Source organism: Pseudomonas beijingensis (genome assembly GCF_030687295.1).
Lineage (GTDB): Bacteria > Pseudomonadota > Gammaproteobacteria > Pseudomonadales > Pseudomonadaceae > Aquipseudomonas > Aquipseudomonas beijingensis.
Genome location: NZ_CP117425.1, coordinates 5201401 through 5315196, shown reverse-complemented (window position 1 = coordinate 5315196; position 113796 = coordinate 5201401). Strand labels below are relative to the sequence as shown.

103 protein-coding genes, 9 tRNA genes and 11 pseudogenes (2 of these 123 cut by a window edge) are annotated in these 113796 nt (G+C 59.3%); 92 read left to right on the top strand and 31 right to left on the bottom strand.

From position 1 onward, the window contains the following. From PSH84_RS23730 to PSH84_RS23715, 4 genes are all read left to right on the top strand, one after another. Positions 1-18, top strand: partial view of a carboxymuconolactone decarboxylase family protein gene (locus PSH84_RS23730; RefSeq protein WP_053123536.1) — the final stretch only. Its footprint begins 423 nt before the window's first position; the window shows 18 of its 441 coding nt (coding positions 424-441); its start codon lies off the left edge, out of view; the stop codon is at positions 16-18. A gap of 227 nt (positions 19-245) precedes the next feature. Then, a complete protein-coding gene (locus PSH84_RS23725; protein ID WP_060741413.1) occupies positions 246-746 on the top strand; it encodes a sigma-70 family RNA polymerase sigma factor in 501 nt (166 codons plus the stop codon). Positions 747-783: 37 nt separating this feature from the next. Continuing rightward, positions 784-1767 carry a FecR family protein gene (locus PSH84_RS23720; RefSeq protein ID WP_122569515.1) on the top strand — a complete coding sequence of 328 codons (984 nt, stop codon included), beginning with the start codon at positions 784-786 and terminating at the stop codon, positions 1765-1767. Positions 1768-1864: 97 nt separating this feature from the next. Then, the gene (locus PSH84_RS23715) at positions 1865-4303 is read left to right on the top strand and encodes a TonB-dependent siderophore receptor (RefSeq protein ID WP_305481893.1); all 2439 of its coding nucleotides are present in this window, start codon (positions 1865-1867) and stop codon (positions 4301-4303) included. A 131-nt stretch (positions 4304-4434) separates the two neighbouring features. Here the strand turns inward: PSH84_RS23715 and PSH84_RS23710 are convergent, their stop codons facing one another. Beyond that, positions 4435-5586 carry an MFS transporter gene (locus tag PSH84_RS23710; protein ID WP_305481892.1) on the bottom strand — a complete coding sequence of 384 codons (1152 nt, stop codon included), beginning with the start codon at positions 5584-5586 and terminating at the stop codon, positions 4435-4437. A 170-nt stretch (positions 5587-5756) separates the two neighbouring features. Between PSH84_RS23710 and PSH84_RS23705 the strand changes: the two genes are divergently transcribed. Then, a complete protein-coding gene (locus tag PSH84_RS23705) occupies positions 5757-6749 on the top strand; it encodes a diaminopimelate epimerase (protein WP_305481891.1) in 993 nt (330 codons plus the stop codon). Positions 6750-6954: 205 nt separating this feature from the next. Here the strand turns inward: PSH84_RS23705 and codA are convergent, their stop codons facing one another. The 5 genes from codA to PSH84_RS23680 all read right to left on the bottom strand — a co-directional run bounded on the left by codA (position 6955) and on the right by PSH84_RS23680 (position 12301). After that, positions 6955-8202 carry a cytosine deaminase gene (gene codA / locus PSH84_RS23700; RefSeq protein ID WP_122569519.1) on the bottom strand — a complete coding sequence of 416 codons (1248 nt, stop codon included), beginning with the start codon at positions 8200-8202 and terminating at the stop codon, positions 6955-6957. Between the two features lie 12 nt (positions 8203-8214). Continuing rightward, the gene (gene codB, locus PSH84_RS23695; RefSeq protein ID WP_122569520.1) at positions 8215-9486 is read right to left on the bottom strand and encodes a cytosine permease; all 1272 of its coding nucleotides are present in this window, start codon (positions 9484-9486) and stop codon (positions 8215-8217) included. Between the two features lie 274 nt (positions 9487-9760). Further along, positions 9761-10576: an alpha/beta fold hydrolase gene (locus tag PSH84_RS23690; protein WP_305481890.1), complete on the bottom strand. Its 816-nt coding sequence runs from the start codon at positions 10574-10576 to the stop codon at positions 9761-9763. 205 nt (positions 10577-10781) lie between these two features. After that, a complete protein-coding gene (queD, locus tag PSH84_RS23685) occupies positions 10782-11138 on the bottom strand; it encodes a 6-carboxytetrahydropterin synthase QueD (RefSeq protein WP_003203918.1) in 357 nt (118 codons plus the stop codon). 83 nt (positions 11139-11221) lie between these two features. Continuing rightward, on the bottom strand, positions 11222-12301 hold the full coding sequence (locus tag PSH84_RS23680; protein WP_122569522.1) for a patatin-like phospholipase family protein: 1080 nt from the start codon (positions 12299-12301) through the stop codon (positions 11222-11224). A 228-nt stretch (positions 12302-12529) separates the two neighbouring features. Here PSH84_RS23680 and PSH84_RS23675 point away from each other — a divergent pair, with 228 nt between their 5' ends. From PSH84_RS23675 to ctpM, 6 genes are all read left to right on the top strand, one after another. Then, positions 12530-12838 carry a PepSY domain-containing protein gene (locus PSH84_RS23675; RefSeq protein ID WP_205929687.1) on the top strand — a complete coding sequence of 103 codons (309 nt, stop codon included), beginning with the start codon at positions 12530-12532 and terminating at the stop codon, positions 12836-12838. Next, positions 12838-13149, top strand: coding sequence for a PepSY domain-containing protein (locus PSH84_RS23670; RefSeq protein WP_122569523.1), 312 nt, complete (start codon positions 12838-12840; stop codon positions 13147-13149). Before PSH84_RS23675 ends, PSH84_RS23670 begins: the two co-directional genes overlap by 1 nt. Continuing rightward, complete coding sequence (locus PSH84_RS23665) at positions 13149-13817, top strand: response regulator transcription factor (protein WP_053123507.1); 669 nt, start codon at positions 13149-13151, stop codon at positions 13815-13817. The genes PSH84_RS23670 and PSH84_RS23665 overlap by 1 nt, the downstream gene beginning before the upstream one ends. Further along, on the top strand, positions 13814-15127 hold the full coding sequence (locus tag PSH84_RS23660) for a sensor histidine kinase (RefSeq protein WP_122569524.1): 1314 nt from the start codon (positions 13814-13816) through the stop codon (positions 15125-15127). Before PSH84_RS23665 ends, PSH84_RS23660 begins: the two co-directional genes overlap by 4 nt. A 259-nt stretch (positions 15128-15386) precedes the next feature. Beyond that, positions 15387-16703, top strand: a complete 1317-nt coding sequence (locus PSH84_RS23655; protein WP_163006918.1) for a Na+/H+ antiporter family protein — start codon at positions 15387-15389, stop codon at positions 16701-16703. 227 nt (positions 16704-16930) lie between these two features. Further along, on the top strand, positions 16931-18610 hold the full coding sequence (ctpM, locus tag PSH84_RS29150; protein ID WP_122569526.1) for a methyl-accepting chemotaxis protein CtpM: 1680 nt from the start codon (positions 16931-16933) through the stop codon (positions 18608-18610). A 278-nt stretch (positions 18611-18888) separates the two neighbouring features. Here ctpM and trhP read toward each other — a convergent pair. Further along, positions 18889-20215 (bottom strand): annotated as a pseudogene (gene trhP, locus PSH84_RS23645) (prephenate-dependent tRNA uridine(34) hydroxylase TrhP). Positions 20216-20396: 181 nt separating this feature from the next. On the opposite strand from trhP, the gene PSH84_RS23640 reads away from it, so the two are divergent. Then, positions 20397-21425 carry an AI-2E family transporter gene (locus tag PSH84_RS23640; protein ID WP_305481889.1) on the top strand — a complete coding sequence of 343 codons (1029 nt, stop codon included), beginning with the start codon at positions 20397-20399 and terminating at the stop codon, positions 21423-21425. On the opposite strand, the gene PSH84_RS23635 is transcribed toward PSH84_RS23640, so the two are convergent. The 3 genes from PSH84_RS23635 to PSH84_RS23625 form a co-directional block, all read right to left on the bottom strand. Beyond that, the gene (locus PSH84_RS23635; protein WP_003203898.1) at positions 21422-21604 is read right to left on the bottom strand and encodes a hypothetical protein; all 183 of its coding nucleotides are present in this window, start codon (positions 21602-21604) and stop codon (positions 21422-21424) included. The genes PSH84_RS23640 and PSH84_RS23635 overlap by 4 nt on opposite strands. 89 nt (positions 21605-21693) lie before the next feature. Continuing rightward, positions 21694-21888 carry a hypothetical protein gene (locus PSH84_RS23630; protein WP_003203896.1) on the bottom strand — a complete coding sequence of 65 codons (195 nt, stop codon included), beginning with the start codon at positions 21886-21888 and terminating at the stop codon, positions 21694-21696. A gap of 246 nt (positions 21889-22134) precedes the next feature. Continuing rightward, positions 22135-22210, bottom strand: a tRNA-Asn gene (locus PSH84_RS23625). A gap of 235 nt (positions 22211-22445) precedes the next feature. Here PSH84_RS23625 and PSH84_RS23620 point away from each other — a divergent pair. Then, on the top strand, positions 22446-22673 hold the full coding sequence (locus PSH84_RS23620) for a hypothetical protein (RefSeq protein WP_305481888.1): 228 nt from the start codon (positions 22446-22448) through the stop codon (positions 22671-22673). Positions 22674-22927: 254 nt separating this feature from the next. Here the strand turns inward: PSH84_RS23620 and PSH84_RS23615 are convergent, their stop codons facing one another. Continuing rightward, positions 22928-24124, bottom strand: a complete 1197-nt coding sequence (locus tag PSH84_RS23615; protein WP_305481887.1) for an amino acid aminotransferase — start codon at positions 24122-24124, stop codon at positions 22928-22930. Positions 24125-24456: 332 nt separating this feature from the next. Between PSH84_RS23615 and uvrB the strand changes: the two genes are divergently transcribed. The 11 genes from uvrB (at position 24457) to PSH84_RS23560 (ending at position 33092) form a co-directional block, all read left to right on the top strand. Continuing rightward, on the top strand, positions 24457-26472 hold the full coding sequence (gene uvrB / locus PSH84_RS23610; protein ID WP_122565118.1) for an excinuclease ABC subunit UvrB: 2016 nt from the start codon (positions 24457-24459) through the stop codon (positions 26470-26472). 223 nt (positions 26473-26695) lie between these two features. Next, positions 26696-28177 (top strand): glutamate--tRNA ligase, encoded by a 1482-nt coding sequence (gltX, locus tag PSH84_RS23605; RefSeq protein ID WP_305467729.1) that lies wholly within the window; start codon positions 26696-26698, stop codon positions 28175-28177. A gap of 146 nt (positions 28178-28323) precedes the next feature. Next, positions 28324-28399 (top strand) — tRNA-Ala (locus tag PSH84_RS23600). A gap of 79 nt (positions 28400-28478) precedes the next feature. Further along, positions 28479-28554: transfer RNA gene (locus PSH84_RS23595), tRNA-Glu, on the top strand. Positions 28555-28607: 53 nt separating this feature from the next. Further along, positions 28608-28683 (top strand) — tRNA-Ala (locus tag PSH84_RS23590). A 75-nt stretch (positions 28684-28758) separates the two neighbouring features. Continuing rightward, positions 28759-28834 (top strand) — tRNA-Glu (locus tag PSH84_RS23585). Between the two features lie 181 nt (positions 28835-29015). After that, complete coding sequence (locus PSH84_RS23580) at positions 29016-29555, top strand: TetR/AcrR family transcriptional regulator (RefSeq protein WP_122566045.1); 540 nt, start codon at positions 29016-29018, stop codon at positions 29553-29555. Between the two features lie 28 nt (positions 29556-29583). Continuing rightward, on the top strand, positions 29584-30417 hold the full coding sequence (locus tag PSH84_RS23575) for an alpha/beta fold hydrolase (protein WP_122566044.1): 834 nt from the start codon (positions 29584-29586) through the stop codon (positions 30415-30417). A gap of 45 nt (positions 30418-30462) precedes the next feature. Next, positions 30463-30912 carry an acyl-CoA thioesterase gene (locus tag PSH84_RS23570; RefSeq protein WP_122566043.1) on the top strand — a complete coding sequence of 150 codons (450 nt, stop codon included), beginning with the start codon at positions 30463-30465 and terminating at the stop codon, positions 30910-30912. A gap of 648 nt (positions 30913-31560) precedes the next feature. Continuing rightward, positions 31561-32520, top strand: coding sequence for a tRNA dihydrouridine synthase (locus PSH84_RS23565; protein ID WP_305481886.1), 960 nt, complete (start codon positions 31561-31563; stop codon positions 32518-32520). Between the two features lie 119 nt (positions 32521-32639). Next, a complete protein-coding gene (locus tag PSH84_RS23560; protein WP_122566040.1) occupies positions 32640-33092 on the top strand; it encodes an Hsp20 family protein in 453 nt (150 codons plus the stop codon). 216 nt (positions 33093-33308) lie between these two features. On the opposite strand, the gene PSH84_RS23555 is transcribed toward PSH84_RS23560, so the two are convergent. Further along, positions 33309-36587, bottom strand: coding sequence for an EAL domain-containing protein (locus PSH84_RS23555; protein WP_305481885.1), 3279 nt, complete (start codon positions 36585-36587; stop codon positions 33309-33311). Positions 36588-36656: 69 nt separating this feature from the next. Then, a complete protein-coding gene (locus PSH84_RS23550; RefSeq protein WP_305467725.1) occupies positions 36657-37547 on the bottom strand; it encodes a LysR family transcriptional regulator in 891 nt (296 codons plus the stop codon). A gap of 157 nt (positions 37548-37704) precedes the next feature. Here PSH84_RS23550 and leuC point away from each other — a divergent pair. The 27 genes and pseudogenes from leuC to PSH84_RS23415 all read left to right on the top strand — a co-directional run bounded on the left by leuC (position 37705) and on the right by PSH84_RS23415 (position 68126). Further along, positions 37705-39124 (top strand): annotated as a pseudogene (gene leuC, locus PSH84_RS23545) (3-isopropylmalate dehydratase large subunit). Positions 39125-39135: 11 nt separating this feature from the next. Continuing rightward, positions 39136-39781 (top strand): annotated as a pseudogene (gene leuD / locus PSH84_RS23540) (3-isopropylmalate dehydratase small subunit). A gap of 144 nt (positions 39782-39925) precedes the next feature. Then, positions 39926-40690 (top strand): class I SAM-dependent methyltransferase, encoded by a 765-nt coding sequence (locus PSH84_RS23535; RefSeq protein WP_092474468.1) that lies wholly within the window; start codon positions 39926-39928, stop codon positions 40688-40690. Between the two features lie 66 nt (positions 40691-40756). Beyond that, complete coding sequence (leuB, locus tag PSH84_RS23530) at positions 40757-41839, top strand: 3-isopropylmalate dehydrogenase (protein ID WP_305481884.1); 1083 nt, start codon at positions 40757-40759, stop codon at positions 41837-41839. A 54-nt stretch (positions 41840-41893) separates the two neighbouring features. Further along, positions 41894-43006 carry an aspartate-semialdehyde dehydrogenase gene (gene asd / locus PSH84_RS23525; protein WP_053185893.1) on the top strand — a complete coding sequence of 371 codons (1113 nt, stop codon included), beginning with the start codon at positions 41894-41896 and terminating at the stop codon, positions 43004-43006. Positions 43007-43258: 252 nt separating this feature from the next. After that, positions 43259-44269, top strand: coding sequence for an aspartate-semialdehyde dehydrogenase (locus tag PSH84_RS23520; protein ID WP_305481883.1), 1011 nt, complete (start codon positions 43259-43261; stop codon positions 44267-44269). A 209-nt stretch (positions 44270-44478) separates the two neighbouring features. After that, positions 44479-47088: a FimV/HubP family polar landmark protein gene (locus PSH84_RS23515; RefSeq protein WP_305481882.1), complete on the top strand. Its 2610-nt coding sequence runs from the start codon at positions 44479-44481 to the stop codon at positions 47086-47088. Between the two features lie 1123 nt (positions 47089-48211). After that, entirely contained in the window at positions 48212-49036 is an 825-nt protein-coding gene (gene truA, locus PSH84_RS23510; RefSeq protein WP_018610821.1) for a tRNA pseudouridine(38-40) synthase TruA, read from the top strand. 63 nt (positions 49037-49099) lie between these two features. Continuing rightward, positions 49100-49723, top strand: a complete 624-nt coding sequence (locus PSH84_RS23505; protein WP_122566035.1) for a phosphoribosylanthranilate isomerase — start codon at positions 49100-49102, stop codon at positions 49721-49723. 265 nt (positions 49724-49988) lie between these two features. After that, on the top strand, positions 49989-50909 hold the full coding sequence (accD, locus tag PSH84_RS23500) for an acetyl-CoA carboxylase, carboxyltransferase subunit beta (protein ID WP_060741445.1): 921 nt from the start codon (positions 49989-49991) through the stop codon (positions 50907-50909). Beyond that, positions 50906-52212: pseudogene (folC, locus tag PSH84_RS23495) on the top strand (bifunctional tetrahydrofolate synthase/dihydrofolate synthase). The gene accD and the pseudogene folC overlap by 4 nt, the downstream one beginning before the upstream one ends. Next, positions 52196-52867, top strand: coding sequence for an SPOR domain-containing protein (locus PSH84_RS23490; protein ID WP_305481881.1), 672 nt, complete (start codon positions 52196-52198; stop codon positions 52865-52867). Before folC ends, PSH84_RS23490 begins: the two are co-directional and overlap by 17 nt. A gap of 89 nt (positions 52868-52956) precedes the next feature. Beyond that, a complete protein-coding gene (locus tag PSH84_RS23485) occupies positions 52957-53517 on the top strand; it encodes a CvpA family protein (protein ID WP_030142022.1) in 561 nt (186 codons plus the stop codon). 41 nt (positions 53518-53558) lie between these two features. Further along, on the top strand, positions 53559-55064 hold the full coding sequence (purF, locus tag PSH84_RS23480; RefSeq protein WP_053123453.1) for an amidophosphoribosyltransferase: 1506 nt from the start codon (positions 53559-53561) through the stop codon (positions 55062-55064). Between the two features lie 56 nt (positions 55065-55120). Further along, positions 55121-56332 (top strand): O-succinylhomoserine sulfhydrylase, encoded by a 1212-nt coding sequence (locus tag PSH84_RS23475; RefSeq protein ID WP_305481880.1) that lies wholly within the window; start codon positions 55121-55123, stop codon positions 56330-56332. Then, on the top strand, positions 56329-57102 hold the full coding sequence (locus PSH84_RS23470) for an SDR family oxidoreductase (protein WP_305481879.1): 774 nt from the start codon (positions 56329-56331) through the stop codon (positions 57100-57102). The genes PSH84_RS23475 and PSH84_RS23470 overlap by 4 nt, the downstream gene beginning before the upstream one ends. Positions 57103-57205: 103 nt before the next feature. Continuing rightward, a tRNA-Val gene (locus PSH84_RS23465) sits at positions 57206-57281 on the top strand. Between the two features lie 58 nt (positions 57282-57339). After that, a tRNA-Asp gene (locus PSH84_RS23460) sits at positions 57340-57416 on the top strand. An 89-nt stretch (positions 57417-57505) separates the two neighbouring features. Continuing rightward, positions 57506-57582, top strand: a tRNA-Asp gene (locus tag PSH84_RS23455). Between the two features lie 781 nt (positions 57583-58363). Then, positions 58364-61722 (top strand): annotated as a pseudogene (locus PSH84_RS23450) (type III effector HrpK domain-containing protein). 570 nt (positions 61723-62292) lie between these two features. Next, positions 62293-62454, top strand: a complete 162-nt coding sequence (locus tag PSH84_RS23445; RefSeq protein WP_163006721.1) for a hypothetical protein — start codon at positions 62293-62295, stop codon at positions 62452-62454. A 126-nt stretch (positions 62455-62580) separates the two neighbouring features. Next, the gene (locus PSH84_RS23440; RefSeq protein ID WP_305481878.1) at positions 62581-63525 is read left to right on the top strand and encodes a SctD/MshK family protein; all 945 of its coding nucleotides are present in this window, start codon (positions 62581-62583) and stop codon (positions 63523-63525) included. Beyond that, a complete protein-coding gene (locus PSH84_RS23435; RefSeq protein WP_305481877.1) occupies positions 63522-63884 on the top strand; it encodes a hypothetical protein in 363 nt (120 codons plus the stop codon). The genes PSH84_RS23440 and PSH84_RS23435 overlap by 4 nt, the downstream gene beginning before the upstream one ends. Then, positions 63881-64216 (top strand): type III secretion apparatus assembly chaperone SctY, encoded by a 336-nt coding sequence (gene sctY, locus PSH84_RS23430; protein ID WP_047229706.1) that lies wholly within the window; start codon positions 63881-63883, stop codon positions 64214-64216. Before PSH84_RS23435 ends, sctY begins: the two co-directional genes overlap by 4 nt. Beyond that, positions 64213-66352, top strand: a pseudogene (gene sctV, locus PSH84_RS23425) (type III secretion system export apparatus subunit SctV). Before sctY ends, sctV begins: the two are co-directional and overlap by 4 nt. Before the next feature lie 65 nt (positions 66353-66417). Next, positions 66418-67687, top strand: a pseudogene (locus PSH84_RS23420) (type II and III secretion system protein family protein). 13 nt (positions 67688-67700) lie between these two features. Next, positions 67701-68126: a hypothetical protein gene (locus tag PSH84_RS23415; RefSeq protein ID WP_305481876.1), complete on the top strand. Its 426-nt coding sequence runs from the start codon at positions 67701-67703 to the stop codon at positions 68124-68126. 11 nt (positions 68127-68137) lie between these two features. On the opposite strand, the gene PSH84_RS23410 is transcribed toward PSH84_RS23415, so the two are convergent. Then, positions 68138-68917, bottom strand: a complete 780-nt coding sequence (locus tag PSH84_RS23410) for a tetratricopeptide repeat protein (protein ID WP_305481875.1) — start codon at positions 68915-68917, stop codon at positions 68138-68140. Between the two features lie 166 nt (positions 68918-69083). On the opposite strand from PSH84_RS23410, the gene PSH84_RS23405 reads away from it, so the two are divergent. The 15 genes and pseudogenes from PSH84_RS23405 (at position 69084) to PSH84_RS23335 (ending at position 81256) form a co-directional block, all read left to right on the top strand. Continuing rightward, a complete protein-coding gene (locus tag PSH84_RS23405; RefSeq protein ID WP_305481874.1) occupies positions 69084-69689 on the top strand; it encodes a type III secretion protein in 606 nt (201 codons plus the stop codon). Between the two features lie 65 nt (positions 69690-69754). Beyond that, positions 69755-69967 (top strand): hypothetical protein, encoded by a 213-nt coding sequence (locus PSH84_RS23400; protein ID WP_122566021.1) that lies wholly within the window; start codon positions 69755-69757, stop codon positions 69965-69967. Positions 69968-69976: 9 nt separating this feature from the next. Continuing rightward, positions 69977-70426 (top strand): hypothetical protein, encoded by a 450-nt coding sequence (locus tag PSH84_RS23395; RefSeq protein WP_122566020.1) that lies wholly within the window; start codon positions 69977-69979, stop codon positions 70424-70426. 4 nt (positions 70427-70430) lie between these two features. Then, complete coding sequence (gene sctJ, locus PSH84_RS23390) at positions 70431-71213, top strand: type III secretion system inner membrane ring lipoprotein SctJ (protein ID WP_305481873.1); 783 nt, start codon at positions 70431-70433, stop codon at positions 71211-71213. Then, positions 71210-71851, top strand: a complete 642-nt coding sequence (locus tag PSH84_RS23385) for a type III secretion protein (protein ID WP_305481872.1) — start codon at positions 71210-71212, stop codon at positions 71849-71851. The genes sctJ and PSH84_RS23385 overlap by 4 nt, the downstream gene beginning before the upstream one ends. Next, positions 71848-72441 carry a type III secretion system stator protein SctL gene (sctL, locus tag PSH84_RS23380; RefSeq protein ID WP_122566017.1) on the top strand — a complete coding sequence of 198 codons (594 nt, stop codon included), beginning with the start codon at positions 71848-71850 and terminating at the stop codon, positions 72439-72441. Before PSH84_RS23385 ends, sctL begins: the two co-directional genes overlap by 4 nt. A 65-nt stretch (positions 72442-72506) precedes the next feature. Next, entirely contained in the window at positions 72507-73760 is a 1254-nt protein-coding gene (locus PSH84_RS23375; RefSeq protein ID WP_240998441.1) for a FliI/YscN family ATPase, read from the top strand. Positions 73761-73776: 16 nt separating this feature from the next. After that, on the top strand, positions 73777-74253 hold the full coding sequence (locus PSH84_RS23370) for a hypothetical protein (RefSeq protein WP_122566015.1): 477 nt from the start codon (positions 73777-73779) through the stop codon (positions 74251-74253). Beyond that, the gene (gene sctQ, locus PSH84_RS23365) at positions 74250-75308 is read left to right on the top strand and encodes a type III secretion system cytoplasmic ring protein SctQ (RefSeq protein WP_305481871.1); all 1059 of its coding nucleotides are present in this window, start codon (positions 74250-74252) and stop codon (positions 75306-75308) included. The genes PSH84_RS23370 and sctQ overlap by 4 nt, the downstream gene beginning before the upstream one ends. Further along, on the top strand, positions 75305-75964 hold the full coding sequence (sctR, locus tag PSH84_RS23360; RefSeq protein WP_047229694.1) for a type III secretion system export apparatus subunit SctR: 660 nt from the start codon (positions 75305-75307) through the stop codon (positions 75962-75964). The genes sctQ and sctR overlap by 4 nt, the downstream gene beginning before the upstream one ends. Beyond that, positions 75964-76233 (top strand): type III secretion system export apparatus subunit SctS, encoded by a 270-nt coding sequence (gene sctS, locus PSH84_RS23355; protein ID WP_122566013.1) that lies wholly within the window; start codon positions 75964-75966, stop codon positions 76231-76233. Before sctR ends, sctS begins: the two co-directional genes overlap by 1 nt. A 5-nt stretch (positions 76234-76238) precedes the next feature. Then, positions 76239-77053: pseudogene (gene sctT / locus PSH84_RS23350) on the top strand (type III secretion system export apparatus subunit SctT). Positions 77054-77078: 25 nt separating this feature from the next. Then, entirely contained in the window at positions 77079-78125 is a 1047-nt protein-coding gene (locus tag PSH84_RS23345; protein WP_122566012.1) for an EscU/YscU/HrcU family type III secretion system export apparatus switch protein, read from the top strand. Between the two features lie 174 nt (positions 78126-78299). After that, on the top strand, positions 78300-79895 hold the full coding sequence (locus tag PSH84_RS23340) for a type III effector HrpK domain-containing protein (protein ID WP_305481870.1): 1596 nt from the start codon (positions 78300-78302) through the stop codon (positions 79893-79895). After that, positions 79826-81256 carry a hypothetical protein gene (locus PSH84_RS23335; protein WP_305481869.1) on the top strand — a complete coding sequence of 477 codons (1431 nt, stop codon included), beginning with the start codon at positions 79826-79828 and terminating at the stop codon, positions 81254-81256. The genes PSH84_RS23340 and PSH84_RS23335 overlap by 70 nt, the downstream gene beginning before the upstream one ends. 311 nt (positions 81257-81567) lie before the next feature. Here PSH84_RS23335 and PSH84_RS23330 read toward each other — a convergent pair whose 3' ends face one another. Then, complete coding sequence (locus tag PSH84_RS23330) at positions 81568-82851, bottom strand: NAD(P)/FAD-dependent oxidoreductase (RefSeq protein ID WP_305481868.1); 1284 nt, start codon at positions 82849-82851, stop codon at positions 81568-81570. 183 nt (positions 82852-83034) lie between these two features. On the opposite strand from PSH84_RS23330, the gene PSH84_RS23325 reads away from it, so the two are divergent. The 5 genes and pseudogenes from PSH84_RS23325 (at position 83035) to PSH84_RS23305 (ending at position 86452) form a co-directional block, all read left to right on the top strand. Then, positions 83035-83111: transfer RNA gene (locus PSH84_RS23325), tRNA-Val, on the top strand. Between the two features lie 330 nt (positions 83112-83441). Then, on the top strand, positions 83442-83705 hold the full coding sequence (locus PSH84_RS23320; RefSeq protein WP_122566009.1) for a hypothetical protein: 264 nt from the start codon (positions 83442-83444) through the stop codon (positions 83703-83705). After that, a complete protein-coding gene (locus tag PSH84_RS23315) occupies positions 83692-84420 on the top strand; it encodes an ATPase (protein ID WP_305481867.1) in 729 nt (242 codons plus the stop codon). The genes PSH84_RS23320 and PSH84_RS23315 overlap by 14 nt, the downstream gene beginning before the upstream one ends. Before the next feature lie 59 nt (positions 84421-84479). Then, positions 84480-85097 carry a hypothetical protein gene (locus PSH84_RS23310; RefSeq protein WP_305481866.1) on the top strand — a complete coding sequence of 206 codons (618 nt, stop codon included), beginning with the start codon at positions 84480-84482 and terminating at the stop codon, positions 85095-85097. A gap of 201 nt (positions 85098-85298) precedes the next feature. Further along, a pseudogene (locus PSH84_RS23305) lies at positions 85299-86452 on the top strand (IS4 family transposase). Between the two features lie 231 nt (positions 86453-86683). Here PSH84_RS23305 and PSH84_RS23300 read toward each other — a convergent pair. Together PSH84_RS23300 and PSH84_RS23295 are read right to left on the bottom strand one after the other, a co-directional pair. Then, on the bottom strand, positions 86684-86899 hold the full coding sequence (locus PSH84_RS23300) for a hypothetical protein (protein WP_305481865.1): 216 nt from the start codon (positions 86897-86899) through the stop codon (positions 86684-86686). Positions 86900-87087: 188 nt separating this feature from the next. Next, positions 87088-88173: a type I restriction endonuclease gene (locus PSH84_RS23295; protein ID WP_305481864.1), complete on the bottom strand. Its 1086-nt coding sequence runs from the start codon at positions 88171-88173 to the stop codon at positions 87088-87090. A 356-nt stretch (positions 88174-88529) separates the two neighbouring features. Here PSH84_RS23295 and PSH84_RS23290 point away from each other — a divergent pair, with 356 nt between their 5' ends. The 4 genes from PSH84_RS23290 (at position 88530) to PSH84_RS23275 (ending at position 91547) form a co-directional block, all read left to right on the top strand. Continuing rightward, entirely contained in the window at positions 88530-89348 is an 819-nt protein-coding gene (locus PSH84_RS23290; protein ID WP_305481863.1) for a toll/interleukin-1 receptor domain-containing protein, read from the top strand. 189 nt (positions 89349-89537) lie between these two features. Further along, positions 89538-89765, top strand: coding sequence for a hypothetical protein (locus PSH84_RS23285; RefSeq protein ID WP_305481862.1), 228 nt, complete (start codon positions 89538-89540; stop codon positions 89763-89765). A gap of 493 nt (positions 89766-90258) precedes the next feature. Beyond that, entirely contained in the window at positions 90259-90666 is a 408-nt protein-coding gene (locus PSH84_RS23280) for a TIR domain-containing protein (protein WP_305481861.1), read from the top strand. A 17-nt stretch (positions 90667-90683) separates the two neighbouring features. Next, positions 90684-91547, top strand: coding sequence for a DUF4231 domain-containing protein (locus PSH84_RS23275; RefSeq protein WP_305481860.1), 864 nt, complete (start codon positions 90684-90686; stop codon positions 91545-91547). Positions 91548-91941: 394 nt separating this feature from the next. Here PSH84_RS23275 and PSH84_RS28830 read toward each other — a convergent pair whose 3' ends face one another. After that, positions 91942-92172, bottom strand: a complete 231-nt coding sequence (locus PSH84_RS28830) for a transposase (protein ID WP_369530555.1) — start codon at positions 92170-92172, stop codon at positions 91942-91944. Positions 92173-92449: 277 nt separating this feature from the next. Here PSH84_RS28830 and PSH84_RS23270 point away from each other — a divergent pair, with 277 nt between their 5' ends. After that, a complete protein-coding gene (locus PSH84_RS23270) occupies positions 92450-93568 on the top strand; it encodes a TIR domain-containing protein (RefSeq protein WP_305481859.1) in 1119 nt (372 codons plus the stop codon). Between the two features lie 581 nt (positions 93569-94149). Beyond that, positions 94150-94422 (top strand): hypothetical protein, encoded by a 273-nt coding sequence (locus PSH84_RS23265; protein WP_003203821.1) that lies wholly within the window; start codon positions 94150-94152, stop codon positions 94420-94422. A 124-nt stretch (positions 94423-94546) separates the two neighbouring features. On the opposite strand, the gene PSH84_RS23260 is transcribed toward PSH84_RS23265, so the two are convergent. The 3 genes and pseudogenes from PSH84_RS23260 to PSH84_RS23250 form a co-directional block, all read right to left on the bottom strand. Then, positions 94547-94855 (bottom strand): addiction module antidote protein, encoded by a 309-nt coding sequence (locus PSH84_RS23260; protein ID WP_038858737.1) that lies wholly within the window; start codon positions 94853-94855, stop codon positions 94547-94549. Between the two features lie 2 nt (positions 94856-94857). Next, positions 94858-95152 (bottom strand): annotated as a pseudogene (locus tag PSH84_RS23255) (type II toxin-antitoxin system RelE/ParE family toxin). Between the two features lie 280 nt (positions 95153-95432). Further along, entirely contained in the window at positions 95433-95858 is a 426-nt protein-coding gene (locus PSH84_RS23250; protein ID WP_240998435.1) for a hypothetical protein, read from the bottom strand. A 327-nt stretch (positions 95859-96185) separates the two neighbouring features. On the opposite strand from PSH84_RS23250, the gene PSH84_RS23245 reads away from it, so the two are divergent. The 4 genes from PSH84_RS23245 to PSH84_RS23230 all read left to right on the top strand — a co-directional run bounded on the left by PSH84_RS23245 (position 96186) and on the right by PSH84_RS23230 (position 98677). Further along, positions 96186-96956 carry a hypothetical protein gene (locus PSH84_RS23245; RefSeq protein WP_122566000.1) on the top strand — a complete coding sequence of 257 codons (771 nt, stop codon included), beginning with the start codon at positions 96186-96188 and terminating at the stop codon, positions 96954-96956. Between the two features lie 480 nt (positions 96957-97436). Further along, entirely contained in the window at positions 97437-97982 is a 546-nt protein-coding gene (locus PSH84_RS23240) for a hypothetical protein (protein WP_305481858.1), read from the top strand. A 61-nt stretch (positions 97983-98043) separates the two neighbouring features. Further along, the gene (locus PSH84_RS23235) at positions 98044-98259 is read left to right on the top strand and encodes a hypothetical protein (RefSeq protein ID WP_122565997.1); all 216 of its coding nucleotides are present in this window, start codon (positions 98044-98046) and stop codon (positions 98257-98259) included. A gap of 217 nt (positions 98260-98476) precedes the next feature. Then, positions 98477-98677, top strand: a complete 201-nt coding sequence (locus tag PSH84_RS23230) for a hypothetical protein (RefSeq protein WP_122565996.1) — start codon at positions 98477-98479, stop codon at positions 98675-98677. A gap of 113 nt (positions 98678-98790) precedes the next feature. Here PSH84_RS23230 and PSH84_RS23225 read toward each other — a convergent pair whose 3' ends face one another. From PSH84_RS23225 to PSH84_RS23215, 3 genes are all read right to left on the bottom strand, one after another. After that, the gene (locus PSH84_RS23225) at positions 98791-99960 is read right to left on the bottom strand and encodes a hypothetical protein (RefSeq protein WP_163006846.1); all 1170 of its coding nucleotides are present in this window, start codon (positions 99958-99960) and stop codon (positions 98791-98793) included. 163 nt (positions 99961-100123) lie between these two features. Further along, entirely contained in the window at positions 100124-100381 is a 258-nt protein-coding gene (locus tag PSH84_RS23220) for a DUF6434 domain-containing protein (protein ID WP_122568433.1), read from the bottom strand. 29 nt (positions 100382-100410) lie between these two features. After that, the gene (locus PSH84_RS23215) at positions 100411-101268 is read right to left on the bottom strand and encodes an AraC family transcriptional regulator (RefSeq protein WP_122568434.1); all 858 of its coding nucleotides are present in this window, start codon (positions 101266-101268) and stop codon (positions 100411-100413) included. A 209-nt stretch (positions 101269-101477) separates the two neighbouring features. On the opposite strand from PSH84_RS23215, the gene PSH84_RS23210 reads away from it, so the two are divergent. Beyond that, a complete protein-coding gene (locus PSH84_RS23210) occupies positions 101478-101984 on the top strand; it encodes a P-loop nucleotide/nucleoside kinase family protein (protein ID WP_305481857.1) in 507 nt (168 codons plus the stop codon). Positions 101985-102141: 157 nt separating this feature from the next. Then, positions 102142-102354, top strand: a complete 213-nt coding sequence (locus tag PSH84_RS23205; RefSeq protein ID WP_122568436.1) for a hypothetical protein — start codon at positions 102142-102144, stop codon at positions 102352-102354. Positions 102355-102444: 90 nt separating this feature from the next. Here the strand turns inward: PSH84_RS23205 and PSH84_RS23200 are convergent, their stop codons facing one another. Further along, on the bottom strand, positions 102445-103383 hold the full coding sequence (locus tag PSH84_RS23200; RefSeq protein ID WP_122568437.1) for a LysR substrate-binding domain-containing protein: 939 nt from the start codon (positions 103381-103383) through the stop codon (positions 102445-102447). A 107-nt stretch (positions 103384-103490) separates the two neighbouring features. Between PSH84_RS23200 and PSH84_RS23195 the strand changes: the two genes are divergently transcribed. Then, positions 103491-103940 (top strand): PACE efflux transporter, encoded by a 450-nt coding sequence (locus PSH84_RS23195; RefSeq protein WP_122568438.1) that lies wholly within the window; start codon positions 103491-103493, stop codon positions 103938-103940. Positions 103941-103970: 30 nt separating this feature from the next. Here the strand turns inward: PSH84_RS23195 and PSH84_RS23190 are convergent, their stop codons facing one another. Next, positions 103971-104414: a hypothetical protein gene (locus PSH84_RS23190; RefSeq protein ID WP_305467687.1), complete on the bottom strand. Its 444-nt coding sequence runs from the start codon at positions 104412-104414 to the stop codon at positions 103971-103973. 181 nt (positions 104415-104595) lie between these two features. Between PSH84_RS23190 and PSH84_RS23185 the strand changes: the two genes are divergently transcribed. From PSH84_RS23185 to PSH84_RS23175, 3 genes are all read left to right on the top strand, one after another. Continuing rightward, positions 104596-105006 carry a hypothetical protein gene (locus PSH84_RS23185; RefSeq protein WP_122568440.1) on the top strand — a complete coding sequence of 137 codons (411 nt, stop codon included), beginning with the start codon at positions 104596-104598 and terminating at the stop codon, positions 105004-105006. Positions 105007-105055: 49 nt separating this feature from the next. After that, positions 105056-105424, top strand: a complete 369-nt coding sequence (locus PSH84_RS23180) for a hypothetical protein (protein ID WP_305467685.1) — start codon at positions 105056-105058, stop codon at positions 105422-105424. 217 nt (positions 105425-105641) lie between these two features. Continuing rightward, on the top strand, positions 105642-106313 hold the full coding sequence (locus tag PSH84_RS23175) for a hypothetical protein (RefSeq protein ID WP_122568441.1): 672 nt from the start codon (positions 105642-105644) through the stop codon (positions 106311-106313). 811 nt (positions 106314-107124) lie between these two features. Here the strand turns inward: PSH84_RS23175 and PSH84_RS23170 are convergent. After that, positions 107125-107901 (bottom strand): APH(3')-II family aminoglycoside O-phosphotransferase, encoded by a 777-nt coding sequence (locus PSH84_RS23170; RefSeq protein WP_305483194.1) that lies wholly within the window; start codon positions 107899-107901, stop codon positions 107125-107127. A gap of 266 nt (positions 107902-108167) precedes the next feature. Here PSH84_RS23170 and PSH84_RS23165 point away from each other — a divergent pair, with 266 nt between their 5' ends. Next, positions 108168-108320: a hypothetical protein gene (locus tag PSH84_RS23165; RefSeq protein WP_305467683.1), complete on the top strand. Its 153-nt coding sequence runs from the start codon at positions 108168-108170 to the stop codon at positions 108318-108320. A gap of 98 nt (positions 108321-108418) precedes the next feature. On the opposite strand, the gene PSH84_RS23160 is transcribed toward PSH84_RS23165, so the two are convergent. Together PSH84_RS23160 and PSH84_RS23155 are read right to left on the bottom strand one after the other, a co-directional pair. Beyond that, positions 108419-108847, bottom strand: coding sequence for a DUF2628 domain-containing protein (locus tag PSH84_RS23160; protein ID WP_305481856.1), 429 nt, complete (start codon positions 108845-108847; stop codon positions 108419-108421). Positions 108848-109086: 239 nt separating this feature from the next. Then, entirely contained in the window at positions 109087-110001 is a 915-nt protein-coding gene (locus PSH84_RS23155) for a LysR family transcriptional regulator (protein ID WP_122568444.1), read from the bottom strand. 109 nt (positions 110002-110110) lie between these two features. On the opposite strand from PSH84_RS23155, the gene PSH84_RS23150 reads away from it, so the two are divergent. From PSH84_RS23150 to PSH84_RS23135, 4 genes and pseudogenes are all read left to right on the top strand, one after another. Next, entirely contained in the window at positions 110111-111196 is a 1086-nt protein-coding gene (locus PSH84_RS23150; protein ID WP_305467678.1) for a TauD/TfdA family dioxygenase, read from the top strand. Between the two features lie 4 nt (positions 111197-111200). Further along, a pseudogene (locus tag PSH84_RS23145) lies at positions 111201-111967 on the top strand (sulfite exporter TauE/SafE family protein). A 174-nt stretch (positions 111968-112141) separates the two neighbouring features. Further along, entirely contained in the window at positions 112142-112852 is a 711-nt protein-coding gene (locus PSH84_RS23140; RefSeq protein ID WP_305481855.1) for an AzlC family ABC transporter permease, read from the top strand. Then, positions 112849-113157, top strand: a complete 309-nt coding sequence (locus tag PSH84_RS23135; RefSeq protein WP_122568448.1) for an AzlD family protein — start codon at positions 112849-112851, stop codon at positions 113155-113157. The genes PSH84_RS23140 and PSH84_RS23135 overlap by 4 nt, the downstream gene beginning before the upstream one ends. Positions 113158-113210: 53 nt before the next feature. Here the strand turns inward: PSH84_RS23135 and PSH84_RS23130 are convergent, their stop codons facing one another. Beyond that, positions 113211-113417: a hypothetical protein gene (locus PSH84_RS23130; RefSeq protein ID WP_122568449.1), complete on the bottom strand. Its 207-nt coding sequence runs from the start codon at positions 113415-113417 to the stop codon at positions 113211-113213. 233 nt (positions 113418-113650) lie between these two features. Then, on the bottom strand, positions 113651-113796 hold the final stretch of the coding sequence (locus PSH84_RS23125) for an MFS transporter (RefSeq protein ID WP_305481854.1). Its footprint extends 1066 nt past the window's final position; 146 of the gene's 1212 nt are visible here — the last part of the coding sequence; its start codon lies off the right edge, out of view; it ends in the stop codon at positions 113651-113653.

Genomic DNA, 113796 nt, shown 5'->3' with positions numbered 1-113796 from the left:
AAGATGCCTGAGGCGTAATCAGAGAAAAAATACCTGTGTGGGTAGCCTGTGGGAGCAAAGCTTGCTCGCGATAGCGGTCCAACAGTCCATGCACCATTGACTGACACACCGCCATCGCGAGCAAGCTTTGCTCCCACATAGATTTAATCCTCATTTTAAGCTTCGGACGACAGGCGCCGTAATAGGTTTGCTTCTCATTAATAGTAACCATTACTATTCACGCCCCGTTCCCACAGCGCGCCGTGATGACCCCCAAGCTGCCCCGCAGACCCGGCTTTTTCGAGCACTACGAAGAGTTGATCGGCACCTGGACCCGTCGCCTGCGTAATCGCCAGCAGGCCGAGGACCTGGCCCATGACACCTTCGTGCGGGTGCTCGAGTCCGATTCGAGTGGGGTCGAGCAGCCACGGGCGTATCTGCATCAGACGGCGCGCAACATTGCAGTGGATGGCTATCGGCGCGAAGATCGACGGGGGGCCATGGAAGAGGCTGTCATCGACCCTGGTCAGTCGTTTTCGGGCGACCCGGAGCACTTCATGCATGCGATCCAACTGGCGGACTCCATCGAACGGGCGCTTGCCGAGCTGCCGGCCAACTGCCGCACGGTGTTCGTCTGGCAGAAGATCGAAGGCCTGACCCAGGCAGAAATCGCCGAGCGCCTGGGCCTGTCAAAAAACATGGTGGAAAAGTATATGATCCGCACCCTGCGGCATCTGCGCGATCGCCTGGACGGTCCAGGCCAATGATCCGTCGCCCTCTTTCACCTGAGCCACAGGACCTTCCATGATGGATAGCCGTGAATGCCCGTGCGGGCAGGACAGGGTTCGCGACGCGGCGGCGCAATGGTTCGTGCGTTTGCAAGCGCCTGCCATGAGTGTCGAGGAGCGTCAGGGTTTCGAAGCCTGGCTGGACGAGCATCCCAATCACCGTGACGAGATTCAATTGCTCCAGGGCATTTGGAGCGCCACGGACCTGCTGCCCAAGGAACGCCTGCGAGCGCTGTGCGAGCCACCTGCCGAACGTCCCAAGCGCCGGCCGCTGTTACGCTACGCCGTCGCCGCCGGGTTGCTGGCGGTGGCGGTCGGCCTGGGTCTGTTCAGTGGCTTGAGTTCTTCTACCGATTACAGCGGTGAGTTTGCCACCGCGCTCGGCGAGCGTCGGCATATTGCCTTGCCGGACGGTTCGGTGATCGACCTCAACAGCCGTAGCCGGGTGCGGATTCAGTTCGCACACCGTCAACGTCGGGTGGAACTGGCCGAAGGCGAGGCGTTGTTCACGGTCGAGCATGATGCCGGCCGGCCTTTCACCGTCGATGCGGGCAACGGCCAGGTGACGGTCACCGGGACGCGCTTCGATGTGCGCCGCGATGCCGACAAGACCCGGGTGGCGGTGGCGCAGGGCAGCGTCAAGGTCCGGGGACGCGGCGCGCCCAAGGCACCGTTCGTCAGCCTCACGCCGGGCCTCGGCACCCAGATCGATGCCCAGGGCAACGTCGCCGCACCGTACGCGATCAACGCCGATGCACTCACGGCCTGGCGCAACGGCAAGCTGGTGTTCAATGACGCGCCCTTGAGTGAAGTGGCTGAAGAAGTCTCCCGTTATCGCCTCCAGCCCCTGCGGGTCGGCAGTGCGGCGGTGGGTAAGCTGCGCCTGACCAGCGTGTTCCGCGCCGACGATCCCGAGGCATTGCTCAAGGCGCTGCCGAACATCCTGCCGGTGGCCGTGCGCAGTCTGGATGACGGCAGCCAGGAAATAATCGCACGATAAATTCAGGTTTTTTCCGAGTTCTTCGTCTTCTTGTCCAACTGCAACTGGTTTGCATTAACAGACGCGTATTCTTGCGATCAACAGGACAAGGTTCGACGTGAAAACAACCGCCAAAAACAACAACCGTACCTCCGTACGCTGGCTGCCCCTGGCCCTGACCCTGGCGGTCAGCGCCGCCGTGCCCCAGGCGTTCGCCGATCAGGCCGCCACCGCCATCCACATCCAGGCGCAGCCGTTGGGGCAAGCCTTGAGCCAGCTCGGCCAGCAGACCGCGTTGCAAGTGTTCTTCAGCCCCGAGCTGGTGGCGGGCAAGCAGGCGCCGGCGGTGGATGGCAACCTGTCCCCGGAAGCGGCCTTGCGCCAATTGCTGCAAGGCAGCGGCCTGCAATACCAGATCAATGACGGTTCGGCGACCGTGTTGCCGGCACCCTCGGCATCCGGTGCCGGCCCGTTGGAGCTGGGCGCCACTGAAATCCAGGTGGTCGGTGACTGGCTCGGCGATGCCAACGCCGAAGTGGTGCAGAACCACCCTGGTGCGCGTACGGTGATCCGCCGCGAAGCGATGGTGGAGCAGGGCGCCATGAACGTCGGCGACGTGCTGCGGCGGGTGCCGGGTGTGCAGGTGCAAGAGGCCAACGGCACCGGTGGCAGCGACATTTCCCTGAACGTCGGCGTGCGTGGCCTGACCTCGCGCTTGTCGCCACGCTCCACGGTATTGATCGACGGCGTACCGGCAGCGTTCGCGCCCTATGGCCAACCGCAACTGTCCATGGCGCCGATTTCCTCGGGTAACCTGGACAGCATCGACGTGGTGCGCGGCGCCGGGTCTGTGCGCTATGGGCCGCAGAACGTCGGCGGGGTGATCAACTTCGTGACCCGTGCCATTCCGGAAAAAGCCACCGGTGAAATCGGCACCACCCTGGAAACCTCCCAACGCGGCGGCTGGAAACACATCGACACGGCTTTCCTCGGCGGCACCGCCGACAACGGCCTGGGCGTGGCACTGTTGTATTCCGGCGTCAACGGCAACGGGTATCGCCAGAGCAACAACGGCAACGACATCGACGATGTCATCCTCAAGACCCACTGGGCGCCGACCGATGTCGACGACTTCTCGCTGAATTTCCACTACTACGACGCCAAGGCCGACATGCCCGGCGGCCTGACCCAGAAGCAATACGACGCGAACCCGTACCAATCCGACCGCGACTGGGACAACTTCAGCGGCCGGCGCAAGGATGTGTCGTTCAAGTGGATTCGCGAGATCAACGAGCGCACCCAGGCCGAAGTGCTGACCTATTACTCCGACAGCTACCGTGGCAGCACCATCGCCTCGCGGGATCAGCGCAACCTGGTGTCCTACCCGCGCACCTATTACACCTTCGGCATCGAGCCTCGGGTGTCCCACGTGTTCGACCTGGGGTCCACCACCCAGGAAGCCAGCGTCGGTTATCGCTACCTCAAGGAAGGCATGCACGAAGAGGCCAGCCGCCTGGCGTTGCGCAATAACGAACCGGTTGTGCGCCCGGGGGCCGACGGCCACGTCTACCAGGACCGTACTGGCGGCACCGAAGCCCACGCGGTGTACATCGATGACAAGATCGACGTCGGCAAATGGACTATCACCCCGGGCATCCGCTTCGAAAGCATCAGCACCGAATGGCATGACCGCCCGGTGCTCGACACCGCCGGCCGCCCCGTGCAGGAAAAACGCCGCAGCATTGACAGCAACGAACCGTTGCCGGCCCTGAGTGTGATGTATCACCTGTCCGATGCCTGGAAGCTGTTCGCCAATTACGAGACCTCGTTCGGCAGCCTGCAATACTTCCAGCTCGGCCAGGGCGGCGACGGCAACAACACCGCCAACGGCCTGAGCCCGGAAAAGGCCAAGACCTACGAAATCTGCACGCGTTACAACGATGACGTCTGGGGCGGCGAAGTGACGCTGTTCTACATCGACTTTGACGATGAGCTGCAGTACATCAGCAACGACGTGGGCTGGACCAACATGGGCGCGACCAAGCACCAGGGCCTGGAGGCTTCGGTGCATTACGACATGGCCGCGCTCGACCCAAGCCTCGAAGGCCTCACCGCCAACGCCGGTTTCACCTACACCCGCGCGACTTACGAAGGCCAGATCCCGAGCTTCAAGGGCCGTGACCTGCCGTTCTACTCCCGCCAGGTGGCCAACGTGGGCCTGCGCTACGACGTCAACCGCTGGACCTATAACCTCGACGCTTTCGCCCAGTCCAAGCAGCGAGCACCGGGCAACAGTGTGAACGCCGATGGCAGTTTCAGCGGTGACTACATCACCGATGGCACCGCCGATGGGCAGTACGGCGACATGCCGGGCTACGTGCTCTGGAACGTGCGCGCTGGTTATGACTTCGGTGCACAGCTGTCGAACCTGAAAGTCGGCGCCGGGGTGAAAAACCTGTTCGATCACCAGTACTACACCCGTTCCAGCGACAACAACTCGGGCATCTATGTCGGCGCACCGCGTACGTTCTTTGTGCAGGCGAGTGTGGGGTTCTGATCGAGTCAAGGGTTGAGTGAACTTTACGCTGTGGGAGCAAAGCTTGCTCGCGATGCAGACACCTCGGTCTCAAAAGGACCGCGTCATCTTCATCGCGGGCAAGCCTTGCTCCCACAGGGTCTGTAGAGAACTCAGACCTTCAACACTTTCCCACTGATCGCCACTGCCACCAGCGACAGTGCAATCAGCCCAAAGGCGAAACTCAAACTGCTGCCATGGGCGACAAACCCGATCAACGCCGGGCCGGCGAGGATGCCGGCATAGCCGATGGTGGTGATGGCCGGTACGGCGATCGCTTCGGGCATCAGGGTCTGTTTGCCGACGGCGGTGTACAGCACCGGCACGATGTTCGAACACCCGGCCCCGACCAACGCATACCCCAGCAGCGCCGCTTGCCACATCGGTGCGAGGGTCGCCAGCAGGAACCCCGCGGCTGCGATTGACCCGCCATAGATGATCACGCGCTTGGCACCAAGGCGATGCACCACCGAGTCGCCGGTCAGGCGGCCGACGGTCATGGTCAGCGCGAAGGCGGCATAACCCAACCCGGCATAGGCGGTATCCACACCCGGCTCGGTGGTCAGGAACACTGCGCTCCAGTCCAGCACCGCGCCTTCGGCCAGGAACACGATGAAGCAGAGGATGCCGATGAACAACACCACGCCATGGGGAATGGCAAACGCCGGTCCCGAGCTTTCACTGCCGTAGGGCAACAGGTGCGGCGCGGCCTTGAACAGCGCCACCAGCAGCACGCCATTGACCACCAACGTCGCCCCCAGCGGCGAAAGCCCCAGGCCGAGCAAGGCGCTGACGCCAGCCGCGCCAATGATCCCGCCGAGGCTGAACATGCCGTGGAAACCCGACATCATGGTCTTGCCACTGGCCCGCTCGACGATCACCGCTTGCAGGTTCACGGTCGAGTCCACGGTGCCGAGCCCGGCGCCAAACAGGAACAACGCGGCCACCAGCCAAGGCAGGGAGGTCATTGTCGCCAACAACGGCAACGCCAGGCAGATCAGAATCGTGCCGCCGCTGAGCACCCGACGGCAGCCGAACCGCCCCGCCAGTGCGCCGGAAATCGGCATCGCCAGGATCGACCCGACCCCCAGGCATAACAGCAGCAACCCGAGGGTGCCTTCATCCAGGTTCGCCCGCACTTTGGCGTAAGGCACCAGCGGCGCCCAGGCGGCGATGCCGATGCCGGCGATGAGGTAAGCGATGCGGGTGGACATCTGTTCCAGGCGTCCTGGAATAAAGGTGGGCGGGGGCGTGATGGCAGTCATGAAACGTCCTTGGCTTTCGTGCGGTGCGGTGGTGCAGGCAGGGGGCCTATGCTTGCATATCCACTGACCGCACCGCGACCCCAAGGTGCCGATCAACGCGCAGGCTTTGCTCCCGCAGCCTGTGCCAGCATAAAGTACCGGCCCTTGCTGGCTGATTTTGGGTCTGGTCCATGACGCAGTTTTATGATGCACGCGGCAATATTTATGGCGTCGTCTCCCCGCGACAGGTGCGTGACCATGGTATTGATCTGCCGCCGTCAGCCGCCCTCGCGGCACAGCGGCGCGAGTCCTGGACCACGGCCGCCGTGCATGCCTTCTGCGGTTGGGCGCCGGGCGAAGCACCGCCGGATGCCAAGGCCCATCGCAGCGACGGCCTGTTGGTCGGCCCGTTCCAGGATGAACCGCCCTTTGACGTTTTGATCGTCAACACCGATGGCACCCTGGCCGAACGCAGCGGCAACGGCTTGACGATTTTCTCCCAGGCGCTGAAAGAGCAAGGCTTGATGCCGAGCGAGGGTGATTGCTTGTTGCAGGTGCACCACGACAAACACCAGGGCTTGTCGCCGCTGCAGACATCGGTGCGAGCCGCCGAATTCGAGGGTGTGCAGGGCTTCTGGCTGGACTTGGGGAACCCGCTTTTTGGGCCTCAAGCCGTCGCTGCCCAACGCGTGGAGAGCGTGGTGTTCAATCAGCGCGATGTCAGTCGGGTGGCGGCACTCCACGCATTGAGTCCGGCGTGGGGCAACAGTCAGTTCGTGAACATCGGCAATCCGCATTGCGTGACCCTGACGGAGGCTGCCGAGGCGCTGCCGAGCAACACGCAAATGCGCGCCCCGGCGTTGTCGCAAAACCTGACCCGCATCGCTTATGCGGTGCCCGCTGGGGCCGGCGTTCCGTGCCCGGCGGGGGTGAATCTGCAATGGGCCTGGCGCGAGGCCGAAGGGCGGATCGTTGCCCGGGTGTTCGAGCGGGGCGAGGGGCCCACCGCGTCCTCGGGCACCAGCGCCAGTGCGGTGGCCAGTGCTGCGTGGCGGGTGGGCTGGGTGAAGGCGGGGGCGGTGAGGGTGGTGATGCCCGGCGGCACTGCGCCGATTTTGCTGGAAGAGGAGGCGGGTGAGTTGGTGCGGGTCAGGTTGTTTGGTACGGCGCGGCTTGTGGCATAGGGATTTCTGGACGTTTTGCGGTGCGGCTTATACCGCTATCGCGAGCAAGCTCGCTCCCACAAGGGGTCTTCAGTGGACATAAATGTTGTGTCCAACACAGATCCCCTGTGGGAGCGAGCTTGCTCGCGATGGCGGCGGGTCAGTCAAATGCATTTCAACAGACAGAACGCTATCGCAAGCTCGCTCCCACAGGTGGGTGGGGACATCAGCCCAGCTGCGGTCCGAACTCCACCACCGGCATCTGCCGTTTCATCAGCACTTCACCGTTGCGAATCGAGTACAGCGGCAAGCCCTGGCTGCGGATCACTTCGTAGTCGCTGTCCGCCGACAGGATCAGCAGGTTTGCCGGGCGGCCGGGCTCCAGCCCGTAGCGCTCGCCCAGGTTCATGGCCTTGGCGCTGTTGTCGGTGACCAGGTCCAGGGCGCTTTGCAGGTTGCGGTAGCCGAGCATGTGGCAGATATGCAGCCCGGCTTCCAGCACCCGCAGGATGTTGCCGTTGCCCAGCGGGTACCACGGGTCGACGATGGAGTCCTGGCCGAAACACACGTTCATCCCGGCTTCGAGCAGTTCATTGACTCGGGTGACGCCGCGGCGTTTGGGGAAGGTGTCGAAGCGGCCTTGCAGATGAATGCTTTCGGTCGGGCAAGAGACAAAGCTGATGCCCGAATGCCCGAGCAGGCGGAACAGCTTGGCGCAGTAGGCGTTGTCGTAGGAGCCCATGGCCGTGGTGTGGCTGGCGGTGACGCGGGCGCCCATGTCGCGGCTGCGGGCTTCTTCGGCGAGCACTTCGAGAAAGCGCGAATGCGGGTCGTCGGTTTCGTCGCAATGCACATCCACCAGACACCCGGTGCGTTCGGCCAGGTCCATGAGGAATTTCACCGAACTGACGCCCTGGTCGCGGGTGTACTCGAAGTGAGGAATGCCGCCCACCACGTCGGCGCCCATGCGGATCGCTTCTTCCATCAGCTCGCGGCCATTGCGGTAGGACTCGATGCCTTCCTGGGGAAACGCGACGATCTGCATGTCGATCAGGTGGCGACTTTCCTCGCGCACTTGCAGCATCGCCTTGAGGGCCGTGAGTTCGGGGTCGGTCACGTCGACGTGGGTGCGCACATGCTGGATGCCATGGGCGGCAAGGGCCTGGATGGTTTTCTTGGCGCGGGTGCTGGTGTCTTCCTGGGTGATGGTGGCCTTGCGCTCGCCCCAGCACTCGATGCCTTCGAACAGCGTGCCGCTCATGTTCCAGCGCGGTTCGCCGGCGGTGAGGGTCGCGTCCAGGTGGATGTGCGGTTCGACGAAGGGCGGGACCACCAGGTTGCCGCCGGCATCGAGGTCTTCCGGGCCGAGGCTGGGGGCTTCGGTCTGACGGGCGATGTTGGCGATCAGGCCGTTTTCCAGGTGCAGTTCATGCAAGCCTTCACGGTTGCGCAGGCGGGCGTTGATGATGTGCATCGGGCGAATCCTTTAGAGGTCTTGTAGGGGCGCGTCAGCGGTGCGAATACCCATTACGCCGATCAATAGCACATACGTTAGCGCGCCGGCAGCGATTCCTACCAGTGGCGCGACCCACGGCGAATTGAACGCGGCGACCGTGCCGAGCCCATAGGCCAGCAGCCCGGGCCAGTTGAATGCCGGCAACCGGGCTTCGGCCAGGCGTGGATAGCGGCCGCGCCAGCGGAAGAAGAAATCGGCCATGATCACCCCGCCAATGGGGGGGATCACGGTGCCCAGCAGGATCAGGTACGGCACCAGCATGTCGTACATGCCCAGCAGCGCCAGCAACGTGCCGATCACCGCGCCGCAGAGGGTCACGGTCTTGCGTCGGCGGGTGCGCAGCAGGTTGCAACCGGCCACGGCGAAGTTGTAGATGGTGTTGTCCTGGGTACTCCAGATGTTGAGCAGCAGCATCGCCATCGCCGCCATGGCGAAGCCCTGCAGCAGCAACACTTCGACCACGTCCGGTTGTTGATAGACGATGGCCCCGTAGGCGCCGATCAGCACCATCAGGCCGTTGCCCAGGAAGAAGCCAATCAGGCTCGCCAGCACCGCGACCTTCGCCGAGCGGGAGAACCGCGTCCAGTTGGTCGCCTGGGTCGCGCCGCTGACGAAGGTGCCGAACACCAGCGTGATGGCGGTGGACCAATCGAGGCTGCCCGTGGGCACCACCGCCAGCAAGCCGTCGAAGCCGCCGACCTTCACCGTCGCCACCCACATCGACAGCATCAGCAGCAACATCATGGCCGGCACGGCGAGGTACGAGAGGATTTCCAGCCCGCGATAACCGACATAGGCCGTGGCGCAGAACCCCAGGCCGAACAACACCATCAGCCACAGCACCGTGCCCTGGCCCAATTCGAAGTACTTGCCCAGCACCACCGCGGCGGTCGCCGTGCCCCAGGCGTACCAGCCGATCTGGGTGAACCCGAGGATCAAGTCACTGAGCTTGCTGCCCACCTCGCCGAAACAGAAACGCCCCATCAACACCGAATTGAGCCCGCTCTTGAAGGCGATGTAGCCCAGGCCGGCGGCATAGAGGCCCAGTAGCAGGTTGCCGATGACGATGACCGTGAGCATCTCGGCAAAACCGAACGCCACGCCCAGCTTGCCACCGGCAAACATCGTCGCGGTGAAGAAGGTGAAACCCAGCAGCACCATGGCCGTGGAGGCCAGGCCCTTGCGAGCGTGCAGCGGGACTTCGCTCAGGGGGTAGTCATTGCCCGGATCGTTCTGAGTCATGTGGCGGTCCTTGCGGGTGAGGGATGTCGCAAGCGTGCAGCGGCCGTGCCAAACGGGTGATCGCGAGATTATTTATAGACAATCCTGGGGATGGGGTGGGCGAAAGGGGCGAAAGCGGTGCGGCGGTGATTCAAGTTGGAACACAGTTCTCACTGTTCATGATCCGCCCCCTGTGGGAGCGAGCTTGCTCGCGATGGCGGTGTGTCAGTGACATTTATGTGGCTGAACTGACGCTATCGCGAGCAAGCTCGCTCCCACAGGGGATACGGTTTTTTCAGGTCAAAAAGCGCAACACCGCCGCGACGACGGCCTCCGGCGCATCCTCCTGAACCAGGTGTCCGGCGTTCGGCACAGGGTGCAGTTGCGCGCCTGGAATCAGCTGGTGCAAGGCCTGGCCGCGCTCGATGGGGATCCATTGGTCGTCCTCGCCCCACAGTATCTGGGTCGGGCAGCGTACGTTCGGGTACAGGCCTTCGACCTCGCGGGTGTAACGCTCGTCCATCTGCGCGATCTGCCGGTAGAACGCTGCCTGCCCCGGCTCGCCAAGCCACGGCTGCACGTAGGGCGCCAGTTCCGCGTCGGGGATGTCCCGTTTGATCGCGCCGCGAATGTAGGTCGGCACGATCGCCCGCTGAATGTAGTCGGGCAGGCCGCTGAAGGCCGCTTCATGCTGGCGGACATGCTGCACAAAGGGCGAACCCCAGGGCGACAGCGCCACGGGGTCAATCAGGGTCAAGCTGCGGTAGTCCTTGCCGTTGAGCAGGTGCGTGCGCAGGGCCGTGGCGCCACCGAAGTCATGGGCCACCACGTCCGGGCAATCCAGACGCCAATGCGCCAGCAATTGTGCGAGCAGCAGGTTTTGTACGCCGAGGGACACGTCGGCATCGGGTTGCGCGGATTGGCCATACCCCAGCAGGTCGAAGTAGTGCACCCGGTGGGTGGTGAAGAACAGCGGAGCGATCCGGTGCCACACATAGGATGAGAAGGGTGTGCCGTGGACAAACACCAGCGGCGGGCCATCGCCGTGGATGGCGTAGCGGATGGGGTGTCCGTTGAAGTCGTATGTTTGATCCAGCGGCCAGTGGGTCATGCTCGATACTCCCCTGAGAATGGCTCAGGGGACCAAGCATAGGCCAATGCTGACGGGACAGGAAAACCCAATGGCGGCGCTAGATTTTGTGGGAGCAAGGCTTGCCCGCGATGCAGGCGCCTCGGTTCCGAAGAGACCGTGTAATCCTTATCGCGAGCAAGCTTTGCTCCCACAGGTGGGACCCTACAAGCGGGCCCCAAAGGTTTTACTCGCCGTGGTAAATGCAACCGCTGGTGCAAGTCTCGTGGATGCGAATGGCACTGAGCTCTGGCAGCAACGGCTTCAACTCATTCCAGATCCACTTGGCCAACACTTCGCTGGTGGGGTTTTCCAGGCCAGGAATGTCGTTGAGGTAGTTGTGGTCCAGGCGCTCGTAGAGGGGCTTGAAGATCGCCTTGATCTCCGAGAAATCGCGAATCCAGCCGGTGTGCGGATCGATATCGCCGCTCAGGTGGATCGCCACCTTGAACGAGTGGCCGTGAAGGCGGCCGCACTTGTGGCCGTCCGGCACGTGGGGCAGGCGGTGGGCGGATTCGAAGGTAAACTCTTTGAAAATTTCCACAGGTTCGGGCTCTTTAAGGTAGCGGTCGCGAGGCAGGCGGCGGAGTTTATCAGTTTGATAACCGCGTTGCGCGACCGTGCTGACTAAAGGGTCAGCAAACGCTCGCCCAAGCCACCGTTGGCCGTCAGCTCCAGGAACTCGTCACCGAGCCGGCGGCTCTCGTCCATCGCCGTGCGCCAATATTTGCGGCGGCTCGGGTCATCGCCCATGAAGCGCTTGAAGTCGTTACGGTCTGGCAGTTTGCCGTAGGGCAGGCGCGCCAGGTATTCCCGCGACGGTGCCAGTAGCAACACGTCCTGCAGGCGGTCGACATTGCCCCGGCGCCACGGCAGGCCCTTGTCGAACCAGCCGGGAATGACCCGGTCGGTGAAGTGCGGATAGAGCACGATGTCCTCGCCGCTGTACGGCAGGTCGAGGTGGTAGTCCAGCAGACCGCCGTCGCGGAAGGTGCCGGCACCGGCGCCCGGCAGGTCGCGCACGCCTTCCATGACCATCGGGATCGAGCCCGAGGCCAGCAGAGCCTGGCGCAGGTTGCCGGCCGCCAAGGGCACGAAGCGCGACGGAAAGTCATTTAGCGGATGCAGGGGCGGGGCCAGGCGCGGGTCGTGGATGATCAACCGTTCGAAATGCCGTGACAGCCGCGCACGACCCCGCAGGTTGTCGGCGATCACCGACGACAGCCCCAGCCCCAGTCGGCCGCGATGATCCTGGGCGAGCAGGCCGTGGCTCTTGACGACCATGATGTTGAGCCGGTACCGCGGGTTATCGAGGATCGAAGTGTCGCGGCCGTCGAGCAAGTCATCGAGCATGCGTTGCGAGCTCTGGCTGACGCCGGCCATGGTCACGCCTTTGGCGAAGCTTTGTTCGTTGTACAAGGTGCCCAGGCGCCGGATCCCCTCGGCGGCATCCGGCAGGCAGGCGCTGGCGAAGCGCCAGGCCCCCACCGAAGCCCCGATCAGCGAGCGCTCCCGGGGCGCGGCGGGCAGCCATTCACCGAACAGCGCCAGGTCCAGCCCCTGGATGCCCAGGGCCTTGGGGCCACCGGCGGCACCGGGTAGGATGCCAACATCGGCGGCGTTCAGGCCGGCCTGGCGAATGCGCCCGAACGCACGGGGGCCGGCCTTGAGGGTGAGGGCGGGGAACTTGATGTGGATGGCGGTCATACCAGTCTCGAATGCAAACAAGCGGACAATTATAGCGACACAAAACCTTGTGGGAGCGAGCTTGCTCGCGATGGTGGTCTGTCAGTTGATATTGATGTGACTGAGCTGGCGCTATCGCGAGCAAGCTCGCTCCCACATTGATGTGGGTTCAATGATGGCGATTCAGTTTCAGTTAAGTTCATCCCGATACAGTCCCCCCTGTGAAAGATTATAAAAAGGAGACAACCCGTGAACCGCCTGACTGCCTTTTTCATCGCGACCCTCATGGCCCTCGGTACGAGCCTGGCTCACGCACGAGACCTGAGCGCGGACGAAGCCCGCAAACTGCAAGACGCTGGTACCATCCTGTCCTTTGAAAGACTCAATGCCGCTGCCCTGGCCAAACACCCTGGCGCCACCTTGACCGAGACGGAGTTGGAGGAAGAGTACGGCAAGTACATTTATCAGGTGGGCTTGCACGATAAGAAGGGCATTGAGTGGGACGTGGAATTGGACGCCACCAACGGCAAGGTACTCAAGAATCATCAGGATCTGTAATGAAGCTTAATTTATGCGCCCGCAGCCGATGGGCGCTGGCGCTGCTGGTGTTTTGTTCACTGGCCGTGGCCCGGGACCTGGATCAGGACGAGGCCTTGCAACTGCGTCAGCAGGGCGTGATCCTGCCGCTCGAACAGCTTCTGCAACAGGCGCTGGACCGCCACCCCGGCGCCAAGCTGCTGGAAGCCGAGTTGGAGGAGAAACACGGCGTCTATATTTATGAGGTCGAGCTGCTGGACACCGACGGCGTCGTGCGCGAACTGGACCTGGAGGCCAAAACCGGCCGCTTACTCAAAGATAAGGAAGACTGATGCGCCTGCTTCTGGTGGAAGATCACGTGCCCCTGGCCGATGAACTGATGGCCGGGCTTGCTCGCCAGGGCTACGCCGTCGATTGGCTGGCCGATGGTCGCGACGCGGTGTACCAGGGCAGCAGCGAGCCCTACGACCTGATCATTCTCGACCTCGGTCTGCCGGGCGTGCCGGGGCTCGACGTGCTGGCTCAATGGCGCGCCGGCGGCCTGGCCACGCCGGTGCTGATCCTCACCGCCCGCGGGTCCTGGGCCGAGCGCATCGAGGGCCTCAAGGCCGGGGCCGACGACTACCTGACCAAACCCTTTCATCCTGAAGAGCTGCACTTGCGGATCCAGGCGCTGCTGCGCCGCTCCCATGGCCAGGTCAACCAGCCGACGCTCAAGGCCGCCGGGTTGCACTTGGATGAGAGTCGCCAATGCGTGGTCCGCGACGGCACCGACATCCAGCTCACGGCTGCCGAGTTCCGCCTGTTGCGCTATTTCATGCTGCATCCCGAGCAGATCCTTTCCAAAAGCCATCTCGCCGAACACCTGTACGACGGTGAGACCGAGCGCGATTCCAACGTGCTGGAAGTCCACGTCAATCACCTGCGGCGCAAGCTGGGACGCAGCGTGATCGAAACCCGTCGCGGCCAGGGTTACCTGTTCGGCGGGCAGGCGCAGTGAGATCCATCCAGCGGCGCCTGAGCCTGGGCCTGATCGGTGTGATGGTGGTGGTCGGCCTGGTCCTGGCGCAGACCAGTCTGTGGTTGTTCGAGCTGGGCCTGCAGCGTTACCTGGAAGCCGGGCTGCGTAACGACAGCGAGAACCTGCTGGTGGCCCTGGTGCGTGGCCCGCAGGGCTTGCAATTGGATGAGCGCCGCCTGTCGCCGGCCTATCAGCGGCCGTTTTCCGGGCATTATTTCCGCATCGATTTTGCCGACGTGCACTGGCGCTCCCGCTCCCTGTGGGACCAGGAATTGCCCCGGCTCGACCACCCGGGCCTGCACAGCAACCTGCAACTGGGGCCCGAGGGCCAGAAGCTGCTGGTGCTGCGCACCGACTATCGGCGGCTGGGCCAGGCGATTTCCATCAGCGTGGCCCAAGACTACACACCGGTGCGTGACAGCTTCCGCCGGATGCAACAGATCGGCCTCGGGCTCGGGTTGGCGGGGCTGTTGCTGATTCTGTTGCTGCAACGCATCACCGTGCGCCGTGCCTTGCGTCCGCTGGACCGGGCCCGGGAGCAGATCGCTCAGTTGCAGCGCGGACAGCGTTCGCAACTCGACGAACAGGTGCCACGGGAGCTGGAACCGCTGGTGACGCAGATCAACCATCTGCTGGCCCACACCGAAGACAGCCTCAAGCGCTCGCGCAATGCCTTGGGCAACCTCGGCCATGCCTTGAAAACCCCGCTGGCGGTGCTGCAAAGCCTGGCGTCGAACGAGAAGCTCGACCCGAACCCCGAGCTGCGCAAACTGTTGCTCGACCAACTGGAGCAGGTCCGCCAGCGCCTGAACCGTGAACTCAACCGCGCCCGCCTGTCCGGTGATGCCTTGCCCGGTGCGCACCTGGACTGCGACGCCGAACTGCCAGGGTTGCTGGCCACGCTGAACATGATCCACGGCGAACACCTGCACCTGAGCTACGTCGCGCCACCAGGCCTGCACCTGCCCTGGGACCGTGAAGACTTGCTGGAGCTGTTGGGCAACCTGCTGGACAACGCCTGCAAATGGGCCGATGCCGAGGTGCGCCTGACCATGACCGAGACAGCCGAGGGTTTCAGCCTGGCCGTGGAGGACGACGGCCCGGGCATCCCCGCGGACCGCCGCGAGCAGGTGTTCAGTCGGGGTACGCGACTGGATGAACAGACCGATGGACACGGCCTGGGCCTGGGCATCGTGCGGGATATCGTCGACACCTGGGGCGGCCTGCTGGCGTTGGACGACAGTGAGTGGGGTGGGTTGAAGGTCGTGATCGAGTTGCCCAAGCGCTGACAGCCATTCCATGGCACAGCCTCCCTGTGGGCGAGCCTGTGGGAGCAAAGCTTGCTCGCGATAGCATTTTTTTTGGCCAACACAGATGTTGTAGGTGACGACGTCATCGCGAGCAAGCTTTGCTCCCACAAATCCCTCCATACAGGGGGGCAGGACTTGAAAACCCGCTCCACGGCCCTTGCAGCTTGCCGCCGCTTGCTGCAAAGTCGCGACCTTTTTGTCCGGTGGCTTTCCATCGCTGTGCTCTGAGGTAACGATGATAAATGCAGTAATTGCCGCGGTTGGCGTCATGCTGGTGCTCAGCCTGTCCCGCGTGCATGTGGTGATCGCGCTGATTATCGGCGCGCTGGTGGGTGGCCTGACGGGCGGCCTGGGGATCGAGGCGACGCTCAAGGCGTTCAATGCCGGCCTGGGGGGCGGTGCGACGGTGGCGTTGTCCTATGCTTTGCTCGGTGCCTTCGCCGTGGCGATTGCCAAGTCCGGCATGGCCCACGCCCTGGCGGACAAAGCCCTGGCCCTGGTGGATCGCCAGGATGCCGCTGGCGGTACGGGCGTCAAGTGGGTGCTGATCGGCCTGCTGGGGACGGTCGCGGTCGCTTCCCAAAACATCCTGCCGATCCACATCGCCTTCATCCCGCTGCTGGTGCCGCCGCTGCTCTACGTGCTGACCAAGCTGCAACTGGACCGTCGTCTGATCGCCTGCGTCATGACCTTCGGCCTGATCACCCCCTACATGTTCCTGCCGGTGGGTTTCGGCAACATCTTCCTTAATGAAATCCTGCTGGCCAATGTCGCTCGCAGCGGCGTCGACATCAGTGGCATCAATATCACGCATGCCATGGGCATCCCGGCGTTGGGCATGGTGTTTGGCTTGGCGCTGTCGTTTTTTACCTATCGCAAGAAACGCGTTTATGACTTGAAAAAAATTGCCCGGGCCGAGCAAGTGACCGTGCGCTACAACCCCCTGAGCCTGCTGGTGGCCGGGCTGGCGATTGCGGCGGCGTTCGCTGTTCAGTTGTTACTCGATTCAATGATCATCGGTGCCCTGGCCGGTTTCCTGATTTTCTCGCTGTCGGGGGTGGTGCGCTGGCGCGAGACCGACGATCTGTTCACCGAAGGCATGAAGATGATGGCGATGATCGGCTTCATCATGATCGCCGCCTCAGGTTTTGCCGAAGTGATGAAGGCTACCGGTGAAGTCCAGAGCCTGGTGGAAACCTCGGCGGCCTGGATAGGCCACAACAAGGGCATCGGCGCGCTCCTGATGTTGCTGGTGGGGCTGTTGGTGACCATGGGCATCGGCTCGTCGTTTTCCACGGTGCCGATCCTGGCGACGATTTTCGTGCCGCTGTGCCTGCAACTGGGTTTCAGCCCGCTGGCGATCGTCTGCATCGTCGGCACCGCCGGCGCCCTGGGCGACGCCGGCTCGCCCGCCTCGGACTCGACCCTGGGCCCGACCTCCGGCCTGAACATCGACGGCCAGCACCATCACATCTGGGACACCGTGGTCCCGACCTTCATCCACTACAACCTGCCGCTGCTGGCGTTTGGGTGGGTGGCGGCGATGGTGTTGTAATTCGAGACCGAGTCGCCTCAATCGCGAGCAAGCTCGCTCCCACAGGGGATCGGTGTGGACACAAGTGTTGTGGACGCCACCGGGCCCTGTGGGAGCGAGCTTGCTCGCGATGAGGCCCTTGAATTCAGCGACTCTGCCAACTGACCGTTCACCTTGTCCTACAGTTTTGCCGCGCGGTGCCGTTAATACAGCTAACCACGCCATAAAAACCAACAAGAGTGAACAGCATGCGCCTGAGCTTGAAGGCTAAAGTCCTGTCCCTTGCGATACTGCCGGTATTGCTGTCCGCCGTGATCATCAGCCTGACCACGGCCTTCATCTTGAAGGAGCAAGCGAGTAAAGAAGTCCAGGAGACCCGCGAGCGCCTGCTCAGCGAGGCCAAGGCCACGCTGCAGAACTACGTGGCGGTGGGCCTTACCGCCATCAAGCCGCTCTACGATGCCGCCGCGCCTGGCGATAACGAGGCGCGCGCCCAGGCGATCAAGCTGCTGTCGAATATCAGCTATGGCAAGGACGGTTATTTCTTCGGCTACGATTCCGAGACCATTCGTCTGTTCAAGGCCAACAGCCCCGATGGCGTGGGCAAGAGTTTCAAGGACAACCGCGACCCGAACGGTGTCTACGTCAACCGTGACCTGGTGAAAGTCGCCAAGGACGGGACGCATTACCTGGAATACAGTTCGCCGTTGCCCGGCAGCAAGGACTTGGTGCCCAAGCTCGGCTACACCGACTACTTGCCCAAGTGGGATCTGGCGGTCGGTAGCTCGGTCAACCTGGACGGCATCGAAGCCCAAGTGGCGCTGGTGGAAGCCAAGGTCCACGATCGCCTGCAAGGCGTGATCTTGAGCATCGTCGGGATCGCTGCGGTGGTGTTGCTGGTGATCGCGGTGGTAGGCCTGGTGCTCGCCAACACGATCCTGCGTCCCCTGCACCTGATGAAGGACAACCTCGACGACATCGCCGCGGGTGAGGGTGACCTGACCCGTCGGCTGACCATCACCAGCCAGGACGAGCTCGGCCAACTGGCCGGTTCGTTCAACCGCTTCGTCGACAAGATCCACGGCCTGGTGCGGCAGATCACCGACATGACGTCGCAACTGACCGGCCTGGTGACCCAAGTTTCCGAGCAGGCCCAGCGCTCCGAGCAGGCCATGGAGCGTCAGCGCCACGAAACCGATCAGGTCGCCACGGCGATTAACGAAATGTCCTCGGCCGCCCAGGAAGTCGCCCGCAGTGCACAGGGCGCCGCCGTCGCGGCCCAGCAGACCGACGAAGAAGGCCAGTCGGCCAAGCGCGTGGTGGCCGGCAGCATCCAGCAGATTCATGCGCTGGTGAACGATATCCGCAGCAGTGGCGTGTCCCTGGACAGCCTGCAGCAGGACGTGGCTTCGATTGTCAGTGTGCTCGGGGTGATTCGTTCGATCGCCGAGCAGACCAACCTGCTGGCCCTCAACGCCGCCATCGAGGCCGCGCGTGCCGGCGAGGCGGGGCGTGGGTTCGCGGTGGTGGCCGATGAAGTGCGGGCCCTGGCCAGCCGGACCCAGCAGAGCACCCAGGAAATCCAGGGCATGATCGACCGCCTGCAATCCGGCACCCATGCGGCGGTGGAAGCGATGCGCCGTTCCAGCGAGGCCGGTGATGGCACCTCGGAACGGGCCAACGAGGCGGGTGCCTCCCTCGACACCATGGCGCAGTTGATCGGCACCATCAACTCGATGAACGCCCAGATCGCCAGCGCCGCCGAAGAACAGACCGCGGTGGCCGAGGAAATCAACCGCAGCGTGCATCAGATCGCCGTGGCCGTGGACAGCGTCGCCGACGAAACCCAACTCGGCGCCCAGACCTCCCGCAGCCTGGCCGACCTGGGACAGCGCCTGGGTCAACTGGTGGGGCAGTTCCGGATCTGATTCCGGCGCAGCAGGAGCTGCCGAAGGCTGCGATCTTTCGCTCTCGATCCAGATGTTTTCGCCTGGGCTACCAGGCCCTATCGGAAGCGGAGGATCGCAGCCTTCGGCAGTTTCTGTCGGGCTCAACAGGCACAAACACAACCAAACCCTGTGGGAGCGAGCTTGCTCGCGATGGCGGTGTGTCAGTCAAATGAGTATTAGCTGATCCGGCGCCATCGCGAGCAAGCTCGCTCCCACAGTTGTTTGGTGGTGCCTGCATGATCGGATCAGTGTCAGAGCTAAGGTTCGCGCACATCCCGCATCAACAACCCAAACCGCAAATCCACCGCATCCGGGATCGGCACGTACACCACATGCCCATCCCCCGGTGCCACGTCGATGCCCTGGCCTTTGATGTCCTGCAACTGGTGCAGGTCGAAGTGGAAGTTGCCCTTGGGGGTCATCAGTTCCATGTGATCGCCCAGGCCGAAGCGGTTCTTCACCCGCACTTCGGCCAGGCGTTCGCGCCGTTCGCCGGTCAGTTCGCCGACGAACTGCTGGCGCTCCGAGACCGAGCTGCCGGTCTGGTAGTTCTGATATTCATCATGCACATGGCGCCTTAGAAAACCTTCGGTGTAGCCGCGCTGGGCCAGGGACTCCAGGTCGGTCATCAGGCTGCGATCGAATGCCCGACCGGCCACCGCGTCATCGATGGCCCGGCGATACACCTGGGTGGTGCGTGCGCAATAAAAGTGCGACTTGGTCCGGCCTTCGATCTTCAGCGAATGCACACCCATGCGCGCCAGGCGCTCGACGTGTTGCACGGCCCGCAGGTCCTTGGCATTCATGATGTAGGTGCCGTGCTCGTCCTCGAAGGCCGGCATGGACGCTTCCGGGCGGTTGGCTTCCTGGAGCAGAAACACCTGGTCGGTGGGCGCGCCGAGGCCCAGCGTCGGCTCCGGCTGATAGGTCTGCACAATGTCGCCCACGACGTTTTCCACCGCCGGTTGCGCCGAATACTTCCAGCGGCAGGCATTGGTGCAACTGCCCTGGTTGGCATCACGCTTGTTCATATAACCCGAGAGCAAGCAGCGCCCGGAGTACGCCATGCACAGCGCCCCGTGGACGAACACTTCCAGCTCCATGGCCGGCACCTGCTCGCGGATCTCGGCGATTTCCTCCAGGGACAGTTCCCGGGACAGGATGATCCGGCTCAAACCCTGCTGCTGCCAGAACTCGACGCTCGCCCAGTTCACCGTATTGGCCTGCACCGACAGGTGAATCGGCATCTGTGGAAAATGCCGGCGAACCAGCATGATCAACCCCCGGGTCGGACATGATCAGCGCATCCGGCGCCATGGCGATCACCGGTTCTAGGTCTTTGAGGAAGGTCCGCAGCTTGGCGTTGTGCGGGGCAATGTTCACCACCACGTAGAAACGCTTGCCCATGGCCTGGGCCTCGGCAATGCCCAAGGCCAGATTCCCGTGGTCGAATTCGTTGTTGCGCACCCGCAGGCTGTAGCGCGGTTGGCCGGCGTATACCGCATCGGCACCGTAGGCGAAGGCATAGCGCATGTTTTTCAGGGTGCCGGCGGGCGCCAGCAGTTCGGGGGCGGCGAGGGTCATGGTGGGGTCAGGTCGCAAAAAGTGCCGAGGGTACGCCAGGGCCGGCCAGGCCTTATTGACCTGAATCAATGCACAGCACAAACGTGAAGGCACTCCGGCGAGTCCTGGCGGACTAATGTGTATCCCGCCTTTGGACATGGAAAGCTGATGAATCGAAAGATGCTGCAAAACAAAAGCCCAGATGTTGCTCCTGGTGCTGGTCACGGTCGCCTTCATCTGGATTCTGCTGCCATTTTACGGTGCGGTGTTCTGGGCGGTGATCCTGGGCATCGTCTTTGCGCCGATGCAGCGCCGCCTGCAGTTGAAGTTCGGCTGGCACCGCAATGTCACCTCGTTGTTCACGTTGAGTATCTGTGTGGTCAGCGCGATCTTGCCGGTGATCATCATCAGTACGTTGCTGGTCCAGGAAGGCGCGGCGCTGTACAAGAGCCTGGAAAGCGGTGAGCTGGACATTGCCGATTACCTGGCCCGCTTCAAGGATGCCTTGCCGCCGTACTTCCAGCATCTGCTGGACCGCTTCGGCCTGGGCAACCTGAACGGCTTGCGCGACAAGATCGTCAAGAGCGCGATGCAGGGCAGCGAGTTCTTCGCCACCCAGGCCTTCAGTTTTGGCCAGGGCACGTTCCAGTTCCTGGTCAGCTTCTTCGTGATGATCTATCTGCTGTTCTTCTTTCTGCGCGACGGTGCGGAACTGGTGCGCAAAGTGCGCACGGCGATTCCCTTGGGGGAACACCAAAAACGCCGCCTGCAGTTGAAGTTCAATCGAGTGGTGCGGGCCACGGTGAAAGGCAACCTGCTGGTTGCCATCAGCCAAGGGGCGCTGGGTGGGCTGATCTTCTGGATCCTGGGGATTCCGACGGTGCTGCCCTGGGCGGTGCTGATGGCGTTCCTGTCGTTGTTGCCAGCGGTGGGGGCGGGCCTCGTCTGGGCGCCGGTGGCGGTGTATTTCCTGCTCTCGGGGGCGATCTGGCAGGGCGTGGTGCTGACGCTGTTCGGGGTGTTCGTGATCGGCCTGGTGGACAATTTCCTGCGGCCGATCCTGGTGGGCAAGGACACCAAGATGCCCGACTACATGGTGCTGGTCTCGACGCTGGGCGGACTGGCGGTGTTCGGGCTGAACGGCTTCGTGATCGGGCCGCTGATCGCCGCGCTGTTCATGTCCTGTTGGGCCTTGTTCGTCGAAAGCACGCCGCGTGTGCAGTTGCCCTAGGCACTCAATAGGTAGGGGCCGATACGTTGCGACAGTGCTTGGGCGGCGGGCAGTGAAGTCAGCGGGCCGCTGATGGTCACGCCGTCCTGCACCAGGTACCAGCAGGCCAGCAGTCCGAGCTCCCGGAGTGGGGCGGGGACGGCGCTGCCAATGACAGACATGATTTGAACCTTGGGCATGGGAAACCTCCATCAATCGATGGGGTTACCTTACGGCTCAGGGGGAAGGACGGAAAATCAACTGGCTCAATAGTAGGAATCGATGCCGCTCAATCGACGACCAGATCGAGCATGTGCACCACTTCCTGCTCGTTGAGCAGGCCCTTGCGCACCAGGTTTTCCGCCAGCAGGGAAAGGAACTTGGCGCTGCGGTGGCCTTCCAGCTGCTTGAGTTCGGTCAGTACGTTGTACACCTTGCTGGAAGTGCACAGGCCGACAATGCGATGGGGGTTTTGTGTAGGCATAGCTTCGTCCTTGTTGTTATGAAGCTGTTGTTGGCGGACAGTGCCAGTTTGCGGCCCTGTCATGACGCTCATGTGACAGCTTGGTGGTCGGAAAAAGAAAGCAGGATCCGGACCATATTGCCTTTTTGGCGCCGGATTATTGTTCCGGCAGCGACATCGGCCAGGCTTATATGGCCATTCACCTGTTTTTTTCCACAAAAAAAGCCCCTGGATCTTTCGATTCAGGGGCTTTTTTGTATTGCTGTCTGGCTCCACGACCTGGACTCGAACCAGGGACCCAGTGATTAACAGTCACTTGCTCTACCAACTGAGCTATCGCGGAATGGCGCGTATGTTACTGATTGGAAAAGAGAAGTCAAGCGTCTATTGCCGGACGGCGTATTCCTGATGCCCATTGACGGTCAATCAACGATTGGCAGTTACCGCAAGGACAGGAGAGGGCTACCATGGTTGCCCGGAAGTGGCAGGACGCACTGCCGGCCATTCGCCGACATTGAGGTACGTGCCATGAACCACCTGTTACCGCTTCACACAGCTCGTTGCGCCGAGGTGTGCCTGTGAGCACCGCCCAGATCAGTTTACCCAAGGGTGTGGGGCCTCACGCCGAGAAGCTGTACGACGCCATCATCCAGGCCAGCACCGCCGAGGAGCTGAACCGCGCCGGCGGCAAGGCCGAGGGGTTTGTCCTGGGGCTGGAAAGCACCAAGGCGATCAAGAGCCAAGTGGCCGAGTCGTTGTATGTCATCTATGACGATGCGGCGAGTCAGCGGGCGACGGAGCTTTAGCCTGATTTGAATAGGAGTGTCAGGCCAGACGCCTTTGTGGCGAGGGGATTTATCCCCGCTGGGCTGCGAAGCAGACCCAAGACAGTCAACTCACTCGGCCTGACATACCGGGTGGTCTGGTTTAGGGCCGCTTCGCGCCCCAGCGGGGATAAATCCCCTCGCCACAGGTTGGGGGGGCTACCGGCCCTGATAGGCACACTCAAAAAAAACGGGAAGCCCAATGGCTTCCCGTTTTTCATCCAGTGCCGAAAGCGTCAAATCACTTGAACGATGGCCTTGGTCACCGCATCGATGTTGTTCTGGTTCAGCGCGGCCACGCAGATGCGGCCGGTGTCCAGGGCATAGATGCCGAACTCGTTGCGCAGGCGCGTCACTTGCTCAACGGTCAGGCCGGAGTAGGAGAACATCCCGCTCTGGCGGGCGACAAAGCTGAAGTCGTGCTGCGGGGCGGCCTTGGCCAGCATGTCGGCCATCTGGTCGCGCATGCCGCGAATGCGCAGGCGCATCTCGGCCAGTTCGGCTTCCCACTGGGCCCGCAGCTCCGGGCTGTTGAGCACGGCGGCGACGATGCTGGCGCCGTGGGTCGGCGGGTTGGAGTAGTTGGTGCGGATCACGCGCTTGACCTGGGACAGCACGCGGGCACTTTCTTCTTTCGATTCGCTGACGATCGACAGGGCGCCGACGCGCTCGCCGTACAGCGAGAACGACTTGGAGAACGAGCTGGAGGCAAAGAAGGTCAGCCCCGACTCGGCGAACAGGCGCACGGCCGCCGCGTCTTCGTCGATACCTTCGCCAAAGCCCTGGTAGGCCATGTCCAGGAACGGCACGTGGTTCTTGGCCTTGACCACGGCCAGCACGTTTTTCCAGTCTTCCGGGCTCAGGTCCACGCCGGTCGGGTTGTGGCAGCAGGCGTGCAGCACAACGATCGAGCGGTCGGGCAGGGCGTTGAGGTCTTCCAGCAGGCCGCTGCGGTTCACGTCGTGGGTGGCGGCGTCGTAGTAGCGGTAGTTCTGCACCGGGAAGCCGGCGGTTTCGAACAGGGCGCGGTGGTTTTCCCAGCTTGGGTCGCTGATGGCGACGACGGCGTCAGGCAGCAGTTGCTTGAGGAAGTCGGCACCGATCTTCAGTGCGCCAGTGCCGCCCACGGCCTGGGTGGTGATGACGCGACCGGAGGTGATCAGCGGCGAATCCTTGCCGAACAGCAGGGTCTGCACAGCCTGGTCGTAGGCGGCAATGCCGTCGATCGGCAGGTAACCACGGGAAACGTGCTGAGCCACGCGAGCCGTCTCGGCTTCGACAACGGCGCGCAAGAGTGGAATGCGCCCCTCCTCGTTGCAGTAAACACCTACACCCAGGTTGACCTTATTGGTACGGGTGTCGGCGTTGAAAGCTTCGTTGAGGCCCAGGATAGGATCGCGGGGTGCCAATTCGACAGCGGAAAACAGGCTCATTAGTGCGCGGCTCTGAATGGAGAATGAGGGGACGTGTGACGCTCCAGCCGAATGCACTAGAGCGGTGCACAAACGGGGAGCTAGTATAGAGGCCATCACCCGGCACGGCGACAGGCGATTCGGTTTTTACGCTAAGTTTTTACGATTTTTTTCGACCGTTAGTCCTCTCGCAGCGTCAAAGTCTTCAAGGCGTGTAGGACGTTCGTCTTGAAAGCGAAGGCATTCACCTCCACATTGTGTGCATCCCAGCTTTTTCCTCGGGCGACATCAGTCGTTTCGGTCTTTCTCGTTCCTGTCGGCTGCCCGACAGGGGTGAATCCAGAGGTTATGTCATGTCTGAATTCCAGCTAGTCACCCGCTTCCAGCCCGCCGGCGATCAGCCGGAAGCCATCCGCCTGATGGTCGAAGGCATCGAGGCCGGGCTGGCGCACCAGACGTTGCTCGGTGTGACCGGCTCGGGCAAGACCTTCAGCATTGCCAACGTGATCGCCCAGATTCAGCGCCCGACCCTGGTACTGGCGCCGAACAAGACCCTGGCGGCGCAGCTGTACGGTGAGTTCAAGGCGTTTTTCCCGAACAACGCCGTGGAGTACTTCGTTTCCTACTACGACTACTATCAGCCCGAGGCCTACGTGCCGTCGTCGGACACCTTCATCGAGAAGGATGCCTCGATCAACGACCACATCGAACAGATGCGCCTGTCGGCGACCAAGGCGTTGCTCGAGCGTAAGGACGCGATCATTGTCACCACGGTGTCGTGCATCTATGGCTTGGGCAGCCCGGAAACCTACCTGAAGATGGTGCTGCACGTGGACCGCGGCGACAAACTCGACCAGCGCGCCTTGCTGCGTCGCCTGGCGGACTTGCAGTACACCCGCAACGACATGGACTTCGCCCGGGCGACGTTCCGGGTGCGCGGCGATGTGATCGACATCTACCCCGCGGAATCGGACCTGGAAGCGATCCGCATCGAGCTGTTCGACGATGAAGTGGAGAGCATTTCGGCGTTCGACCCGCTGACCGGTGAAGTGATCCGCAAGTTGCCGCGCTTCACCTTCTACCCCAAGAGCCACTACGTGACGCCCCGGGAAACCCTGCTGGACGCCATCGAAGGGATCAAGGTCGAGTTGCAGGAGCGCCTGGAATACCTGCGTTCGAACAACAAACTGGTGGAAGCCCAGCGCCTGGAGCAACGGACCCGGTTCGACCTGGAGATGATCCTGGAGCTGGGCTACTGCAACGGCATCGAAAACTACTCGCGCTACCTGTCGGGTCGCCCGGCGGGGGCGCCGCCGCCGACCTTGTATGACTATTTGCCGGCCGATGCCTTGCTGGTGATTGACGAATCCCACGTCAGCGTGCCCCAGGTCGGCGCCATGTACAAAGGCGACCGTTCGCGCAAGGAAACCCTGGTGGAATACGGTTTCCGCCTGCCCTCGGCGCTGGATAACCGGCCAATGCGCTTCGACGAATGGGAAAGCGTCAGCCCGCAGACGATTTTTGTCTCGGCCACCCCCGGCAACTACGAAGCCGAACATGCCGGCCGGGTGGTCGAGCAAGTGGTACGCCCGACCGGGCTGGTGGACCCGCAAGTCGAGGTGCGTCCGGCGTTGACCCAGGTCGATGACCTGCTCTCGGAAATCAGCAAGCGCGTGGCGGTGGAGGAGCGGGTGCTGGTCACCACGCTGACCAAGCGCATGGCCGAAGATCTCACCGATTACCTGGCCGATCATGGCGTGCGGGTGCGTTACCTGCACTCGGACATCGACACGGTGGAGCGGGTCGAGATCATCCGCGACCTGCGCCTGGGCACCTTCGATGTGCTGGTGGGCATCAACCTGCTGCGCGAAGGCCTGGACATGCCGGAAGTGTCGCTGGTGGCGATTCTCGACGCCGACAAGGAAGGTTTCCTGCGTTCCGAGCGCTCGTTGATCCAGACCATCGGTCGCGCGGCGCGTAACCTCAACGGCCGGGCGATTCTGTATGCCGATCGCATCACCGGCTCCATGGAGCGGGCCATCGGCGAGACCGAGCGTCGTCGCGACAAGCAGATCGCCTTCAACCTGGCCAACGGCATCACCCCCAAGGGCGTGTTCAAGGACGTCGCCGACATCATGGAAGGCGCCACCGTGCCCGGCTCGCGCAGCAAGAAGCGCAAGGGCATGGCCAAGGCCGCCGAAGAGAGCGCCCGCTACGAGGCCGAACTGCGCTCGCCGAGCGAAATCACCAAGCGTATCCGGCAACTGGAAGAGAAAATGTACCAGCTGGCCCGGGACCTGGAGTTCGAGGCTGCGGCGCAGTTGCGTGATGAGATTGGCAAGTTGCGCGAGCGGTTGCTGGCTGTCTGAGGTTTTGTGGTGGTTTTGAGGGCCTCATCGCGAGCAAGCTCGCTCCCACACTGGATCTACGGCGTTCACAAAACCCCTGTGGGAGCGAGCTTGCTCGCGATGGGCGCGACTCGGTCGACGACTGGCCACACAAATCCCGCTCTCACTGGAGCCCGCCCGCCATCGCCTGTTACCATTCGCCCCCTGTTTGATCTTTGCTTTTATATTCTTTCCGAGACATGCCATGACCACCGTCCGCACCCGCATCGCGCCTTCGCCCACTGGCGATCCCCATGTCGGCACCGCTTACATCGCTTTGTTCAACTATTGCTTTGCCAAGCAGCATGGCGGCGAGTTCATCCTGCGGATCGAGGACACCGACCAGTTGCGTTCGACCCGCGAGTCCGAACAGCAAATCTTCGATGCCCTGCGCTGGTTGGGGATCGACTGGAGCGAAGGCCCGGACGTCGGCGGCCCGCACGGTCCGTACCGCCAGAGTGAGCGCGGCGATATCTACCAGCAGTATTGCCAGCAACTGGTGGACATGGGGCATGCGTTCCCATGTTTCTGCACCGCCGAAGAGCTGGACCAGATGCGCGCCGAGCAAATGGCTCGCGGTGAAACCCCGCGCTACGATGGCCGGGCGCTGCTGCTGTCCAAGGAAGAAGTCGCCCGTCGCCTGGCCGCTGGCGAGCCCCATGTGATCCGCATGAAAGTGCCGAGCGAAGGCGTCTGCGTGGTGCCGGACATGCTGCGTGGCGATGTCGAGATCCCGTGGGATCGCATGGACATGCAAGTCCTGATGAAGACCGACGGCTTGCCGACGTACTTCCTGGCCAACGTGGTCGATGATCACCTAATGGGCATCACACACGTCTTGCGCGGCGAAGAATGGCTGCCGTCGGCGCCGAAACTGATCCTGCTCTACGAATACTTCGGCTGGGAACAACCGCAGCTGTGCTACATGCCGCTGCTGCGTAACCCGGACAAGAGCAAGCTGTCCAAGCGCAAGAACCCGACCTCGGTGACGTTCTACGAGCGCATGGGCTTCATGCCCGAGGCGATGCTCAACTACCTGGGGCGCATGGGCTGGTCGATGCCGGACGAGCGTGAGAAGTTCTCGCTGCAGGAAATGGTCGAGCACTTCGATCTGTCACGCGTCTCCCTGGGTGGGCCGATCTTCGACATCGAGAAGTTGTCGTGGCTCAACGGCCAGTGGCTGCGGGACCTGCCGGTGGAGGAGTTCGCCGCTCGTGTGCAGAAGTGGGCGTTGAACCCTGAGTACATGATGAAGATCGCTCCCCACGTGCAGGGCAGGGTAGAGACCTTCAGCCAGATCGCCCCGCTGGCCGGCTTCTTCTTTGCCGGTGGCGTGACGCCGGACGCGAAGCTGTTCGAATCCAAGAAGCTCTCCGGCGACCAGGTGCGCCAGTTGATGCAACTGATCCTGTGGAAGCTCGAAAGCCTGCGTCAGTGGGAGAAGGACAGCATCACCGCGACCATCCAGGCCGTGGTCGAGTCCCTGGAGCTGAAATTGCGCGATGCCATGCCGCTGATGTTCGCCGCCATTACCGGTCAGGCCAGCTCGGTGTCGGTGCTCGATGCGATGGAAATCCTCGGGCCGGACCTGACCCGTTTCCGCCTGCGCCAGGCCATCGATCTGCTCGGTGGCGTGTCGAAGAAGGAGAACAAGGAGTGGGAAAAACTGCTGGGCGCGATCGCGTAAGCGTTCGATGAGGCAGGGCATACCCCGGTTTTCCGGGGTTTGTCGGTAAGTGATTGTTATCCCGGCAAAAAATTTTTAGATTTGTTGAAAATAAATTTGACAGCCCTCCGATACGCCCTTAAGATTCGCCCCGTCCTCAGCGATGAGGGGCTATAGCTCAGCTGGGAGAGCGCTTGCATGGCATGCAAGAGGTCGACGGTTCGATCCCGTCTAGCTCCACCAATTTACACTTCAAGGCCTGGCCACACCGGTCTTGAAGCGATCAACACTCAGCGTTGATCAGTTGTATAGAAGGGTTTGCGTCCCCTTCGTCTAGTGGCCTAGGACACCGCCCTTTCACGGCGGTAACAGGGGTTCGAGTCCCCTAGGGGACGCCAGTTTTACAGAAGCGATGTTGCAAGACGTCGCTCCGCCGCGAGGCGAAAAATCCGGGGCTATAGCTCAGCTGGGAGAGCGCTTGCATGGCATGCAAGAGGTCGACGGTTCGATCCCGTCTAGCTCCACCAATTACAGGTTCAAGGTTTGGCCACACCGGCTTTGAATCGATCAGTTCTCAGCACTGATCAAGTTAGAAGGTTTGTGTCCCCTTCGTCTAGTGGCCTAGGACACCGCCCTTTCACGGCGGTAACAGGGGTTCGAGTCCCCTAGGGGACGCCACGATTACCCGCTCTGCGGGATTTTATAAGGGTCATTCAATTCTTGAATGGCCCTTTTGTTTGTCTGGCGTTCGGCCAATTCCCTTATCCTTTGAAAAAGTCTTCTGACCAGCGGTGAAAATTTCCGCTTGCGGAAAATTATTACATGGATAATATTTCAGTCGTAATATTCGGAGGCGACGATGAGCGATAAAAAGGCACAAACCCGTGAACGCATTCTCAAGGCCGCCAGCGATGCGCTGATTCAGCGTGGGCCGGCAGAGCCGAGCGTGGGCGAGGTGATGGGCGCGGCCGGGCTGACGGTGGGCGGTTTTTACGCCCATTTCGAAAGCAAGGATGCCTTGATGTTGGAGGCCTTCAAGCAATTGCTCAATCGGCGCCGCGGCTTGATCGCCGATATGGACGGCGAGCTGACAGGCGAAGAACGGCGCGCCCTGGTTGCCGCGTTCTATCTGTCGCGAAAGCACCGCGATTGCACCGAGCAAGCCTGCCCGATCCCGGCGTCGGTCGGCGAACTCGGGCGGCTGCCGGAGGCGTTTCGTGAGGTGCTCAATGAGCATATCGAGTTGATGGTCGCGCAGTTGGCGGCCAGCCCGGAGGACGCCGACAAGGCTTTGGCCGACATCGCCTTGATGGTGGGTGGCCTGGCCCTGGCGCGGGCATTGGGCCCGGGAGAGTTATCGGATCGTTTGCTGCGCGCCGCCAAGTCGGCGGTGCGTTGAGCTGAGGCGCGAGCCCTGGAGATGAGCGATGGACAGGTTGAGCTGGATTCGTAGTGTCAATGGCACGCTTGGCTGGGTGGCTCCGCACCTGGTGGCGAAGCAGATGCGTTCGTTGTTCATGCGCCCTCGGAACTTGCCGCCGCGAGATTGGGAGCTGCCGTTGCTGGCGACGTCCGAACGTATCACCTTACGCTTCGGTCTCTCGGCCTTGCGCTGGGGCAAAGGTCCGGCGGTCTTGTTGATGCACGGTTGGGAAGGGCGGCCGACCCAGTTCGCGGCGCTGATCACGGCCTTGGTGGATGCCGGTTACATGGTGGTGGCGCTGGACGGCCCGGCTCATGGTCGCTCGCCGGGTCGTGAGGCGAATGTCCTGTTGTTCGCCAGGGCCATGCTCGAAGCCGCCGCCGAGTTGCCGCCGTTGCAGGCCGTGATCGGGCACTCCATGGGCGGCGCCAGTGCCCTGTTGGCCGTCCAGTTGGGGTTGCGTACCGAGACGTTGGTCAGCATCGCCGCGCCCGCTCGCATTCTTGGGGTGCTGCGCGGTTTCTCCCGGATGATGGGCCTGCCGCCCAAGGCGCGTTCGGCCTTCATTCGCCAGGTAGAAAGCGATGTGGGCATGCCGGCCTCGAAGATGGACGTGGCGCATTATCAACTGGACGTGCCGGGGTTGATCGTCCATGCCGAGGACGACACGTCGGTTTCGGTCAAGGAGTCGCAGTTGATTCATGAGGCGTGGTTCGACAGTCGGCTGCTGCGACTGCCACAGGGCGGGCATCAGCGGGTGCTGGCCGATCCTCGTGTGATTGATGGGGTGTTATCACTGCTGGCCGGTCGCAGCCTGCAAGCGCGGCAATCGGCTTGATCATCCGTTACACTGCCCCGATCCAAATTCGACCGGGAGAGGGGCATGGGCTGGGATCGGGCAACGCCATTCATCATTGATCTTCAGGTCAATGCCGAAGACATCGACGGGCTGGGCCATGCCAACAACGCGGTGTACGTCACCTGGCTCGAGCGCTGTGCCTGGCGTCATTCCCAGCGCCTGGGCCTGGATCTGGTGGAATACCGGCGCCTGGACCGGGCCATGGCAGTGGTGCGGCATGAAATCGATTACCTGGCGGCCGCCTATGAAGGCGACGAACTGCAATTGGCGACCTGGATCGTCGACTGGGACCAGCGCCTGAAAATGACCCGGCATTTCCAGCTGGTCCGTCCCAGCGACAACGTCACGCTGCTGCGGGCCCAGACCACCTTCGTCTGCATCGAACTGTCCACCGGTCGGCCCAAGCGCATGCCGCAGGAATTCATCGAGGGTTACGGCGTGGCGCTGAATCCATCTGGCATCTTCATAGACTGACCCACTGCTATCGCGAGCAAGCTCGCTCCCACAGGGGATTGTGGCGGACTCCAATTCCGTGAACGCCCTGGAACCATTGTGGGAGCGAGCTTGCTCGCGATAGCGTCAGTCCATTCAACGTCAATGCAAGCTGACCCACCGCTTTCGCGAGCAAGCTCGCTCCCACAGGGGATTTGTGGCGGACTCCAATTCCGTGAACGCCCTGGAACCATTGTGGGAGCGAGCTTGCTCGCGATAGCGTCAGTCCATTCAACATCTATGCAAGCTGATCCACCGCTTTCGCGAGCAAGCCCGCTCCCACAGGGAATTTGTGGCGGACTCCAATTCCGTGAACGCCCTGGAACCATTGTGGGAGCGAGCTTGCTCGCGATAGCGTCGGTCCATTCAACCTATGCAAGCTGATCCACCGCTTTCGCGAGCAAGCCCGCTCCCACAGGGGATTTGTGGCGGACTCCAATTCCGTGAACGCCCTGGAACCATTGTGGGAGCGAGCTTGCTCGCGATAGCGTCAGTCCATTCAACGTCAATGCAAGCTGACCCACCGCTTTCGCGAGCAAGCCCGCTCCCACAGGGATTTGTGGGGAATGCCGGAAATGTGGGCAAAATCCGGTAAACTGCCGCACGTTTTTTCGTTGAGTGTGTGTTTCCATGCAAATTGCCCTGGCGCCCATGGAGGGGTTGGTCGACAACATCCTGCGGGATGTCCTGACCCGTGTTGGCGGGATCGACTGGTGTGTCACCGAGTTCATCCGCGTCAACGACCGTCTGCTCACGCCGGCCTATTTCCATAAGCTCGCCCCTGAGCTGCTGGCCGTTGCCCAGACCGCTGCCGGCGTGCCGTTGCGGGTGCAGTTGCTCGGCTCCGATCCGGTGTGCCTGGCGGAAAACGCGGCGTTGGCCTGTGAGTTGGGCTCGGAGGTGATCGACCTGAATTTCGGTTGCCCAGCCAAGACCGTGAATAAATCCCGGGGCGGGGCGGTGTTGCTCAAGGAGCCGGAACTGCTCAACGAAATCGTCGAACACGTGCGCCGCGCGGTGCCGAAACACATCCCCGTCACCGCCAAGATGCGCCTGGGCTTCGATAGCCCGGACGGCGCGCTGGTCTGTGCCACGGCGTTGGCCGAAGGCGGCGCGGCGCACATCGTGGTGCATGCGCGGACCAAGGTCGATGGCTACAAGCCTCCGGCCCATTGGGAATGGATCCCCCGCGTGCAGGAAGTGGTCAAGGTGCCGGTGTTCGCCAATGGCGATATCTGGAGTGTTGAGGATTGGCGCCGTTGCCGCGAAATCAGCGGTGTCGAAGACATCATGCTCGGTCGCGGTCTCGTTTCCCGCCCGGACCTGGCCCGGCAAATCGCCGCCGCCCGGGCTGGCGAGGACGTGGTCGAGATGTCCTGGGTCGAGCTGCAGCCGATGCTCCACGACTTTTGGCAGCAAGTGGTCGAACAACTGACACCGCGCCAAGCCCCGGGCCGGTTGAAGCAGTGGCTGGCAATGCTGACCCGCAATTACCCCGAAGCGGTCGAGCTGTTTACCGCGCTGCGCCGGGAAACCGACCTGGACGCGGTGGGGCATTTATTGGGTGTGCAGCGCACCAAAGCGGCCTGAAAAAATTTCAAAAAAACCTCTTGAAAAGTTTTTGGCGGACCCTAGATAGGGGTTACGCGATGCCGAATTCGGGTCGCGGAGACAAAAAAACTTGCTGAATTTTTCAGGAGATTTGAATCATGAGTACTGCATTTTCGCTGGCCCCGCTGTTCCGTTCCTCGGTAGGCTTCGATCGTTTCAACGACTTGTTCGAAACCGCCCTGCGCAACGAACCAGGTAGCAGCTATCCACCCTACAACGTGGAAAAACATGGCGATGACGAGTACCGCATCGTGGTCGCCGCCGCCGGATTCCAGGAAGAAGACCTGGACCTGCAAGTGGAAAAAGGTGTGCTGACCATCAGCGGCGGCAAGCGTGAAGCCAGCAACGACAGCGTCACCTTCCTGCACCAGGGCATTGCCCAGCGTGCGTTCAAGCTGTCCTTCCGGTTGGCCGATCATATCGAGATCAAGTCCGCCGGCCTGAGCAACGGTCTGTTGAGCATCGACCTGTTGCGGGTGGTTCCGGAAGAGGCAAAAGCCAAGCGCATCCCGATCAACGGTGCGCAGCGGCAACCCGCGCTGCAAAACTGATGCATCGCAACTGAAGAAGGGCGCCCAAGGGCGCCCTTTTTCATTTTGGAGAACGGTGGAAGATTCATTGTGGCGAGGGGATTTTATGTGGGAGCAAGGCTTGCCCGCGATAAAAGCGATGCGGTCCTTCAAATACCGGGTCAGCTGCAGTCGCGAGCAAGCTTAGCTCCCACATAAAACCCCCTTGCCACAAGCGTTCCCCGCAGTGTCTCCATGTCACGGCAACAACCGCTCAAACGCCTCCAGCGGCAGCGGTCGGCTGTGCAGGTAACCCTGGTACAAATGGCAATCGAGTCCTTGCAGGAACTGCAATTGCTCCAGGGTCTCCACACCTTCGGCAATCATCACCAGGTTGAGGCTGCGGGCCATGGCGACGATGGCCCGGATGATTTCGGCGTCGTTGGGGTCGCTGGTGGCGTCGCGCACGAATGACTGGTCGATTTTCAGCGTGTCCACCGGCAGGCGCTTGAGGTAGGTCAGCGACGAATAACCAGTGCCGAAATCGTCCATGGCGAAACTCACGCCCAGTTTCTTGAGCCGGCGCATCTTGGCGATGGTGTCGTCCAGGTTCTGGATCACGATGCCTTCGGTGATTTCCAGCTTCAGCATGGAGCAGGGCAGGGCATGGGTGGCTAGGCAGGTTTCAATGCGTTCGACGAAGTCGCTCTGGCGGAATTGTCGCGGGCTGATGTTTACGCACAGGCTGAATTGCTGTGGGTCGATCTTGCCCTTGGCGATCAGTTGCTTGAAGCCGTCGCAGGCTTCATCAAGGATCCAGGTCCCGACTTCGAGGATCAGGCCGCTGTCCTCCAGCACTTTGATGAATTCGTTGGGCGATTGGGCGCCGAGGTCCGGGTGATGCCAGCGCACCAGGGCTTCGGCGCCGACGATGCGGTTGTCCCGGGCATCGACCTGCGGTTGGAAATGCACGCTGAACTCGCCACGGGCCAGGGCCTGGCGCAGGTCGGTTTCCATGCGCAGCCGTTCGCTGGCGGCTTTTTGCATGGTGGTGTGAAACATCTGCGAGGTGTTGCGTCCCGAATCCTTGGCGCGGTACAGGGCAATGTCGGCGCGCTTGAGCAAATCGGTGGGCGTGGAGCCGTGGTCGGGGATCAACGCGATACCGATGCTCGGCGTGACCTGCAGTCGCTGGCCATCGAGAAACATCGGCTCAGAAAGCAATTCGCGCAGGGTGTCGGCCAGCGTCTGCACTTGCTTGCTGACTTCGTTACGCGAGCCTTCCAGGCCGCTGAGCAACACCACGAACTCGTCGCCCCCCAGGCGCGCGACAGTGTCTTCCAGGCGCACGCTGGCTTCCAGGCGCGCGGTGATGATTTTCAGTACGGTGTCACCCACGGGATGACCGAGGGAGTCGTTGATGTGCTTGAAGTGGTCCAGGTCGAGAAACAGTAGGGCACCGCGCAAGTTGTGGCGCTTGAGCAGGGCGATCTGCTGGCTCAGGCGGTCCATCAGCAAGGCCCGGTTGGGCAGGTTGGTCAGCGAGTCGTGGTAGGCCAGGTGGCGGATCTGGGCTTCGGCATTGCGCAGCAGGCTCACGTCCCGGGCGGTCAGCAGCAGGCACGCGGTCTCATTGAGGGTGATGGGCTCGACCGAGACCTCCACCGTAAGGATTTCCCCCCGTTTATTGCGCCCGAGCATTTCCTGGTGGACGACGCGGCCCTTGAGCTGCAGTTCGGCCAGCAGGGCCGCTCGCTGTTTTTCTTCGGCCCAGATACCCACCTCGTAGACCGTATGCCCGATCACTTCATCGGCGCGGTAACCGGTCAGCCGGCAGAAGCCATCGTTGACCTCAAGGTAGCGACCGCTTTCGAGCTCGGTGATGGTGATGGCGTCGGGGCTGGAATGAAACGCCTTGGCGAACTTCTCTTCACTGGCCTTGAGGGCGGCTTCGGAGCGTTGCTGCTGCGTGATATCGCGCAAAGTCGTGACGATGCACGGCTGATTGCCGACGTTGATTTGCCGGCTGGAAATCACACAGGTCAGCGGCTGGCCGTTCTTGTGGTGAACGACGATGGCGACATTGTTCAGCGATTGTTCGCGGATCACCCGTTCGATGCGTTGCAGGCTGCTGCCCGAGCCGCCCCAGAGGCCGATTTCGTCGGCGCTGAGACCGATCACGTCGCGGGTACTCCAGCCGAAGGTCTGAGTGAAACTGGAGTTGATCTCGAGGAACCGGCCGCTGTCCTGGTGGGTGACGCAGATCGGGTCGGGACTGACCTGGAACAGCGTGGCGAATTTCTCTTCCGAGGCGGCCAGGCTTTGTTCGCGCTCCACCTGGTCGGTGATGTCCAGCAAAGTCCCTGCCATGCGCAAGGGGCTGCCGTCGTCGTTGCGGTAGAGGCGGGCGCGGCTTTCCAGGTAGCGCGAGCTGCCGTCGGGCAGTTGCACGCGGTAGGTCAATTGATAATTGCCCGCCGGGCCTTCCCGCAGGCTGCGGTAGGCGTTGCGCATGTTGTTGCGTTCTTCCGTGGGCACCCCCTCGAAAAACGCATCGAATGATTCGTGGAACGCCTTGGGTTCCAGGCCATGGAGCTGCGCGGCCCGGGCCGAGCCGTAGAGCATGCCGCTGGGAATGTGCCAGTCCCAGGTGCCCAGTTGCGCCGAGTCGAGGGCCAGGTCCAGGCGCTCCTGGCTGTCCTTGAGGGCCTGCTCGGCCAGTTTGCGTTCGGTGGTATCGAGGAATGTGCTCAGAAGATAAGGCTGGCCCTCGAGCTCGACTCTCTGCGCGCTGAGAAGGCCGCTGTGGATCTGGCCGTTACTGGCCTGCAGTTCTACCTCCATACTCGTCATTTCGCCCTTGGCCTTGACGACCTCCACCAATTTTGCCCGCTGCTCGGGATGGACCCATAAGCCCAGTTCCAGGGTCGTGCGGCCGATTATGTCGTGCAGCGGCCAGCCAAACAGACTTTCGAAATACTGGTTGGCCTCGATGATCAGGCCATCTTCCTGGCGGGTCAGCAGCACCATGTTCGGGGTCAGGTGAAATAGCGTGGCGAAACGTTTTTCCGAGCTGCGCAGCGCCTGTTCCCGTTCGCGCTGATGGGTGATTTCGCGAATCACCCCGATCATGCGCGGCCGGCCGTGCTTGTCGGGCAGCACGCTGCCACTGATTTCCAGCCAATGCAGGCTGCCGTCGGGCCAGACGATGCGGTGATGCATCGCCTGTTCCAGTGGCGCCCCGGCCACTGCCGCGTGAAACGCGCGCACGGCCCTGGCCCGGTCTTCGGGTAACAGCAAATCGAGGTAGTCCACGTCCGCCGGCAACGGTTGGCGCGGATCGAAGCCGAACAGCGCCTGGGTGCCGCGGGACCAACTGATCTGGCCGCTGTCGATGTCCCACGACCAGGCGCCCAGCCGCGCACCGTTCAGGGCGGCCAGCAACTGTGGCGCGCTGTCCCAGCTTTGCTCGGACCGCTTCGGGTCGAGCGCCTGAATGCGTGGCAAGGGCGGGAGATGGTCAGCAGGTTTGGGCATTTCTAGCGAGCCTTGAGCGGTTTTGGGCATTAAGCACAAGCCTCCAAGGCCCTACAGGCGCGGCACAACCTATGCCTTTGTCCCTGGCAAATCGATTTGTGCGTCCAGTAAGGCCATGAAAGCCCGTGCGGCATTCGATAGCGTCCGTTCGGTGTGCAAGATATAGCCTAGCTGGCGACTGAGCTGTATGCCCGGCAAAGGAATGCGTGCGACCTGTTCGTCGAGCATGGTGCGCGGCAGAACGCTCCAGGCCAGGCCAATGGACACCATCATCTTTATGGTTTCCAGATAATTCGTGCTCATGGCGATGTTCGGCGTCAGGCCCTGGGCCTCGAACAGCCGTTGCACGATGTGATGGGTAAAGGTATTGCCCCCCGGGAAAACCGCTGGATGCAAGGCGATGTCCGCCAGGCTCACCGCGCCTTTTTCCAACAAGGCATGCTCCGGGGCGACCACGAAATCCAAGGGGTCGTCCCACACCGGCATGGCCCGTACCAGCGTGTGAGGCTCGGGGGCGAGGGTGATGACGGCCAGTTCCGCCCGGCCATGGAGGATTTCTTCGTAGGCCACTTCCGAATCCAGGAACTGAATATCCAGCGCCACCTGGGGGTAACGTCGGGTGAACTCCCGCAATAAGGGCGGCAGGCGGTGCAGGCCGATGTGGTGGCTGGTGGCGAGCGTCAGGCGTCCGGTCACTTCGCCGGTCAGGTTGGTCAGGGCGCGGCGGGTGTCGTCCAGCACGTTGAGGATCTGATAAGCCCGTGGCAACAGGGCTCGGCCCGCCTCGGTCAGGCCCACTTCACGGCCCAGGCGGTCGAACAGGCGCACCTTGAGTTGTTGTTCAAGACCCGCGATGCGCTTGCTGATGGCCGGCTGAGTCAGGTGCAGGCGTTCGCCGGCGCCGGAGAAACTGCCCGTCTCGGCGATGGCAATAAAGGCGTTGAGGTTGGCGAGGTCCATGGCGGTTCCAGTCGGATTCCAGTTGGTTATGCAAAGCATGAAAAATATGAATTTGAGTTATTTAATGTAACCCCATAGGATCAGCCTCACAAGCCAAGGGGTTATTGATTCGTTCAGGGCCCGGGGCATAGAAACAAGCTGATGAGGAAACCGTCTGATGGCCGGCAAAACGCTCTACGACAAGCTCTGGGATTCGCATTTGGTCAAGCAGCGCGACGATGGCTCGGCGCTGATCTACATCGATCGTCACATCATTCACGAAGTGACGTCGCCGCAAGCCTTCGAAGGCCTGCGCCTGGCCGGGCGCAAGCCGTGGCGCATCGATGCCAACATCGCGACCCCGGACCACAACGTACCGACCACGCCGGAGCGCAAGGGCGGCATCGAAGCCATTGCCGACCAGGTCTCGCGCCTGCAGGTCCAGACCCTCGACGATAACTGTGACGAATACGGCATCGTCGAATTCAAGATGAACGATGTGCGCCAGGGCATCGTCCACGTTATCGGCCCGGAGCAGGGCGCGACCTTGCCGGGCATGACCGTGGTCTGTGGCGACTCCCACACCTCGACCCACGGTGCTTTCGGCGCTTTGGCCCATGGTATCGGCACCTCCGAGGTCGAGCATGTGCTCGCCACCCAGTGCCTGGTCGCCAAGAAAATGAAAAACATGCTGGTGCGCGTCGAGGGCAAACTGCCATTCGGCGTGACCGCCAAGGACATCGTCCTGGCCGTGATCGGCAAGATCGGCACCGCCGGCGGTAACGGCCATGCCATCGAGTTCGCCGGCAGCGCGATCCGCGACTTGTCCGTCGAAGGCCGCATGACCATCTGCAACATGTCCATCGAGGCCGGTGCCCGCGTTGGCCTGGTGGCCGCCGATGAAAAAACCGTGGAATACGTAAAAGGGCGTCCGTTCTCGCCAAAAGGCGCGGAATGGGACATGGCGGTCGAGGCCTGGAAAGACCTGGTCTCCGACGCCGATGCCAAGTTCGACACGGTGGTTGAACTCGACGCGACGCAGATCAAGCCGCAAGTCAGCTGGGGCACTTCCCCGGGAAATGGTGCTGGCGGTGGACCAGAACGTACCGGATCCGGCCAAGGAAATGGACCTGGTCAAGCGCGACTCCATCGTCCGTGCCTTGAAATACATGGGCTTGAGCGCCAACCAGGCGATCACCGACATTCAGCTCGATCGCGTGTTCATCGGTTCCTGCACCAACTCGCGGATCGAAGACTTGCGCGCCGCGGCAGTGATCGCCAAGGGCCGCAAGGTCGCCTCGACCATCAAGCAGGCCATCGTGGTGCCGGGCTCGGGCCTGGTGAAGGCCCAGGCCGAAGCGGAAGGGCTGGACAAGATTTTCCTCGAGGCCGGTTTCGAATGGCGTGAGCCGGGGTGCTCGATGTGCCTGGCGATGAACCCGGACCGGCTGGAGTCGGGTGAGCATTGCGCCTCCACCTCCAACCGTAACTTCGAAGGCCGTCAGGGCGCCGGTGGCCGTACGCACCTGGTGAGCCCGGCGATGGCCGCGGCGGCGGCTGTCAACGGCCGTTTCGTCGACGTCCGCGAATTGATCTGAAGGAGCGCAGCATGAAAGCTTTTACCCAGCACACCGGTCTTGTCGCGCCTTTGGATCGTGCCAACGTCGACACCGACCAGATCATTCCCAAGCAGTTCTTGAAGTCCATCAAGCGCACCGGTTTCGGCCCGAACCTGTTCGACGAATGGCGTTACCTGGATGTCGGCCAGCCGTACCAGGACAACTCCAAGCGGCCGCTGAACAAGGATTTCGTGCTCAACGCCGAGCGTTACCAAGGCGCCAGCGTGTTGCTGGCCCGGGAGAACTTCGGCTGCGGCTCGAGCCGCGAGCACGCGCCATGGGCCCTGGAAGAGTACGGTTTCCGCAGCATCATCGCGCCGAGCTACGCCGACATCTTCTTCAACAACAGCTTCAAGAACGGCTTGCTGCCGATCATCCTCAGCGATGCTGACGTGGATGAGCTGTTCCAGCAGGTCGAGGCCAACCCCGGCTATCAACTGCAGATCGACCTGGCCGCCCAGACCGTGACCCGTCCCGACGGCAAGGTGTTGGGGTTTCGAGATCGATGCGTTTCGCAAGCATTGTCTGCTCAACGGCCTGGATGACATCGGCCTGACCTTGCAGGACGGCGAGGCGATTGCCGCGTTCGAGGCCAACCACCGGGCGAGCCAGCCTTGGTTGTTTCGGGATGCTTGATGGATTGATGTAGGCAGTACCGGCCTCATCGCGAGCAAGCTCGCTCCCACAGGGGATCTATGGTGTTCACAAGACACCTGTGGGAGCGAGCTTGCTCGCGATGGGGCCCGCCCAGGCAACACAACACCAAAAAGGAAACCATCCATGACCAGCACCGCCCACAGTCAGGTTGTACAAAAGCAATTCGGTGAACAGGCCTCGGCCTACCTGAGCAGTGCCGTGCACGCCCAGGGCGCTGAGTTCGCGCTGCTGCAGGCGGCGTTGGCCGGGCGTGGCGATGCCCGTGTGCTGGACCTGGGCTGTGGCGCCGGCCATGTGAGTTTTCACGTGGCGCCGCTGGCCGGTGAAGTGGTGGCCTACGATCTGTCCCAACAGATGTTGGATGTTGTCACCGCAGCAGCGGCTGAGCGTGGCCTGGGCAACATCAGCACGGTCCGTGGCGCCGCCGAGCGCCTGCCGTTCGCCGACGCTGAGTTCGACTTCGTGTTCAGCCGTTATTCGGCGCATCATTGGAGCGACCTCGGCCTGGCGTTGCGGGAAGTGAGGCGAGTGCTCAAGCCGGGCGGGATGATGGCGTTCATCGACATCCTGTCGCCGGGTACGCCATTGCTGGACACCTACTTGCAAAGCATCGAAGTGCTGCGTGACACCAGTCATGTGCGCGATTATTCGGCTGGCGAGTGGTTGCGCCAGGTCAGCGAAGCAGGGCTGCACACCCGCAGCACCTCGCGCCAACGCCTGCGCCTGGAGTACCACTCCTGGGTCGAACGCATGCGCACGCCCGAGGTGATGCGTGGGGCGATCCTCCAGCTGCAGCGTTCGATGGGCGATGAAGTGCGTGAATATTTTGAGATTGAGGCCGATGGTTCGTTCAGTACAGATGTACTGGTGCTGTGGGCCGAGCGATAGCATTTTTCCCGACCCGGCCTTGGGTACGAAGCCCAGGCCCGTGTCGACAGAGCAAACGAGGAAAGCATGAGCAAGCAGATTCTGATTCTCCCAGGTGACGGTATCGGCCCGGAAATCATGGCCGAGGCGGTCAAGGTCCTGGAGCTGGCGAACGACAAGTACGACCTGGGCTTCGAACTCAGCCACGACGTGATCGGCGGCGCCGCCATCGACAAGCACGGCGTGCCCCTGGCCGACGAAACCCTGGACCGTGCCCGTGCTGCCGATGCCGTGCTGCTGGGCGCCGTGGGTGGCCCGAAATGGGACAAGATCCAACGCGACATCCGCCCTGAGCGCGGCCTGCTGAAGATTCGTGCGCAACTGGGCCTGTTCGGCAACCTGCGTCCGGCGATTCTTTACCCGCAACTGGCCGACGCATCGAGCCTGAAGCCGGAAATCGTTTCGGGTCTGGACATCCTTATCGTCCGTGAGCTGACCGGCGGTATCTACTTCGGCGCCCCGCGTGGCACCCGTGAGTTGGATAATGGCGAGCGCCAGGCCTACGACACCCTGCCGTACAGCGAAAGCGAAATCCGCCGTATCGCCCGGGTCGGCTTCGACATGGCCCGTGTGCGCGGCAAGAAGCTGTGCTCGGTGGACAAGGCCAACGTGCTGGCGTCCAGCCAACTGTGGCGTGAAGTGGTCGAGCAGGTGGCCAAGGATTACCCGGACATCGAGCTGAGCCACATGTACGTCGACAACGCCGCCATGCAACTGGTGCGCGCACCGAAGCAGTTCGACGTGATCGTCACCGACAACATGTTCGGCGACATCCTGTCCGACGAAGCGTCGATGCTCACCGGTTCCATCGGCATGCTGCCGTCGGCCTCCCTGGACGCCAACAACAAGGGCATGTACGAGCCGTGCCACGGTTCGGCACCGGACATCGCCGGGCAGGGCATTGCCAACCCATTGGCGACCATCCTGTCGGTGTCGATGATGCTGCGCTACAGCTTCAACTTGAACGATGCCGCCGACGCGATCGAAAAAGCCGTCAGCGTGGTCTTGGACCAAGGCTTGCGCACCGGTGATATCTGGTCGCAAGGTTGTACCAAAGTCGGTACGCAGCAAATGGGCGATGCAGTAGTCGCCGCGCTGCGGAATCTGTAATCTTTCGGGCCCACCGCTTCGACGGTGGCCCACTTTTGTATAGGTGTAGTTGCGATGAAACGTGTAGGTCTGATCGGTTGGCGCGGCATGGTCGGTTCCGTGCTCATGCAGCGAATGCTGGAAGAGCAGGATTTCGATCTCATTGAGCCGGTGTTTTTCACCACTTCCAATGTCGGTGGCCAGGGCCCGTCCGTGGGCAAGGACACCGGTGTGCTCAAGGATGCCTACAGCATCGAAGAGCTCAAGACCCTCGACGTGATCCTGACTTGCCAGGGTGGCGACTACACCAGCGAAGTGTTCCCCAAGCTGCGTGAAGCCGGCTGGCAGGGTTACTGGATCGACGCCGCTTCCAGCCTGCGCATGCAGGACGACGCGGTGATCATCCTCGATCCGGTCAACCGCAAGGTCATCGACCAGCAGCTGGATGCGGGCACCAAGAACTACATTGGCGGCAACTGCACCGTCAGCCTGATGCTGATGGGCCTGGGCGGCCTGTTCGAAGCCGGCCTGGTGGAGTGGATGAGCGCCATGACCTATCAGGCGGCGTCCGGTGCTGGTGCGCAGAACATGCGTGAGCTGATCAAGCAGATGGGCGCCACCCACGCCGCCGTCGCCGATGACCTGGCCAACCCGGCCAGCGCCATCCTCGACATCGACCGCAAGGTCGCCGAGGCGATGCGCAGCGATGCCTACCCGACCGAGAACTTCGGCGTACCGCTGGCCGGCAGCCTGATCCCGTGGATCGACAAGGAACTGCCCAACGGCCAGAGCCGCGAAGAGTGGAAGGCCCAGGCTGAAACCAACAAGATCCTGGGTCGCTTCAAGAGCCCGATCCCGGTGGACGGCATCTGCGTGCGCATCGGCGCCATGCGCTGCCACAGCCAGGCGCTGACCATCAAGCTGAACAAAGACGTGCCTATCGCCGACATCGAAGGGCTGATCAGCCAGCACAACCCTTGGGTCAAGCTGGTGCCGAACAATCGCGAAACCAGCATGCAGGAGCTGAGCCCGACCAAGGTCACCGGCACTCTGAATGTACCGGTGGGCCGTCTGCGCAAACTGAACATGGGGTCGCAATTCGTCGGTGCCTTTACCGTCGGCGACCAACTGCTGTGGGGCGCGGCCGAACCGCTGCGTCGCATGCTGCGGATCCTGCTCGAGCGTTGATCGATTGCGGCTGTGAAAGAACCCGTGCCTTGTGAGAGGTGCGGGTTTTTTATTGGGGGCAGTTGTGTGTCAGGGCTGGCCCCATCGCGAGCAAGCTCGCTCCCACAGGTTTTGCGGCCACTGAATACCCCATGTGGGAGCGAGCTTGCTCGCGATGAGGTCAATCCAGGCACTGCAAATCCCCCTGCCAATTGCCTGCATACCGACCACCCGGTAAAGTGCCGCTCCCCACGTTTTACCTGAGGTAGACCCATGAGCCAGTCCTTTGATATTGCCGTGATCGGCGCCACCGGTACTGTCGGCGAAACCCTCGTCCAGATTCTCGAAGAGCGGGACTTCCCGGTCGGCGACCTGTACCTGCTGGCCAGCAGCGAATCGGCAGGCAGCTCGGTGATGTTCCGCGGTAAAAACGTGCGGGTGCGCGAGGTCGATGAATTCGACTTCAGCAAAGTCCAACTGGTGTTCTTCGCCGCCGGCCCGGCGGTGACCCTGAGTTTTGCCCCGCGGGCCACGGCGGCCGGTTGTGCGCTGATCGACCTGTCCGGCGCCTTGCCGCCCGAACAGGCGCCGCAGATCGTGCCGGAAGCCAACGCCCAGGTCCTGGCCGGTTTGAGTAAGCCGTTGCAAGTCAGCAGCCCCAGCGCGTCGGCCACGGCCTTGGCGGTTGTGCTGGCGCCACTGCGCGAATGCCTCGATCTGCAGCGCATCAGCCTGACCGCCAGCCTCGCGGTGTCGGCCCAGGGCCGCGTGGCTGTGAGCGAGCTGGCGCGCCAGACCGCCGAGCTGCTCAACGCTCGTCCGTTGGAGCCGAAGTTTTTTGACCGGCAGATGGCGTTTAACCTGCTGGCCCAGGTCGGCGCTCCGGACGAGCAGGGCCATACATCGCTGGAAAAGCGCCTGGTCCGCGAGTTGCGCCAGGTGCTGAATCAACCTTTATTAAAGATTTCCGTCACTTGCATTCAAGCCCCGGTGTTTTTTGGCGATAGCTTTAGCGTGACCGTGCAGTCTGCTAGCGCCATCGACCTGGCCAAGGTTAACGCGGCCCTGGAAGCGGCGCCTGGCATCGAGCTGGTGGAGGCGGGCGATTACCCGACTGCGGTGGGTGATGCGGTGGGGCAGGATGTGGTCTACGTTGGTCGTGTGCGCGGTGGGATCGACGATCCGGCTGAACTAAATATGTGGCTGACGTCAGATAACGTGCGCAAGGGCGCGGCGCTCAATGCAGTGCAAGTGGCTGAGTTGTTGATAAAAGACCTGCTGTAAAAGATACTTGGCAACAATTTGTCGAATGATTCTAGCTGGGCGCTATGCTTGGCCAGAGCGTTGAAGGCGAACATCCCTGCGGGGACTTGCCCGGGGCATGAGTGAAACGATCGCGCGCACCGTTGCTTCGGGGCTGCGCGCAATGCCTTACGGCAGCGGCATCAATACCTTCTCGCTGGCCGAGGAATGTTCAAACAAAGGAAGAGGCTATGGTTCAAGTTCGCAAACTGGTGTTAGCAATAGCGGCCGCCTCGGCGCTGTCCTCCGGTATGGCGCAAGCGCTCGGGCTCGGGGAATTGACCCTGAAGTCGACGCCGAACCAGCCCCTGGTCGCCGAGATCGAGTTGCTTGACGTCCAGCAACTGACCGCCGCCGAAGTCGTGCCGAGCCTGGCCTCGCCCGACGACTTCGCCAAGGCCGGGGTCGACCGCCAGGCCTTTCTCAATGACCTGAGTTTCACCCCGGTGATCAACGCCAACGGCAAGAGTGTCCTGCGGGTCACGTCCAGCCGGCCGTTGTCAGAGCCCATGGTCAAGTTCCTGGTGCAGGTGATGTGGCCCAACGGCCGTCTGCTGCGCGACTACAGCGTATTGCTCGATCCTTCCAAATTCTCGCCACAGGCCGCCGACGCTGCCCGGGCAAAACCGTCCCAGGTCGTGTCCACGCCGGTTACTGGGGCCACCAAGCCGTCCCAGTACACCACCACGCCGCGCGATACCCTGTGGGAAATCGCCGCCAAGGTGCGCAACGGTGGGTCGGTCCAGCAAACCATGCTGGCGATCCAGGCGTTGAACCCGAACGCGTTCATCAACGGCAACATCAACCTGCTCAAGACCGGCCAGGTGTTGCGCCTGCCAGATCCGGTGCAAAGCACGGCGTTGCCGCAACCCCAGGCCATCGCCGAAGTGGCTGCGCAGAACGCCGCCTGGCGCTCGGGGCGTCGTGGCGTGGCGGGTGCTGGCAAGCAGCAGTTGGACGCCACCAAGCGTGGCCGTGGCGAAGGCGCGCCGGCACAGGCGGCTGGTCGCGACAACTTGAGTCTGGTGTCAGCCGACTCGGCGAAGGCGGGCGGCAAGGGCAAGGGCGCTGCCGGCGATGCCCAGGCGCTCAGCAACAAGCTTGCAGTCACCCAGGAAAGCCTCGATTCGGCTCGCCGGGACAACGAAGAACTGAAAAGCCGCATGGCGGATCTGCAGAGCCAACTGGACAAACTGCAGCGCCTGATCGAGCTGAAGAACAACCAACTGGCCAAGATGCAGGCCGAAGGTGCCGCCGTTCCGCCTGCTGGCGAAGCACCTGCTGGCGAGGCGCCTGCGGCGATGTCCGCCGAGCTGACCCCTGCGCCAGCGCCACAGGCCCCGACGACTGCGCCTGCACCTGCGCCAGAAGCGACCCCGGAAGCGACGCCGCCTGCCGCACCGGTCGAGCCGACGCCTGCCGCGTCCAACGAGCAAAAATACAACGACCTGCTGACCAATCCGATCCTGCTAGGGTTGATTGGCGGCGGCGCGCTGCTTTTGCTGTTGCTGCTGTTGTTGCTCGCCCGTCGCCGCAAGGCCCAACAGGAAGCGGAAAAACACTTGCGCATGGCCCGGGCCCTTGAGGAGGAGGCTGACTTCTCCCCGGAGCTCGATCTGCCCCCGAGCAGCTTCGAGGGCATTGAGGTTCCACCGCCTAGCGTAAAACTCGAGCCAAAACCGGCCCCTGCGCCAGCGCCCAAGCCGGCCCCGGTGATCGCGCCTGTGGTGGTCACGCCGCCTATCGCCGCGCCATTGGTGGCGCCGGCCGCCGAGCGTTCCGACGACGTGCTGCCCCAGGCCCAGTCCCATATCGACCGCGGCCGCTTGAACCAGGCCGCCGACTTGCTTGAGCAGGGCATCAAGGCCGAACCCCAGCGCAGCGACTTGCGTCTGAAGCTGATGGAAGTCTACGGTCAGCAGGGCGACCGCGACGCCTTTGTCGCCCAGGAACGCCAACTGGTGGCCAATGGCGACAACTTCGCCCAGGTTGAACAGCTGAAAAGCCGTTTCCCGGCCATGGTGGTCGCTACCGCCGCTGCTGGCCTTGCTGCGGCGACAGTGGCTGCAGAGCTGGACGCGCAGTACGTCAAGGACCTGCTGGAAGACAAATCGCCCACCGATGAGGAGCTGGACAGCGCCTTCGACCTGAGCCTGGATGATCTGGAGACCCCGGTCGCGCCTGCACCGGAGCCTGTCGCCGAGCTGGACGCATTCCCGGAAGACGACGACCTGAGTTTCGAGTCGGTGCTCAAGCAGCAGACTGAAGCCAACGAAAGCCTGGACGACCTGTCGGAATTCGACCTGGACCTGGGCGCCGACGCGCCGACCCCGGTCGCGGCGCTCGATGACGAAGACTTCCTCCTGGATCTGGATGATGACCTCAAGGGCCTGGATCTTCCTGCAGCTGAAACGCCAGCCCTGGACGATACGCCAGCCGACGATCTCGAATTGCCGGCGGATTTCGATCTGTCCCTTGCCGACGAGATGGATGCCCCTGACCGGCCAAAGGATGCCTTCGAATCCGAGCTGGACGATGTAAACGCCGAACTGGATCGCCTGTCCGACAGCCTGGGTCAACCGACCTTCACCGCCGAAGATGCCTTGGTTGGCGCTGAAGACGAGCCGGACTTCGACTTCCTCAGCGGTACCGATGAGGTGGCGACCAAGCTCGATCTGGCCCAGGCCTACATCGACATGGGCGACAACGACGGCGCCCGCGACATCCTTGGTGAAGTCCTCAGCGAAGGCGATGCCACTCAGAAGAGCGAAGCGCAGGAAATGTTGTCGCGCTTGGTCTGAGAGGATCGGGTGAACAAGAACGGCAGCCGATGAGGCTGCCGTTCTTGTTTGGGGCAGGGGAGGTAATGGCGTTTGGGCTGGCCCCATCGCGAGCAAACTCAGCTCCCACAGGGATTTGTGCTGGACATAGGATATTGTGAATACCCGAGAACCCCTGTGGGAGCCGAGCTTGCTCGCGATGACGGCGGCATATTCAACATCTTCGCAAGCTGACCCACCGCTATCGCGAGCAAGCTCAGCTCCCACAGGGATTTGTGCTGGACACAGGATATTGTGAATACCCGAGCCCCCCTGTGGGAGCCGAGCTTGCTCGCGATGACGGCGGCATATTCAACATCTTCGCAAGCTGACCCACCGCTATCGCGAGCAAGCTCAGCTCCCACAGGGATTTGTGCTGGACATAGGATATTGTGAATACCCGAGAACCCCTGTGGGAGCCGAGCTTGCTCGCGATGACGGCGGCATATTCAACATCTTCGCAAGCTGACCCACCGCTATCGCGAGCAAGCTCAGCTCCCACAGGGATTTGTGCTGGACACAGGATTTGTGAATATCCGAGACCCCCTGTGAGAGCCGAGCTTGCTCGCGATGACGGCGGCATATTCAACATCTTCGCAAGCTGACCCACCGCTATCGCGAGCAAGCTCAGCTCCCACAGGGATTTGTGCTGGACACAGGATTTATGAGCACCCGAGCCCCCCTGTGAGAGCCGAGCTTGCTCGCGATGACGGCGGCATATTCAACATCTTCGCAAGCTGACCCACCGCTATCGCGAGCAGACTCAGCTCCCACAGGGATTTGTCTGGACACAGGTTTTTGAGCACCCGAGCCCCCTGTGGGCCGAGCTTGCTCGCGATGACGGCGGCATATTCAACATCTTCGCAAGCTGACCCACCGCTATCGCGAGCAAACTCAGCTCCCACAGGGATTTGTGCTGGACACAGGTTTTGTGAGCACCCGAGCCCCCCTGTGGGAGCCGAGCTTGCTCGCGATGGCGGCAGTCGATTCAACCCAGGACCCCTGGTTGCACTGGCATCCCGCCCCGACGGCCTTATAATGCCCGCCTTTGCGTACCTCAGCAGGCTGTAATTCCTTGGCAAACATAGACAACCCGGCCGCCGAAATGGCGGCCGACGGCTTTTTCCGGATCGCCTTGGGCGTTGAATACAAAGGCTCGCGCTACCGTGGCTGGCAGCGTCAGGCGTCCGGTGTATTGACGGTGCAGGAAACCCTCGAAAACGCGCTGTCCAAAGTCGCCGACTCGCCCGTGTCGCTGCATTGCGCCGGCCGTACCGATGCAGGCGTGCATGCCTGCGGCCAGGTGGTGCATTTCGACACCCAGGTCGAGCGTTCGATGAAGGCCTGGGTCATGGGCGCCAACATCAACTTGCCCCACGATGTCAGCGTCAGCTGGGCCAAGGTGATGCCGGCGCATTTCCATGCGCGCTTCAAGGCCATCGCCCGGCGTTATCGCTACGTGATCTATAACGATCAGATCCGTCCGGCGCACCTGAACGAAGAAATCACTTGGAACCACCGCCCGCTGGACGTCGAGCGCATGGCCGAGGCCGCACAGTACCTGGTCGGTGTCCATGATTTCAGCGCCTTCCGTGCCGGCCAGTGCCAGGCCAAGTCGCCGATCAAGGAGCTGCATCACCTGCGCGTGACCCGTCACGGCAAGATGATCGTGCTCGACATCCGCGCCAGCGCCTTCCTGCATCACATGGTGCGCAACATTGCCGGCGTGCTGATGACCATTGGTGCCGGCGAGCGGCCGGTGGAATGGATCAAGGAAGTGCTCGACAGCCGTGTCCGCCGTTCCGGTGGTGTCACGGCGCATCCGTTTGGCTTGTACCTGGTACAGGTCGAATATCGCGATGAGTTCGAGCTGCCGGAGCGTTACATCGGGCCACATTTCCTCACCGGCTTCTCGGAACTCGACGGCTGACGCCCTCCGCAGCATTTGTTACCATCCGGGACTTTCACGGATTTGCCTGAGGTTTTACCCACCATGCCCGTCGTTCGCAGCAAGATTTGCGGGATCACCCGCGTCGAGGACGCGTTGGCGGCGGTCGAGGCCGGGGCCGATGCCATCGGGCTGGTGTTCTACGCCAAGAGCCCGCGGGCGGTGACGGTGCAGCAGGCGCGGGCGATCGTCCAGGCCTTGCCGCCGTTCGTGACCCCGGTGGGCCTGTTCGTCAATGCCAGTCGTTGCGAGCTGGGCGAGATCCTCGATGCGGTGCCGCTGGGCTTGTTGCAGTTCCATGGCGACGAAACCCCGGCAGACTGCGAAGGCTGGCATCGTCCGTACATCAAGGCGTTGCGGGTCAAGGCCGGTGACGACATTGCCGCCGGTTGCGAAGCCTTTGCCAGTGCCAGCGGTATCTTGCTGGACACCTATGTAGAAGGCGTTCCCGGCGGTACCGGCGAAGCCTTCGACTGGTCGCTGGTGCCACAAGGCCTGGGCAAGCCGATCGTCCTGGCCGGCGGCCTGACGGCGGAAAACGTCGCCGCGGCCATTCGTCAGGTTCGCCCCTATGCAGTGGATGTGAGCGGTGGGGTGGAGCAGGGCAAGGGCATCAAGGATCCGGCAAAGATTCGTGCGTTCATGGCTGCTGTTCGCAACAGCCAGTAGTCAATGTGACGGCTGGCAGACTGCCGCCGTCCATACCTGCACTGTACAAAGCAGGCAGGCACCGCCTCCGGGTGGGCCGATAGCGTAGGGGCAACCGCGGTGCAGCGGTTGCCGGGATGGCAGAGGAGGTTGGGCTGCACGCAGGTCATGTTTCGCGCTGACCGTGGTGGCCGTTCGACCCTCGCCGCACAATGAATTTAGCTCAAGGGCATACGCGGGGCCGCGAACCAGAGCGTTCGGGCCGCCGGTACTGGAGAAAGAAAGCATGAGCAACTGGTTAGTAGACAAACTGATCCCTTCGATCATGCGTTCCGAGGTGAAGAAAAGCTCGGTGCCTGAAGGTCTGTGGCACAAATGTCCATCCTGCGAGGCGGTGCTGTACCGTCCCGAGCTGGAAAAGACCCTGGACGTTTGCCCTAAGTGCAACCACCACATGCGCATCGGCGCGCGTGCCCGTATCGATATTTTCCTGGACGCAGAAGGCCGCGTGGAGCTGGGCGCCGACCTGGAGCCGGTGGACCGTCTGAAATTCCGCGACGGCAAGAAATACAAGGATCGCCTGACCGCTGCCCAGAAGCAGACCGGTGAAAAAGATGCCCTGGTGTCCATGAGCGGCACCTTGCTGGGCATGCCGGTGGTGGTCTCGGCTTTCGAGTTCTCCTTCATGGGCGGTTCCATGGGCGCCATCGTCGGCGAGCGTTTCGTTCGCGCCGCCAACCATGCCCTGGAAAACCGTTGCCCGATGATCTGCTTCGCCGCTTCCGGCGGTGCGCGGATGCAGGAAGCGCTGATCTCCCTGATGCAAATGGCCAAGACCTCCGCGGTCCTGGCGCGTCTGCGTGAAGAAGGCATTCCGTTCATCTCGGTACTGACCGACCCGGTCTACGGCGGTGTTTCCGCCAGTCTGGCCATGCTCGGCGACGTGATTGTCGGCGAGCCGAAAGCCCTGATCGGCTTTGCCGGCCCACGTGTGATCGAGCAGACCGTGCGTGAAAAACTGCCGGAAGGATTCCAGCGCAGCGAGTTCCTGCTGGAACACGGCGCCATCGACATGATCATTCATCGCCAAGAGCTGCGTCCGCGCCTGGGCAACCTGCTGGCGCAACTGATGGGCCTGCCGACGCCGACATTCGTCGCCGCACCGATCGAGCCGATCGTGGTTCCGCCAGTGCCTGCCGGGCTATGACCCAACGCACCCTGGGCGACTGGCTTGCCTACCTCGAGCAGTTGCATCCATCGGCCATCGACATGGGGCTGGAGCGCTCGCAAACGGTAGCGTCCCGCATGGGACTGGCCAAGCCGGCGCCCCGGGTCATCACCGTCACCGGCACCAATGGCAAGGGTTCGACCTGCGCCTTCGTGGCTTCTCTGCTGCGGGCCCAGGGGCTGAGCGTCGGTGTGTACAGCTCGCCGCACCTGTTGCGCTACAACGAACGGGTGCAAGTGAACGGCGTCGAAGCCACTGACGCCCAGCTGTGCGAAGCCTTTGCCGCGGTGGAAGCCGGGGCGAGGCGATACAACCCTCACGTATTTCGAGATGGGCACCCTGGCGGCGTTCTGGTTGTTTGCCCGTGCCGGTCTCGATGCGGTCGTGCTGGAAGTCGGTCTGGGCGGGCCTGGATACGGTCAACCTGGTGGACGCCGACATTGCACTGGTCACCAGCATTGGCGTGGACCATGCCGATTACCTGGGCAATACCCGCGAATCCGTAGCCTTCGAGAAGGCCGGCATCTTCCGCCAGGGCGCGCCTGCGCTCTGTGGCGATCTCAATCCTCCTCAGCCATTGCTGGACAAGGTTCGCGAGCTGAGCTGTCCGTTCTTTCTGCGAGGGCGGGATTTCGATCTGGCGATGACCGAGCAGCACTGGCAATGGCGCGGCAGCGATCTGCGCGGTAATCCAGTGGAGTTGCGCGACCTGCCACTGTTGGACCTGCCGATGGAGAACGCCGCGCTGGCGCTCCAGGCCTATTTGTTGCTGGGCTTGCCCTGGGAGGCCGGGCAAATCGTCCAGGCGTTGCAGGCGACCCGTGTGGTCGGGCGCCTCGACCGCCGTCAGTTCGATTGGCAAGGCAAACGCCTGAACCTGTTGCTGGACGTCGGCCATAACCCCCATGCGGCGCAGTACCTGGCCGAACGCCTGGCGCGGCGGCCCGTGGCGGGACGGCGCCTGGCGGTGTTCGGGCTGTTGTCCGACAAGGATCTGGATGGCGTTGTCGATGCGTTGGATGCTAGTGTCCAGCACTGGGCGGTGACGCCGCTGGATTCGCCGCGCTCACGTACGGCGGCTGAGCTGCAGGAGGCCTTGCAGCGCCACGGTGCTTCAGTGCAAGCCTACGCCAGCGTGGCTGACGCCCTGGAAGGGCAGTGCGCCCTGGCGACGGCCGATGATGAAATCCTGCTGTTCGGATCATTTTTTTGTGTTGCCGAGGCCCTTCAATGGTTGGCCCGGCGCTCCACGGAGGAAGCTGCAGATGGCATTGCTGGATAAAGCGTACAAGCAGCGCATGGTCGGGGCCCTGGTATTGGTGGCCCTGGCGGTGATTTTCCTGCCGATGCTGTTTTCCCGCCAGGACGAGCAACGCCAGGTCTCGGTCGACGCGCCAGCTGCGCCCCAGGCGCCTTCGGTGCCGCCCGTGCAGGTCGAACCGGTGGCCGTGCCCGAGCCCCAGGCCTTGCCTCAGGAGCCGGTGCCAAGCGACGAGGAACTGGCTGAGCAACCTGCTGCGCCTTCCACGCCGATTGCACCTGTTCCTGCCACGCCAGCTCCGGCTGCACCGAGCAAACCGGCTGTCGCGCCCGTGGCTGTTCCAGCGGCGCCGGCGATCAAACCGGCTCCGAGCCAGCCGATCACCGCCGCGCCGACCAAGCCGGACACGACCCAGAGTCGCGTGGACGCCAATGGCCTGTCGGTCAGTTGGTCGGTGCAACTGGCCAGCCTGACCAGTCGCGAAAGTGCCGAGAACTTGCAGAAAACCCTGCGCAGCCAGGGCTACAACGCCTATATCCGCTCCGCCGATGGCAAGAACCGGGTGTTTGTCGGGCCGTTGATCGAGCGTGCCGAGGCCGACCGCCTGCGTGATCTGCTCGGCCGCCAGCAGAACCTCAAGGGGTTCGTCGTGCGCTTCCAGCCTGAGCGCGGTTGACGGCGATTTAGCTGATTTGAATCACGCAGCTTACCGACAGCCCTGGGCTCTGCTAAAATGCGCCGCCTTATCCGTCTGTAGGCTGCACCGTGCCATTTACCTGGGTTGACTGGGCGATCGTTGCGATCGTCGCCATCTCCGCATTGATCAGTCTGAGCCGCGGCTTCGTCAAGGAAGCCCTCTCGCTGCTGACTTGGATCATTGCGGGAGTCGTAGCCTGGATGTTTGGTGGTTCGCTGTCCCAGTACCTCGCCGGATACATCGAAACTCCCTCGGCCCGCGTGATCGCGGGCTGCGCCATCTTGTTTATCGCCACCTTGCTGGTTGGCGCAATGATCAATTATCTGATCGGCGAACTGATTCGCGTCACCGGGCTTTCCGGGACGGACCGGTTCCTGGGCATGGCCTTTGGCGCGGCGCGTGGCGCGTTGCTGGTGGTCGTGGCCGTCGGGCTCTTGAGCCTGGGTCCGGTGCAGCAGGATACGTGGTGGCAGGAGTCCCGGCTCGTGCCACAATTTCTATTGGTCGCAGACTGGTCCAAAAACCTGATCCTGGGTTGGAGCAGTCAGTGGCTTGCCAGCGGTATCAGCGTACCCGCTGAAATACCGTTCAAGGAACACCTCTTGCCGACGGCCAAAACGCCGCAGTGAGTGTTGTTCAGTTCAGATCCATTAAGTAGGGGTTGCGTCGCATGTGTGGCATCGTCGGTATCGTCGGTAAGTCGAACGTCAATCAGGCGCTGTATGACGCGCTAACCGTGCTCCAGCACCGCGGCCAGGACGCTGCCGGTATCGTGACCAGCCATGACGGCCGGTTATTCCTGCGCAAGGACAACGGCCTGGTGCGTGACGTGTTCCACCAGCGTCACATGCAGCGTCTGGTCGGCCACATGGGTATCGGCCACGTGCGCTACCCGACCGCGGGCAGCTCGACGTCGGCTGAAGCCCAGCCGTTCTACGTCAACTCGCCTTACGGCATCACCCTGGCGCACAACGGCAACCTGACCAACGTCGAGCAACTGGCCAAGGAGATCTACGAATCTGACTTGCGCCACGTCAACACCAGTTCCGACTCGGAAGTGATGCTCAACGTGTTCGCCCATGAGCTGGCCCAGCGCGGCAAGCTGCAGCCCACCGAAGAAGACGTGTTCGCCGCCGTGACCGACGTGCACAACCGTTGCGTGGGTGGCTACGCGGTGGTGGCGATGATCACCGGCTATGGCATCGTCGGTTTCCGCGACCCCCATGGCATCCGCCCGATCGTGTTCGGCCAGCGTCACACCGACGAAGGCGTCGAGTACATGATCGCCTCCGAAAGCGTGTCCCTGGACGTGCTGGGCTTCACCCTGATTCGCGACTTGGCCCCCGGCGAAGCGGTCTACATCACGGAAGACGGCAAGCTGCACACCCGCCAGTGCGCGACCAACCCGTCCCTGACCCCGTGCATCTTCGAACACGTCTACCTGGCGCGTCCGGACTCGATCATCGACGGTATCTCGGTCTACAAGGCGCGCCTGCGCATGGGCGAGAAGCTGGCCGACAAGATCCTGCGCGAGCGTCCGGAACACGACATCGACGTGGTCATCCCGATCCCGGACACCAGCCGCACCGCGGCCCTGGAGCTGGCGAACCACCTGGGCGTCAAGTTCCGCGAAGGCTTCGTGAAGAACCGCTACATCGGCCGGACCTTCATCATGCCGGGCCAGGCCGCACGGAAAAAATCCGTACGCCAGAAGCTCAACGCCATCGAACTGGAATTCCGCGGCAAGAACGTGATGCTGGTGGATGATTCCATTGTGCGTGGCACCACCTGCAAGCAGATCATCCAGATGGCCCGCGAAGCCGGCGCCAAGAACGTGTATTTCTGCTCCGCGGCCCCGGCCGTGCGCTACCCGAACGTCTACGGCATCGACATGCCGAGTGCCCATGAGCTGATCGCTCATAACCGCACCACCCAGGACGTGGCCGACCTGATCGGCGCCGACTGGCTGATCTATCAGGACCTGCCGGACCTGATCGAAGCGGTGGGCGGCGGCAAGATCAAGATCGAGCAGTTCGATTGCGCAGTGTTCGACGGCAAGTACGTCACCGGCGACATCGACGACGCCTACTTGAACAAGATCGAGAACGCGCGTAACGATGCGTCCAAGGCCAAGACCCAGGCGGTCAGTGCGATCATCGACCTGTACAACAACTGAGTACGAACCGGCCCCGAGGGGCCGGTTTGCGTTTAACCGATTAAAGGAGTGACAGCATGAGTCAGGATTGGGATGCCGGTCGGCTGGACAGCGACCTTGAAGGCGTAGCGTTCGATACCCTGGCGGTTCGCGCGGGTCAGCACCGTACACCGGAAGCCGAACATGGCGATCCGATGTTCTTTACCTCCAGCTACGTGTTCCGCACGGCTGCCGACGCTGCGGCGCGGTTTGCCGGCGAGGTGCCGGGCAACGTCTACTCGCGCTACACCAACCCGACCGTGCGGGCCTTCGAGGAGCGCATCGCCGCCCTGGAAGGCGCCGAGCAAGCCGTGGCGACCGCCACCGGCATGGCCGCGATCATGGCCGTGGTGATGAGCCTGTGCAGCGCCGGCGACCACGTGCTGGTGTCGCGCAGCGTCTTCGGTTCGACCATCAGCCTGTTCGAAAAGTACTTCAAGCGGTTCGGCGTGGAGGTCGATTACGTGCCCCTGGCGGACCTGTCCGCTTGGGATGCGGCAATCAAGGCCAATACCAAACTGTTGTTCGTCGAGTCGCCTTCCAACCCCTTGGCCGAGCTGGTGGACATCGCCGCACTGGCGGAAATCGCCCACGCCAAGGGCGCCATGCTGGTGGTCGATAACTGCTTCTGCACCCCGGCGCTGCAACAACCGCTGAAGCTGGGCGCGGACGTGGTGGTGCATTCGGCGACCAAGTTCATCGATGGCCAGGGCCGTTGCATGGGCGGCGTGGTGGCCGGTCGTGGCGAGCAGATGAAAGAAGTGGTGGGCTTCTTGCGCACCGCAGGTCCTACTCTCAGCCCGTTCAACGCCTGGATCTTCCTCAAGGGCCTGGAAACCCTCGGCCTGCGCATGAAAGCCCATTGCGCCAACGCCCAGGCCCTGGCCGAGTGGCTGGAGCAGCAGGACGGCATTGAGAAAGTGCATTACGCCGGCCTCAAGAGCCATCCGCAGCATGCCCTGGCTGCGCGTCAACAACGTGGCTTCGGTGCGGTGGTGAGCTTCGAGGTCAAGGGGGGCAAGGAGGGCGCCTGGCGCTTCATCGACGCCACCCGACTGATCTCCATCACCGCCAACCTGGGTGACAGCAAGACCACCATCACCCACCCAAGCACCACCTCCCACGGCCGTCTGTCGCCCCAAGAGCGGGAAGCGGCGGGCATCCGCGACAGCCTGATCCGCGTCGCGGTCGGCCTGGAAGACGTGGCCGACCTGCAAGCGGATCTGGCCCGTGGGTTGGCGGCCTTGTGATCGAGTTGGCAACGCCGCCGAGCGGCACTCATGGCCGGGTAGCACTGGTTACGGGCGCCGCACGCGGCATCGGCCTGGGCATCGCTGCCTGGCTGATCTGTGAAGGCTGGCAGGTGGTGCTGACCGATCTGGATCGCGAGCGCGGTTCCAAGGTGGCGAAGACCCTGGGCGATAACGCCTGGTTCATCGCTATGGACGTGGCGGACGAGGCGCAGGTCGCGACCGGTATCGCCGAGGTGCTCGGGCAGTTCGGGCGGCTCGACGCGCTGGTGTGCAACGCGGCCATCGCCGACCCGCACAACATCACCCTGGAAAGCCTCGACCTGGCTTACTGGAATCGGGTCCTGGCGGTGAATCTCGGTGGGCCGATGCTCCTGGCCAAGCACTGCGCGCCGTATCTGCGTGCTCACAACGGCGCTATCGTCAACCTGGCCTCGACCCGCGCCGCGCAATCGGAACCCGACACCGAAGCCTATGCGGCGAGCAAGGGCGGTCTGCTGGCCCTGACCCATGCCCTGGCCATCAGCCTCGGACCGGAGATCCGGGTCAACGCCGTCAGCCCTGGCTGGATCGATGCACGGGACCCATCCCAGCGCCGCGCCGAGCCGCTGACCGACGCCGATCACGCCCAGCATCCCGCGGGCAGGGTGGGCACGGTAGAGGACGTGGCGGCGATGGTGGCGTGGCTGTTGTCGCGCAATGCCGGTTTTGTCACGGGGCAGGAGTTCGTGGTGGACGGCGGCATGACCAAGAAAATGATTTATGAGTGAGGGCGGTCGCGGGTGCCGTTTGAAACTGTTTTGAAAAAACTTCAACCCTGCTATTGACTTAGCTTCGGTACCTGCGTAAATTTCGCGGCCTCAGCGAAGCAAAGGGTGATTAGCTCAGCCGGGAGAGCGTCTGCCTTACAAGCAGAATGTCGGCGGTTCGATCCCGTCATCACCCACCATGTTTTACGAGAGTTTTGCGAAAGCAAGACGGAAGCTATCAAAAGCCTCCACCGACGCGCAGCGGTAGTTCAGTCGGTTAGAATACCGGCCTGTCACGCCGGGGGTCGCGGGTTCGAGTCCCGTCCGCTGCGCCATATTTTCCGAAGCAGGTTCGCCTGGTTCGAGATCCAGATCCCAGGGTTTTGATCAGACGAGTTAACTGGACGCAAGTCCATAGCGATACGCAGCGGTAGTTCAGTCGGTTAGAATACCGGCCTGTCACGCCGGGGGTCGCGGGTTCGAGTCCCGTCCGCTGCGCCATATCTGTTTCGAGGCCCACTGAACGCCTTGAAGCTACGGAAATAGCGGCCTTGAGCCGCTTTTTTCGTTTCTGAATTCCCTGAAATCTATCTCCAACCGCGGTTTTCAAGTACACCGCTGGCACAGCCTTTTACGATTTCTTGCACATCAATTTCGTATTGGTGCGTCTACCGCTGGGCGGTATCCCCCTTCTTGGCATTTCCGGTCCTTATCAACGCCAGGCAGCACCTGGCGGGGAGGAGGAGCACTCAACTAGATTGATAGAGTATTCGCTCTACCTGAATACAAGGCGAATCCCACTACCAGCCAGCCCTTTCGAGAATTACGAAATGATCGCCCTATGAATATTACATCGCCAGGAACAGGAACGTTATCGGCGAAAGTGTGTTTGGCGTGGTGAGGGGAGTGAGGGAACCTTTTATAAGTTCAAGCCTATGAGATTAACTTTTTCTTGGAGGGGGCCATTGTAGTCCCCTTCTTCATTTAGAGGGGTCGAGGCAATCCTTATAAGGTACTGATACGCGCTGATGGCTTATTGGTATCATTTTGGCGCTACAGTAAAAGCGTCACGTAAACTTAATGTGATCGTTTTTTCATGCTGTAACACTCTCCGTGATACTCCTTTCATGATCCTGCCGTTATGCAAATTTTATTATCCAGTTAATATCAAATTAATAGCACTTTGAGCATGCGTATTTACGCCGGCTGATGTGTCGCAGGTGTTGCACCCTTGTGGGCTTGCACCTTGCACTTATCCGTGCCCCAGAAAAAGGAGTTTTTCATGTCCGTTCAAGATGTCAGTTTTGTAGGCATAACTTCTAGGCCGCAAGACCCGAAACTTGCCGAAGCCTGGGACCAGGCGATCAAGCAGGCCAAGGATGCGGGCATTGAATGGGAGCGGCCGGAAGGCGACGACCGCTCGGCCCAGGACATCATTAATGACACGCCAGTGCTCAAGAACCTGGGTAACCAGAGCGATGTGAAGGATAACCTCAAGGACCGTGTCGGCGATTTCGAGACTGACCCCGATGCGGCCTACCGCGCCAAGCAGGTGCTCGAGCACGTGGAAAAATACGATGAGGGCGGTGAGCGGATTGCCAGCAAAGACATCGATAACGGCCGGGTCGACGGCTTCACAAGGGGCGGCGATGCCAAGCATGGCACCGAGGCGGGTCGCCTGCAGGATTTTGGTCGGCAAGGGTTCTCGCACCTCAAAGGCGAGCTCAAGGATCTGTCCAAGCCTGGTGATGATCCCAAGGTGCGCGAGCAGGCCGAGGCCTTGGGGATCAAGTGGGAGCGCCCTGAAGGGGATGATCGCTCCGCGCAGGACATCATCGATGGCAATGCCTTGCTCAAGAACCTCGGCAATCAGAGCGGTGTGAGGGACATGCTCAAGGAGCAGGTCGGCGATTTTGAAAATGATCCCGACGCGGCCTATCGGGCGACCCAGGTGCTCGAGCACATCGAGACTCTCAATGGCGAGGGGGGCAAGATTGCCGGCAAGGACGTAGGCAACGGTCGTGTCGATGGTTTCACCAAGAGCGGCGAAGCGAAGCATGGCACCGAAGCCGGCCGCCTGCAGGACTTCGGCAAGATGGGGTTTTCTGCCCTCAAGGGTGAAATCAAGGATTCGTCGTCGGCTGGCGACAACAAGGAAGCCCGCGAGCAGGCCGAAAAGGTTGGCATCGTCTGGAAGCGTCCGGAAGAGGATAAGCGCTCGGCCCAAGACATCATTGAAGACAACCCGCTGCTCAAGAACCTGGGCAACCAGAGTGGCGTCAAGGACATGCTCAAGGACCAGGTCGGCGATTACGAGAACGACGCCGACGCCGCCTACCGGGCTGCGCAGGTCTTGGATCGCATCACGATGTTCGATGACAAGGGCAATGCCCAGTCCGGTGGTGATGTGTTCAACAGCAGCGTGGACGGTTTCACCAAGAGCGGCGAAGCCAAGCACGGCACTGAGGCGGGTCGACTGCAGGATTTCGGCAAGGAAGGCTTTTCGAGCCTGCCGGAACTCAAGAAAACCGATGATATCGCCAGCTACAAGGATTACCTCAAGACCAACAAGGATGCCGATCCGGCGTCGCAGCAGATCGCCAAGTACGCAGCGATCCTCGATGAAAACTTTGAGGCCATCAAGGGCAAGACCGGTGCGGGCAAGTACCTGACTGCCGAGGATATCAAGGAGTACAGGAATCAGAATTCACAGCTGAGCGAGGAGACCAGGCAGGCACTGGATTTCTGGTCTCAGCCAGGTGCGTTCAAGGTCATCGACAACGCCAAGAAACCCACTGGACAAGAATCCTGATGGCGAACTGAGCAGGGGGGATGTCCAGAGTTGGCTCAAGAGTGCCAACGTGCCCAAGGATGCGACCTCCGTGACCGCGCTGCTCTCGGGGATCGCCGGCAACAATGCCTTGGCCAGGGTCGATACCGCAGGCTTGAACAAGGACGTGTTTGATCATCCGGAGAAATATTCGGCAGAGGAAAAGGCCGCTGTTCTGCAGGATCTCAAGGCCGCCCAGCAGTTGATTATCCAGGGCAGCGCCGCCGGGATGTGGAGGGATGACAAGTCGCAGGTCACGATTGCCAACAAGGTGCGCAGCCATCCCGATGCCCAGAAGCTGCTGGACGATGTCAACAAGCACATTGGTCTCTTGGAAAGTGATCCTGCTGTCAGCCAGTACATGGGCGAGCATGGCTCCAGTGAGCTGACCAAGCTGGTGGACGGTAACAAGGGGCTCAAGGAGTCCCTGCGAAAAAACCTACGATGACCAAATCAAGTCTGGCAAGTCACTTGATGCACTGTGGGAGGCCAAGTCCAAGGATGGCAAGACGACCCACACGGAAATTCTTGCCGAGTTCTTTGGTACGGCACAGACCCTCCAGGGCGCGTTGGGCATCAATAATGCCGGTGAGATCCAGGCCGCCGTCAAAGGCTCCAAGGCGAATGCCGAGTTGGAAAGCTTTTACGAGAAGTCGCTGGCTTCAGGCGATCGCCTGAATGAGCTGCTCAAGGACCATACCCCTGACGAAGCCATGAGTGCCTTCAGCCTTGAAGTCGCGCTGTACAACTCGGCGCTGGACCCTGAGTTCACCGGCAAGTTCGACACACAGCTCAACGAGAACTTCACCAGGATCGCCAAGGAAAATGCCTTCAAGGATGCGTCCTTCGACGACATGAAGGCGGCCTTCGGCGTCAATGGTGGGAGTGAGCTGGACGAGGAGAAGGTCAAGAAAATCATCGAGCAGATCAGCAAGGAAAACCCGCAGATGCTGGTCAATGCCGACGGCACCGTCGCCACGCCAGACCAGATCCTGACTAATTTCAGGGGGGACTGGGACCTGCTTCGCCAGGGCACCAAGACCCTGGATGCGCTAGATGTGTTCAGCAAGGATTCCTCGATCAAGGGCGCTGCCAGCAAAGGTGTCCTGCACGGTGTGAGTGGGCTGTTCATGGCCGGCGTGACTATCGCCAAAGGTGCCAACAACGCCGGTAAGCTGACCGAGCGGCAAATCGTCGACATCGCCACCGGCTCAGTGCAGGCCGCCACGCTCCTGGCTGAAGGGGGGCTGAAAAACTATCAGGAATACCTCAAGGATGTGAAAGGTAAGCTGACAGGTGATCGGCTCGGCGACCTGGGCAAGAAGATGGACGATCCGCTCAAAAGCGTGACCGCCAACCTCAAGGGCATGGAAAACGCGGCCAAGGGGATCGGTGGCATTGCCGCTATCACAGCCGGTGCCTACGGCATCTTCGATGGTGTCAAGGCGCTCAGGAAAGGCGATACGGTCTCCGGTGGCATGAATATCACGGCCGGTTCGTTGGGGATCATGGCGGGTTTGGCTTCGGTGGCTGAGGTGGGCGCCAGCGCGATGAGCGTTTCGGCGATTGCCGCTTCGCGAATCTCGATGATAGCGGGTGGCTTGGGCTTCGCGGCGGCGGGTGTGGCCGCGCTGGCGCTGCTCGTGCCGGGCTTGATCGAGGAAGGCAAGCAGGAGACGCGGGTGGGCAAATTCGCGGATGCCTTGAGCGATTACCTGACTCAGTACGAAATCGACGGCGTGCCGCAAGGCGATATCTGGGATATCCCTTACGAGGAGTGGCCGGGCGAAGATAGCACCATCGCTTCCTGACGCCGGCTCAGTCGGTCGCTGCTGCAGCATGATGGGTGGACGACCCCGGGCAATTGCCTCAAGGCATTGCCCGGGCCACCAGCGTGCTGGCGAGTGCCTGTAAGAAACTGGGGGGTTGTCCAGGATATGAAGCGTACTGAAGTTATGTGAAGTTGATTGCAACTGGCCATCAAGGCGAAGTTGCTAATCGAGTGGCTTTTATTTGGAAAAAGCTCTGTAGATGTATTTTATTCAGTGGCCACGCTGTTTATATCGTCTGCCCCTAGGCCTGTAAGTATCTGTTCGCCAGAAGTGTCAGGTGACGTACTTACTAGGGCGCTGACGCAGTCCCGTCTCATTAATGCAGGGGCGTGCTCCAGCCCTGCATGCGGTGATTTGAATTTTCTCTGCAAGCAAAAATATTACCCAAGTGTGATGTGGTTCTTGTTTTTCATCCGACCAAGGCAGTGGTGGGCCTGGGATTAAAACAAGTGTTAGACGTTGAACTGTAATGTTTGGCCCTTACTCTTCGCTTGGCAACATTAGTTGGCCGCTTGGCGGCTCAAATATTCTTATGTTAGGAGAAACAGCATGAGCACGACTCCCCCAGTAAGTTCCGGCAACGCTGACTCGGCTATCGCTAAGATGGAAGCCACCTTCAACATGGCGATCGAGAAATCGGCCAAGATCACCGAGCTGTCCACGGCCAAGAAAGCTGAGCTCGACGCTACCAAACAACGGCCTCAGAACTGATGCCGTCATGCAGGCGGCCCGACGGCTGCCTGCATGCTTGTTGGTTGCGGTGCTAGATCTTGAAAAACGACAGCTTACTTGTGCCTCACAGGTGTCTGTCCGCACGCCTCATTCCGGTAATACACCATGACAGCCCTGACTTTCTTCGCCACGGCTCCAGTCGTCGCTGCCACGGGTAAAGCTCTGCCAGTGCTGGGTATCACCCACGGTCTACATCAGGGGGTTTGCCTGTCCCTGGACAAGCCCGTCTACATGCTGGGCAGCGCCGCCAATGCTGATCTATTGCTCAGCGACGCAGGCATTGCCGAGCGTCACGTGGCGCTACGTTTCACCGAAGGCCAGGTGGCCGTTGAGGCCATTGGCGGCGATGTGTTCGTGCGTGGTCGCCGCGCCCGGGAAATTCTAGTTCCCGCAGGCAAGGGGCATCGAGCGCACCTGCCTGTGGACATCCGCATCGGCGAGGCCCGCCTGACCCTCAGTCACGGCGCCGCGAGCGTGGAGCCGATAGCGGCTGCGGTCACATCGCCCCCACAGCGTAGGACGCGGTGGTTCATCGCGCTGCTGCTGATGTTCCTGTGCGTGGGCGCTTTTGCTTTTCGGGATGAATCGGTTGCGCCGTTGGCGTTGAGCACCGCCGCCAAGGTCGCTCCGCCGACCGTGCACCCTGAATCGACGAAGACTGTCGCGCAGGCCAAGGCTTGGCTCGAACAGCAGCTTGGCGCGTTGGGCCTTCACCACATCAAGGTCGGCGAGGTCGATGGCCAACTCAGTGCCCATGGTTTTTACGGTCCAACCCAGAAGAGCCAGTGGCTGGGCCTGCAACAAGCCTTCGATAGCCGCTTTGGCCAGAAGGTCCTGTTGCTCCCCGATGTGGTGGCACGTAACGAAATCGCCAAGCCCCGCGTACGTTTTCAGGCGGTGTGGTTCGGCGATAACCCGTACGTGATCAACGACAACGGTGAGCGCCTGTATCCAGGGGCCGCCCTGAGCGATAACTGGATGCTCGAACGCATCGAGAACCATGAGGTGGTTCTCGCCCGCGGTGAAGAAAGGTTCACGTTGACCTTATGAGAATCGACCCTGGTGCTCCCTTACCGGCAACCGCCGAAAGAACCCCCGCGGTAGAAAGCCTCCAGCCGGCCAAGGCGCGCCAAGATGGACGCTTCGATGCAGTGCTGGGCAAGCGCGCGGTGTCGGCGCGTCGTTCGCTGCGGGCCGACATTGAGCAGTCGGGCGTCGTCGAGGGCATGACCGCAGAGTTGTTCGGCAGTCGCCGCTCAATGGAGATTCTCGAATACGTCTTGGCCAATGTGATCCCCATCCTCGATGCCGAGCCCGAAATCAAAGCGTTGGCCCATCAGCTCATCAGCGAAGAAATCGACCTGCGTCGCTTGCTCGAAGAACAACGTGCCCAGGTGGTCGAGTCATGAATCGCCAGGAGCAAGACTGCGTCGATCTGCTCAAGGGCATGGGCGAGCTGTATCGCCGCAGTGGCCAGTCGCAGCGTGCCTTGGTGCTGCTGTTGATCGCCGTCCAGATGACGCCCGCCGACACCGCGCTGCTGCGCAATCTGGTCATGGCCTTTACCGACAGCGGCCAGGCCGAGCGTGCCCTGTCGGCGCTGGACCGCCTGCTCGAACTGGAAGGCGAGTCCAGCGGCCTGTTGCTGTTGCGCAGTCGTGCGCTGTGGAGCGGTGGGCGCAAGGATGAGGCGCGCCAGTGCTTCAAACGATATCTTACCGCCCGCAGAGCCGCGCAATGATGTTCCTCGACCGCCTCAACGCCTTGGCCCGCATGGCCGCCCAGCGCAGCGACGTGATTGTCGTCGCCTTCATGCTGATGGCCATCGTGATGATGATTATTCCGCTACCCACTTGGCTGGTGGATACACTCATCGGCTTGAACATCTCGCTGAGCATCCTGATCCTCATCGTCGCCTTTTACATCAAGCACTCGGTGGAGTTCTCGGCGCTGCCGCCGCTGATTCTGCTAAGCACCCTGTTTCGCCTGTCCCTGTCGATCACCACCACGCGACTGATCCTGCTCGATGGCAACGCCGGTCACATCGTCAAGGCGTTCGGCGATTTCGTCATCGCCGGCCAGGTCGTGGTCGGTCTGGTGGTGTTTTTGATCATCACCGTGGCCCAGTTCGTGGTGATCACCAAAGGTGCCGAGCGCGTGGCCGAGGTCGCGGCACGTTTCACCCTGGATGCGATGCCAGGCAAGCAGATGAGCATCGACAATGACTTGCGCAACGGTGACATCGATCAGCATGAAGCCCGCCGACGCCGCTCGCGTCTGGAGCGTGAAAGCCAGATGTTCGGTGCGATGGATGGCGCCATGAAATTCGTCAAGGGCGATGCGATTGCCAGCCTGGTCATCCTGGCGGTCAACCTGCTGGGTGGCATGATGATCGGCATGGTCGAGCGCAATATGTCGTTTGCCGATGCGGCGCACACCTACTCGTTGCTGACCGTCGGTGACGGCCTGATCGCGCAAATCCCGGCGCTGTTGATCTCGGTCGCGGCCGGTATGGTGGTCACCCGGGTCAACAGTGGCACGACCGAAGGCAACCTGGGCAACGAGATCTTCCACCAGTTGGGATACAGCCCCCAGGCGTTGGGCTTGACCGCGTTTATCCTGCTGGGCGTGGCGCTGTTGCCGGGCTTTCCGGCCATCGTATTCATCGGGCTGTCGGCGTTGCTGGGCGTTGCGGCGTTCATGATCTATCGCCGCGACAAAGCGCTCCGGGAAGAGGTGGTCGAAGGCGTCAGCGAAGTCGCGACGCCCGAAGACGAACCGCTCGAACAGTACGCAACCCTGGCTAAGCCACTGGACAGCCGCGTGCTGCTGAGTATCGGCCTGGCGTTGGCCCAGGCTGCGCCCGAACTGCCGTTGCGCCAACGCATCGAAGCCTTGTGCCATGAGATTCGCGGCGACCTGGGTATCGAGGTGCCGGTGCCGGACATCTACATCGACCGCAGCCTGCCTGCCAACGGCTTTTCGGTCGAACTCGAAGGCGTGCCCATCAGCGAGGGCGAGATACCGGTTGATTGCCTGATGCTCAAGGACGATCTGGTGCACGTCCAACTGTTGGACATTCATGCGTTGGAGGCGCCGTCGCCGTTGCACAGTCGCCCGGCGCAATGGATCGAGCGCACTCACCAGCCGCTGCTTGAGCAGGCCGGTATCGGTTTTCTCAGCGCCGCTGAAGTCCTGCGGGCCATCCTCGAACGCAACCTGCGTCGCAATGCCGCGACCTTTCTGGGCATTCAGGAAACCCGCAGGATTCTGGAGCGCATGGAAGCCAGCTATGACGAGTTGGTCAAGGAAGTCTCGCGCAACGTGCCCTTGCAGCGTTTGGCTGAAACCCTGCGCTTGTTGATCGCCGAGGGTGTGTCGATTCGCAACCAGCGCGCCTTGCTCGAAGCCATGGTCGAGTGGGGCGCCCGCGAGCCGGATGCGGCGCGCCTGGCCGACCACTTGCGCGCCAGTCTGGCGCGGCAGATCAGCCATCAGTACGCCGATCGCAACCGGGTCATCACGGCCTTCGTGCTGACTCCCGCGGTGGAGGAACAACTGCGTGCTTACCTGCGCCGTGCCGACAACCCGCGCGAGTTGCTCAACGAACATGCCAGCCGTTCATTGCTGATCCAGTTACGTGCCGTTTGCAAGGACTTGGCCGAGGGTGATCGCACTGTCCTGCTGGTGCATCCCGAGTTGCGTCGCAGCCTGCGTCGACTGGTTGGTGCGGGGCGAGCTGGAGCTGGCGGTGTTGTCATTTCGCGAGCTGGCCGGCGAATACAACCTGCAGGCCATCGGTTCCATCAGCCTGACCGAAACGACCGGCCGCCGAACAGCCGACGACGCTTCCCTTACTTCAATGGCGACTGCTTGATGATGTGTTTTACGCTGTTTCGCGTCCCTGTCTGCGTCGGCTTCTGGATCGCTGCCGCGTCATCCATGCTGCTGCCGCAGCTGGCCAGCGCAGAGTCCATCGCCCCGGGCAGCCAGGTCACGCTGGACCTGGCCCAGGGCGAAGGGCGGATCCTGCGTTTCCAGGATCCGGTCGAGTCGGTGCTGGTCGCAGAGCCTGGTATCGCTGACCTGCGGGTGGTTTCGCCTGGCGTGATCTACGTGTTCGGCAAGGCGCCCGGACAAACCAACCTGATTGCCTTGGGGCGCCGAGGGTGAGGAACTGGCCAGCCTGAGCCTGGCGATCAACAGCGGCACCCAGGCCGTGACGCGGTCCCTGAAAGACCTGCACCCCGCAAGCAATGTCCAGGTGACCGCTGCCGGCAATCGTATGTTGGCCAAGGGCGTGGTCCAGAGTGTCGATGAAGCCACCGACCTCAACAGCCTGCTCACCAGCGACGGCCAAGGCTTGGGCTCGGCCCTCAACACCGCCTCCTACGCGGGCTCGGCCCAGGTGAACCTGCGGGTGCGCTTCGCCGAAGTCTCGCGGTCGGAGTTGTTGCGCTACGGCGTGAATTGGAATGCCCTGTTCGACAACGGTACCTTTTCCTTTGGTCTGTTGACGGGCGGAGCCCTGGCCTCCAGCGCGGCTTCTGGTGCCTCCAATGTGGTCAGCGCCGGGCTGGCCTCGGGCAATGTCAACATCGATGCGATGCTCGAAGCATTGCAAAGTAACGGCATCCTGGAAATCCTCGCCGAACCCAACATCACCGCCATGACCGGCCAGACAGCCAGCTTCCTGGCCGGAGGCGAGGTCGCGGTGCCGGTTCCGGTCAACCGCGACACCGTAGGGATCGAATACAAACCCTTCGGTGTCTCGCTGCTGTTCAACCCGACCTTGCTACCCAACGGTCGCATCGCCCTGCAAGTACGCCCGGAAGTCAGCAGCCTGATGGGCTCCAGCACTGTGGACGTGAGCGGCTACCAGGTGCCGTCGTTCCGCGTGCGGCGTGCCGATACCCGCGTCGAGGTCGGCAGTGGCCAGACTTTCGCCATTGCCGGGTTGTTTCAGCGCGAGAGCACCCAGGACATCGAGAAAGTGCCGATGCTGGGCGAGATGCCCATCCTCGGCAATCTGTTCCGCTCCAAGCGCTTCCAGCGCAACGAAACCGAACTGGTGATTCTGATCACGCCGTACCTGGTGGAACCGGTTCGCACCCGCAGCGTGGCCACGCCGCTCGATGCCCAGCCCGAGGGCGCGACCCATGCGTCTGGTGGGCCGCGCAGCAGCGACATGTTCGGTTTCTACATCAATTGAGCCAGGAGCGAGCATGAACCCTTCATCGTCCCATCTGTTTCTGGTCGCTCTGACGTTCGGCGCGCTCGTGCTGCTGAGCGCCTGCAAGACCCAGCTTGAACCGGTGAGTTATTCACCGGACTACCAGGCGTTCACCCACGCCGATGGTCGCATTGAGTGGGCGCCGGTGGCTTGCCTTGAGCCACCGGTCGAAGACAGCTTTTATACCGATCAAGCGCGCTATGTGCGCCTGCTGCCGCCCGGTTGTGCGAATAACCGGACGCTGCTGCAGATGGTTGAGCAACGTTCGGATGTGATCGAGGGGCGGGCTACCGGCCCAACCATGGCCGCGCCGGTGGGGCGGGCGGCCCAGGTTTACATCGAAGGTTATGACCGTGAGGAGCTGCGTCGCCGTCTGGCCGAACAGCAGGCCAAGGCCGACAAGCAGGCGGGCCAATGAACGCGTTTGGCTCAGCGGCTGCCGACCAACCCCAACTCCCGGGCCTGCATCGCAGGGTCCTGAATGGCCTTGATGCGTCGGGCCTCGGTCAGCAACCGGGTGTATTGCTTGGGCGTGATGTCTTCCAGGTTCTGAGTCTTGAGGTCCTCTTCGCGGCCGGCCAGCACCATGACCAGCAGGGCGTTGCGTTGGTGACTGGCTTGGACGCGGGGCGAGTCGCTAACTTCCTTGATGGTTCGCAGCGCCTGTTGCGCCTGGCCGCCCAACGCGTAGGCCAGTGCCAGGTTGCATTGCGTGTCCAGGTTGGTGGGCGCCAGGGCCAGGCTTTGGATGAATGCCACCTGGGCCACGGATGGCTTGCCCCGCAGCATTTGCGCCACACCCTGGCGATTGAACGCTTCGGGGTGGTTGCCCGCGCTGGCCTGGGTCAGGGAAGTGACCGCGCGCTCCAGTTTGCCCTGACGCAGTTGGGCGGTGCCCACGCCGAGCAACGCCGCGGCATTGTCGGGCTGACGTTCCAACGCTTGCTGGTAGGCGAGCTCGGCGGCCCGCGCATCGCCGTTGGCCAGGCGCGCCTCACCCAGTTTCAACCACGCCTCGATCCGGGCGTCCGGTTCCTGGGTGGCTTTTTCGTACAACGCGGCGGCGGATCCCACATCACCACGCTTTTGCAGGTCGCCGGCCAGTTGCATGTAGCGCTGGTAGCTGCCATCGGAGACCGGTGGGTGGGCGCAGGAGGCCAGGGTGATGCTGGCAAACAACAACGATGTGCAGGCAAAACGATTTGGCATGAACAGGGCTCTTTCGGCGAATTTTGCAGTGGGCAAAACCAAGGAGTGTTGAGCACTCAGGCGGAACAGGGTGACCGACGTTTAAGTCATCTTCTTGACATCATCCATAAGAGTGCCCGTTTTTTGTTCGGGGCGTACCCTCAGGCCGGCGGCGGGGAGCGCTTCCATGCGTAAGGTCTCGCGGGCGGCGATCGGCGTGGCGCTGGTGTTTATCGCGCTTAACCTGCTGGCCGCCGATCGAACGCAAGTCGACGATGCCAACCCGCAGCCGGACTGGTTCGCTCGGCCCTATGCCTATGTGTTGGTTGAGCAGGACGTGCGCGCCGCGCTGCAAGAGTTTGGCCGAAATATGGACCTGAGCGTCGTCATGTCGGACAAGGTACGCGGCAAATCGCGCAGCCGGATACGTGCCGAGTCCGCCGGCGACTTTCTGACGGCGCTGTGCGACTTCAACGGCCTGACGTGGTACTTCGACGGCAATGTGCTTTACCTCTCCGCCGACTCCGAAACCGATACGCGACGCTTCAAGGCCCAGGGCCGGCAGTTGGAGCAGTTGCAGGATTACGTCACCAGCCGGGATGTCTACGGCACGCATATGTCGGTGCGCACCGGACCCGATGGCGATGAGTTGCTCGTTTCCGGGCCGCCGGCCTGGCTGGCCATGATCGAGCAGCACTTCGACCAACCGCTTACGTCGACCCCGACGCCGATGGCGACGACTCGCGAGCGCGGCGTGCGTGTGTTCAGGGGCGGTGCGGTGACACAAGAGTGAAAGCACTCGCCTGTAGGCTCCATTAACCGATCGATCTTCCATCAACCCCGTCAAGGAGAACCACCATGTCAGTCACCCCCATCAGCGAAAATTCCGCTGTCACTGCCAACTCCGAAGCGCAGTTCAACGCAGCGGTGGACAACGCCAAGAGCGAGCTGAGCGATGGAGAACTCACCGAGGCCCTGATCACCCAGGCCGTCACGATTGGTGGCCAGTTCATCATCATGCCTCGTGCCCAGGAAATCCTGAACGAAGCCCAGTCGGACGATGACGAGTAGGCCCACGCCATGACGGTAAGTCTCGGAACAACAGCCACGGCGGCGCTGCCGCCGTCAGGAGGGCAGGTCGATTTGCAGGCCTCCCAGAACTTGTTCGAACACATGACAAACAGCGCCAAGGGCATGCCCGCCGGCGCCAGTCCGCACCAGATCGGCGAAGGCTTGATGGAGCGCCTGAATGGCTTCATCGACCGTTCGCAAAACTTCGCCAAGCGTGCCGATGCGCTGACCAACGGGCCGACGGCTGGCAACGCTGTGGCGCCCTCCGGTACGCAACAGATCGCGTCACTTCCTGAGGGCGCGGCGGGCGAGTCGGGAAAAAAGGTCGGCGATCAGCAGGTCGACCAGATCGTCCAATCGCTGGGCCGCATGTTCGATTACTCCATTGAAACTCAGATGGTCGTTCGTGGCGCGACGCAGATTTCCGGCGCAGCCAACACGCTCTTGAAAGGTCAATAAAGCCATGTCCCGCCGTTGCCATGCCGTGCGTCTGATGATTGTCCTTGCCTTTGCCAGCATGCTGCAGGGCTGCGATATCGACCTGTACACCAACCTCAGCGAGCGCGAGGCCAATGCCATGGTCGCGGTGCTGCTGCGCGAAGGTGTGCCGGCCTCGCGCAAGGTCCAGGAAAACGGCCAACTCACCTTGGTGGTGGACGAAAAACGCTTTGCCGAGGCCATGAGCCTGCTCGACGAAGCCGGCTTGCCGGGCCAGACCTTTTCCAACATGGGCGCCGTGTTCAAAAGTGGTGGCCTGGTGTCCTCTCCCGTGCAAGAAAGGGCCCAGATGGTCTATGCGCTCAGTGAAGAGCTCTCGCACAGCGTCTCGCTGATCGACGGTGTGGTCTCCGCCCGGGTACATGTGGTGCTACCCGACAATGACCTGCTCAAACGGGTGATTTCCCCGTCGTCGGCTTCAGTGCTGGTGCGCTACGACCCCAATACCGACATCAACGCCCTGATCCCGCAGATCAAGACCCTGGTGGCCAACGGCATCTCCGGCTTGAGCTACGAAGGGGTGTCGGTCACGGTAATCAAGGCCACCACCGGCAGCGGTCGGGCCAACGCACAGCCGCGCCTGGCCAGCTTCCTGGGCATATGGATGCTTGAAGACAACCTGCCCCGTGCCTGGATGCTGTTCGGCGTTCTGCTGCTGGTCGCGCTGTCGATGGTCGGTGTGTTGGGCTGGCAGCACTGGCAACGACGCGCCTCCCGTGCCTTGTATGAGCTGGAGGGCGTGAAATGAGTGCCGACGCGTTGCAGCAGTGGCACAACTTGATCGAACAGCCGCTGGATTTCGTCGGCACGCCGCCTCTTGCGGCGTGCTTCCCCGACGACCTCGGCAGTGCGCAGCTGAGTGCATTGCGCCAACAGCCGCGCTTCCAGGCGCGATTGATACGCCTGTTGCTCAGCCGCCATGCGCTGCAGGCTCCCGGTCACCTGCCGCTGCCCGATGTGGACGATCTGCCGGTGCTGACGCTGTCTCCCGAGGCCTTCAAACGCCTGCCGCGTCTGTGTGGCGCGATTGTGCATAGCACCACCCTGAGCCGCGAGATCCGTGGCGATGTGGTCAACCAGTTGCGCGATTCGCTGGGCAGTGACGTGTTTGCCCTGGCCCTGGCAAACCGGGCCCTGGGCGGCGGCGCCGATTTGCTGCGCCAGCCGGCTGAACTGCTTGAAGCCATCGACCATGATGGCGGCCGCTGCATCGCCGTTTGGCTGAGAGCCCAGCCAGTGCTACTTCAGCCCTGGCTGCGCCTGCGGTTTGCCGAACTGCCGGATGAGAGCGCACCGATAGGCTCCACGTCGGCAGCCAATGCCCAGGCCATCGTGCGCAGCGCCGCCTCGAACCTTCAACAGCCTGACGAGCAGGGGACCCGATGAGAGCGCTTCCGACCCGTCCTGCCGCCCGTATTCTGCGTGCCGAACAGGCAGACCTGTGGATAGACGGCTACGCCTTCCTGCAGGCCGCCCGTGACGAGGCTGAGGCCATCAGGCAAGACAGTGAGCAGTGGTTGCAACAAGCCCACGCCGAAGGCTTTGAAAGCGGACGCCGGGAGGGGGCCGAACAGGTCAGCGCACTGCTGGGCGAAACGTCGTTGAGGATCGATGCCTGGCTGGCCGGGCTGGAAACGTCCCTGGCCGATCTGGCGTTGGGCATTGTGCGCGAAATACTCGATGACATGGACGATGCCGAGCGCGTGATGCGCTGCGCCCGCAAGGCATTGGGGGCGTTCCGCCAGGACCAGGCCCTGACCCTGTTCGTCTCCCGCCAGGACGCCGAAGCGGTGCGTCAGCAGCTCAAACTGCAAGAGGATGGCTTGCCGGCGATTGCGGTGGAGCCAGACGATCGATTGCAAGGCGGTCAGGCACGGCTGAGCAGTCCGGTGGGTTCGGTCGAGCTGGGGCTTGAAGCCCAGTTGCTCAACCTGCGCCGTAACCTGCTGCCGTACGCCGACGAGGCACAGCCGTGACCACTATCCCCCACGACCTGCTGCCGCGCCTGGCCGAGCGTCTGGCCAATGCCCGACCGCGTCCCATGAAGGGCACCATCCGCAGCATCCGTGGGGTGCTGCTGCGCGCCAGCGTCGCCGGTGTGCACATCGGTGAACTGTGCCAGTTGCGCGAACCCGGCAGCGGCCGCAGCCTGGCTGCCGAAGTCATTGGCTTTGAAGATGACGAAGCGATCCTTTCGCCCATCGGCTCGATGGACGGCCTGTCGACTCGCACCGAAATCATCGCCACCGGCGAGACCCTGGGGGTGAGCGTCGGCGATGCGCAGCTGGGCCGAGTGATCAGCCCCATGGGCGAATTTCTCGATGGCAGCCCGCCGCTGGGCGTGTTGCAACGCTACCCCTTGCATGCCGAACCCCCAGCGCCGTTCAGTCGCCAACTGATCGCCCATCCGATGTCCTTGGGGGTGCGCAGCATCGACGGCCTGCTGACCTTGGCCCAGGGCCAGCGCATGGGTATTTTCGGTGAGCCGGGGGTGGGCAAGTCGTCACTGCTGGCGAGCATCGTGCGCAATACCAATGCCGATGTCATCGTGATCGCCCTGATCGGTGAGCGCGGCCGTGAAGTGCGCGAACTGCTGGATGTGCAGTTGGGCGCCGAGGCCCGGGCGCGTACCGTTGCCGTGGTCGCCACCTCCGACCGTCCGGCCGCCGAGCGGGTACGCGCCGCCTTTGTTGCCACGGCACTGGCCGAATACCACCGCGACCAGGGCCGCAACGTACTGCTGTTGATGGACAGCCTGACCCGCTTTGCCCGGGCCCAGCGGGAAATCGGCCTGGCGGTGGGCGAGCCGCCGACCCGACGCGGCTACCCACCCTCCTTTTTCTCCGCCTTGCCGCGCTTGCTTGAACGCGCCGGCCCCGGCGAGACCGGCAGCATCACCGGGTTGTATACCGTGCTCACCGAAGGTGATGCCTCGATGGACCCGGTGGCCGAAGAAACCCGCTCGATCCTCGATGGGCACATCGTGCTCAGCGCCGAACTGGCGCAACGCAACTTTTTCCCGGCGGTGGATGTGCTGCAAAGCCGTAGCCGGTTGATGGACCAGGTGTGTGACGACGAGCAACGCCACCTGGCCATGCGCATGCGCGAGCTGATGGCGCGGCGCAACGAGATCGAAATGCTGATCCGGGTCGGTGAATACGCCGCCGGGAGCGACCCACTGGCCGACGAGGCGATTGAGCGGCATGAGGCCATTGAGGCGTTCTTGCGCCAAGGAGCCAACGAGCCAAGCAGCCCCGATGAAACCCTGCGACACATGCGCAGGGTGATGGCTTGATAACCATGGAGGTCTTATGAAAACCAGTGACATGCGCAGCCTTCAAGCGTTGCGCCAATTGCGTGAGCAACGTGCGTCCAGCCAACTGGTCGCTCAGCAGCGACGCTGCCGGGAAACCAACGTGGCACTGGATGACGCCAAGGAAAAACTGCGCCTGCACCGTGAGACCCTGGCCCGTGAAGCTGAGCGTATCTACGGCTCGATCAGCGAAGGCATGTCGATCAGTGACTGGCGTATGGCCCAGGAGCACCTGGAGGCGCTGTACGAGGGCGGACAGCGACAGCTGGAAGTGAGCGTCAGTGAAGTGGCGCGCACCTTGGAAATCCACGAGCATCAGCGCGAAGTGTTCCGGGTTGCCCATGTGGCTCGACAGCGCCAGGCGCAGGCCTGCGACACCTTGCTCGAAGGCCGCGAGCGTGTCGAGCGCCTTATCGACGAACACCGGTTGGAAGCCGACGAAATTCCTCGCGCTGCCCTCGGAGGCCGTGCGTGAGCTGTCACCAACCCCCACTCTGGACACCTTTTGCCGAGTCATTGGCGCCTGTCGATCCCCAATGGGTGGACCTGCACAACCGCCTGCATCGTAGCCGCGAAACCTGGAAGGGCGAATGTGCAGGTCAGGCCATTGCTGTGCGCTGGGGTTGCGTTGCCGAAGCTGACGTCACGGCGGTTGAGCTGTTGCTGGGGCTGGGCGAGGAGGGCGACGCGTCGGCCATCAGGCTGCACCTGCCAGCGCAGGCACTGCACGCCCTGGGTATGCCCGTCGCCCTGGACTTTCAAACCTTGCCTGGCGCGATGCTGCTGGAGCTGGCCCTGCTGAGCCTGATCGAACCGTTGGAGCGCCTGACCGGGCAATCGATGCGTTTCATTGACCACGCCGACCCGGCTCACGCCGCCCTGGCCGCTCAACCTTGCCCGTTGCGCCTGGCCACTCAAGTCCAGCTCGATGGCTCGTCCATGCCCGTTGCGCTGCACTTGAGCGCTAACGCTGGCGAGCGGGTCGCGCAGTGGCTCGGTCGATATGCGCCGCCGGCTCCCCATGCGCTGACAGACCTGCGCCTGTGGCTGGTGGTCGAGGCCGGCGAAGCCGAGCTGAGCGTCGGCGAGCTGCGCAGCCTCAACCCGGGCGACGTGGTGATGCTCGACCCTTGGCCCATGGGCCAAGTGCGGCTGGTGGTGGCCCGTCGTCTGCACACCCGGGCCCGCCAGGACGGCACCAGGCTGACGCTGCTTGAAACACCGATGATCATCAATTTTTCCAAGGATTTTTCCGTGAACGAAGCACCCTCCATGAGTGAAACCCCTGACGGGCGAAATCTGGATTCGCGCCTGGACGAACTGCCACTGAAAATGGTTTGCCAGGCCGGCAGCGTCGAGTTGACCCTGGCGCAACTGCGCGAACTGGGGGAGGGCAGCCTGCTGTCGTTCACCGAGCAACGCCAGGACAACGTCGACCTGATGATCAACGGGCGTCGCGTCGGCCTGGGGCAATTGGTCAGGATCGGTCCAGGCCTGGGCGTGCGTGTGTTGAGCATCGCCGCGTCATGAACGGCTACCAGCCAAACCTGATTGAAATCATTGTTGTCGTCGCCACCATCGGTCTTATCCCGCTGGCAGTGGTGACCCTGACCGGTTTCATGAAAATCTCCGTGGTGCTGTTTCTGATTCGCAACGCTCTGGGCGTGCAACAGACGCCGCCCAACATGGTGCTGTACGGCATCGCCCTGATCCTGTCGGTCTATGTCACTACGCCGTTGCTGGGCGACATGTACCGGCAGGTGCAGGGCCGCGATCTCAACATCGAGAGCATCGAGCAGTTGACCGCGTTCGGTGATGCACTGAGGCCGCCATTGCAGGCGCACCTTTCGCGCTTCGCCAACGAAAGCGAGCGTGGTTTTTTCATCCAGGCCACGGAGACCATCTGGTCCCCTGAAGCCCGGGCCGATCTGCGCGATGATGACTTGGTGGTACTGGTGCCGGCGTTCGTCAGCTCCGAGCTGACCCGTGCTTTCGAAATCGGTTTCCTGCTGTACGTCCCCTTTCTGGTGGTGGACTTGCTGGTGGCGAACGTATTGATGGCCATGGGCATGTCCATGGTCTCACCTACGCTGATTTCCATACCGCTGAAGCTCTTTCTGTTCGTCGCCTTGAGCGGCTGGTCGCGCTTGATGCATGGCTTGATTCTTAGCTACGGGGGCACCTGATGGGCCAGGATGTATTTCTTTCGTTGATGAATCAGGCGCTGATGACGGTGCTGCTGTTGTCCGCCCCGGCACTGGCTGTTGCGATCATCGTCGGTCTGGGAGTGGGGTTGCTGCAGGCACTGACCCAGATCCAGGACCAGACCCTGCCGCAGGCGGTCAAGCTGGTGGCAGTGCTGCTGACGATCGTGTTCGTGGGGCCGCTGCTGGCCAGCCAGGTGCTTGAGCTGGGTAACCAGGTGCTCGACAACTTCCCGTTGTGGACGCGCTGAATGGCATGAATACCGAGCTTGCCAACCAGTTCATCGAAGTCGCCTACCCGGTCATCAGCTCGGCGGCGCTGTCTGCCAGCCGCGCCATGGGCGTGGTGGTGATCACCCCAGCCTTCAACCGCCTGGGCCTGACCGGCATGATCCGCAGCTGCGTCGCGGTATCCATTTCCATCCCCATGTTTGTTCCGGTGTATGGCGCTTTCACGGCACTGCCAGACCATGGTGGGTTTTTCCTGGCCGGCCTACTGATCAAGGAATTCCTGATCGGTATCCTCATCGGGCTGCTGTTCGGCATTCCGTTCTGGGCGGCGGAAGTCGCCGGCGAGTTGGTCGATCTGCAACGCGGCTCGACCATGGCCCAGTTGGTCGATCCCTTGTCGTCGGCAGAGTCCAGTGTCATGGCCACCTTGCTGACGGTGATGTTGATCGCCCTGTTCTTCATGTCCAGCGGCTTCATCATGATGGTCGACGGCTATTACCACAGCTATCTGTTATGGCCGGTGACCGAGTTCACACCGTTGTTTGCCAGCTCGGCGTTGATGGCGGTGCTGCAGATTCTCGACCAGGTGACCCGCATCGGCGTCATCATGGTCGGGCCGCTGATCATCTGCATGCTGGTCACGGACCTGATGCTCGCCTACTTGTCGCGCATGGCGCCCAACCTGCACATTTTCGACGTCTGTCGCTGCCGGTGAAAAATCTGTTCTTCACTGTGTTGATGGTGGTCTACATCAGCTTCCTGATTCCGGTGATGATCGAGCAACTCGGCGAATTCCGCGGTACGGTGGAGCTCCTGAAGACGCTGGCCGATTCGGTATGACTTCCCTGTTTCGGGCGAAGCGTCCATGAGCGATAGCAGCGAAGAGAAATCACAGCCGGCCACCAGCAAGAAGCTCAGCGAGGCGCGCAAGAAAGGCCAGGTGTCCAAGAGTCAGGACCTGGTCTCGGGCATGGTCATCCTGTTTTGCACGCTCTGCATCTCGATCATGGTGCCCAAGGCCCAGGCACAGATCACCGCGTTGCTGGACCTGATCGCGCTGATCTACATCGAACCTTTTCACACCGTCTGGCCACGGGTGCTGGACATCGCGGGGCAGTTGCTGATCAACCTCACCCTGCCGGTGGTGGCCGTGACGGTGGGGGCGGTGATCCTGACCAACATCATCAGCATGCGCGGCGTGGTGTTCTCGGTCGAACCCCTCAAACCGGACATCAAACGTATCAATCCGATCGACGGCTTCAAGCGCATTTTTTCGATGCGCAGTTTCGTCGAATTCCTCAAAGGCGTGATCAAGGTCGTACTGCTGGGGCTGGCGTTCTACGTGATCGGGCGCGGAGCCTTGCAGGCGCTGATGGAGTCCTCGCGCTGCGGCGCCGGTTGCATCGAATCAACCTTCTACCTGGTCCTCAAGCCTCTGGTGTTCACCGTGCTAGCTGCCTTTCTGCTGGTCGGGGCGGCAGACGTGATGATGCAACGCTGGCTGTTCGGCCGTGACATGAAAATGACCCGCAGCGAACAGAAGCGTGAGCGCAAGGACAGTGACGGCGATCCGCTGATCAAGCAGGAACGCCAGCGCCAACGTCGGGAAATGCAAGCCCTGGCCACCAAGCTGGGCGTGGGGCGTGCATCGTTGATGGTCGGCTCCGACCCTGGTTGGGTGGTGGGTATACGTTACGTACGCGGTGAAACCCCGGTGCCGGTGGTGGTGTGCAAGGCCGAACTCGAAGAGGCGGCGCAGATGCTCGTGCAGGCCAGGGGCCTGGGGATCGCCCATAGCCTTGATACCGTCCTGGCCAAGGACATCGCCCGACGAGCAGTACCGGGGGACCCTGTGCCGGATAATACCTTCCAGGCTGTGGCGGATATCCTGGTGGCCGCGCGGTTGATTTAAGAGTGGCTGCCGGGTGGTGCGGTACAACGAGGCAAGTGTCATGAAATGGAGAGCAGCGCTGCTTTATAGGGGTTGTAGGGCCAGTTGTCTGCCTGGGTACATCCCCCTGTAACGTTCAACGGTAATAGTTGATTCCCCTAGCGCTATCGGTGCCATGATCAGGAGGATGTCCCCTTGCGAATCGACAGCAATGCACGCCCCACAGATACCCAATTCCCTGATTCTGAAGCGGGTCAGCGCTTCGAGAAAATTCTTGGCGCGGCCCGCAAGCAAGTCAGCGATAAAACGCCTGACCCACGCGGTGCGGCAGACAAAGAGGCTTCGCCGTCCCTGCCTGACAAGGTGCTCCAGGCGTTGCGAGAAGCGGGCGGCACCATAGCTGAAGCGCTGAAGCCGCCTTATGGACGCACGCTGCGCGACGACGAAACCGTGCCGCTCCAGGATCTCGAGATTTTCATGGGATGGTGGACAGATGGCGAGGTGACGGCATACTCGGCTCGGGACAAGGAGGGCAATGAATTCACCATCAGCAAAGAGGCGACGCCTGATTACTTCGCCAAGGTTGATGCGTTGCAAAAGGGCAACGACGAAGGCTTTTTGTTGCGCGCAGATGGCGCGCTTCTATCAGCAGAAGCACTGGCGAGCGCAGAAATCTTGCCCCCGGATGAACACACTGGCTTTATCCGCCTGACGATCAACGGCGAAAAGATCAATGTCTCGAAGGATGTGACGCCCGACCTCTACAACCAATTGGTCTGGAAACAGGAAGGCTACCAGAGCAAGTTCTACGAGCAGAACAGTGAGGTCATCGATACGATCCGTGATCGATGGGACGACTGGAACGCCTCCGACAGCATTGTCAGTGACAAGGATTTGAGGAAGTACGCGGCCGATGAAAATCGAAGCGCGGAAGATCGCGAGGCGGCGCAGTTCCTGCTCGATAACAAAGGATTTTTTGACCTGCTTGATACCAAGGCACACAACAACAAGGCCGACGGCAAAATCAGCAGCAACGACCTGAATGCATGGCTACGACCTGTTGCCTCTAAAGCCGAAGATATCGGCGCCTATAACGACTTTCTGAAAGCCTCCCCGAATGCTGACGCAACCTCCCTGGAGCTTGCGAAACATTCGGCGCTGCTGCTGGAGAACTTCGACGAGATCAGCGAGCGGACCGATAGCGGTAAACACCTGACGCGTGAGGCCCTGCAGAAATACCTGGATGAAAACCCGAACATCAGTGATGACTTGAAGCAAGCCCTGACTTTTTGGTCGCAGGCGGGTGCGTTCGAAACGCTTGAAACCAGTGGGAAACCATTGGAGAGCAAACCCGATGGGAAGCTCGACAAGCGCGACATCCAGAACTGGCTGAAGAGCGCCAGCCCCAAGACCGCTGGGGATGCTCTGCTGTTCATCAACCAGATAGCGAATGCCAGCGGGGTCTCCGGCATTGATACCGGTGACCTGGGTAAGGACGTCTTCGAAAACCCTGGCAACTATTCCGCCGAACAGCGGGCTGCGGTGTTACAGGATCTGCTCAAGGCGCGACAGTTGATCATCGACGGTGCGGCTGCCGGTCTGTGGAGTGATGATTACGGTAAGGTTTCCATCGCCAACGCTGTGCGCAGCCATCCAGATCCCAACAAGCTCTGCTTGCCGATGTCAATAGCCACATTGACCAGCTACAAAGTGATCCCGAGGTGGTCAAGTTTCTTAATGAAACCACCTCGACGCAGATGGCCAATCTATTTGAGGCAGTACCTGGGTTAAAGGACTCGGTGCAAAAAAACTACGAAGACATCAAGTCCGGTGCAGCTCTTGATGCGCTATGGGACAAGCATACGAAAGACGGCAGCACTGACCAACAGGCGGTGCTGGCCGAATACTTCTCCAGTGCAACGCTTTATCAGGAAGCGCTCGGCATCAATGATCGGGCAGAGATTCAAAAGGGCGTCGGCGCCTCTCAGCATGCCCAAGCGTTCCAGGATTATTACGAGCACTCGCTTGCTTCCGGGACACGACTGGAAGAACTGATGCAAACCGGCACCTTCGAAGAAGCGGTCAGCACCTTCTCCGCGGAGGTCGCGCTCTACAACGCGGCACTGGACCCTACCGTCACCGCACGTTTCGACACGCAGTTGAACGACAATTTCAGCAGGATCGGGCGCGACAACGCCATGAAAGACGGCACCTTTGATGACCTCAAGCAAGCCTTGGGTATCAATGGCGGCGACGAACTTGACGAGGCAAAAGTCAAGACGATGGCCGAGACGCTTATCCAGTCCAATCCGGAACTGGTGACCAACCCGGATGGCACCGTCGCAACGGCCGACCAGATCGTCGCGGGCATCCGTTCTAATTGGGACATCCTGCGCCAAGGCACCAAGTCGCTTGCGGAACTGAAGTCGCCCTGGCTCAACCCCGACCTCAAGAACTTGTCCGACAAAGGGGTACTGCATGGCGTCAGCGGCATCTTCATGGCTGGCGTTACGATCGCCAAAGGCGCTCAGAATGGCGCAAACCTGACCGAACGAAACATCATAGACATCACCACAGGATCGGTCATGACGACGACCCTGCTCACCGAGGGTGGTGCCAAGAACCTGAAAAGCTATCTGAAAAACGTAGGCAACGCTGATCTTGATCCCAACATCAAAGCCTTTTTCGACGACCCCATAAAATCTCTCACCAGCATCGCCGACAAATTTGAAAGCGGTGCCAAGGGTATCGGCGGTTTGGCCGGCATAGTTGCGGGTGCGTACGGAATCTTTGATGGCGTTCAGTCGATTCGCAAGGGCGACCCCGTCAGTGGTGGTATCAGCATCACTTCAGGCGCACTGGCGTCATTGTCAGGCCTGGCATCCGCGATTGAGGGCGGCGCAGGCCTTTTTGGCCATCTGGCAGTCAGGGCGGCGATGGCCCCGCTGGCTGGAGTCCTAGGCACCGTGGCGGCGGGCGTCGGCGCGGTTGCCCTGTTGCTCCCGGGCCTTATTGCGGAGGGCAAACGGCAGACGCAGCAAGACCACTTTGGTGATCTACTCGGCGACTATCTGACGCAGTACGAAATCGATGGCGTGCAGGGCGGTGATTTCAGTGACATTCCCGATGAGGACTGGCCGCAAACCGACTAAAGCCTGTTCCCAGGCTTGCCCGGTGAGCCCTTGCCCTCCATCGGAACCCGTGTCGGATGGAGGGCTCAGCCCAACTAAAGTGCACACCATGTTTGGCTTTGCAGGGCTGGGCAGATGACTTGGTCGAAGGGAGACTCACTTTTTCCCCTCGCACGTTAAGTGTTATCAGGAATCGAGAGGAGTACTCCCCCGACGGCAGCAGGACTCAGTTCTTGCCTTTAATAGTGGATTCGAGCATTTCCCTGCTGCGTCTGTGGCATACCCGCGGAAGATCGGTAATGCGCAACCAACCGCGGGTGGCCAATGCCATCTTAGAACCCGAGCCTATCCCGCAGCCCGTAATACCAAGCCCCCATCGCCGCAAACGGTGTACGCAACAACTGACCGCCAGGGAAGGGGTAGTGCGGCAGGTCTGCAAACGCATCAAAACGCTCAGCCTGACCGCGCAGCGCCTCGGCCAGGACCTTGCCCGCCAGGTGCGTATACGTCACGCCATGGCCGCTGCAGCCCTGGGAATAATAAATGTTATCCCCCAGCCGCCCGACCTGCGGAAGACGCGACAGTGTCAGCAGGAAGTTTCCGGTCCAGGCGTAATCGATCTTCACATCCTTGAGCTGCGGGAAGGCCTTGAGCATCTTCGGCCGAATGATCGCCTCAATGTTCGCCGGATCCCTTGCGCCATACACCACGCCACCGCCGAAGATCAGCCGCTTGTCCCCCGTCAGCCGGTAGTAATCGAGCAAGTAATTGCAGTCTTCAACGCAATAATCCTGAGGCAACAGGCTGCGAGCCAACTCATCGCCCAAGGGCTCGGTAGCGATCACCTGGGTGCCACAAGGCATGGACTTGGCCGCCAGCTCCGGCACCAGATTGCCCAAGTAGGCATTGCCGGCCACGATAATGAACTTGGCCCTGACCTTGCCCTGCGGCGTATGCACAACCGGGCTGGCGCCACGCTCGATGCGCACCGCCGGCGATTGCTCATAAATCACCCCACCCAGGGACTCCACCGCCGCCGCTTCGCCCAGCGCGAGGTTGAGCGGATGAATATGCCCGCCACTCATATCGAGCATGCCGCCCATATACTCATCACAAGCCACCACTTCGCGAATACGCCGCTGATCCAGCAACTCCAGCTGGGTATGCCCGAAACGCTCCCATAAACGCTTCTGCGACTCCAGGTGGCCCATCTGTTTAGTGGTGAGGGCAGCGAATACACCGCCGTCCTTCAAGTCGCACTGAATCTGATACTTCTCCACCCGCTCGCGAATAATCCGCCCGCCCTCGAACGCCATGTTGCCCAGCAACTGCGCCTGCTGAGGACCGACACTGCGTTCGATTACATCAATGTCGCGGCTATAACTGTTAACGATCTGCCCACCGTTGCGACCCGAAGCACCAAAGCCGACCTTAGCTGCCTCCAGCACGGTGACCTTGAAACCGTTCTCCAGCAAAAACAGCGCAGAAGACAGCCCGGTGTAACCGGCCCCGATCACGCACACATCAGTCTCGACATCGTCCTGCAGAGCCGGGCGCGCCGGAACCGGGTTGGCCGATGCGGCGTAATAGGACGCTGGGTAGGATGTGTTCGTCATTCTGGAACCTCTGTTTTATATTTTTTACGAATGCAGCGATCCTACCCGAGATAAAAATCGGCCGCCAGCCACCTCCAAATCTTCGTTGCCCCGGTGAAATTAAATATTTTGCATATTCATAGGGTTAGGTGAAAAAAAGGTGTTGACACCCCTCCGGAATTCCGTAGAATGCCGCCTCACAGCAGGCACGTAGCTCAGTTGGTTAGAGCACCACCTTGACATGGTGGGGGTCGTTGGTTCGAGTCCAATCGCGCCTACCAAACAAAATCCGCTCTGCTGGGCGGTCTAGAAGGGGTAACCAGAAATGGTTACCCCTTTTTTGTTTCTGCGATTTTCAAAATGGTGAGCGTTTACGTAGGAGGCGTCTGAAAAACTCATAAAAAATCTCAATTAGTCCTTAAGCCTATCGCTGGTTTTGTTTTGTCGCGTTACGCTCTGAATGTCGCGATACCGCTCTCAAGAGCTCTGGAAGGCTTTGACTGTTAGCCTCTCCAAGCTGAAGAGAGGTAGCCGATGCTCCTTTAGTAAGCGCACTGATGGCGCTAGAATCTGGAATGTGTATCACCCCCTACCGAGCACTGGAGGCAATCATGGCCGGATCTGAAAAAGAAAAGCTCTCTGAAGAGGCTATCTGGAACCTGGAAGTTCAGATCCCGGACGTGGCAGCGGGCGCTACCCATGCAGCCTTTGTCCGCGCCCTTGCAGCTGGGCACACGGTACTCATGGTTGAGGGTTCCCACCTGGTTGAGTCGAAGGCTGACGGTAGCATCCGTGTAGTGGGTGAAGCCAAGCCCCGCCGTAAGGTAACTGTCGGAGAAGTCGTCAAGGTTCGTCGTCTCAGTGCCTGTGCCTAGGTTGCGGGTGTTTGCCGGTCCTAATGGTTCCGGTAAGAGCACCATCAAGGACCAGATTCCCTCCAATCTCATTTGCACCTATGTAAATGCTGACGAGATAGAGAAGGAGGCTAGAGCATCTGGCTTTGTTGATCTTTCTCAATTCAATGTCACTACAACTCAAGAGGTTGTGCGGAAGTTCTTCGCGGAGCACTCCTTGCTTCAGAAAATCGGACTGCAAGACCAGGCTCGGTTAATTGGTTTGAATAATCAGCAGGTCGATTTTCGGGGCGTTCAAATGAGCTCCTATTATGCTTCCGTGATTTCCGACTTTATCAGACATAACCTGCTTATCCAGACCGTCAACTTTACGTTTGAAACGGTGATGTCATTTAAAGACAAAGTTGAATTCATGCGTCTGGCACAGGCGAATGGCTACAGGACCTATCTCTACTTCGTGGCAACCGAGTCCCCCGAAATCAACATCAACCGGGTTGCAAACCGTGTTGATGATGGCGGCCATGATGTTGCGCAAGACAAGATCGTCGAGCGTTATTATCGCTCGCTTGAGCTGCTTCCTTCGGCAATCGCGGCTTCTGATCGCGCGTATATTTTTGATAACTCCGGAGAAAAAGCGGTCCTGCTGGCAGAGATCACGAACGGCACAGATCTTCAGTTCCACGAAGAAGAAATACCTGACTGGTTTATGCATACGTATGTAGACCAAGTCCTGTAAGTTAGCGCTCTGTGAGTGATAATCTACGAGTTCTTCTATAAGTAATATTGGATGCAGTCATGAAAAGCTGTTTGAGGACGCTCGGAGCTAGCCTCGCTAACAGAGTAGTGATTCCCGCCGCTTGGGTATCGGGGCTTGCGATGATAGGGCTTTTGTGGGGCGTGATAGAGTTTTCGCCCGGTAAGCTTACAGTCGAAGGACGTCAGCTCTTCTTGGCTTCTGTTTCTATTTTTTGCCTCGCCATATGGCACTTGATATGGCGCAAGAGACGAGCAAAAGCACTTGTAGCATCCATCAACCTAAAAGAAGGCCTGAGCCTTGACGATACTCAGTTGCTCGGCTATCCAAGCCCCATATTTCTTGCCTTTGATCTCTCCAACAAGAAACTCGCTCAATGCCAAAGCGCCACCGGCGAATATCAAATTCGAGACTTCACGTGGGTAATAGGCTGGCAGTGTGAGTGGCAACGGATTGACAGCAGGGTGTCGGGCGGGGTTCTTCAAATAGTCGATGGGGCGGGCATGAGTGTTCCAGCCGACGAGATTCGGCGTAGATTCATAAAATTCTCACTGGTTTTGACGGTTGCCGATACAAGTCATCCTCCCCTCCGTTTTCCAATGAACCGGAGCGCAGCTGAAGGGTGGTGTAGTCGGTGCAATGTACTGTTCAAGTGCTGAACACGAAGCATCACACCGGAAGATAAATATCTTTAGAACTCGCGGCAGGGGGAACCGGGGGGAACCGGGGGTAGACCCTGAGGAATCCCCGAATTTTCTTACAGGAAATCAAGAAGTTGGAATATTGAAGAGACCTGCATGAGTCGGCAGCTTGTATTGCACCACACAAAAACAAGATCCCGAACTCATGCAGGCCATCCGATTTTACACAGAGCGCTCGCTCAAGCACTTCCCTCTGTCCATTCCCGCCGCCTGACTAGTTGTGTCAGTTCATTACTGCAAGGCCGTCGTCTGACGCTGACGGGGCTAGGGCGGTCTCTGCCGGGTCGGGCTTACCCCAAACATGCCATCAAGCGAGTAGATCGATTGCTGGGTAATCAGCACCTCAGGGCAGAGCGTCCACTGTTCTACTGGGTGATGTTACGAGCGTTGCTGGGCTCGCTAAAACATCCATTGATTTTGGTCGACTGGTCTCGAATTGACGCCCCAGGGGACGCGTTCTTGTTGAGATCAGCGATCCCGTTGGCAGGACGCTCATTTCCCATTTATGAAAGTGTGCATGAGCGTGAGAGTTGCCCGAGATACCAAAAACGATTGCTCAGCACATTGGCCGAACTACTGCCTGACGGCTGTATTCCCATCTTGGTAACTGACGCGGGTTTTCGGCGTCCATGGATGAAGGCGGTGGCAGCACAGGGCTGGTATTACGTGGCTCGCATACGAAATCGTGAGCTTTATTGCAGTGATGGCGCTGACTGGCAACCCGTGAAAAGCCTATATGCTCTGGCCACTTCATCACCCAAATCGTTGGGCCATGTCGAGATGACCCGTATCGCTCCCCATTTCATCGACTTGTATTGTGTCCGGCACTCGGCCAAAGGCCGAAAGCATCAACGAGTCACAGGTTCAATCGCCAAAAATAAGCTCAGTCGACAGTCCGCCAGACGTGAACGTGAACCTTGGTTGCTGGCGAGCAACCTGGAGCACAGCGAGTGGAATCCAGCGAAAATCGTCGCAATTTATAAAAGGTGCATGCAGATTGAAGAAGGCTTCCGGGATCTAAAAAGTGAGCACTTGGGGTTGGGGCTGAACCTGCATAGAAGTCATTGCCCTCGGCGCATTGAGGCGCTGCTGTTGATTGCGGCTCTGGCCAATTGCCTCATCTTCCTGACAGGTCTACAGGCGCGTGAAAGCAAATTGGAACAGCGTTATCAAAGCAACAGCCTTAAAGATAGGCGAGTGCTTTCGCTGTGGCGTTTAGGGCTGGAGTGGACTTTGGTGGACGAGAGCATTTAGAAAAACTCGAGCAGGCCCTGCGCGACGAGGTGCATTATCAGGCGCAGAGCCTGGAGTAAATTTGTGGGGATCCCTCAGGGGCAGACCACGATTATGAGGAGGACTGATTACAGGTGAACTCTAGTGGTGGTCTGTCCCTAATTCTCACTGGTTCATACTCATTGGAGAGGTCTGGGCCAGGACGGTGCGGTTCCTCAGATTTCATTCCGCGACACGAAAGCAGTATTGCGCAGCGTGTCACGACGCGTCGTCAGCTTTAATAGCGAGGGACCGCGGGCGTCCAGTGACGCCTACCACAAGCCCTTTATCTTAGTGAACGCCAAGCTTAGCTCTAGCTCGACATGTTCTACGTCTCGCTCCGAGATGAATAGAGCCTTATTGCTTGAGTCGTTCAAGATTTCGCTTGCTCGATCTATCAGTTTTGCCGGGTCCATTCCCTGCTCTTGCGCGGCTGCGATTACCGCAACCAAAGCTTGCTGATAAATTTCATGATTTACATCAGACATCTCTAGCTCCTTGATCCGGCTCTATGCCGGTCATCCCGTGATACCCCAATCCGAGCCAAAATGCCACCATTGGTCTTGTAGGAGTACGGCGACAGACCACGTTTATTTGTCTGATCCTCAAACAATCGTCCTAGAAACTCGTATATTTCAGTCCTTGGGTTTTAGGCAATAGACTGGGATTTATTATTTCAAGCCTGCCCGTGGTAAAAGGTGATCGTCTCTTTTAAGGAGTCCGAAAACTCATAGATTTCATCAAGTGAATTAATAGGATGTCGAGTTTCATTTTTGTCTTTATCGAAAACGCCTAGATATTTTTGGGTTCTATTGAAGTGGAGTCTGGCGATCGGCTTTCGATTGTTATCATCCAATAAAATTCCAAAGTAGCTCTGGGTGTCTCTGTGTGCGATTCGCTTCGAGTCGATCACTGTGCGCACTATCGCCTTTATGATATGGAAACCTTCCAGCTCCTCCATTGTAGTAAGGACTCGATCCTCAGGCGCGTCATTTGTTTCTGGCTGGCTCGCGGACACAACCCGTTCAGCTGGAGTCGGTAGCGGAACGCCGCTGATCGCGGACTTCAAGCGATCGTTAATTTGATCGTTTAGGAACTGAGATGCAGCTTTTTTGGTAAGAAGCGCGAACTGCTCTCTTACTTTTTGAGTGATCACACCTTCATAGATCCGAGAAGCAAAGAAGCGCACAAAATCATCGTCGGGCTGGGTGAACTGGGCGGCCATTTCCCTTTTTATCTGGCCTACGTACTTTAATTCACCTGCTGCGTTAATGATTGATTCAACGTCAAATGCTGATTTTGTGAGCTTTTGCAATTCAGGTATCACGTGTTCGTCGATATCTAAAAGGTCTATCTCCAGAAATGGTTTTTCATCCATTTTATTGGGCGCGTCTAAATCGGTGAAGAATCGGTAGAGTCTGCCGTTAGTTAGGATTGATATTCTGGCGGTAGTGACATGGAAGTATCTGAATAACTGGCTCGCGTGATTTATATTCAACGACTCGCCAATTTTTTTAGTTTCAATAAGAATCTGAATCTGGCCATTTTTTAGGATGGCGTAATCAATTTTTTCGCCTTTTTTTGTACCAATATCACATATGTATTCGGGCACGACTTCGGAAGGGTCAAAAACGTCATAGCCAAGCACTGTGTGAATGAATGGCATTACAAAAGCGGTCTTAGTTGCTTCCTCAGTTTGGATTGTTGATGCTAACTGATTCACCTTCGCCGACATTGCGTTCAAGCGTTCTATAAATTCCATTTCCTAGCTCCGTAGCCATTTTCCCGAATGGGCCAATAGAGGCTTAACGCTACTACTTGTTAGGTTTACCCGATACTGGATTTTTATCCAGGCTGGATGGCCAAGCAGTCTAAGAGCGATAGAGGCGGCGAGGATGGAGCCAAGGCAGAGCTGAGCGCTCCGACGTCAAGGAAAACGGGGACAGACTACAATTGTGATACGGTTCGGTTACTCAAATCGTGGTCTGTCCCCGGTTTCCGTATTTGATTTCCAGTTAGACGCCGCCCTCCGTTACCGGATGCGGATGCGAGTGGTAGATTTTTGCATGGTGGCTATGCGACATTGCTCAGCTTGGATCATGTCGCATGGAGCTGAAAATGAAGGTCTTCGTAAGCTGGTCTGGTCAGCGTAGCAAGGTAGTCGCAGAGCTGATCAGCGATTGGATAAAGTGCGTGTTGCAGGCTTCACAGCCTTGGATATCTACACGTGATATTGACAAAGGCGCTATTTGGTTTTCTGAAATCTCAGATCAGTTGAAGGATACCGCAGCCGGGATAGTTTGCTTAACACAAGAGAACAAAAATAAGCCTTGGATATTGTTCGAAACTGGGGCGCTTGCCAAAGGGCTAAGCACAAATCGAGTCTGCACTTTCTTGATAGATTTGCAGAGCAGTGAAATTGAGGATCCCTTGGCGCAGTTCAATCACACATTTCCAGAGCGAACTTCTATGTGGGGGCTGACTTGCTCTCTAAATGCATGTCTTGACCAAAGTCGGCTTGATGAAAGAATTCTACGTCAGGTGTTTGATACGTACTGGCCTCAGTTTGATAAAAAGTTCAAAGAGGCCATTGAAAATACTCCTCAAGCGGAAAATGTGGAGCCAAGGTCAGAGCAAAGTATACTTGCAGAAATATTATCCAATACGCGGTCATTATCAAGTCGAGTCAGAGAGCTTGAGCACAGGCAGGCGGTCGCTGCAGATAAGTCGCCTAGTTTTACAAGTGGTTTTAAACCGGCGGAGGACTTCATAGTTGAGCTTGCGAATAACGACGCTGTAACCATCCAGGAAATTTTGCGGAAGGCAGAAGAACTAGGAGTGGAGCGAAGTGTGGTTGAAGATATTCTTTCTAAGTATAGGATGGTCATTTTTTCCAAACATACAAGGTCGCGCAAGCCATCCGGAAAAGAAGAATGAGTCAATTGTTTAATTGGCGCTAACCTCTCGCGGCGACCGCCGTAGCAACCCGCGCGCTGCCCAGCGTGATGTCCGAATGTCAATAAGTGGTGTGTGTCGGCCTAGGCCCCATCGCTACCGGCGTAGTGGCAATTTGGTTTGGGCTGGGGTATTACGGATGACCGGCATGGGCCGCCTTAAGGAGCGACAATGGGTTTAGCAATGAAGCATCAACACGAACTGGTAGCCATTCTTACCGCAGGAGCCGCTTTACAGCTCTCCGCGAAAGCAAAGCATCAACACGAACTTGTATCTCTTGCCGCCGCAGCATTGCAGGGTGGGTCTCATCTGACGCTTTCGGATGTTTCGATGAAACACCAGCATGAGCTAATATCCATAGCCACCGCCGGTATAGGACACGTTACTTTTAGGGGCTGATTATTCGTCACCGCAAAAAAGGGGACAAAAAAGGGGATACGAAAAAGGAAAAAGGGGACAGATTTATTTTTTTGCGTCATCGACTATGCTTCCTGTACGTGGTTCGAGTGGGCGGGGCGGGAGAGGGGTTGAGCACTTTGCTATCATCGGGTTGAGCGGTAAACGGTGCAGCGATAGACAGCGGGCATTGACGATGCCAGCATTCACATCTGGTGGTGTGTCGCTTGCGAGATTATCAATTGCCTCTAAGCCATTGATTTTGCTGGAATTTATCAACTTGAAATGGAGCGGCCTTAAGTGACCCCAGTGGTGCACGTGACAGCTGATCATCGCCCGACTTTTTTGCCTCTGAGCATTTCAGTTCGAAGTGTACGTTCTCTATAACATTTTTCCCGCTGTGCTTCTGAAGCGCACTGATAACCTTTGTCTCTTGAGCTTTGGGGGTGGTATCGTTGGGCTATCATGGTCTGGAACAAAAATTGTGAGGGGATTAATGCCTGATTTAAAGACCCGTATGCTCTTCATTAGCCATGCTTGGCAATATGAACAAGCTTACCTTACACTCGAAAGCTGGTTTGATGCGGCGCCAAATTTTTCTTGGAAAAATTGCAGTGTTCCTAGCACCCATGCGTTGCCAGATAAAACAACAGTTGGGCTGGCGGCAGGTATTACTCGCCAGATGAATCCAGCTCAGGGTGTATTGATCATCGCTGGTATGTATGCGGCTCATAGTGGTTGGATCGACTACGAGATATCCGAGGCGCGTAGGATGAATAAGACGATTATAGGGATTCGACCTTGGGGGCAGGAAAGGCTGCCGGTAAAAGTTCAGGAAGCTGCACGCGTTATGGTGAACTGGAATAGCCAAAGTGTAATCGACGCTGTTCGCCTGTATATTTAATTGACTTGGATGGTTGCGTGAATCACTCCGAATATCCTGCTATCTACAAATCAGCGTCTGATCTTTCTGCCGACTCACAGAAAGCGTACTTCAATGCTCTAAAATGGAACATGGGTTTTCTCATTTTGGCGACGGTTATTTCGGTAGCGAATTCGTCGTGTCCATGGGCGGCTATTACGCAGGCGTTAGTTCTCTTGGGTGCGCTTGGGTGTGCCATCTATCTGTATGTTGTTAAGCCGGATAGACACTGGTATTCGGCCCGAGCTTTGGCTGAGTCTGTCAAAACAAGTACGTGGCGATTCATCACCAAGGCTGAGCCGTTTACTAATCCCGACGAACAGGATCGCCACAACTTTGTTCTCCGACTTAAGCAGGTTTTAGACTCGAACAAAGACGTGGCTGGCAGTTTGAGTACGCATTTAGATGAGTCTCAAATTACCGATGAAATGGAGCGAGTACGTCAACTCTCGACCGCTGATCGGCAAGCGTATTATAGAGATAACAGGATTGTAGAGCAGCGAACGTGGTATGCAAAAAAAGCTGCCTTCAATAAGCGTAAAGCTGCTTTGTTTTATTTTTTGTTGTTTACAGTTATCGTTGTTGCGATTATTTTGGCTCTTTGTAAAATTAAGTTCTCTTCCGCGCCTTATTGGCCGACCGATGTGTTTGTGACTTTGTCAGCAAGTATGCTTAGCTGGATACAGGCGAAGCGATATCAAGAGCTAGCTGTTTCTTATGCGCTTACCGCTCATGAGATTGGATTTATTCGGCAATCCGCCAGCAGTGATATGGAGGATGGCGAGCTTTCTGTATTTGTTGGTGATGCAGAGAATGCATTTTCACGTGAGCATACTCAGTGGATAGCGCGGCGGGATACATAAGGGGGAGCCAGTCTTCAATGTGTGGCGAATATGACACCGCCACCTTTTTCCCGTCAAAATCAACCCTGTATTTATGCGAAAAAACGGGACAGACCCTGAAGGGGGCCCACAAATTTACTCCAGGTTCTGCGCCTGATAATGCACTTCGTCGCGCAGGGCCTGCTCGAATTATTCTAAATGTACTCGTCCGCCAAAGTCCGTGCAGCAACGCCAATTCCAGCTCTAAGCGCCACAACGAAAGCCCCCGTCTATCTTTTTAGCTGTTGCTTCGATAAAAGCTGTTCCAATTTGCCTTCACGTGCCTGTAGCCTTGTCAGAAATATGAGGCAGTCGGCCAGAGCCGCAATCAACAGCAGCGCGTCAATGCGCCGAGGGCAACGGCTTCTATGCTAGTTCAGCCCCAACCCCAAATGCTCATTTTTATATCCCGGAAGCTTTCTTCGATCTGCACGCGCCTTTTATAAATCGCAACGATTTTCGCCGGACTCCACTCACTATGCTTCAGGTTGCTCGCCAGCAACCAGGGGGCACGTTCAGGTCTGGCGGACTGACGACTGAGCTTATTTTTTGGCGATTGAATCTGTGACTCGTTGTTGCTTTCGGCTTTCGGTCGAGTGCCGGACACAATACAAGTTGGTGAAATGGGGAGCGCTACGGGTCATCTCGACATCGGAAAAAAGGGGACGGAAAAAGGGAAAGATTTTTGCGAGCTCCATCGATTGGATCAACTGGCAGACTGCTAGAAAATAAATCTGTCGCCGTTGTCCGCCGTTGTCCGGCTCTCATCGGCAATACCTGTCCTTTGCCGCTTAGCGACTCACTTTTAGAGGGGTATTCGGGTGGTGGCTGTTTGCTTCCAATGCGCTATTATTTGCCTTCATCACTAAGAATGGATATTGAGCATGGACGAGGTATACGTCGAAATTGGCACATTAATTTCGAAAATTAACGACTACATTTCAAAAGGCCAAGAGCTGGATGAAACTCCAATTGCGGCTTTGATGGAGGCGCAGGTAAAGGTTGGAAAATCATGGTCTGGATCCTGGATAGGCCATCATTCAAAGATCTATTACGACAATTTAGAAACCCCGCCGCCTGGGGCTCACTTCAGCTCTGAGTGGGGTACTGAAAGCATGCTGGGCCGTGGGACAAGTGGGCACTGGGCGGAGTACGCTTTTGATGATGTGTACAACGAAATTCACCGAATGGCTGGTAATCCGGATTTATCTCTTTATAAAGAATATCATCTAGAAGGGGTGAGATTATTTGATAAAATAAAAAGGGAGCTGGAGGTTTTGCTAACAGTTGAGTCTGAGGCAACTGGCGAGCCATTTTATAAAACACTTTTAGATGAGCTGGCTAAAATACGACAGCTTAGCGAAACCAATTTTATATCTTTTGTGAGGCCAAAAAGTTTTTCTTCACGCGATTCGTTAGCCGTGAGTCAGGGGATAATGACTCCGCCTCACCTCAAGGTGATGGCTGAGTGCATGAATTTAAAAGCGCCATCTTCAGCTTGCAGCAGTTTGCTAATCGTAATGCAGAAAGCTTTTTCTTATTCCCAGCGTCAAACAAAAAAAATGAAGGAAAATTCTATGGTGGGTACAAATGTTTTTATCGGTCACGGTAGGTCTCCAGCTTGGCGCGATTTAAAAGATTTTGTTAAAGACAGACTTGGCCTTCCTTATGATGAGTTTAATCGCATTCCTGTAGCCGGCATAACAAATATTCAGCGACTGACACAAATGCTTGAATCTGCGGCTGTTGCATTTGTTGTGATGACGGCAGAAGATGAACAAGCTGACGGAGCTATGGAGGCGCGAACTAACGTTATACATGAGGTTGGATTGTTTCAAGGAAGGCTCGGCTTTACAAAGGCAATAGTACTTTTGGAGGAGGGGTGCCAGGAATTTTCAAATATTCAAGGGTTGGGTCAGATTCGCTTCCCAGCAGGAAATATTGGTGCAAAATTTGAGGAAATAAGGCTTGTTCTGGAACGGGAAGGTCTAATTGATGAATAGATCGTTTTTTTAATATTTGTGCATATGAAGTGGGCTAGCCCAAAAGATGGGCATGCCCGCTGTCGAAGGCAAACATTCCGGAATACTACTCTCTCCAGAATCTGCTCGGTGCTGCTCGTCTGCCATTTCACGGGAATTTTGGGTCTGGGACACTTCTCGGCGGGTCTTGCCGCGAGAGAAAAGTGGACACGAGGAAAAGGAGACAGATTAATTTTTAACGTCTGTCCCTTCGCTACGGCTTATGAAGGCTCGAACTTGTGCCGCGAAAGGCATTGACGCAAATTCCTACACAAACCTCGGAAACCGGTGCATTGCAGCATTTGGATATACAACCTATTGTCTTCCTGTCGCCCAGATGGCGATTCGGGTTTGGCGACTCGATTGAATGAAGCGCAGAAGCTCCTGCTACACTGCGGGGCTTTTTTGCAGTTGCAGACTGCTTTATGGCAGCTGTGTGCGGGAGACTTTCGAGTCTGCCGGTTCGCTTTCATTCCCGGTTCGCCAACCCGAGCACAGCTGCCACCCTTTCGTTTGGCGACGTTTGAGTGGTAGTCCTTGTCAATTGAATGAAGGTACTGCTCATGACCCGATACATGCCCATCACCGGCATCGACTGCATCCCCGCAACCCTGCTCATCGACACCGAAGCGCCTCTGGACGTCCTTTTCGAAACCGCCGATTACCGCATCCGCACTGTGACCCAAGTCTTGGAAAATATCGCGTTCCGCTCGGACATCAGCTCAGACACGGTGGTACTGACTGATTTTTGTAAATTGCTGACCACATCGTTACGCGATGGTTGTGATGTCATGGATGTGATTGGAAGACGATTGCGGGCGCAGGCGGCGGAATAATGAAGACGGGCGACTTATGAACCGCCCGTTTCATAAGAGGAGAACGGGACCGACTACGATTATGAGACGGTCGATTACAAGTGAACTCAAAATCGTGGTGTGTCCCCGGTATCTAATCCGATCGTCAGGCAGGTGAATGATTAGCCGCATGTCCAGGCTGAGCATGAAGATCAATGCCTAGCGCATGAATGACCTTGAGTACGGTATCAAATCTCGGCTTTGACCCGGGGGCGAACGCCTTGTACAAGCTTTCTCGCCCCATGCCAGAGTCCTTAGCGATTTGCGCCATGCCTCGGGCCTTGGCGACATAGCCGATCGCTCGGAGAAACTCCTCGCTATCACCATCAGCTAGCACCTGAGAAAGGTACTCACTGATTGCTTCGTCGCTATCGAGTAGTGCCGCCATGTCAAATGTCGTCAGGTGTTGGCTCATGTTCAAATCTCCTTGGCCAATTTCTTCGCTCGCCGGGATATCATCAGCACTCTGTGAAGACTTGTCACCACCCGCCAGTAGCACGATGACCACTACCGCGCATAGTGAAATAGACCCGATAGCCAGCGCCTACATCCACACGCAACTCTGAAATACCATCACCGACAGGTTTCACATCGCCCAGGTTACCTGCTGCGGCGCGATCAATGCGGCGGGCAATAGCGATTTTGCTCGCAGATCACGGACCGATGAATGCCAAGCAGTGAACGTCTGCGTTTGTTGGATGAGATAATTCATGAGTGGACCGTATCCAGTTGGATACTGGAAGTCAAGATGCTGATGCTGGTCGTCCCCCTGTATTCTCGATCCGGGGGGCTGGGGGAAACGAGGACAGACCACGATCTGATGATGAGTGAACTCAAAACCGTGGTCTCTCCCCAGTCTTTGCGTAGCAGCAAAAAGGAATCAGTGGGATGTATTCGAGGGCTTGTTACGGACTGCGCGGAAACGTCGAGAGGGCGGGTACGGCACGCATAAAAAAGCCCGCGAGAGAGGCGGGCTTATTCAGGGCTGACCTTCAAAGGCAATCGGACTTGTCTATCTGAAAGTCTGTGATCGGAGCACTGCTTGAGTCATTGATCGTGTATTTGATCAAGAGCCCTGACTTCACGAACTGTCCTAGACCTTTTTCATCGCAGGATACTGAGGCCGCAAGGGCCTTTTTGTCTTTCGTAAATGCGTCGGAATCGATTTCATCTTTCGAGGTTTTTGTAAGTGTGTAGGAGATACGCATGATCCCGTCGTTATAGGTTACCGAATCAAGACGTGTGTCATCGATCATCTTCGGGGACTGGGCATTCATGATGAGCGCGGTCCCTTTAAGCTGGCGTTCTCGCTCCTCCTTTTTGTCTTCCGAAGCAGACCGTGCATGCCAGAGTTGAAGCAGTACAAAGAGTGAGATCATTGCTGAAAAAAATAGGATGGGGCCGCGGTATTGCTTCAATTGGAATATCCATATCAAAAGGCTATCAGTTATTTGACCATGCCGTTCCCCTCATCTCAAGCTGGAAAAAATGCTGATGATTCGTGTGGGTAAAAAAGGATCGTGGTCTGTCCTCAGCGCCGCCCTGTTCCCTCGCAGGGCGTGCACTGGGCACGCTCGATGACCCGTGTGGCAATTGCCGGACACGTCAGCAGCTCGGCGAACAGTCGCCAGAAGAAATTGAGCATCGGTAATCCTGACCTGATAGCGTTGCGTGAACGGGTCATGGATGGGACAGCGAATGGGCAAAGCATGTGTTCCGATGTCTATTCGGAATGAGGACCCTTAATGCCGTACAACTACACAAACGGTCGCTACCTGGTCTTCAAAGGCCGGGGCAGTGATGGGGCGCCCTTTGGCCGGATTCACCAGGACGGAAAAGTTCGAAACCTCCTGGGTGAGCCGCTGTACTACATAGACATGGACGAACGTGCGTTCATTTCGGTCGATTTTGTCTTTCAGGGTGAAATACAAAAATGTCGCGACACGTTTTGTGTGCTCAGCGACAAAACGCTTTTCACATTTTCCGAGATGAAGGTTAAACCACTGGGAAACGAGACCGAGGAGCAGGCGCTTCACAGGGAGTTCAAAAGAAGGGCGCTAAGTTTGGCAGGGCAGATCGTTCAGGCGAAGAGTGAGATGGTGCAGGCACGCTTGGATATGACCTGGTCCAATTTAAACCCTTGCCGTCGTTTCGGTGCCTTCTTCACGAGCCGAGCCCGCAGGGAGCGAGCATCGCTAGGGTGGCCTTACAGTGGGCTGGAAAGTGATCATGAGTTCAAATCGGAGTCTGTCCCCGTCTCCTCATCCTCGCTCGCGACAATGGTTTTGTGGGCTGCGGATGCAAGGAAAGCGCGGGCAGACCACGATTATGAGGCGATTCGATTACACGTGAATTCAAATCGCGGTCTGCCCTCAGCTTTCTGGTTTCCGCCGATCGAGGTGGGTTCTATAGCGGCACTTGCAGGAAGTCCTCGTCGTAGCTCGCGCTGGGAAAACATCCAGTCAATCTATACTCCGCGTTTTGCCCGGACACTCGCCAAATTAATTGGGACTTAAATGAAAAAGGTAGTTTTGGCTCTCTCGCTGGTCACCCTAGTAGCCTGCATGCCTTATCAATCAGTCAGCTCGCCAGATCCAAATTGGATGCGTCTGGGTGGAGAAAAGCCTGAGGGCTATCCAAGGACGTTTGTTGAGAACCTGAGCGGCCATTGCGCTCTGGTTACCGAGTCATGGACTGATGGAAGAATCAACGGTCGTCTTCTGTGGACCAAGAAGCAGTCTCGAAAAGCTATTACCTGCCCATAGGCGCCTGTGTAGGGGCTGATTTCGCGCCGGGAAGAACGGACAAGACACGACTGTGAGACCGCCAAATTAATGTACGCAATATCGCGGGCTGTCCCAGTTTTTGCTGACCCCGCCCTTGGCTCGTAGCAGCGAAGTAATGGTGCTAAATTCTGCGCGTCCAGCGTGTGGGCCCATCTGGCTCGGCGGGATATTAACGCCTCTCTCAACCGATTTTGTGGATATGGAAATTCAATGAACACACCCAAGCTTTCGATTGCGCTGTCCTGTGCTGTTGCTGTTTTGATGTTGAGCGGATGCGCTGCCTCTGTAAAAAGCGGCGGGACTGAAACGCTCGTCATTCAGGAGTCAGCCAAGCAGAACCTGGTCTTGAACTTTGAAGGAAATAGCAAGGTTCAACAAAATGAGGACTGGCCTCGCTTGAAGCGGGAGTGGAATGATGCCCTGCAAGTCGAAGCGACTCGCGCCGGCTACAGCCTTACAGAGACTCAGGCATCAAGCCAAGCGGGCAAGGACGGTGTCGGTATCAAGATCAACGTGACCAATTTCCGTTACCTGACCCCAGGCGCTCGCTACGGAGCGGGGGTCATGGTGGGGAATGCGTGGGTCAATTCCAGTGCAGATTACTCGGACTTGAAATCAGGCCGCCTGATTGGAACTCGAACGTATGACACCTCGTCGTCTGCTTGGGAAGGTGTCATGTCGGCCATGACCCAAGAGCAGGTTCAGGCTATTTCTCAGAAAATCATAAGTGACATCAAGGGCGCAAAGGCCAAGTAATGCGATCTTGGTTAACCGGCGTCATGAGTAGATGAATAAAGCGGGTTGCGGAAGAGCACGGATGACTCAATGGAAAACACAGGGATTCTGGAGCAGGGCGTGGATCTATACGCTGTTGCTATTTCTCATAGGGTTTATCACTGATTCCGATGCGACCTGGTTGGGCGACGGCTCATCCAAGCCCAAGCGGGTCTTCAGCCTTGGCTTCATCGCGTTCTGTGCGTTGGTGGCTGTGTTTGAGCTGATAGTGCTGAATCACTTCTATGGTGTGAAGTAGGTGAGGCGAGGGTTAAAGGATTGAGGGGAGGCGGGGCAGATCACGATGATGAGGCGAACTGATTACAGATGAACTCAAAATCGTGATTTGTCCCCAGTTCTCTCACTGATTGGGGGGCATCGGCGGCGGAATAGGTATGGAACCCTGCATAGCGTTCTGCCGTGCGATGCATTCGCATCGAAGCCGATGAAGCAACGCGCCCGAGGACGATTAATCAATGCCCAAGAAACTTCAGGAAAGCAAAACAGCGACGGCTGCTGACATTGAGCGCTCTATCCAGGCACTGAACAAAATGGCTGAACGCCTCTGGGGTGATGGTCGGGAGGCTGAGGCGAAAGCCCTGCTCGATGCCTTGGATGCTTTAAACAGGGCGCTCGACAGGATCAGGGTTGGGGAGAGCCGCAGGGTTCTTCATTAATGCTTGAAGGGAAATGGGGGCGCTCACGATGTGACACGGACCTATTACAAGGGGCCCAAATCGTGGTCTGTCCCCGGTTTACTCCCCGGTTTACTGACGCTCCAGTCCAATTTTTAAAGCCTGAATCCAGTGACAACCTGCTGGGTGGGGGCACTGGATGACGTCCCATAACACTCTTGCCAAGCAGCGTTAAATTCATTGATTAAACTATAGGTTCCAAGCTCATAGACATCTATGGAGTCCGGGTCGGTCTTGGACTTTCTCATGGGTTGAACAATCATGCCCCGCACTGGAATGCCTGGATTAATCAGGGCAAGCAAGATTTTATTAACCAACGCTTTCTTTGCGTATACGTCTGAAGTTGATGTGCTTGCCAAGTTTCCGTTGCTTCCAAGCAGGCCGAGCAAGCAATAAAAAACCCAGCGTGTAGACATTTGTCGACCATAACTGGCATCGCCGAGATGGGCGTCCACACTTCCTTTACATTCGACAATGAGGTACTCCTCCACCGCGCCTGTTCGCAAATTTCGCTTGACCCATATTTGGTCTATCCCATTGGTTCGCCCTGATGAGGCTTTGCCAATTTTCAGCTGATAGTGGGTACCCATAACGGTTACCATTAGTTTGGCAGCGCCATATTCTCCTCTGTTCTCCGATGCGTAGTGTTTGGCATTTGAATCTCTTAAATTTGAATAATGGTTGTTAAGTCTATTGCCAGATTTTACGTCGTTTTTGCGAAATTTTAACCAGCCGGAAACCTCAGAATACGCGGCCGGATCTTTAGATAACGCATGCACGCACTGTTTTATATTTGGATGGTTAGGGCCGAGTAGATGAAGGTTTTTGGCGATGTAATCGCCAGCACTCTTTGATACGGGGTTGGAGAAGTTGAAGTTTGGCTGAATAGAGCTGCCCGAGGTGAAATATGCATCGGCGTTCAAGGCATTCTTTATTTGTTGAACATCATCCGTGTCGAGGAGAACTAATTGATCGGTACGCCAAGAAGCGTATTGAGCGTGAGGGTTGTAGGGGACGCAGTGCCTGTTTTGGAGCTGATTTATTGCCACGCTCTCTTGGCGCGAAGAACTCAGGTAGAACCCACCTAATTGACCGAGCGAGGTAAACGGATAGCCGCCACTATGGATGGCTGGGGACGGATTGCTCGATTTAGGTCCGCCAAAAAATACGGTATTGCGTTCTTGTATGATAACGTTGTTTGGTGCAAGTGATAGTATTGTGCTGTTTAAGATTTCACTCGGATCATAGCTGTTAAGATAGTTCATCGGATTCCATCCCGAAATTTAATTTTGCATTTTAATATAGTCGAGAAAACGTAGTCGTCAAATCGCAATCCGATTGTCGGGAGATATTTGAGCGCGCATTCCGAACAGATGAATCAAGAAGCTCAGGCATTGGAATTTGTGAGGGCTGGGTCTGTTCCCGGTTTCAAGTGGCCCCCGTTTGAGCATCTACAGTGTTTGGCCTGTGTTCAATGCCATCACCATTCCGCTGCCGCCACTCATCGACAACTTCTCCCAGTGTTTTAGGTACGCCATCACGTATCCAGGCCATAAAGCCTCTATCAAATTTAAACTTCGCGCCGCAGTGCTCCACCATGAATCTGCGGACGTTCTGTGTGTTTCGGTAATGCTTGCAAACTGGCGTCTCTCTTGTGAGCTGATCGCTGTGCCAATTAAAACTCATGGGGCAGGCTCCATGCTGAGTGGTCTGATTCATGAGTCCATGGCATGGGATGCTTGGCGTTTTGCAAGCGGTATCCACACGTCCACGTAACCCGTCCCTCGGGAAGGTTCGAAATCCGGACTGTACTGCTCGAACTCAGGCGCGTCGGCAAGTTCGTATTCGGATTCAGGCAACCAGTGATTGAAAATGGTGAAGAACGTCTGATGGATCGTCGAGATATGGCCTTGGTGTCGAAACACCACATAGTCTTGCCGTGGCACCCTGAAATACCGAAAAGCCGGAGGCAGACCGTCGACGCAGGACACCTCTGTGCCAGCAATGTACTCAAAACTACCGTCCAGTTCAGGATTGCAGCACAAGCCATAGCTCCAGTTGTTTACCTGATCGGGTACCTGTCCCAAGTAGGGGGAGAACGCTTGCCATAAGCCGACGATGCCTTCGTTCTTATCGAAGGTAAAACGCTCCCCCAGACCTGCGATGAAAAATGCTGCTTTCGTTTCAAAGCGAGGTTCAGAGAGTGTTGTGAGCTTCCTTTCTTTCATACGTAATGGCTCCACCAGCGAGAGATGTACGTCCTCGTGCCCACGCACCTGCTTCGGAGTGAAGCCAAACAGATCGCAGAAGGCGCGCGTAAAAGCTTCATGGGAGCTGTAGCCTGCATCCAGCGCTACTTGCAGGATATCCGGCGCACCTCGACGCAAGGTCAGTGCTGCTTGGCTCAAACGCCGTGCGCGGATGTAACGCATCACCGACCAGCCCGTCGACAGTGCAAACAAACGGGCCAAGGCAAAGGGAGACAGGTTGCAATGGCGCGCGACACGTCCCAGATCGAGTTGGGATCCCAGCTCCAACTCGATGTACCACAGGGCCCTTTCGATACTCAGCATGACGAATCTCCATGAATGCTGAAGCGACGTTATCAAATGAATGGGGACAGCATTTGATCGTTCTTGCGGTTTCTGCTTTCCATGCTGGAGCGTATGAACGACCCTCACGTCTCTTCGCTATGGTTTACGAAGGCTCATTGGTGCCTATCAAGAACGAGTCATAAGGCTACTGCCTACACTGGATTAACTCACTTATCGAAGGACACCGAATGCTCATCGTCTTCAGCGGCCTTCCCGGCACCGGAAAAACGACTATCGCCAATGATCTCGCCGCTACAACAGGCGCCGTGTATCTGCGGATCGATACGATTGAGCAGGCGATTCGAAACTCGGGCGCGCTTGCGCACGATGTGGGGCGCAGTGGCTATATGGTTGCCAATGAGCTCGCCCTGAGTAATCTTCGTTTGGGTCGCACAGTCATCGTTGATTGTGTCAATCCCGTCCTCGAAAGCCGAATCGCGTGGAGCGAAGTTGCCTCACGGGCGGGTAGTCGGTTGGCAAATATCCAAGTGATCTGCTCCGATAAACATGAACATCAGTGCCGGGTAGAAACCAGGAGAGGTGACATTCCTGGGCTGACGCCACCCACCTGGCAGTCTGTACTGGATCATGAATATGAGCCGTGGGATGAAGTTCCGTTTTGCGTAGACACAGCCCTGGTCTCTTCAATGCAAGCGGTCTCGATGATCATCAACCGATTCCTGCCTAATGAGTAGCGCAATTCCAAGGACAGACCCCAGCAGGTTGTGAGCATCGCCTCGTAAAGAATTGACCGGCGGTCCGACCCTTTGGAATTACTGCCGCCCGGGGGACTCAACTCATCGAGGAATATGTATTCCCCAATGGCGGTGAACACCGCCCGAGGTAAATGGAATGACGTCGTTCGAAGAATTCAGGGCCACATCCCATGAGCTTCTCAAAGAGCTGGATGCCGCAACGATAAAAATGATGATGCTAGTTTCTGCGAAAGAGGTATCCGGTCCTTCTTGGGAGGATGCTACCCAGCGGCATCATGACGCTGTAGATGCTTGGCATGCCTTTCTCAATATCCCTACGAATTTCTCGGCGAATCCGCCTCTTCCCTGAGGGCGCGGAAGGAAGAGGGCGGATCGAGCTTCGTTGTTCTTCTGTACGGAAGAGGCTACAGGGATCAGTTAGGCTCGTACGGCCACAGATTCAGGGGATAGATTTCCCTTCTTGGTTCGGGGTGAGGCGGGCAGGCGCATCCGGTTCTGCGATGCGCCGCCCCAACAACCACTCACTAAACACCCGCACCTCCACCTGCCGCTCCCGCCCCGGCACGCACACCACCGTATACCGCGCACCCGCCAAGCGGACCTCAGGGCGATAATCAACCAACTGCCCATTCGCAACAGCCTCAGCAACCAGCACATTGCTGGCGAGCACCAGCCCGTGCCCGGCGATTGCCGCCTGCAGGGCATGCTGCTCTTCGTCATAACGCCGGAAACGCGCGTTCTCCAGCCAGTCGAGGGTGTCGGCCTTGGCGCACCATGCCGGCCAGTCAACCGCTACGTTCGCGCTACTCAGCCACGGCACGTCGATCAGTTCGATAGGTGAGCTCGCTGTGGGCGGTTGCCACCCGGGGCGGCAGTAAACGCCGAAGTGCTCATCCAGCAAAGGCTGTTCGAACAGCTGTGGGTCCGGCCTGAACAGGGCGCGGATTGCCAAGTCGATGCTGGCGTCTCGTCGCAGGTCGACCACGTCGTTGCTGCTGTGCAGGCTGACGTCGATCTCCGGGTGCAACCGATGAAAGTCCCCGAGTCGGGGTATCAGCCACAGGCTGGCGAACGCTGGCGTTGTGCTCACCACCAGGGACTGCGCGGTACACGATGGCGACAGTATTTGCAGACCCTGCTGGATATCGAGCAGAGCGCGGTGCATGTAAGGGTGAAGGCGCTCGCCGTCGGCGCTCAGGCGCACGTTTTGGCTGGAGCGCTCGAACAGACGCACGCCAAGGAAGGCTTCAAGGCTTTTGACCTGATGGGAGATCGCCGCCGGGCTGATGTTCAGTTCCTGGGCCGCCGCCTTGAAGCTGCCCAGCCGTGCGGCGGACTCGAAGCCGCGCAAGGCGGTGAGGGGCAGTTTGGCGAACATGGCGGGTAGGTTACTCAGGTTGAGCGTGGCTCAATTTAGCTCAATTGTGCGCAGGGGCTCAACTTGCCAGGCTGTGGTCTCCCAACCCCCTCTTAAGGAACCTGCCGATGCAAGGCACGCCCCGTAAAATCCTCCAGGCCATCCTCTACGAAGCCGGCGGTGTGCTGTTCGTGGCACCGGCGCTGGCACTGACCTACGAACAAGGGATGGGCTATTCAACCCTGCTGTCGCTGGTGATTTCTGCCGTCGCGCTGGCCTGGAATATGCTTTTCAACGGTCTGTTCGAGTGGTGGGAGCGCCGCCAACCCAGCCGTCAGCGCAACTGGCAGCGACGGTTGCTTCACTCCCTGGGATTTGAAGGCGGCTTGACGTTGATTCTTACCCCGGTGATTGGGGCCTGGTTGGGCATCAGCTTGTGGCTGGCGCTGGTGACTAATCTGGGGCTGTTCGTATTTTTCTTTTTTTACGCGCTGGTTTTTCAATGGGTGTTCGATCGAGTGTTTGATGTTCCGCTTTCGGCGCAGGCTGATCAGGGTTCTGTCTCTAGCGCCCGCTGAGGCAGGCGCATGATTTGCCCAGGCGAAACGTTATCGGGGATCCAGGCAGGCACCTGCCTGGCTCTCTCTTATGGTTTTTCGAGTCGCTAATAGCACCAGCCATAAAAAAGAGGACAGCCATACGTAGAATCCGTAGCTGTAGCCCGTGACGGTCACTCGTCCGTCTCCATCATTCCACATGCTCGTGTACAGATACGACGATAGACCGAGGAGGGTGGCGCACAAGGCGCTGATCAGGCGTCGTCTCGCACTCTTGTGTGAGAAAAATGCCACGATGAAGAAGGGATTGGCCAACCAAGCAGCACTATCACCCAGTAGTGCTAGAAACCCGAAGCAAAGAGCTTCGTAGCCGTAGGTGACGCTCTCAAATTCCCATACTTCGTTTCGCGTGTTGATGGCTGGCAGCATGAGGCTGACGGCAAAAAGGGCCAAGCTCAAGTCTCGAGCTTCTAATCGAAGTGGGTGGAATTTCATCAGCTCTCCCTGCTGTATAAAAGTCATCGTCTGGCAAAGGCTACTCCAAGGACGCCCTTGCTTACATCAGAGCCAGGGACCGTTCACCAGGCGAGCCATTCCTGGCCGAAAGTCGTTACAATTTGGCTCGACGCGGGGTATTCGCAACGCGCTGCATTTCATTTGAATAAGGAAGTATTACGTGAAACGGAGTTTCTCCCTGGCTCTTGTCATCCTGGCTGCCACTCTCGGTGGCTGCGCCGCCAACAAGCCGGCCAATGATCCATCCTTGATTGGTTCATGGAAAGGCCTGCGGACAGAAAACGGCAAATGCCAGTTCCTCTCCTGGAAAAATGACTTCAAGCCCGACGGTCGTTTCACCATCACCTTTTTCCGGGATGCCCAGCAGACTCAGCCGATTCAAGCCGAACATGGCACCTGGTCAGCTGCCAATGGCAAGAACGAATTGAGAACCGATGGCGTGCGTATGCCAGATGTCTATACGTACAAGTTGATCGATGCCGACACGGTGCATTACGTCAGTGTGGCGTCAGACCCTTCCGGCGATTGCCAGGAAGATTATGACTTCACAGAGCGCCGCATTCGCGGTTGAACCCATTTTTGGGCACCTCGTTTAAATCAGCATTCTAGAGGGATCTCTTATGCACTCATTTTTCGCCAAGACTTTTGGCGGTCTTACGACCAGCTACTACATCCGCCAGTTTCTTTTTGGGCTGGTGTTCACCGTGATGATCATCTCTCTGGCGGCCAACGGCCCTGGTGGAATCGACGCGAAGCCTGGGCTGATCGTATTGGCGATCATCAACACATTACTATATCCGTATTCTCGATTCGTCTACGAAAGCGTTGTCGGCTACATCATGGGCAACAATGTTTTTTTCGTGAACGCACTGTTCATGCTGATCGTGAAGGTTTTCACCATGGCCATGTGCTGGTCGTTCGCGATTTTCGTAGCACCGGTTGGGTTGGCGTACCTGTTCTGGCGCAACAGCCGTTCGGCCGTTGAATAGGTCAATAGCTCAACGCGTTTGCAATTGAAAATTGGCGTGAACAGGGCAAACCTGAACAGACCACGATTATAGGTAAACTTTAATCGTGGTTTTTGCGCATTTCCCTCTTGATGGTCTGTTCGAGTGGTAGGAGCGCAAACAGCTCGGGCGAAGGCCGCAGTTCTCCCAGATAGTGGCGATTAAGTGGCATGATTAGCGCTCACCTAAGGAGAGGCGCATGCAATTTTTACAAAAGGAAAAACGCCATTACTTGACTGACGAGTTCATCGGCACGGACCAGGGGTGTGGCATATTCATACCAGCCAACAAAGCGCTCTACAGCTTCGTGCGAGAAAATCCCAGCCATACCGATCATGCGCAGGTGGCTTCAAAGGCGCTGATCATCGGTCGCAGTCTGGCGGCATCGGTCGAGCGCCGCACCAAGGATGAGGAGGATGGCTATGAGGGCTCCACAGGAGGCTTCTATTCGCGGTTGGCTAAATCTATTTGCAGCTCAGACGTAGGGTTGGAAGCGTCCCTTCTTCCAGTCGGGGAAAGGCTGGCCGGATCTGTCTGTACCGCCGTGGATAAGGTGCATTCCCGGCTCTGCGAGGCCATCAGTGCCGTCACGAACAAGGACGCGAGCAGCTTCGCTTCGAAGTATTTGCATTTCCATTATCCGACGTTGTTTCCAATGGTTGATTCGCGAGCCAGGGAAGCGCTGAAGTGGATCGTGGATGAGGAGGGGCTGGTTTTCGCTCCGACCACGGCGGGCATGTCAAAAAACTACGCGACCTACGTAGGCTTCTACATACGCGTTCGTAGCCTGTTTGAAGAGGAACTTGGCCGGGAAATCAGCCTCAGGCAGATGGATAATATTCTGCTTAATCGCTACGACAATTGGGTTTAGGAGACAGCATGATACGGACTGTGGTCGTTGCGTTCGCAATCGCGATTCTGAGCGGGTGCACGACGGGGCCCGCCTGGAAGATATCCAGTGAGAGTGAAGTATTCCCCAAAAGAACCAGTTTGATCGTCACAACTGGAAATTACACAGCGGGTAACTCGTTTCTTAATACTTCGAACATATTTCCAGTTGTACGTAAAGAGGGCGAAGAGATCTACGTCGGACTGATGTCCAATGGAGATGTTCGGATTCCGATCGTAACGGCTCAAATATGGATTGATCAGAACGAGGTATGGACAATCTCGTCTCAGGAGACCCCTATGATCTTGGGGAAGCCATCTCTGGAATATGTGTTGAGGCCACGTTCGGAGCTCACAAGGCAAGCCCAGGCGCAGGGTTTGAATATTCACAAAATATTGGGTGGTTGCGCAGTGACTGGAGGGGACAGAGCCAAGGCAATTCTTAAACAGATGCTCCAGGGCAGCGTTTTAAGATTCAGGACGATTGGTATCGATAAAAACGTATCTCCGACCCAGGAGGTAGTCTTGGACGAGTCGTTTTCTCAATCGCTCGGATGGGCTGGGATTGATCAGAAGAGTTTATAAACCTCTGCATTGCGTCTGGCGTGGGCTGTATCTAGCGTCAGCACTAGCGGTCCCGATGGTCATTAGCCGATTCCAATCGAATGCGTAGACCGGAAATAAAAGGGGATGGATTCTAGTGCTGTGTTGACGCGTTTCTTGAAGGGAGAGCGGTTTTGCTTGGATCAGTTGAGACTGCCTGGGAAATAAATCCGCCCCCCTTGTTACAGGTGCTAGAAGAACTCATCCAGAAGCCGATAAAAATAAATTCGGTCCTGATCGACTTCCAGCACTGCGTATCGCCGCAGAAATGGCGCTACCCATTGTTCTCCCAGTTCCTCGGCAATGTCCCGAGTTGTCAACGCCAGGTCCTGATATCGATCCGCAACGCCCAGCCGACCGCAATCAATGAAACCCGTAAAACGACCGTTGTCGACAATGATATTGGGCAGGCAAGCGTCGCCGTGGGTCACGACGAGGTTTTGTTCGGCTGGTTGGCGGTTTAGCAATTTTTCAAAGAGTAAGTCGGGGGCGAGTCCCTGGTGCTCTTCGTCCAATTCCTCCTGATCGACAAGCCCGGCTTCCATTCGGGCTCGGGCCTTGGCAATGCGATGGCTGGGGCTATGGTCGAAGGGGCAATCGACCGGGTCGAGTTGATGGAGTTGGCGCAGGGCGTCGGCCATGATGTTGACCTTGACCACCGCGTCGATGGGGGCCGACAGCAGGTCAACCCCCGGCACCGCGCTTAACAACAGCCAGCCCCTGTCCGTGTCGTGGGCTTCATCGAGGACATGGGCGCAAGGGGTGCCGGTAGAGGCCAGCCAACGCAGCCTAGCCGCTTCGTCGCGTAGCTCGCTTAACGGTCCGGCGGGTTCTGTCTTGATGAACAGGGCGGGTGCGCCGAAAGCATTCAGGCGAAAGACTGCGGCATCCGAACAGCCGACGGTCATTTGCTGCCAGCTGTGATGCTTGAAGCGCTGCCGCCAGCTGCTCGGGAGTTTCGCGATCATTTCTTCGTGTAGCGGGGTGGTGGTTGATTCGTCCTTGGTGTTCACCACAGCTCCTTGGAGGGTCTGGACCGACCGTTATGAAACCACACATTGGCCCGCCGGGGCAGGGTGTCATTGGTCGGCGACTGGTCTAGACCGGGGGTTGTACGGGGATAAAGGGTTGTCACGCAGGTTGATGACGACTACCCTGAAAATGTTCGGATTGTTACGAGAGATTTCGAGCGTGGCGATTTTCGGTCCACCCACTTAAGGACGAGGTGAGCACAATGTTTTCTCATGAAGGTACTGCAATAGAAGTGTTGCTCTTCATTTTTGGCTTTGCCGGGTTTGCCCTGGCTTTGTGGTTTGTTCATGCCTATTTCGAGCGAAAGGCTAGGGATGGTGTAAAAAAACAACATTTAGGTCATCGGGATAGTTGAGCATCGGCTGATTCTGCTCCGCAAAAATTCCACCTTCAGAAACAACAAGCCCGCACACTCATGACGAGGCGCGGGCTGTTGATGACCCAAGCCTGCAATCAGAGACGCATGCCTTTGAACGGGTTCCAGCCTTGCTCGCCTTTCACTTCCTTGAGGTAGTACGCGTAGTTGGCCATGAGTGCGTACATCATCGACATGGCGATGCTCAGGCCAGTGCTCAATGGCCGAGGAAACTCCATGCCAATGATGGCGAAAATCACGCTCAATGCGATGTGGATCGCCAGAAAAATACCAAACAGGGCCAGGTTTTTCTTCCACAGACCCAGGACGAACAGGTAGATAGGGCCGAAGAAAAACGCAATCACGTTGGCGTTGATGAGGATCTTCTTCTTGACGCCAGGCAACGTCTTGACGGCTTCCTTGTAGCGCGGGTCGTTTGGCGCACCGTAGGTGTCAAAGAAGTCGAAGCGCTCCTGCCATTTGGCGCTGTATTTACCGGTGCTTTGTACTTGTTCAGTCGTGCTCATTTTGCAAGGCTCCTGCTTTCCATAAGTAACTTTTCTTTCTTCCAAGAAATCCTGTGCTCTGTTTCTAGCGCATTGATTGCTTTGATCTTTGACGAAGGGCTCGAATGAGTCCCTGAAGTGCTTATTTTGCCGTTTTATGGCCCTTGGTGTGGAACATTCCGCACTGGCCCGCTTGAGCGGTCGTCTGGTCTGTGACGTGCTTCACTCTATTTTTTCAATTGGGGGGCGTCGGCCGAGCTTCAGGAGCGACTGACGCTGTCACCGTAGACACGGATCATGTCCAGCAGGTTCTTGACCCGCAACGGCAGGTTGCCGGCTGGATAGACCGCATGCATGCGCGGGTCTTCACCCGTGCTGGAGGTCAGCTTGTACTCGGGGAACACCCGCGCCAGGCGTCCCGCCGCCACTTCCGGCTCCGCCAGCCAGTCGGCCAGACGGGCAATCCCGGCACCGGCCAGCGCAGCCTGGAACACCGCCGCGCCGGAACTGAAACGAAACTTGGGGTGCACGCGAAAACTGCCGGCCTGGCCCGGCCCACGAAAATTCCATTCCTTGAGAATCCGCGGCGCCGTGTGCAGGATCAATGCGTGCTGTTCCAGCGCCTCGATGGACGCTGGCAGCCCGCATCGCTCCAGATAGCCAGGGCTGGCGTAGAGGTAGCGCGAATAGCTCCACAGCGGGTAGCCGATCAGGTCGCTGGATTGTGGAAAGGCGCCGCGAATCGAAAAGTCCAGCTTGCCCTTGACCGGATCGACCGCTGCATCGGTGAAGATCACATCCACGCTGACATCGGGATAACGCTGGCTGTACTGGGCGATCAACCCGGGGACCACTGTGTGGGCCAAGGATTCCGGTGCGGAAAAGCGGATCCAGCCGGTGGCCAGGCCGTTGAGCCCGGCCAGGTCCTCGTCCGCCTCACGTTGCAGATCGAGCATTCTGTAGGAGTGGGGCAGTAGCCGCTCGCCGGCCTCGGTCAGCGTCACGGCATTGGCCGAGCGATTGAACAGCTTGACCCCGCTACGTTCTTCCAGCCCTTGAATGGCGCGGGTCAGCGAGCTAGGGGAGCGCCCCAGGCTCCGGGCTGCGACGACAAAGCTGCGCTTGCGGGCCACCGTCGCAAAGGCTTCAAGATCAGCCAACATATCCAGTGCCATCGGCCACCTCATTGCACTTTTCACAATATGACATTGCAACACAAAAAAGCCCCTTCCGTTAGCCTTCCCGCTCTCACCACAAGGACGTAGCTAAATAGGAGCGATGGATATGTCAACGCTGGATGAAACACTTAGAAAAGCAACCGCCCTTGCGGGCGAAGCGACCCACGAATGGCTGGTGCCAAAAGCCCCCCTCTCGACAGAACTGCCTTTGGTCGAATTACAGATTTCCTACGAAGAAAAAAGAAAACTCCACGCCGAACTCAAGCATTTCGCAATCGGCGACAGCGCCTGCGGCCTGCGGCAGATGCCGGCCCTCGGACGCTGCCTGGAACAACTGCTGGCTCCGGAAAAATCCCGCTTGCTGCGTGACTTCCAGCACTGCGACGAGGTGGCGCTGGTGATCCGTGGCCTGCCGGTCGATGCGCAGTTGCCGGCGACGCCCTACGGCGGCGACCCGGATATTGCCGAACTGCCGGTGGTCGCAGGGGCGATCCTCGCGGTACTCGCCGTGCTCGGCACCTGCCCGGTGGGTTACCAGGGAGAGAGCGAGGACAGCGTATTTCGCCATGTCTCGCCCAGGCAGCAGCGGGAAACCGAGAAGAGTTCTTACGGCTCGCTCCTGGACCTGGGCATGCATGTCGACAACCCACACCTGCCGCTCAGCTGCGAGGCCGTGCAGCAGTTGTCCGCCTGTCCCGAGTACCTGAGCCTGACCGGCTTGCGCTGCGAACTGACGGTGCCGACACGGATCGTCGCGATTGCCGACGTGCTCAACATGCTGCCGGACTTCGTCGAGCAGGAGCTGCTGCGCCCGAGCTTTTCGGTACGCCGGCCGGACTCGTTCGACCACCAGGGCAAGGTCCTGGAACATGTCCCGCTGCTCTACCGGCCCAGCAGCGGCGGCCTGCACTGTCGCTACAACATGGCCAGCGTCAGCGCTCACTGCGAGCACTCGCGACTGGCCCTGCAACTGTTCGCCGCCGCCGCCAGTCACCCTGACGTGGTCCGCTCGGTACTGCTGCAGCCCGGCGACATGCTGATCTTCAAGAACCAGCAGACCTTGCACGCGCGCGATGGCTTCGCGCCGCGCTACGACGGTCTGGACCGCTGGATGCTGCGGGTCTTCGGCGTCAACGACCGCAAGCGTCTGCTCCCGATCTCAACCACCCACCCCTTTATCGCCAGAGCCTGATTCAATGTTCGATATCGTCCTGCTATGTGTCTTCGCCTTCGCCGCCGGTCTGATCGATGCGGCCGTCGGCGGCGGCGGCCTGATCCAGATCCCGGCACTGTTCAATGTGCTACCCAGCGCCCAGCCCGCCGCCCTGCTCGGAACCAACAAGGTCGCGGCGGCCTGCGGCACGGCCTTTGCCGCACGCTCGTTCGTGCGCAAGGTGGTGATCGACTGGAGCCTGGTAGTTTTCCTGCCGCCGGCGCGGCTTTTGTCATGGCCTTCGCTGGCGCGGCGACGGTATCGATCGTGCCGCAGGCACTGATGCGCCCGGCGGTATTGGTGCTAATCATGCTGATGGCGATCTATACCTTCTGGAAAAAGGACTTCGGCAGCCTGCACAAGCCCATGCACATCGGCACCAAGGAGAAGCTGCTGGCGGTACTGGTCGGTGGCGCCATCGGCTTCTACGACGGTTTGTTCGGACCGGGCACCGGCAGCTTCCTGATCTTCCTGTTCATTCGCTGCTTCGCCTTCGACTTCCTGCACGCCTCGGCGTCGGCCAAGCTGGTGAATATCGCCACCAATGTCGCAGCGCTGCTGTTCTTTATACCGAGCGGCAACGTTCTCTACTTGGTAGCGCTGCCGATGGCGCTGTTCAATATCCTCGGCGCGCTGACTGGCACCTGGCTGGCGGTGCGCAAGGGAGTGCCCTTTGTCCGCGCGCTGTTCCTGGTGCTGCTGGTGATCCTGATCAGCAAGCTGTCCTATGACCTGATCCTCCAAGGCTGATCTGGAAGGACTATGCAAGGATTTGACGTTTACCCACTTTGGCGGTTTGTCACGCGCAATCTCTAAGGCTCGGCGGGTTGAGTTGCCCATTGACCCGCCAAAAAGTGTTCGACAAGCAGATTCAGCCCCATACTCTCGGTTTTTGCACCGCAGATATTCAGAAGAGGCCCTGTTTTGTCGAATGTTGAACCCCACCTGCACGCGCTGACGTTGAATCACATCTACGACGGTTTCAAGCAACTGATCCCCATCTCTCTTTTCGTCGTCGTGTTCGGCGTTGCTTTCGGCCTGGCGGCTGCGCAAACGGGCTTGAGTGATACGTCAGCCGTGCTCATGAGCACCCTGGTTTTTGCCGGCGCTTCTCAATTTGCCGCGCTGGATCTGTGGGGACAGCAAGTTCCGGTCGTTCCCCTGATGATCACGGTCTTCGCCATCAACGCCCGGCACTTGTTGATGGGCGCGACGCTTTACCCCTGGCTGCGGGAGTTGCCCGTTGCCAAACGCTACGGTGTGATGCTGGTTGTGTCGGACGCCAACTGGGCAATGGCGATGCAGGCGTTCAGTCGGGGCAAGCCGGGGCTCGGGCTTTTATCCGGCGGCGGCATTGCACTCTGGGTCGCTTGGATCCTGGGCAGTTGGCTGGGGCTTCATTTTGGCAGCGCCATCGAGAACCCGGTCAGTTTCGGGCTCGATATGGTGATGGGCTGTTTCTTGTTGGCGATGGTTGTCGGCGGGAAAAAGAACCTGCGCATGTTCATCATCTGGACCGTGGCGGCCTGCTCATCGCTGTTGGCCTACTGGTATTTGCCGGCGAACAGTCATGTCGTGGTGGGGGCTTTGGCGGGAGGCGTTCTGGGTGCACTGTGGATGGAGAAACAACAATGAACATCGAAACGGCGGGTTATGGCACCTTGCTGATCATCTTGATAATGGCCGCGGTGACATTGGCGACTCGGTGGGGCGGTGTTTTCGTGATGTCGTTCGTGCCGATCAACTATCGGGTGCAGCAGTTCATCACGGCCATGTCCGGTTCGGTGCTGGTGGCGGTGCTGGCTCCGCTGGCGGTTAAAGGTGACAACGGCGCACGCCTGGCTTTGCTGACCACGGCAATCGTCATGTTGACATTGAAAAAACCGCTGCCAGCCATTGCGGCCGGCATACTTGCAGCAGCTTTAGCCAGACAGTTCTGAACGGCCAAGTCGCCCGCTTACAACCGGGCGACGGGGCCTCCTCAACACCCAGGTCAAAAACTCAGCGCAGATGCGTCCCCAAACGAGTGATCCTGTACACCCGTCATGAAGTGCAGCGACATTTCCTGTGGCGCCTCGATGGGTGGAATTTCAAAACTCCCCACCACCTGGCCCTGAAGCGCGCTCAGCCGCATCGACTCTTCTTCCTTTAACTTTGCCATTCTCGCGTGGTTCGCTGCGATTTCGTTGAGAGTTGACACGGTACATCTCCGTTTGCTGACCAAGCATTGATTAATTTGCCGCCGCGTCAGAATTACGTCGTTCTTGGCTGCTGAGACAGACCAGTGCAAGCCCTGAGCCAGACAGGGCCGCTGGGTGGTCACGACATTTGACAGCTGACGAATGGCGAGGCAGACGTACCTCGACGCTGGCAACGTTTCAACCATGCCTCAACAATAAGTCACTGATAATACAAACCGACCCTCGGACTGGGTCAGTCGGTTTCGGTGTTGTAGACGCTGGATGCATGTATTGAATGCCTGTTCAGCACGCCCACTGCGATTCCGATCAGGCTGGTGGCAACCGCCAGCAGCAGAATCACTTTTTGCGTCCCAACAGGCGCGGCCAGCGCCGCGACGA

Coding starts and splice junctions, on each gene's coding strand:
- PSH84_RS23680 (WP_122569522.1), bottom strand. CDS start 12,301: ATGACCGCCATCCACATCAAGTTCCCCGCCCTCACCCTCAAGGCCGGC.
- PSH84_RS23720 (WP_122569515.1), top strand. CDS start 784: ATGATGGATAGCCGTGAATGCCCGTGCGGGCAGGACAGGGTTCGCGAC.
- PSH84_RS23505 (WP_122566035.1), top strand. CDS start 49,100: ATGCCCGTCGTTCGCAGCAAGATTTGCGGGATCACCCGCGTCGAGGAC.
- PSH84_RS23175 (WP_122568441.1), top strand. CDS start 105,642: ATGCAATTTTTACAAAAGGAAAAACGCCATTACTTGACTGACGAGTTC.
- PSH84_RS23170 (WP_305483194.1), bottom strand. CDS start 107,901: ATGATCGCGAAACTCCCGAGCAGCTGGCGGCAGCGCTTCAAGCATCAC.
- PSH84_RS23555 (WP_305481885.1), bottom strand. CDS start 36,587: ATGCCCAAACCTGCTGACCATCTCCCGCCCTTGCCACGCATTCAGGCG.
- sctJ (WP_305481873.1), top strand. CDS start 70,431: ATGTCCCGCCGTTGCCATGCCGTGCGTCTGATGATTGTCCTTGCCTTT.
- PSH84_RS23710 (WP_305481892.1), bottom strand. CDS start 5,586: ATGACTGCCATCACGCCCCCGCCCACCTTTATTCCAGGACGCCTGGAA.
- leuB (WP_305481884.1), top strand. CDS start 40,757: ATGAGCAAGCAGATTCTGATTCTCCCAGGTGACGGTATCGGCCCGGAA.
- PSH84_RS23285 (WP_305481862.1), top strand. CDS start 89,538: ATGGGTTTAGCAATGAAGCATCAACACGAACTGGTAGCCATTCTTACC.
- PSH84_RS23155 (WP_122568444.1), bottom strand. CDS start 110,001: ATGGCACTGGATATGTTGGCTGATCTTGAAGCCTTTGCGACGGTGGCC.
- PSH84_RS23670 (WP_122569523.1), top strand. CDS start 12,838: ATGAAGCTTAATTTATGCGCCCGCAGCCGATGGGCGCTGGCGCTGCTG.
- purF (WP_053123453.1), top strand. CDS start 53,559: ATGTGTGGCATCGTCGGTATCGTCGGTAAGTCGAACGTCAATCAGGCG.
- PSH84_RS23190 (WP_305467687.1), bottom strand. CDS start 104,414: ATGAAATTCCACCCACTTCGATTAGAAGCTCGAGACTTGAGCTTGGCC.
- PSH84_RS23310 (WP_305481866.1), top strand. CDS start 84,480: ATGAAAAGCTGTTTGAGGACGCTCGGAGCTAGCCTCGCTAACAGAGTA.
- PSH84_RS23475 (WP_305481880.1), top strand. CDS start 55,121: ATGAGTCAGGATTGGGATGCCGGTCGGCTGGACAGCGACCTTGAAGGC.
- PSH84_RS23640 (WP_305481889.1), top strand. CDS start 20,397: ATGTTGCTCCTGGTGCTGGTCACGGTCGCCTTCATCTGGATTCTGCTG.
- PSH84_RS23395 (WP_122566020.1), top strand. CDS start 69,977: ATGACGGTAAGTCTCGGAACAACAGCCACGGCGGCGCTGCCGCCGTCA.
- PSH84_RS23415 (WP_305481876.1), top strand. CDS start 67,701: ATGAACCCTTCATCGTCCCATCTGTTTCTGGTCGCTCTGACGTTCGGC.
- PSH84_RS23320 (WP_122566009.1), top strand. CDS start 83,442: ATGGCCGGATCTGAAAAAGAAAAGCTCTCTGAAGAGGCTATCTGGAAC.
- PSH84_RS23270 (WP_305481859.1), top strand. CDS start 92,450: ATGGACGAGGTATACGTCGAAATTGGCACATTAATTTCGAAAATTAAC.
- PSH84_RS23570 (WP_122566043.1), top strand. CDS start 30,463: ATGGGCTGGGATCGGGCAACGCCATTCATCATTGATCTTCAGGTCAAT.
- PSH84_RS23205 (WP_122568436.1), top strand. CDS start 102,142: ATGACGTCGTTCGAAGAATTCAGGGCCACATCCCATGAGCTTCTCAAA.
- PSH84_RS23210 (WP_305481857.1), top strand. CDS start 101,478: ATGCTCATCGTCTTCAGCGGCCTTCCCGGCACCGGAAAAACGACTATC.
- PSH84_RS23265 (WP_003203821.1), top strand. CDS start 94,150: ATGACCCGATACATGCCCATCACCGGCATCGACTGCATCCCCGCAACC.
- PSH84_RS23300 (WP_305481865.1), bottom strand. CDS start 86,899: ATGTCTGATGTAAATCATGAAATTTATCAGCAAGCTTTGGTTGCGGTA.
- PSH84_RS23215 (WP_122568434.1), bottom strand. CDS start 101,268: ATGCTGAGTATCGAAAGGGCCCTGTGGTACATCGAGTTGGAGCTGGGA.
- PSH84_RS23515 (WP_305481882.1), top strand. CDS start 44,479: ATGGTTCAAGTTCGCAAACTGGTGTTAGCAATAGCGGCCGCCTCGGCG.
- PSH84_RS23235 (WP_122565997.1), top strand. CDS start 98,044: ATGACTCAATGGAAAACACAGGGATTCTGGAGCAGGGCGTGGATCTAT.
- PSH84_RS23330 (WP_305481868.1), bottom strand. CDS start 82,851: ATGACGAACACATCCTACCCAGCGTCCTATTACGCCGCATCGGCCAAC.
- PSH84_RS23375 (WP_240998441.1), top strand. CDS start 72,507: ATGAAGGGCACCATCCGCAGCATCCGTGGGGTGCTGCTGCGCGCCAGC.
- PSH84_RS23240 (WP_305481858.1), top strand. CDS start 97,437: ATGAACACACCCAAGCTTTCGATTGCGCTGTCCTGTGCTGTTGCTGTT.
- PSH84_RS23400 (WP_122566021.1), top strand. CDS start 69,755: ATGTCAGTCACCCCCATCAGCGAAAATTCCGCTGTCACTGCCAACTCC.
- PSH84_RS23580 (WP_122566045.1), top strand. CDS start 29,016: ATGAGCGATAAAAAGGCACAAACCCGTGAACGCATTCTCAAGGCCGCC.
- PSH84_RS23195 (WP_122568438.1), top strand. CDS start 103,491: ATGCAAGGCACGCCCCGTAAAATCCTCCAGGCCATCCTCTACGAAGCC.
- PSH84_RS23160 (WP_305481856.1), bottom strand. CDS start 108,847: ATGAGCACGACTGAACAAGTACAAAGCACCGGTAAATACAGCGCCAAA.
- sctS (WP_122566013.1), top strand. CDS start 75,964: ATGGGCCAGGATGTATTTCTTTCGTTGATGAATCAGGCGCTGATGACG.
- PSH84_RS23535 (WP_092474468.1), top strand. CDS start 39,926: ATGACCAGCACCGCCCACAGTCAGGTTGTACAAAAGCAATTCGGTGAA.
- PSH84_RS23575 (WP_122566044.1), top strand. CDS start 29,584: ATGGACAGGTTGAGCTGGATTCGTAGTGTCAATGGCACGCTTGGCTGG.
- codA (WP_122569519.1), bottom strand. CDS start 8,202: ATGCACATCATCAACGCCCGCCTGCGCAACCGTGAAGGCTTGCATGAA.
- PSH84_RS23135 (WP_122568448.1), top strand. CDS start 112,849: ATGAACATCGAAACGGCGGGTTATGGCACCTTGCTGATCATCTTGATA.
- PSH84_RS23405 (WP_305481874.1), top strand. CDS start 69,084: ATGCGTAAGGTCTCGCGGGCGGCGATCGGCGTGGCGCTGGTGTTTATC.
- sctR (WP_047229694.1), top strand. CDS start 75,305: ATGAACGGCTACCAGCCAAACCTGATTGAAATCATTGTTGTCGTCGCC.
- uvrB (WP_122565118.1), top strand. CDS start 24,457: ATGTCTGAATTCCAGCTAGTCACCCGCTTCCAGCCCGCCGGCGATCAG.
- PSH84_RS23690 (WP_305481890.1), bottom strand. CDS start 10,576: ATGACCCACTGGCCGCTGGATCAAACATACGACTTCAACGGACACCCC.
- truA (WP_018610821.1), top strand. CDS start 48,212: ATGGCGGCCGACGGCTTTTTCCGGATCGCCTTGGGCGTTGAATACAAA.
- PSH84_RS23440 (WP_305481878.1), top strand. CDS start 62,581: ATGACAGCCCTGACTTTCTTCGCCACGGCTCCAGTCGTCGCTGCCACG.
- PSH84_RS23220 (WP_122568433.1), bottom strand. CDS start 100,381: ATGAGTTTTAATTGGCACAGCGATCAGCTCACAAGAGAGACGCCAGTT.
- PSH84_RS23615 (WP_305481887.1), bottom strand. CDS start 24,124: ATGAGCCTGTTTTCCGCTGTCGAATTGGCACCCCGCGATCCTATCCTG.
- PSH84_RS23290 (WP_305481863.1), top strand. CDS start 88,530: ATGAAGGTCTTCGTAAGCTGGTCTGGTCAGCGTAGCAAGGTAGTCGCA.
- PSH84_RS23345 (WP_122566012.1), top strand. CDS start 77,079: ATGAGCGATAGCAGCGAAGAGAAATCACAGCCGGCCACCAGCAAGAAG.
- PSH84_RS23410 (WP_305481875.1), bottom strand. CDS start 68,917: ATGCCAAATCGTTTTGCCTGCACATCGTTGTTGTTTGCCAGCATCACC.
- PSH84_RS23260 (WP_038858737.1), bottom strand. CDS start 94,855: ATGAGCCAACACCTGACGACATTTGACATGGCGGCACTACTCGATAGC.
- ctpM (WP_122569526.1), top strand. CDS start 16,931: ATGCGCCTGAGCTTGAAGGCTAAAGTCCTGTCCCTTGCGATACTGCCG.
- PSH84_RS23665 (WP_053123507.1), top strand. CDS start 13,149: ATGCGCCTGCTTCTGGTGGAAGATCACGTGCCCCTGGCCGATGAACTG.
- PSH84_RS23245 (WP_122566000.1), top strand. CDS start 96,186: ATGCCGTACAACTACACAAACGGTCGCTACCTGGTCTTCAAAGGCCGG.
- PSH84_RS23560 (WP_122566040.1), top strand. CDS start 32,640: ATGAGTACTGCATTTTCGCTGGCCCCGCTGTTCCGTTCCTCGGTAGGC.
- accD (WP_060741445.1), top strand. CDS start 49,989: ATGAGCAACTGGTTAGTAGACAAACTGATCCCTTCGATCATGCGTTCC.
- PSH84_RS23385 (WP_305481872.1), top strand. CDS start 71,210: ATGAGTGCCGACGCGTTGCAGCAGTGGCACAACTTGATCGAACAGCCG.
- sctY (WP_047229706.1), top strand. CDS start 63,881: ATGAATCGCCAGGAGCAAGACTGCGTCGATCTGCTCAAGGGCATGGGC.
- PSH84_RS23635 (WP_003203898.1), bottom strand. CDS start 21,604: ATGCCCAAGGTTCAAATCATGTCTGTCATTGGCAGCGCCGTCCCCGCC.
- PSH84_RS23550 (WP_305467725.1), bottom strand. CDS start 37,547: ATGGACCTCGCCAACCTCAACGCCTTTATTGCCATCGCCGAGACGGGC.
- PSH84_RS23370 (WP_122566015.1), top strand. CDS start 73,777: ATGAAAACCAGTGACATGCGCAGCCTTCAAGCGTTGCGCCAATTGCGT.
- asd (WP_053185893.1), top strand. CDS start 41,894: ATGAAACGTGTAGGTCTGATCGGTTGGCGCGGCATGGTCGGTTCCGTG.
- PSH84_RS23520 (WP_305481883.1), top strand. CDS start 43,259: ATGAGCCAGTCCTTTGATATTGCCGTGATCGGCGCCACCGGTACTGTC.
- PSH84_RS23180 (WP_305467685.1), top strand. CDS start 105,056: ATGCACTCATTTTTCGCCAAGACTTTTGGCGGTCTTACGACCAGCTAC.
- PSH84_RS23490 (WP_305481881.1), top strand. CDS start 52,196: ATGGCATTGCTGGATAAAGCGTACAAGCAGCGCATGGTCGGGGCCCTG.
- PSH84_RS23200 (WP_122568437.1), bottom strand. CDS start 103,383: ATGTTCGCCAAACTGCCCCTCACCGCCTTGCGCGGCTTCGAGTCCGCC.
- PSH84_RS23725 (WP_060741413.1), top strand. CDS start 246: ATGACCCCCAAGCTGCCCCGCAGACCCGGCTTTTTCGAGCACTACGAA.
- PSH84_RS23445 (WP_163006721.1), top strand. CDS start 62,293: ATGAGCACGACTCCCCCAGTAAGTTCCGGCAACGCTGACTCGGCTATC.
- PSH84_RS23565 (WP_305481886.1), top strand. CDS start 31,561: ATGCAAATTGCCCTGGCGCCCATGGAGGGGTTGGTCGACAACATCCTG.
- PSH84_RS23705 (WP_305481891.1), top strand. CDS start 5,757: ATGACGCAGTTTTATGATGCACGCGGCAATATTTATGGCGTCGTCTCC.
- PSH84_RS23435 (WP_305481877.1), top strand. CDS start 63,522: ATGAGAATCGACCCTGGTGCTCCCTTACCGGCAACCGCCGAAAGAACC.
- PSH84_RS23225 (WP_163006846.1), bottom strand. CDS start 99,960: ATGAACTATCTTAACAGCTATGATCCGAGTGAAATCTTAAACAGCACA.
- PSH84_RS23630 (WP_003203896.1), bottom strand. CDS start 21,888: ATGCCTACACAAAACCCCCATCGCATTGTCGGCCTGTGCACTTCCAGC.
- PSH84_RS23230 (WP_122565996.1), top strand. CDS start 98,477: ATGCCCAAGAAACTTCAGGAAAGCAAAACAGCGACGGCTGCTGACATT.
- PSH84_RS23165 (WP_305467683.1), top strand. CDS start 108,168: ATGTTTTCTCATGAAGGTACTGCAATAGAAGTGTTGCTCTTCATTTTT.
- PSH84_RS23150 (WP_305467678.1), top strand. CDS start 110,111: ATGTCAACGCTGGATGAAACACTTAGAAAAGCAACCGCCCTTGCGGGC.
- PSH84_RS23295 (WP_305481864.1), bottom strand. CDS start 88,173: ATGGAATTTATAGAACGCTTGAACGCAATGTCGGCGAAGGTGAATCAG.
- gltX (WP_305467729.1), top strand. CDS start 26,696: ATGACCACCGTCCGCACCCGCATCGCGCCTTCGCCCACTGGCGATCCC.
- PSH84_RS23280 (WP_305481861.1), top strand. CDS start 90,259: ATGCCTGATTTAAAGACCCGTATGCTCTTCATTAGCCATGCTTGGCAA.
- sctL (WP_122566017.1), top strand. CDS start 71,848: ATGAGAGCGCTTCCGACCCGTCCTGCCGCCCGTATTCTGCGTGCCGAA.
- codB (WP_122569520.1), bottom strand. CDS start 9,486: ATGACTCAGAACGATCCGGGCAATGACTACCCCCTGAGCGAAGTCCCG.